98 protein-coding genes and 2 pseudogenes (2 of these 100 only partly in view) are annotated in these 114,997 nt (G+C 70.8%); 55 read left to right on the top strand and 45 right to left on the bottom strand.

Features of this window, described 5'->3' with window-relative positions; translation table 11 throughout:
- The 5 genes from trxB to murJ form a co-directional block, all read right to left on the bottom strand.
- Positions 1-425, bottom strand: partial view of a thioredoxin-disulfide reductase gene (trxB, locus tag OHA72_RS08210; protein WP_327007232.1) — the 5' portion only. The gene continues 502 nt to the left of window position 1, outside the view; 425 of the gene's 927 nt are visible here — the first part of the coding sequence; it begins with the start codon at positions 423-425; its stop codon lies off the left edge, out of view.
- A 98-nt stretch (positions 426-523) separates the two neighbouring features.
- Positions 524-1,426 (bottom strand): RsmA family anti-sigma factor, encoded by a 903-nt coding sequence (locus tag OHA72_RS08215; protein ID WP_327007233.1) that lies wholly within the window; start codon positions 1,424-1,426, stop codon positions 524-526.
- Entirely contained in the window at positions 1,423-2,064 is a 642-nt protein-coding gene (gene sigM / locus OHA72_RS08220; protein WP_442788538.1) for an RNA polymerase sigma factor SigM, read from the bottom strand. Before sigM ends, OHA72_RS08215 begins: the two co-directional genes overlap by 4 nt.
- Positions 2,065-2,092: 28 nt before the next feature.
- Positions 2,093-3,688 carry a protein kinase gene (locus OHA72_RS08225; RefSeq protein ID WP_442788705.1) on the bottom strand — a complete coding sequence of 532 codons (1,596 nt, stop codon included), beginning with the start codon at positions 3,686-3,688 and terminating at the stop codon, positions 2,093-2,095.
- A gap of 264 nt (positions 3,689-3,952) precedes the next feature.
- Positions 3,953-5,815, bottom strand: coding sequence for a murein biosynthesis integral membrane protein MurJ (gene murJ / locus OHA72_RS08230; RefSeq protein ID WP_327007235.1), 1,863 nt, complete (start codon positions 5,813-5,815; stop codon positions 3,953-3,955).
- Between the two features lie 181 nt (positions 5,816-5,996).
- Here murJ and OHA72_RS08235 point away from each other — a divergent pair, with 181 nt between their 5' ends.
- Positions 5,997-7,439: a CCA tRNA nucleotidyltransferase gene (locus OHA72_RS08235; protein ID WP_327007236.1), complete on the top strand. Its 1,443-nt coding sequence runs from the start codon at positions 5,997-5,999 to the stop codon at positions 7,437-7,439.
- Here OHA72_RS08235 and OHA72_RS08240 read toward each other — a convergent pair.
- Positions 7,426-8,250, bottom strand: a complete 825-nt coding sequence (locus OHA72_RS08240) for a peptidylprolyl isomerase (protein ID WP_327007237.1) — start codon at positions 8,248-8,250, stop codon at positions 7,426-7,428. The genes OHA72_RS08235 and OHA72_RS08240 overlap by 14 nt on opposite strands.
- A gap of 568 nt (positions 8,251-8,818) precedes the next feature.
- Positions 8,819-9,958 (bottom strand): glycosyltransferase, encoded by a 1,140-nt coding sequence (locus tag OHA72_RS08245; protein ID WP_327007238.1) that lies wholly within the window; start codon positions 9,956-9,958, stop codon positions 8,819-8,821.
- Between the two features lie 22 nt (positions 9,959-9,980).
- On the opposite strand from OHA72_RS08245, the gene OHA72_RS08250 reads away from it, so the two are divergent.
- Complete coding sequence (locus OHA72_RS08250; protein ID WP_327007239.1) at positions 9,981-11,069, top strand: hypothetical protein; 1,089 nt, start codon at positions 9,981-9,983, stop codon at positions 11,067-11,069.
- On the opposite strand, the gene OHA72_RS08255 is transcribed toward OHA72_RS08250, so the two are convergent.
- From OHA72_RS08255 to OHA72_RS08265, 3 genes are all read right to left on the bottom strand, one after another.
- On the bottom strand, positions 11,058-12,425 hold the full coding sequence (locus OHA72_RS08255; RefSeq protein ID WP_327007240.1) for an MFS transporter: 1,368 nt from the start codon (positions 12,423-12,425) through the stop codon (positions 11,058-11,060). The two genes, OHA72_RS08250 and OHA72_RS08255, sit on opposite strands and share 12 nt — an antisense overlap.
- Positions 12,426-12,496: 71 nt before the next feature.
- Positions 12,497-14,014, bottom strand: a complete 1,518-nt coding sequence (locus OHA72_RS08260; RefSeq protein WP_327007241.1) for a flotillin family protein — start codon at positions 14,012-14,014, stop codon at positions 12,497-12,499.
- Between the two features lie 13 nt (positions 14,015-14,027).
- Positions 14,028-14,534 carry an NfeD family protein gene (locus tag OHA72_RS08265; RefSeq protein ID WP_327007242.1) on the bottom strand — a complete coding sequence of 169 codons (507 nt, stop codon included), beginning with the start codon at positions 14,532-14,534 and terminating at the stop codon, positions 14,028-14,030.
- A 90-nt stretch (positions 14,535-14,624) separates the two neighbouring features.
- Here OHA72_RS08265 and OHA72_RS08270 point away from each other — a divergent pair, with 90 nt between their 5' ends.
- Positions 14,625-15,107, top strand: a complete 483-nt coding sequence (locus OHA72_RS08270; protein WP_327007243.1) for a methylated-DNA--[protein]-cysteine S-methyltransferase — start codon at positions 14,625-14,627, stop codon at positions 15,105-15,107.
- Between the two features lie 80 nt (positions 15,108-15,187).
- Here OHA72_RS08270 and OHA72_RS08275 read toward each other — a convergent pair whose 3' ends face one another.
- Positions 15,188-16,267 (bottom strand): inositol-3-phosphate synthase, encoded by a 1,080-nt coding sequence (locus OHA72_RS08275; RefSeq protein WP_327011508.1) that lies wholly within the window; start codon positions 16,265-16,267, stop codon positions 15,188-15,190.
- Positions 16,268-16,290: 23 nt separating this feature from the next.
- Positions 16,291-16,890 carry a PadR family transcriptional regulator gene (locus OHA72_RS08280; RefSeq protein WP_327007244.1) on the bottom strand — a complete coding sequence of 200 codons (600 nt, stop codon included), beginning with the start codon at positions 16,888-16,890 and terminating at the stop codon, positions 16,291-16,293.
- A gap of 185 nt (positions 16,891-17,075) precedes the next feature.
- On the opposite strand from OHA72_RS08280, the gene OHA72_RS08285 reads away from it, so the two are divergent.
- The 4 genes from OHA72_RS08285 to OHA72_RS08300 all read left to right on the top strand — a co-directional run bounded on the left by OHA72_RS08285 (position 17,076) and on the right by OHA72_RS08300 (position 23,333).
- Entirely contained in the window at positions 17,076-17,510 is a 435-nt protein-coding gene (locus OHA72_RS08285; protein ID WP_327007245.1) for a DUF5318 domain-containing protein, read from the top strand.
- Positions 17,511-18,080: 570 nt separating this feature from the next.
- Entirely contained in the window at positions 18,081-20,489 is a 2,409-nt protein-coding gene (locus OHA72_RS08290; protein ID WP_327007246.1) for a transglycosylase domain-containing protein, read from the top strand.
- Positions 20,490-20,689: 200 nt separating this feature from the next.
- The gene (locus OHA72_RS08295) at positions 20,690-21,883 is read left to right on the top strand and encodes a glycosyltransferase 87 family protein (RefSeq protein ID WP_327007247.1); all 1,194 of its coding nucleotides are present in this window, start codon (positions 20,690-20,692) and stop codon (positions 21,881-21,883) included.
- A gap of 4 nt (positions 21,884-21,887) precedes the next feature.
- Positions 21,888-23,333 carry a glycosyltransferase family 87 protein gene (locus OHA72_RS08300; RefSeq protein ID WP_327007248.1) on the top strand — a complete coding sequence of 482 codons (1,446 nt, stop codon included), beginning with the start codon at positions 21,888-21,890 and terminating at the stop codon, positions 23,331-23,333.
- A gap of 66 nt (positions 23,334-23,399) precedes the next feature.
- Here the strand turns inward: OHA72_RS08300 and OHA72_RS08305 are convergent, their stop codons facing one another.
- Complete coding sequence (locus OHA72_RS08305) at positions 23,400-25,631, bottom strand: hypothetical protein (RefSeq protein WP_327007249.1); 2,232 nt, start codon at positions 25,629-25,631, stop codon at positions 23,400-23,402.
- Positions 25,632-25,636: 5 nt separating this feature from the next.
- Entirely contained in the window at positions 25,637-26,410 is a 774-nt protein-coding gene (locus OHA72_RS08310) for a deoxyribonuclease IV (RefSeq protein WP_327007250.1), read from the bottom strand.
- 245 nt (positions 26,411-26,655) lie between these two features.
- Here OHA72_RS08310 and OHA72_RS08315 point away from each other — a divergent pair, with 245 nt between their 5' ends.
- The 5 genes from OHA72_RS08315 (at position 26,656) to rplI (ending at position 29,315) form a co-directional block, all read left to right on the top strand.
- On the top strand, positions 26,656-27,444 hold the full coding sequence (locus OHA72_RS08315; protein WP_327007251.1) for a hypothetical protein: 789 nt from the start codon (positions 26,656-26,658) through the stop codon (positions 27,442-27,444).
- Between the two features lie 222 nt (positions 27,445-27,666).
- Positions 27,667-27,957: a 30S ribosomal protein S6 gene (rpsF, locus tag OHA72_RS08320; protein WP_033359943.1), complete on the top strand. Its 291-nt coding sequence runs from the start codon at positions 27,667-27,669 to the stop codon at positions 27,955-27,957.
- Between the two features lie 108 nt (positions 27,958-28,065).
- The gene (locus OHA72_RS08325) at positions 28,066-28,593 is read left to right on the top strand and encodes a single-stranded DNA-binding protein (protein ID WP_327007252.1); all 528 of its coding nucleotides are present in this window, start codon (positions 28,066-28,068) and stop codon (positions 28,591-28,593) included.
- Positions 28,594-28,613: 20 nt separating this feature from the next.
- Positions 28,614-28,853, top strand: coding sequence for a 30S ribosomal protein S18 (gene rpsR, locus OHA72_RS08330; protein ID WP_033359945.1), 240 nt, complete (start codon positions 28,614-28,616; stop codon positions 28,851-28,853).
- Positions 28,854-28,865: 12 nt separating this feature from the next.
- Positions 28,866-29,315, top strand: coding sequence for a 50S ribosomal protein L9 (rplI, locus tag OHA72_RS08335; protein WP_327007253.1), 450 nt, complete (start codon positions 28,866-28,868; stop codon positions 29,313-29,315).
- Between the two features lie 86 nt (positions 29,316-29,401).
- Here the strand turns inward: rplI and OHA72_RS08340 are convergent, their stop codons facing one another.
- Together OHA72_RS08340 and OHA72_RS08345 are read right to left on the bottom strand one after the other, a co-directional pair.
- Positions 29,402-30,904: a vWA domain-containing protein gene (locus OHA72_RS08340; protein ID WP_327007254.1), complete on the bottom strand. Its 1,503-nt coding sequence runs from the start codon at positions 30,902-30,904 to the stop codon at positions 29,402-29,404.
- A 144-nt stretch (positions 30,905-31,048) separates the two neighbouring features.
- Entirely contained in the window at positions 31,049-31,498 is a 450-nt protein-coding gene (locus OHA72_RS08345; protein WP_327007255.1) for a hypothetical protein, read from the bottom strand.
- Between the two features lie 366 nt (positions 31,499-31,864).
- On the opposite strand from OHA72_RS08345, the gene dnaB reads away from it, so the two are divergent.
- Positions 31,865-34,642, top strand: a complete 2,778-nt coding sequence (gene dnaB, locus OHA72_RS08350; protein WP_442788539.1) for a replicative DNA helicase — start codon at positions 31,865-31,867, stop codon at positions 34,640-34,642.
- A gap of 833 nt (positions 34,643-35,475) precedes the next feature.
- On the opposite strand, the gene OHA72_RS08355 is transcribed toward dnaB, so the two are convergent.
- From OHA72_RS08355 to OHA72_RS08365, 3 genes are read right to left on the bottom strand one after another with little or no spacing between them, the layout of a single operon-like run.
- Complete coding sequence (locus OHA72_RS08355) at positions 35,476-36,096, bottom strand: phosphoribosyltransferase (protein WP_327007256.1); 621 nt, start codon at positions 36,094-36,096, stop codon at positions 35,476-35,478.
- 9 nt (positions 36,097-36,105) lie between these two features.
- Positions 36,106-37,317 (bottom strand): glycosyltransferase family 87 protein, encoded by a 1,212-nt coding sequence (locus OHA72_RS08360; protein ID WP_327007257.1) that lies wholly within the window; start codon positions 37,315-37,317, stop codon positions 36,106-36,108.
- A gap of 8 nt (positions 37,318-37,325) precedes the next feature.
- Positions 37,326-39,854, bottom strand: a complete 2,529-nt coding sequence (locus tag OHA72_RS08365) for a putative bifunctional diguanylate cyclase/phosphodiesterase (protein WP_327007258.1) — start codon at positions 39,852-39,854, stop codon at positions 37,326-37,328.
- A 394-nt stretch (positions 39,855-40,248) separates the two neighbouring features.
- Between OHA72_RS08365 and moaC the strand changes: the two genes are divergently transcribed.
- The 4 genes and pseudogenes from moaC (at position 40,249) to OHA72_RS08385 (ending at position 42,802) form a co-directional block, all read left to right on the top strand.
- Positions 40,249-40,680 carry a cyclic pyranopterin monophosphate synthase MoaC gene (gene moaC, locus OHA72_RS08370; RefSeq protein WP_327011510.1) on the top strand — a complete coding sequence of 144 codons (432 nt, stop codon included), beginning with the start codon at positions 40,249-40,251 and terminating at the stop codon, positions 40,678-40,680.
- Complete coding sequence (locus OHA72_RS08375) at positions 40,677-41,144, top strand: MogA/MoaB family molybdenum cofactor biosynthesis protein (protein ID WP_327007259.1); 468 nt, start codon at positions 40,677-40,679, stop codon at positions 41,142-41,144. Before moaC ends, OHA72_RS08375 begins: the two co-directional genes overlap by 4 nt.
- 37 nt (positions 41,145-41,181) lie before the next feature.
- Positions 41,182-42,383, top strand: a pseudogene (locus tag OHA72_RS08380) (molybdopterin molybdotransferase MoeA).
- Positions 42,380-42,802 (top strand): molybdenum cofactor biosynthesis protein MoaE, encoded by a 423-nt coding sequence (locus tag OHA72_RS08385; RefSeq protein ID WP_327007260.1) that lies wholly within the window; start codon positions 42,380-42,382, stop codon positions 42,800-42,802. The pseudogene OHA72_RS08380 and the gene OHA72_RS08385 overlap by 4 nt, the downstream one beginning before the upstream one ends.
- 40 nt (positions 42,803-42,842) lie before the next feature.
- Here the strand turns inward: OHA72_RS08385 and OHA72_RS08390 are convergent, their stop codons facing one another.
- On the bottom strand, positions 42,843-43,451 hold the full coding sequence (locus tag OHA72_RS08390; RefSeq protein ID WP_327007261.1) for a DoxX family protein: 609 nt from the start codon (positions 43,449-43,451) through the stop codon (positions 42,843-42,845).
- Positions 43,452-43,505: 54 nt separating this feature from the next.
- Between OHA72_RS08390 and OHA72_RS08395 the strand changes: the two genes are divergently transcribed.
- From OHA72_RS08395 to OHA72_RS08425, 7 genes are all read left to right on the top strand, one after another.
- Complete coding sequence (locus OHA72_RS08395; protein WP_327007262.1) at positions 43,506-43,937, top strand: SWIM zinc finger family protein; 432 nt, start codon at positions 43,506-43,508, stop codon at positions 43,935-43,937.
- Positions 43,909-44,847, top strand: a complete 939-nt coding sequence (locus OHA72_RS08400) for an SWIM zinc finger family protein (RefSeq protein ID WP_327007263.1) — start codon at positions 43,909-43,911, stop codon at positions 44,845-44,847. Before OHA72_RS08395 ends, OHA72_RS08400 begins: the two co-directional genes overlap by 29 nt.
- Positions 44,848-45,598: 751 nt before the next feature.
- The gene (locus OHA72_RS08405) at positions 45,599-47,119 is read left to right on the top strand and encodes a DUF5691 domain-containing protein (protein WP_327007264.1); all 1,521 of its coding nucleotides are present in this window, start codon (positions 45,599-45,601) and stop codon (positions 47,117-47,119) included.
- The gene (locus tag OHA72_RS08410; protein ID WP_327007265.1) at positions 47,116-48,213 is read left to right on the top strand and encodes an ATP-binding protein; all 1,098 of its coding nucleotides are present in this window, start codon (positions 47,116-47,118) and stop codon (positions 48,211-48,213) included. The genes OHA72_RS08405 and OHA72_RS08410 overlap by 4 nt, the downstream gene beginning before the upstream one ends.
- Positions 48,206-49,528: a DUF5682 family protein gene (locus tag OHA72_RS08415; RefSeq protein WP_327007266.1), complete on the top strand. Its 1,323-nt coding sequence runs from the start codon at positions 48,206-48,208 to the stop codon at positions 49,526-49,528. Before OHA72_RS08410 ends, OHA72_RS08415 begins: the two co-directional genes overlap by 8 nt.
- Complete coding sequence (locus tag OHA72_RS08420; protein WP_327007267.1) at positions 49,447-51,267, top strand: DUF5682 family protein; 1,821 nt, start codon at positions 49,447-49,449, stop codon at positions 51,265-51,267. The genes OHA72_RS08415 and OHA72_RS08420 overlap by 82 nt, the downstream gene beginning before the upstream one ends.
- Positions 51,260-52,426 (top strand): VWA domain-containing protein, encoded by a 1,167-nt coding sequence (locus OHA72_RS08425; protein WP_327007268.1) that lies wholly within the window; start codon positions 51,260-51,262, stop codon positions 52,424-52,426. Before OHA72_RS08420 ends, OHA72_RS08425 begins: the two co-directional genes overlap by 8 nt.
- A gap of 9 nt (positions 52,427-52,435) precedes the next feature.
- Here the strand turns inward: OHA72_RS08425 and OHA72_RS08430 are convergent, their stop codons facing one another.
- The 9 genes from OHA72_RS08430 to OHA72_RS08470 all read right to left on the bottom strand — a co-directional run bounded on the left by OHA72_RS08430 (position 52,436) and on the right by OHA72_RS08470 (position 65,024).
- Entirely contained in the window at positions 52,436-53,644 is a 1,209-nt protein-coding gene (locus OHA72_RS08430) for an ATP-binding protein (RefSeq protein WP_327007269.1), read from the bottom strand.
- 248 nt (positions 53,645-53,892) lie between these two features.
- Positions 53,893-54,312 carry an LppU/SCO3897 family protein gene (locus OHA72_RS08435; RefSeq protein ID WP_327007270.1) on the bottom strand — a complete coding sequence of 140 codons (420 nt, stop codon included), beginning with the start codon at positions 54,310-54,312 and terminating at the stop codon, positions 53,893-53,895.
- 426 nt (positions 54,313-54,738) lie between these two features.
- Positions 54,739-57,954, bottom strand: coding sequence for a UvrD-helicase domain-containing protein (locus OHA72_RS08440; protein ID WP_327007271.1), 3,216 nt, complete (start codon positions 57,952-57,954; stop codon positions 54,739-54,741).
- A 36-nt stretch (positions 57,955-57,990) separates the two neighbouring features.
- Entirely contained in the window at positions 57,991-59,331 is a 1,341-nt protein-coding gene (locus OHA72_RS08445; RefSeq protein ID WP_442788706.1) for a metallophosphoesterase, read from the bottom strand.
- Between the two features lie 10 nt (positions 59,332-59,341).
- Positions 59,342-59,587: a MoaD/ThiS family protein gene (locus tag OHA72_RS08450; RefSeq protein ID WP_327007273.1), complete on the bottom strand. Its 246-nt coding sequence runs from the start codon at positions 59,585-59,587 to the stop codon at positions 59,342-59,344.
- Entirely contained in the window at positions 59,584-60,615 is a 1,032-nt protein-coding gene (gene moaA / locus OHA72_RS08455; protein ID WP_327007274.1) for a GTP 3',8-cyclase MoaA, read from the bottom strand. The genes OHA72_RS08450 and moaA overlap by 4 nt, the downstream gene beginning before the upstream one ends.
- Positions 60,616-60,646: 31 nt before the next feature.
- Positions 60,647-61,513, bottom strand: coding sequence for a fructosamine kinase family protein (locus OHA72_RS08460; protein ID WP_327007275.1), 867 nt, complete (start codon positions 61,511-61,513; stop codon positions 60,647-60,649).
- A gap of 12 nt (positions 61,514-61,525) precedes the next feature.
- The gene (locus OHA72_RS08465) at positions 61,526-63,184 is read right to left on the bottom strand and encodes a GTPase family protein (protein WP_327007276.1); all 1,659 of its coding nucleotides are present in this window, start codon (positions 63,182-63,184) and stop codon (positions 61,526-61,528) included.
- A 22-nt stretch (positions 63,185-63,206) separates the two neighbouring features.
- Complete coding sequence (locus tag OHA72_RS08470) at positions 63,207-65,024, bottom strand: dynamin family protein (protein WP_442788540.1); 1,818 nt, start codon at positions 65,022-65,024, stop codon at positions 63,207-63,209.
- A 238-nt stretch (positions 65,025-65,262) separates the two neighbouring features.
- Here OHA72_RS08470 and dnaK point away from each other — a divergent pair, with 238 nt between their 5' ends.
- Genes dnaK through OHA72_RS08490 form a run of 4 tightly spaced genes read left to right on the top strand, consistent with a single transcriptional unit; the run spans position 65,263 to position 69,603 of the window.
- Entirely contained in the window at positions 65,263-67,140 is a 1,878-nt protein-coding gene (gene dnaK / locus OHA72_RS08475; RefSeq protein ID WP_327007277.1) for a molecular chaperone DnaK, read from the top strand.
- Positions 67,137-67,901: a nucleotide exchange factor GrpE gene (gene grpE / locus OHA72_RS08480; protein WP_327007278.1), complete on the top strand. Its 765-nt coding sequence runs from the start codon at positions 67,137-67,139 to the stop codon at positions 67,899-67,901. The genes dnaK and grpE overlap by 4 nt, the downstream gene beginning before the upstream one ends.
- 24 nt (positions 67,902-67,925) lie before the next feature.
- Complete coding sequence (gene dnaJ / locus OHA72_RS08485) at positions 67,926-69,164, top strand: molecular chaperone DnaJ (protein ID WP_327007279.1); 1,239 nt, start codon at positions 67,926-67,928, stop codon at positions 69,162-69,164.
- Positions 69,154-69,603: a heat shock protein transcriptional repressor HspR gene (locus OHA72_RS08490; RefSeq protein ID WP_327007280.1), complete on the top strand. Its 450-nt coding sequence runs from the start codon at positions 69,154-69,156 to the stop codon at positions 69,601-69,603. The genes dnaJ and OHA72_RS08490 overlap by 11 nt, the downstream gene beginning before the upstream one ends.
- A gap of 124 nt (positions 69,604-69,727) precedes the next feature.
- Here OHA72_RS08490 and OHA72_RS08495 read toward each other — a convergent pair whose 3' ends face one another.
- On the bottom strand, positions 69,728-70,159 hold the full coding sequence (locus OHA72_RS08495) for a hypothetical protein (RefSeq protein WP_327007281.1): 432 nt from the start codon (positions 70,157-70,159) through the stop codon (positions 69,728-69,730).
- Between the two features lie 200 nt (positions 70,160-70,359).
- On the opposite strand from OHA72_RS08495, the gene OHA72_RS08500 reads away from it, so the two are divergent.
- The 10 genes from OHA72_RS08500 (at position 70,360) to OHA72_RS08545 (ending at position 80,607) form a co-directional block, all read left to right on the top strand.
- The gene (locus tag OHA72_RS08500) at positions 70,360-70,914 is read left to right on the top strand and encodes a DUF1707 SHOCT-like domain-containing protein (protein WP_327007282.1); all 555 of its coding nucleotides are present in this window, start codon (positions 70,360-70,362) and stop codon (positions 70,912-70,914) included.
- On the top strand, positions 70,911-72,056 hold the full coding sequence (locus OHA72_RS08505) for a sialidase family protein (protein ID WP_327007283.1): 1,146 nt from the start codon (positions 70,911-70,913) through the stop codon (positions 72,054-72,056). The genes OHA72_RS08500 and OHA72_RS08505 overlap by 4 nt, the downstream gene beginning before the upstream one ends.
- Before the next feature lie 73 nt (positions 72,057-72,129).
- Positions 72,130-74,724 carry an ATP-dependent chaperone ClpB gene (clpB, locus tag OHA72_RS08510; RefSeq protein WP_327007284.1) on the top strand — a complete coding sequence of 865 codons (2,595 nt, stop codon included), beginning with the start codon at positions 72,130-72,132 and terminating at the stop codon, positions 74,722-74,724.
- 11 nt (positions 74,725-74,735) lie between these two features.
- Positions 74,736-75,104: a hypothetical protein gene (locus tag OHA72_RS08515; RefSeq protein ID WP_327007285.1), complete on the top strand. Its 369-nt coding sequence runs from the start codon at positions 74,736-74,738 to the stop codon at positions 75,102-75,104.
- Positions 75,105-75,173: 69 nt separating this feature from the next.
- On the top strand, positions 75,174-75,830 hold the full coding sequence (locus OHA72_RS08520) for a hypothetical protein (protein ID WP_327007286.1): 657 nt from the start codon (positions 75,174-75,176) through the stop codon (positions 75,828-75,830).
- A 305-nt stretch (positions 75,831-76,135) separates the two neighbouring features.
- Positions 76,136-76,915: an SDR family NAD(P)-dependent oxidoreductase gene (locus tag OHA72_RS08525; protein ID WP_327007287.1), complete on the top strand. Its 780-nt coding sequence runs from the start codon at positions 76,136-76,138 to the stop codon at positions 76,913-76,915.
- 339 nt (positions 76,916-77,254) lie between these two features.
- The gene (gene pyrE / locus OHA72_RS08530; RefSeq protein WP_327007288.1) at positions 77,255-77,794 is read left to right on the top strand and encodes an orotate phosphoribosyltransferase; all 540 of its coding nucleotides are present in this window, start codon (positions 77,255-77,257) and stop codon (positions 77,792-77,794) included.
- A gap of 63 nt (positions 77,795-77,857) precedes the next feature.
- Positions 77,858-78,238: an ArsR/SmtB family transcription factor gene (locus tag OHA72_RS08535; protein WP_203848243.1), complete on the top strand. Its 381-nt coding sequence runs from the start codon at positions 77,858-77,860 to the stop codon at positions 78,236-78,238.
- A 4-nt stretch (positions 78,239-78,242) separates the two neighbouring features.
- On the top strand, positions 78,243-78,881 hold the full coding sequence (locus OHA72_RS08540; RefSeq protein WP_327007289.1) for a class II aldolase/adducin family protein: 639 nt from the start codon (positions 78,243-78,245) through the stop codon (positions 78,879-78,881).
- A 49-nt stretch (positions 78,882-78,930) separates the two neighbouring features.
- Complete coding sequence (locus OHA72_RS08545) at positions 78,931-80,607, top strand: VWA domain-containing protein (RefSeq protein WP_327007290.1); 1,677 nt, start codon at positions 78,931-78,933, stop codon at positions 80,605-80,607.
- A gap of 763 nt (positions 80,608-81,370) precedes the next feature.
- On the opposite strand, the gene OHA72_RS08550 is transcribed toward OHA72_RS08545, so the two are convergent.
- The 3 genes from OHA72_RS08550 to OHA72_RS08560 are packed head-to-tail and all read right to left on the bottom strand — an operon-like array spanning position 81,371 to position 86,011.
- Entirely contained in the window at positions 81,371-82,117 is a 747-nt protein-coding gene (locus tag OHA72_RS08550; RefSeq protein ID WP_327007291.1) for a DedA family protein, read from the bottom strand.
- 25 nt (positions 82,118-82,142) lie between these two features.
- On the bottom strand, positions 82,143-84,656 hold the full coding sequence (locus OHA72_RS08555; protein WP_327007292.1) for a polynucleotide kinase-phosphatase: 2,514 nt from the start codon (positions 84,654-84,656) through the stop codon (positions 82,143-82,145).
- Positions 84,653-86,011: a 3' terminal RNA ribose 2'-O-methyltransferase Hen1 gene (locus OHA72_RS08560; RefSeq protein ID WP_327007293.1), complete on the bottom strand. Its 1,359-nt coding sequence runs from the start codon at positions 86,009-86,011 to the stop codon at positions 84,653-84,655. The genes OHA72_RS08555 and OHA72_RS08560 overlap by 4 nt, the downstream gene beginning before the upstream one ends.
- A gap of 84 nt (positions 86,012-86,095) precedes the next feature.
- Between OHA72_RS08560 and amrS the strand changes: the two genes are divergently transcribed.
- The 5 genes from amrS (at position 86,096) to OHA72_RS08585 (ending at position 90,615) form a co-directional block, all read left to right on the top strand.
- Positions 86,096-87,160 carry an AmmeMemoRadiSam system radical SAM enzyme gene (gene amrS / locus OHA72_RS08565; RefSeq protein WP_327007294.1) on the top strand — a complete coding sequence of 355 codons (1,065 nt, stop codon included), beginning with the start codon at positions 86,096-86,098 and terminating at the stop codon, positions 87,158-87,160.
- Complete coding sequence (amrB, locus tag OHA72_RS08570) at positions 87,157-87,948, top strand: AmmeMemoRadiSam system protein B (protein WP_327007295.1); 792 nt, start codon at positions 87,157-87,159, stop codon at positions 87,946-87,948. The genes amrS and amrB overlap by 4 nt, the downstream gene beginning before the upstream one ends.
- A gap of 136 nt (positions 87,949-88,084) precedes the next feature.
- Positions 88,085-89,002 carry a phytanoyl-CoA dioxygenase family protein gene (locus OHA72_RS08575; protein ID WP_327007296.1) on the top strand — a complete coding sequence of 306 codons (918 nt, stop codon included), beginning with the start codon at positions 88,085-88,087 and terminating at the stop codon, positions 89,000-89,002.
- Positions 89,003-89,059: 57 nt separating this feature from the next.
- Positions 89,060-89,563, top strand: coding sequence for a SigE family RNA polymerase sigma factor (locus tag OHA72_RS08580; protein WP_327007297.1), 504 nt, complete (start codon positions 89,060-89,062; stop codon positions 89,561-89,563).
- Positions 89,560-90,615: an LCP family protein gene (locus OHA72_RS08585; protein ID WP_327007298.1), complete on the top strand. Its 1,056-nt coding sequence runs from the start codon at positions 89,560-89,562 to the stop codon at positions 90,613-90,615. Before OHA72_RS08580 ends, OHA72_RS08585 begins: the two co-directional genes overlap by 4 nt.
- On the opposite strand, the gene OHA72_RS08590 is transcribed toward OHA72_RS08585, so the two are convergent.
- On the bottom strand, positions 90,612-90,830 hold the full coding sequence (locus OHA72_RS08590; protein ID WP_327007299.1) for an Rv3202a family protein: 219 nt from the start codon (positions 90,828-90,830) through the stop codon (positions 90,612-90,614). The genes OHA72_RS08585 and OHA72_RS08590 overlap by 4 nt on opposite strands.
- Before the next feature lie 205 nt (positions 90,831-91,035).
- On the opposite strand from OHA72_RS08590, the gene fbaA reads away from it, so the two are divergent.
- Complete coding sequence (fbaA, locus tag OHA72_RS08595; protein ID WP_327007300.1) at positions 91,036-92,061, top strand: class II fructose-bisphosphate aldolase; 1,026 nt, start codon at positions 91,036-91,038, stop codon at positions 92,059-92,061.
- Positions 92,062-92,111: 50 nt separating this feature from the next.
- Here fbaA and OHA72_RS08600 read toward each other — a convergent pair whose 3' ends face one another.
- Entirely contained in the window at positions 92,112-93,332 is a 1,221-nt protein-coding gene (locus OHA72_RS08600; RefSeq protein WP_327007301.1) for an LOG family protein, read from the bottom strand.
- 209 nt (positions 93,333-93,541) lie between these two features.
- Here OHA72_RS08600 and OHA72_RS08605 point away from each other — a divergent pair, with 209 nt between their 5' ends.
- Entirely contained in the window at positions 93,542-93,958 is a 417-nt protein-coding gene (locus tag OHA72_RS08605; protein ID WP_327007302.1) for a DUF3151 domain-containing protein, read from the top strand.
- Between the two features lie 3 nt (positions 93,959-93,961).
- Here OHA72_RS08605 and OHA72_RS08610 read toward each other — a convergent pair.
- A pseudogene (locus OHA72_RS08610) lies at positions 93,962-95,592 on the bottom strand (MinD/ParA family ATP-binding protein).
- Between OHA72_RS08610 and OHA72_RS08615 the strand changes: the two are divergent.
- Positions 95,591-95,767 carry a hypothetical protein gene (locus OHA72_RS08615; protein WP_327011989.1) on the top strand — a complete coding sequence of 59 codons (177 nt, stop codon included), beginning with the start codon at positions 95,591-95,593 and terminating at the stop codon, positions 95,765-95,767. The pseudogene OHA72_RS08610 and the gene OHA72_RS08615 sit on opposite strands and share 2 nt — an antisense overlap.
- A gap of 315 nt (positions 95,768-96,082) precedes the next feature.
- On the opposite strand, the gene OHA72_RS08620 is transcribed toward OHA72_RS08615, so the two are convergent.
- Positions 96,083-96,967 carry a diacylglycerol kinase family protein gene (locus tag OHA72_RS08620; protein ID WP_327007303.1) on the bottom strand — a complete coding sequence of 295 codons (885 nt, stop codon included), beginning with the start codon at positions 96,965-96,967 and terminating at the stop codon, positions 96,083-96,085.
- A gap of 89 nt (positions 96,968-97,056) precedes the next feature.
- On the opposite strand from OHA72_RS08620, the gene OHA72_RS08625 reads away from it, so the two are divergent.
- The 4 genes from OHA72_RS08625 (at position 97,057) to OHA72_RS08640 (ending at position 100,974) form a co-directional block, all read left to right on the top strand.
- Positions 97,057-98,343, top strand: a complete 1,287-nt coding sequence (locus OHA72_RS08625) for an adenylosuccinate synthase (protein WP_327007304.1) — start codon at positions 97,057-97,059, stop codon at positions 98,341-98,343.
- Positions 98,344-98,351: 8 nt separating this feature from the next.
- The gene (purD, locus tag OHA72_RS08630) at positions 98,352-99,605 is read left to right on the top strand and encodes a phosphoribosylamine--glycine ligase (protein ID WP_327007305.1); all 1,254 of its coding nucleotides are present in this window, start codon (positions 98,352-98,354) and stop codon (positions 99,603-99,605) included.
- 62 nt (positions 99,606-99,667) lie between these two features.
- Positions 99,668-100,159, top strand: coding sequence for a SigE family RNA polymerase sigma factor (locus tag OHA72_RS08635; protein ID WP_327007306.1), 492 nt, complete (start codon positions 99,668-99,670; stop codon positions 100,157-100,159).
- Positions 100,150-100,974: a hypothetical protein gene (locus tag OHA72_RS08640; protein WP_327007307.1), complete on the top strand. Its 825-nt coding sequence runs from the start codon at positions 100,150-100,152 to the stop codon at positions 100,972-100,974. The genes OHA72_RS08635 and OHA72_RS08640 overlap by 10 nt, the downstream gene beginning before the upstream one ends.
- Before the next feature lie 3 nt (positions 100,975-100,977).
- Here OHA72_RS08640 and OHA72_RS08645 read toward each other — a convergent pair whose 3' ends face one another.
- From OHA72_RS08645 to OHA72_RS08655, 3 genes are read right to left on the bottom strand one after another with little or no spacing between them, the layout of a single operon-like run.
- Positions 100,978-102,525, bottom strand: coding sequence for an AMP-binding protein (locus tag OHA72_RS08645; RefSeq protein ID WP_327007308.1), 1,548 nt, complete (start codon positions 102,523-102,525; stop codon positions 100,978-100,980).
- Positions 102,526-102,575: 50 nt separating this feature from the next.
- Entirely contained in the window at positions 102,576-103,790 is a 1,215-nt protein-coding gene (locus tag OHA72_RS08650) for an acyl-CoA dehydrogenase family protein (protein WP_327007309.1), read from the bottom strand.
- A 5-nt stretch (positions 103,791-103,795) separates the two neighbouring features.
- Entirely contained in the window at positions 103,796-104,251 is a 456-nt protein-coding gene (locus tag OHA72_RS08655; RefSeq protein ID WP_327007310.1) for an SCP2 sterol-binding domain-containing protein, read from the bottom strand.
- A 115-nt stretch (positions 104,252-104,366) separates the two neighbouring features.
- Between OHA72_RS08655 and OHA72_RS08660 the strand changes: the two genes are divergently transcribed.
- On the top strand, positions 104,367-104,942 hold the full coding sequence (locus tag OHA72_RS08660) for a TetR/AcrR family transcriptional regulator (protein WP_327011512.1): 576 nt from the start codon (positions 104,367-104,369) through the stop codon (positions 104,940-104,942).
- Positions 104,943-105,017: 75 nt separating this feature from the next.
- Here the strand turns inward: OHA72_RS08660 and OHA72_RS08665 are convergent, their stop codons facing one another.
- Positions 105,018-106,010, bottom strand: coding sequence for a rhomboid family intramembrane serine protease (locus OHA72_RS08665; protein WP_327007311.1), 993 nt, complete (start codon positions 106,008-106,010; stop codon positions 105,018-105,020).
- A 22-nt stretch (positions 106,011-106,032) separates the two neighbouring features.
- Positions 106,033-106,572 (bottom strand): peptidylprolyl isomerase, encoded by a 540-nt coding sequence (locus tag OHA72_RS08670; RefSeq protein WP_327007312.1) that lies wholly within the window; start codon positions 106,570-106,572, stop codon positions 106,033-106,035.
- 161 nt (positions 106,573-106,733) lie between these two features.
- Here OHA72_RS08670 and OHA72_RS08675 point away from each other — a divergent pair, with 161 nt between their 5' ends.
- The gene (locus tag OHA72_RS08675; RefSeq protein ID WP_327007313.1) at positions 106,734-107,372 is read left to right on the top strand and encodes a hypothetical protein; all 639 of its coding nucleotides are present in this window, start codon (positions 106,734-106,736) and stop codon (positions 107,370-107,372) included.
- 77 nt (positions 107,373-107,449) lie between these two features.
- Here the strand turns inward: OHA72_RS08675 and OHA72_RS08680 are convergent, their stop codons facing one another.
- Entirely contained in the window at positions 107,450-108,586 is a 1,137-nt protein-coding gene (locus OHA72_RS08680; RefSeq protein ID WP_327007314.1) for a magnesium and cobalt transport protein CorA, read from the bottom strand.
- A 252-nt stretch (positions 108,587-108,838) separates the two neighbouring features.
- Positions 108,839-109,930, bottom strand: a complete 1,092-nt coding sequence (locus OHA72_RS08685) for an aminotransferase-like domain-containing protein (protein WP_327007315.1) — start codon at positions 109,928-109,930, stop codon at positions 108,839-108,841.
- Positions 109,931-110,037: 107 nt separating this feature from the next.
- Here OHA72_RS08685 and OHA72_RS08690 point away from each other — a divergent pair, with 107 nt between their 5' ends.
- Complete coding sequence (locus OHA72_RS08690) at positions 110,038-110,556, top strand: Uma2 family endonuclease (RefSeq protein ID WP_327007316.1); 519 nt, start codon at positions 110,038-110,040, stop codon at positions 110,554-110,556.
- A gap of 2,079 nt (positions 110,557-112,635) precedes the next feature.
- Here OHA72_RS08690 and OHA72_RS08695 read toward each other — a convergent pair.
- Entirely contained in the window at positions 112,636-113,028 is a 393-nt protein-coding gene (locus OHA72_RS08695; protein ID WP_327007317.1) for a CBS domain-containing protein, read from the bottom strand.
- A 221-nt stretch (positions 113,029-113,249) separates the two neighbouring features.
- On the opposite strand from OHA72_RS08695, the gene OHA72_RS08700 reads away from it, so the two are divergent.
- Positions 113,250-114,629 (top strand): GuaB1 family IMP dehydrogenase-related protein, encoded by a 1,380-nt coding sequence (locus OHA72_RS08700; protein WP_442788707.1) that lies wholly within the window; start codon positions 113,250-113,252, stop codon positions 114,627-114,629.
- Between the two features lie 116 nt (positions 114,630-114,745).
- Positions 114,746-114,997, top strand: the 5' portion of a protein-coding gene (locus OHA72_RS08705) for an MATE family efflux transporter (protein WP_327007318.1). Its footprint extends 1,056 nt past the window's final position; 252 of the gene's 1,308 nt are visible here — the first part of the coding sequence; the start codon lies at positions 114,746-114,748; its stop codon lies off the right edge, out of view.

Consider the following 114,997-nt stretch of genomic DNA (forward strand, 5'->3'; position numbering starts at 1 on the left):
AAGAAGAAACCGTCACAGGTGGCACAGGAGGACACGCCCCGCCCGAGCAGCTCCTGCTCACCCGGGACGGAGAGCGGGCGCCAGGCGGAGCCGGTGGCCAGGATGACGGCGTGGGCACGGTATTCGGTCTCGCCGACCCACACGCGCTTCACGGGGCCTTCCAGCGCCACCCGGGTCGCGTCGTCGGTGATGAACTCGGCCCCGAAGTGCTCGGCCTGCTTGCGCATGTTGTCCATGAGCTCGGGGCCGAGGATGCCGTCGGGGAAGCCGGGGTAGTTCTCCACCTCGGTGGTCGTCATCAGCGCCCCACCGGAGGTGACGCCTTCGATCACCAGCGGCTTGAGGTTGGCCCGGGCCGCATAGACGGCAGCCGTGTACCCGGCGGGGCCGGACCCCACGATGATCAGGTTGCGGACCTCGTCCACTGTCGACTCCTCGAGTTAAGCCTGTGCCAGCAAAACGTCATCCTACGAACCGATGATTCCCGTTGCGGGGTGACGCGTGTGCCACATCACCACTACGGTCAGGCAATACCGCGGTAGAGCTCGTCGGCGATCGCCCCGCCGATCCCGCAGTCCGGCCCGACGGCGACGACCAGGCGTTTGCCGGCGCCGAGCCGCGTGCCGTCGACGATGACGACCAGGGCCGGCCGCCCCTCGAAACGGGCGTAGTCGACCAGTGCCACCTGTCCACCGTATTCCCCGACCACCGCGTTGAGGCAGGCGGCCCTGGCCTGAGGATCTTGCAGGCGGCGCAGCTCCTCGGGCACGGGGTTGGGCTTCGCGGACTTGCTCTGGTCGGTGGCGGCCCCGCTGCCTTCGCCGGCCATCATCGCCGCCGGAGGCGAGCCCTGTGCCAGCTGTCCGACCGTGCCAGGCCCGTAGTCCTGCCCGGAGGCCACCAGCGCTGCGTCGGCCCGTGCGGACGCCCTGGTGCCCCCTGAGGCGGTGGACGGTGCCGCCTGTGGTGCGGCCTCGCCCTTGCCGCCGTCGGCGGAGGAGGTGGCGGTGTCACGCTTGGCGTTCTGGCCGTCGAAGACCACGGACACGCCGATGCCGCCGCAGATCAGCACGGCGGCCGCGGTGGCCAGGCCGACCGTCCACCGCTGCAGGCGCTGCCTGCGTGCCGCCCGGGCCCGGGCGAGATCCAGCACCGGGGCGTCCGGCGCCGGTGCGACCACGGCGGCCTGCAGCGCGGCGTTCAGCCGGTGCTCGACATCCACCGGCATGGGCAGCCGCTCGGCCCCCAGCGCGGTCAGCTCGTCGCGGACGGCGACCTCGGCGGTCACCAGGGCGCCATAGGCCTCGGCCCAGCCGTCGTCGGTGCTGACCAGGCGGCGGACCTCGTCGGCCTCCGGCGTGCCGTCCAGCGCCCCACCGACGAAGTCGGCGAGCAGGTCGAAGTCGGCGTCGGAGAATGTCGTCACGAGCCGCCCTCCTTCCTGGTCGCTGCCGCCCCGGTCGCTGCCTCGGCGCTGTTCGGTGATGGGACGCCGCCACTGCCGACAGGGTTCCGCAGGTGGCCGAGCATCACAGCGAGGCGGGCGCGGCCGCGTGCACACCTGCTCTTGATGGTGCCCTCCGCGACGCCCAGGATCACGGCGGCCTCGGCCACCGAATACCCCTGGACGTCGACGAGCACGAGCGCGGAACGCTGCTCGACGCCGAGTTGCTGCAGCGCCTGCTGCACGTCCATGGCGGTGTCGCGGTCGGTGACCGGCGCGGGTGTGATGTCGGTCTCGGGCAGCGGCACGGTCGGCCTCGACTGCCGGCGCCGGATGCGGTCGAGGCACGCGTTGACCACGATGCGGTGCAGCCACGTCGTGACGGCCGACTCGCCCCTGAAGTTGCCGGCGGCACGGAATGCCGACAGCAGCGCGTCCTGCAGGGCGTCCGCGGCCTCCTCGCGGTCGCCGAGGGTGCGCAGCGCGACCGCCCACAGCCGGTCCCGGTGCCGCCGGACGATCTCGGCGAACGCGTTGGGGTCGCCCGCGGCGTGGGCGTGCAGCAGGGCGGTGTCATCCGGCGTTTCACGCACGCCTGGCTCCGCCTCCACGGCTGGCACCTTATCGACCGCGAGCGACTTGTGGGGGCTACTGGACTCGAACGGTTATCTCAGCGATGGAAACCCGGTAGCGGCCGCTGCTGCTTTCCTTCGGCAGCTTGGTGATCCAGACGAGCAGGTAGCGGGTCGGATCGGCCGGGCCCGGATACAGGTTCGTGGAGCCCATGCCGTCCTTGGCGGTGCCGTCGACCACCTTGTACTGCTCGACCGTCTGCTTGTCCTGCTCCGAGCCGCTGCCCAGATCGGCCGTGCCGGTGCGCAGCTCACCGCTGGCGCCGGGGGTGGCCAGGTCGACCTGCACCGAGACGACCTGCTTGGCCTCGCCGAGGTCGATCCAGACGCCCATGCCGTCCTTGAGGCCACCGAAGTTGGCCTTGTTGGAGTAGCGGTCGGTGCTCCAAGCCGTCGCCTGGTTGCCGTCGACCATCTTCGCGGCGTCCTCGGTGTTGTCCCGCTGGCCCTTGGGGCTCACGATCCGGACCTTCGAGCCGTCGATCTTCAGCACCGTCGGCTGCCCGGCCGGCTTGGCCTGCTGCGGCGCGCCGCTGCTGGTCGTCGACGGCGGGGTCTCACCGGGCACGGCGGGGTCGCCGAGGACCTTCGCGGCGGCCAGGGTGCCCGCCAGGGCCAGGACGAGCAGGCCGACCACACCCACGGCCAGCTTCCGCCCGGCGGGCTTCGGCGGCGCGGTGGACTGCGACGCGGCGTCGAAGGCCTCGAAGTCGAGCGCGTTGTCGCCGCCGGAACCGGCATCGGCGAGGTCGCCGTCCTCGAACTGCCCGAACGACGCGAGCTCGCTGGCGAGGGACTCCGCCGACGGCAGCGGCAGGTCGGGGTTGAGCAGGTCGGTCACGAGCGAGTCGAGATGCGTCGGCACGCCGGCGCGCACCTGCCGCGGCGCGGCGAGCGCACCGGAGTTGTCCCGCACGCCGTCCGGCACCGAATAGGTGCCGGCCTCGCGGTGCGGCCAGTAACCCGTCAGCGCGCAATAGAGCACGGCACCGATCGAGCGGATGTCGGTCTCAGGTGTGGCCAGGTCGTCGGCCCGGGCGTCGGTCAGCACGACCCGCCCGTCGTGCGCGACGAGCACCGTGCCGGGGTGCACGTTGCCGTGCGCCATCCCGGTCCCGTGCAGCGACGCCACGGCGTCCGTGACCGCCCACGCGATCGCCACCGACCGGCCGGCGTCCAGCGGGCCCGACGCCACGATGTCGCGCAGCGCGATCCCATCCACCCACTCGCGGACCACATAGGCCCGGCTACCCTCGTCGATCGCGTCATAGACGCCGACCAGGTGAGGGTGGACGATCCGGCTGGCGGCCACGGCCGCACCCAGCATCTCCTTGGCGCTCTCCCCACCGGGATAGCGCAGGACGACCGCCACCGGCCGCCGCAGAATCACGTCGATCCCGCGATACAGCTGGCGACCCAGCGAGTCGTTGCCGATGTGCTCTTCGAGCTGGTATCGCTCGGCAAGGATTTCACCGACGGATGGGGTTCCGAAGGTCAGGACCTGCGGAATTCCCCCCGAGGTCTCCAGCCCTTCGTCGAGCTCAGCCACCCGTCCTCCCTTCCGATCCGTGTGCTCACCTGAGGCGTGCGTCGTAACGCGAGTCGCAGTCACTAAGCCTAAGCGCTCCGGCGGGGCGTCGAGGTTGACCTTACCGGTCAGCTCTACGGGTTCCGACACGTCATCTTCTCCGGACCACCCGGGGCGATGCCAATTGATCACCCATGCCAGGACATAGCGGTCATATACCTTTCACCCACATTTCGTCGGCTCGACCGGCCCTCGCGGGGCCGTCCGTCGGGACGAACCGGCCGCCCGGACAGGCACCCTCGGCCGCCGGCCTCGCGGGCGCGTGCGCGGGAGAACATGCGGTCGGAATCATCGGCCGAGCTTGCCCTTGATCAGACCGGCGAACTGGCGGACCTCCGGCACCCGCAGCGCCAGCGCCACAGCCGCGTAGGTCACCAGCAGGACCGTGCCGCCTGTGACGAGTTGCACCACGCCGAGGATCTTGCCGGGGTCGAGAATCTTCCCGAGCCCCCACGAGACGGCAAATGCCAGCACGCCGCCGACCGCCGCCGCACCCGCCAGCCGGGCGAGCGTGTCGGCGATCTTCGCGAGGCCGAGCCGGCCCAGTCGCACCCGCAGGAGCCCGTAGCCCAACAGCAGCGTCGCCACGAACGACAGCGCCGTGCCGACCATCAGCGAGGCCGTGACTGCCGCGATCGGCAGGATGAAGTAGAAGGCGACGTCCAGCACCAGGCGGACAGCGACCCCGCCGATGTTGACCAGTGCCGGCGTGCGGGTGTCGCGCATCGCATAGAACACGCTGGTCTGCATCTGGCTCAGCGCGAACGGCAGCAGGCCCAGGCCCGCGGCGCTCACCACCCAGCCGGTCGCCAGGGCGGTGTCGTAGTCATACTGCCCCCAGTCGAACAGCGTCACCGCGAGCGGCTGGCCCAGGACGACATAGACCGCGGCGGCCGGGATCAGGATCACCGAGGCCAGCCGGGTGCCCTGCGACAGCTGGTCGGTCACGTCGCCGAAGCGGCCGTCGGCCGCGGCGGAGGAGATCCGCGGCATCAGGGCGGTGATCACGGACACCGCGACGATGCCGTGGGCCATCATGAAGATCAGGAAGGCGTTGTTGAAGACGGCCGGGCCGTCGCCGCCGCGCAGGGCGTTGTTCTTCGCCAGGGCCATCACGACGGTGATGCCGATCTGGTTGACGCCGACGTAGAGCAGCATCCAGGAGCCGAGCTTGCCGAGCTCCCGGAGGTTGAGCTTGCCGAAGTCGAAGCGCCACTTCCAGCGGAAGCCGGCCTTGCGCAGCGCCGGCCACAGGCCCAGGGACTGCACGACGATGCCGAGCGTGGTGCCGATGCCGAGCACCAGCACCTGGGCCAGGGTGATCGTCTCGGGCGTCGGCAGGCCGGGACCGGGCACCAGGAAGAACACGCCGGCCGTGGCGATGATCACGACATTGTTGAGGATCGGTGTCCACATCGGCGCGGCGAAGTGGCCGCGCACGTTGAGGATCGCCGCGAAGATGCCGGCCAGCCCGTAGAAGAAGATCTCGGGCAGCAGCAGATACGCCAGCAGCGTGATCAGGTCGCGGTCGGTCGCCGTGACCTTGTCGTTGCCGAGCGTGTAGACCGCGGTCAGCAGCGGCGCGGCCAGCATCACGACGAGCGTCGCCGCGCCGATCGCGACCACCGCCAGGGTCAGCAGGCGCTGCGCATATGCCTCACCGCGGTCGGGCTCCTCCTTGCGGGCCCGCACCAGCGTCGGGATCAGCACGCTGGCGAGCACGCCGCCGAGCAGGAGCTCATAGATCTGGTTGGGCAGGTTGTTGGCGAGCGTGTAGTCGTCGCCGACGGCGAAGCCACCGATCGCGGCCGCGATCGCCGCCGCCCGCAGGAAGCCGGTGGCCCGGCTCACCAGGCTCAGGATCGCCATCGTGCTGCTGTTGCGCACGACCGTGCCGGTGCTCTCGTCGTCGCCGGGTCCCGGCGGGGGCGCGGTCTGCTCGACGACCGGCGCGTCGGACACGACCTCGGGCCTGGCCGTCACGAGCGGCAGGTGCACCGTCGGCGCGTTGGCGGGGTCGGCCAGGCGCGGGTCGAGCGGCTGGGTCGGCAGCTCGCCGTGCGGATCGGGCGCCCTGTGCGCGCCCTCACCGACCGGGCGCAGCACCGCCGTCGGCTCGTTGCTCCAGCGCCCGTCGTCTGCCGGGTCCATCCGCCACACCCCAACTCGGCCGTGCTTCCGCTCGCAGCACAGACCATAGTGGCACCCCCCGACATTTCCTCCGCCCCACCGTTGAGCCGACAAATCGCGCGACCTGGTGCCGACACGGCCACTACCCTCGGTGTCCGCTCCTTGCTCACCGCTCATGCCCTCGCGATAGGCTCACCGACCGATGTCCGAAACCACACGCGCCCTCACCGACGCCCAGCGCCGTGCCGTGCACGAGCTGATGCGCGTCTCCCCCGTCGCCGACGAGCTCGGCCGCCGGTTCGCAGCGGCCGGGCACGAGCTGCACCTCGTCGGCGGGTCGGTGCGCGACGCGCTGCTCGGGCGCCTCGGCGACGACCTGGACTTCACCACCGACGCTCGGCCGGAGCAGACGCTGCGGATCATCGACGGCTGGGCCGAGGCGGTGTGGACGACCGGCCAGGAGTTCGGCACGATCGGGCTCGCCCGCCACGGCCTGCGCATCGAGGTCACCACGTTCCGCGCCGACGCCTATGACCGGGTGAGCCGTAACCCGATCGTGCGGTATGGCGACAACCTCGTCGACGACCTGCGCCGGCGCGACTTCGCGGTCAACGCGATGGCGGTGTCCGTGCCGGGGCACGAGTTCACCGACCCGTATGGCGGCCTCGCCGACCTCTCCGACCGTGTCCTGCGCACGCCCGGCGCGCCCGAGGACTCCTTCGCCGACGATCCGCTGCGCATGTTGCGGGCCGCCCGGTTCGCCGCACAGCTGCGGTTCAGCGTCGCACCCGAGGTACGGGCCGCGATGGTCGCCATGGCGGGGGACCTCGCACGGATCACGGCGGAGCGGATCCGCGACGAGTTCGTCAAGCTCATGTGCGGCGCAGACCCGATCACCGGCCTGCGGCTGCTGGTGGACACCGGGCTGGCGGAGACGTTCCTGCCCGAGGTGACCGGCCTGAAGCTGGAGATCGATGAGCACGCCCAGCACAAGGACGTCTACGAGCACACGCTGATCGTGGTCCGCAACGCGATCGGCTACGAGGCCGACGGGCCGGACTTCACGCTGCGCATGGCCGCCCTGATGCACGACGTCGGCAAGCCGGCGACCAAGGCGGTCGGCCCGGACGGCGGGGTCAGCTTCCACCACCACGAGGTCGTCGGCGCGCGGCTGACCAAGCAGCGGATGAAGGCGCTCAAGTTCCCCAAGGACGTGATCTCCGAGGTCTCCGAGCTGGTCATGCTGCACCTGCGCTTCTACGGCTACGGCCGGGGCGAGTGGACCGACTCGGCCGTGCGCCGCTACGTCACCGACGCCGGGCCGCTGCTGACGCGCCTGCACAGCCTGACCCGCTCCGACGTGACGACCCGCAACCGGCGCAAGGCGGCGCAGCTCGCGGCCGACTACGACGCGCTGGAGGCCCGCATCGCGCGGATCGCCGCCGAGGAGGACCTTGCCCGGGTCCGGCCCGACCTCGACGGCAACGCGATCATGGAACTGCTCGGGGTGCCGCCCGGCCCCGTGGTGGGTCGGGCCTGGCGGCACCTCAAGGAGCTGCGGCTGGAGCGCGGCCCGCTCGACCGGGACGAGGCCGAGGCCGAGCTGCTGCGCTGGGCTGCCGCCGAGGGCCTCACGAAACCCTGATCTCCGTGATCTGCACGGCCAGCTTCGGCGGACCGTCGGCACCTCCGGTGGTGGTGCCGGCGGCGGCGATCCGGTCCAGCAGGTCCAGACCGCTGGTCACCTGCCCGAACACGGAGTAGTCCGGCGGGATGTCGCTGTCCTTGTAGACGATGAAGAACTGGGAGCCGTTGGTACCCGGTCCGGCGTTGGCCATCGCGAGCGTCCCCCGTGGATAGGGCGGCAGCGTCGTCGGCAGGTTCTCCTCGCCGAACTGGTAGCCCGGCGTCCCGGTCCCGGTCCCGCCCGGGTCGCCGCACTGCAGCACCCACAGGCCATCGGTGGTCAGCCGGTGGCACGGCGTGTCGCTGTAGAAGTCGTCCCGGGCCAGGTGGACGAAGGAGTTGACCGTGCAGGGCGCCCGGTCCGCGTACAGCTGGATGCCGATCGCCCCGAGGTTGGTCTCCAGGGTCGCGGCCGGCTTGCCCGTGAGCGTCGAGCGCGGCGCGGGCGTCGCCACCAGGCGCGGGTCGCCGCCGCCACGGTCGGCCGGTGAGTATGCGCACGGCACGCCCGTCCCCGCCGGCGGCACCGCCGCGCCGCTCAGGCCGGCCGCGGGGCCGCGACCGGTGCCGGCGGCGGTGCTCGGCGGCGCCTGGGGTGTGGTCTCGGCCGTCGACGCGGCCACCGAGACCACCGGCCCGGCCGCGGTGTCGACCGGGTCGTTGTCGGCCCGCAGGTACAGCAGGACGGTGCCGGCGCCGCTGAGGATCAGCAGCGCGGCGACGCCGCCGGCGACGGGAAGCAGCCACCGCCGCTTGTGCTGGACCGGCACCGCGCCGAAGGGTGGCGGCGCCGTGGCTGGCGGGAACCCGGGACCGGGGGCGCGCCCGGATCAGGCTCGCGGTGGGCGGCCGCGGGCGGCCGCTCTCCCGGCGGACGGATGTCCGGCACGTCGCCCGCGGGCGCGGCGGAGCGTAGCCAGGCGGGCAGCGTCGGATCGGGCGCCGATGGCGGCAGCGGCTCGGCCAGCTCCGGCGGGCGCGGCGCCCCGGGCCGCGGCGGTTCGAAGTCCGCCGCGTCGTCACGGGCCGCATGCGCGTAGCCCACATCGCCGTATTCGTAGTCGTCATAGGCCCCCGGCCCATACGGGCCGGGCTCTGACGCATACGCGCCCTGTCCTGAGGCGTAAGCGCCCGGTTCCGCGGCATAGACGCCCGGCCCCGAGGCCGGGTCCGACGCCGGCGGCTCGTATGCGCGGGACGGCAAGGACGGTCGCGCCGGGGGTCCCGACTCCAGCTCGAACCTGCGATGGGCACGGCTACTGGAATCGGGATCCGGTGACGAAGCAGACAAAGGCGGTGGAGGTGATGACATTATGTGATCATACGATTACATTCCGCTCAAAGTGGTAGTGCTGCCGCCAACGCCTTCGCCCGTTCCGCCCATGAGTGCTGCTCGGCGAAGGCCTGCCGGGCCGCCACCTGAGTCGGATCGTGCGACTCGGCGGCGGCATCGCGTACCGCTGCCACCATTGCCTTCGGAGTGCTGGCGATGCGCACGAGCGGGGAGTCGAGCCAGTGCACCGCGGGCAGGTCCGTGCTCACCGGCGGCTTGCCCGCCGCGAGGTATTCCAGCGTCTTGAGCGGGAACGACGCCCGGTTGAAGGGCGTGTCACGGTACGGCGTGACACCCACGTCGATGTGCCGCAGAAACGACGGCAGCGCCTCGAACGGCTGCCTGCCGACCCAGACCACGTTGGGCCGCTCGGTCAGCGCCGCGAACCGGGCCGGCTCCCAGCGGGCGTCGTGCGGCCCGACCAGCAGCAGCGACACGCCGTCGTCGGCCAGGGCGGCGAGCAGGTCGAAGTCGGTCCGGTCGGAGAACTGCCCGATCACCCCCGCCACCGGGCCGGCCAGGGGCTTGGGCAGCACGGCAGGCTCGCCGGGCGTGCGGTACGCCGAGGTCTGCACGCCGTTCGGGATCAGCACCACGCGTTTGGCGCCCAGCCCGGTCCAGCGCTCCGCCAGTACCGTGGAGACCGCCACCACCAGATCGGCGTTGTCGAGCTGACGGCGCTCGTCTTCGGCGACCCGCGCGGCGTCGTGCCCCATCAACTCCGCCCCCGCGACATAGTCGTCGGTGCCGTAGAGCACCTTGGACACCCCAGGTCCCCAGCTGCGCAGCACGTCGACGAGATTGCAGGCGACCACCGCGACCGGCCGGCGGTCGAGCTTGCGCAGCGCCCAGCGGCTCTGCGAGCGGATCAGGGCGGCGGTGCTGACCTTGATGTAGGGGCGGGTGTGCAGCGGCAGGACCCGGGGGGTCAGCCTGGTCACACCGTCGCACACCTGACGTATCTGCGGGGCGACCCCGAGACGCGAGGCGCCGTAGCGGTAGCGGTCCGGGGTTGCCGCAGAGATCGGCGGATCGACCCAGAGGATGTCAGCATGAGGGGTGAGAGCGGCGGCGAGCAGCCGGTCAGAGCCGGTCACCCCGTCCCACGAGGTTCCGGCGAAGACGACGACCAGCGGTTGAGGCACGGCGCTCATTCTCCTGGAGGACATGTGGGCGGTTCAACGCTGTCGGAACTCTGACCACCGTTGCGTCGTGCATGTGGCGATTCGGTCGGTTCTGCACGTAGACGGGTTCAGCTACCGTCGCTACACGATCCCCCCTCGGCCGCACCAAGCATCTGGGCTGGCCACCCCTGAAACCCTGGAGGCAGACATGCAGCCGTGTCCTACCTGCGGCGGCATGGGCATTGATATGAACGGCTACTGCACGCAGTGCCGCACCTATCGAGGCGTCCCGCAGGCGCCGCAACCGCCGGTGAGCGGAACGCCCTACAGTGGCGACCCGTACAGTGGCGCGCCCTATGCCGGCTACCAAAGCTCTGGCCCGTCGTTCCCTGATCAGCAGGTCAGCGGTCCGGGCTACCCGGGCCAACCGGGCTACCCCGGCCAGGTCAGCGGCCCGCCTGCGTTCCCGCCGACCACCTACGGCGGCCAGTACGGCGCGGCACCGACCCCGCCGCGCCGGAACAAGTTCATGATGCCGCTGATCGCGCTGTCCGGCGTGGTCGTGGTGCTCGTGATCGCGATCGTCGCGGTGGTCGCCCTGCGCAAGGACGACGACCCGAAGAACGTCTCCGACCCGGGCCGGACCACGGGCGCGACCACCGGCGCGAGCGCCAAGCCGAGCGCGGCGATCGACTCGTGCCTGATCGGGACCTGGACGACCACCAGCTACAGCCAGGAAGCGCCGATGCCCAACGTCGAGGGCGGCCTCAAGCTCACGCTGGACAAGAACGGCTCGAAGCTGAAGTTCACCCCCGACGGTACCTACACCGAGACCTACGAGAACAGCGTGTACAAGGCCAACCCGACGATCTCCGGCACGCCGACGGCGATCACGGTCACGGTCAACGCGACCGTCACCGCGACGGTCCACACCACCAGCGGCAGCATCGTCTACGAGGGCGCGAAGGCCACCGGCAAGATGCTGACGACCGCGCCGTCGATCGGCTACAGCAAGGAGGACCCGTTCGAGCCGGACGACACTCCGGCCAAGTACACCTGCAACGGCGACAGCCTGTCGTTCTCGAACTCCTCGACCCAGGTGAGCGCGAAGAAGACCAGCTCAAGCTACTGACGTGAGGTGTTTCCCGTCGGGTTGCGCGATGTCGTCGCCGACCCGGCGGGCCCACCGGCCGCCGAGCACCGCATAGCCGGCCGCGGCCAGGACGTAGCAGATCGCGACCACGCTGAGCACCATCGCCGACTGGCCGGTGTAGGGCAGGGTCAGCGCGCCGATGTACATGCCGGCGACCAGCATGATGTTGAACGCGGTGTCGTTGATGCTGAACACCCGCCCCCGGAACTCGTCCGCGCACTCGTGCTGCAGTGACGTGTCCGTGACGATCTTGATCGCCTGCGCCGCCAGGCTGGTCGCGAACACCGCCCCGAGCAGCAGCACCGGGTCGAAGGGCAGTCCGAAGCCGAGGATGGCCGCTCCCGTGAACGCCAGCACCGCCGTCACCCAGCGCCAGCCACCCACCCGCCGGGCGATCGGCGGCGTCACGAACGACGCCAGCAGCATCCCGACGCCTCCCGCCGCGAAGGCGTTGGCGATGGTACCGAACGAGTCGCTCACCTCGTCGCCGGTGTTGAACACGGTGCGGAACAGCAGCAGGCAGGCCAGCAGCACGACGCCGTAAAGCAGCCGGAACACGGCCTGCACCAACACCAGGTAGGCGGCGCCGCGCTTCGCCGCGAGGTGGCGGACCCCGGCGACCGTGCCACGGTTGACCTCGCCGACCGCCTGCCGGACCGAGCTCTTGGTCTGCTGCGCGGCGTCGGGTCCGAGCTCGTCGGCGGTGAACGAGGACCTGCCGAGCAGCGCCGAGGCCAGATAGAAGCCTGCGGCCATCGCGGCGACCAGGGCGTAGCCGTGGAACGAGGTGGCCAGCACCGTCTTGATCAGCGCCGCACCGGTGCCGATGCCGACGGAGAAGCTCAGCGAGCCGAGCGTCGCCGAGAACGAGTTGGCGGTGACCAGCATGTGGTCGTCGACCACGTGCGGGGTCGCCGCCGACAGCCCGGCCAGGAAGAACCGGTTCAACCCCGTCACCACCAGCGCCAGCAGGAACGGCGCCGGCGACTCGTGGCCCTGCCAGATGTACAGCGCGATCGGCAGCACCAGCACCGTGCGCAGCAGGTTGGCCCGGGAGATGATCGTGCGCCGCCGCCACCGGTCGAGGAACACCCCGACATAGGGCCCGATCAGCGAATACGGCAGCAGCAGCACGGCGAAACCGGCGGCGATCGCCATCCCGCCGGCGCGCTGCTCCGGGTTGAACAGCACCGTGCCGGCCAGCGCGCCCTGAAACAGGCCGTCGCCGATCTGCGCCACCATCCGCACGCCGAGCAGCCTGCGGAAGCCGCGTTGCCGCAGGACTGCCCGCACGAAATGGGACTGCGGATGGGCGGCTGCGGTGACGGTGGACACGGCAAAAGCCTACGGCTCGTTCAGGCAGGTGCACCCGCCAAGCCTCCGGCTTGGTGCACCTGCCTGATTTGTCAGGCCTTCGGCGGCTCGACCGCGGCGCGGCCGTTGACCGGCTCGTCGACGGCGACACCGCTGAGGCGGCCGAGGAGCTTCGCCAGGTCGATGCCGGTCAGGTCGTTGCTGAGCTGCAGGCCCTGTGCGACGTTGCCGGCGACCGACTTGGTCAGCGACGACGCGCCGTCGGTGGAGATGACGGTCATTTTGTCGATGTTGGCCATCGGCTCGCTCGCCGCCCGGACCACGTCGGGCATCACCCGCACCAGCAGGTCCAGGATGGCGGCCTCGCCATAGGTGGCGAACGCGTCGGCCTTGAGCTTCATCGCCTCGGCCTCGGCCTGGCCGCGGGCCAGGATCGCCGACGCCTCGGCCACGCCCTCCCGCTCCAGGGCCTCCGCGATCGCGACCCGTCGCCGCTGCTCGGCCTCGCCCTCCTTGGCGCCCTCGATCGCGTTGGCCTCGGCCAGCGCCGCCCGCCGTGACCGCTCGCCCTCACCGGTCAGCCGCGCCTGCTCGGCGGAGCCCTGCGCGGCGGCGATGACCGACTGCCGCTGCGCCTCGGCCTTGAAGATCGCGGCGTTCTTCGCGGCCTCGGCCTCCTGCTCGACCCGGTAGCGCTCGGCGTCGGCCGGCTTGCGCACCTCGGTGTCCAGCTGGCGCTGCTTGAGTTCGGCGTTGCGCTCGGCCACCTTCTGCTGCTCGGCCAGGATGATCTGCTCACGCTCAGCCTGCGCCAGGGGGCCGGCCGCGGCGGAGCGGGCCTTCGCTGCGTCGATCTCGGCCTGGATGCCGGCCTGCTTGAGCGACAGGTTCCGGTTCGCCTCGGCGATGGCCTCCTCCGCCTTGAGCCGCTCCGACTCGGCGGCCTGGCGGGCGTGCGCCTCGGCGATCGCGGCGTCGCGGAGCACCCGGGCGGCCTCCGGACGGCCGAGGTCCTGCAGGTAGGACCCCTCGGCGAAGATGTCCTGCAGCTGGAACGTGTCCAGGACGAGCCCCTGGTTGGTCAGGGAGTGCTCGGCCTCCTCGGCCACCGCGCTGGCGAACGCGGTCCGGTCGCGGATGATCTCCTCGATGGTCAGCCGGCCGACGATCGAGCGCAGTGCACCGGCGAGCACCTCGCTGGTGAACAGGTCGATGCCCTGCTGCTGGTTGAGGAAGCGCTGGGCGGCGGCCCGGATCGCGTCCTCGGTGCCGCCGACCTTGACGATCGCGACGCCCTGCAGGTTGGCGCGGATGCCCTGCTTGCTCACCGCGCCGGTGATCTCGACGTGGATGCGGCGGCTGGACAGGTCGAGGACCTGCAGCTTCTGCACGATCGGCACCACGAACACCGAGGCGCCCATGACGACCTTCTGACCGGACAGATCCGTGGAACGGGATCCGTCGAGTCCCTGCACCGACTTGCCCTTGCGGCCGGTGATGATGAACGCCTCGTTGGAACCGGCGACCTTGATCCGCGACACGACGAACAGCATCAGGAAGAGGATCAGCAGGACAGCGCCACCGATTGCGGTGAGCAGGACCGTATTCATATGTCCGTCCCTTCTATAAAGGGGTTTCTTCGACGATCACACTCGTGGAGCTGGTGGCCTCGACCACGAGGATGCGGGTGCCCAGCGGGATCGGGTGGTCGGCGCGGGCGCTGAGCTTCACCGGCTGCCCGCCGAGGGAGATCCGCACCTCGCCGAAGCCGTTCACGGTGATAGGGGTGACCACCACACCCGTGGTCCCGATCATGTCCTGCTGCGTCGGCGTCGCGTCGGTACGCATGTTCATCGCCATCCGGGCCAGCCGGGTCGCCAGCCAGGCGGTCGGCAGGGCCGCGGCCACACCACCGACGACCGCGATGAGCGTGCCCCCTGGAACACCGAGAGCCGACACGATTGCCGCGCCGAATCCGAACGCGCCGACGAACCCGGCGATCGCCGGCAGGGAGAACACACCGCCGGCGTCCGGGTGATCGACGTCGAAGTGGAAGATGTCGCCGAGCAGCAGCGACACGGCCAGCACGAGCACGCCGAGCCCACCGATGATCAGAAACAGCACATCCATCGCCGGCCCCCTCCCCCGTCCCGCCTGGCACCTGGAGGGTAGCCATGCGACGCAAATGTGACACTCGCGTTTTCGGGCACAATTGACGGCGTGCGTTGGGCAGAGATGCAGGCACCGATCGATGCGGTCGGGATCGCGGTGGATGACACCGGTGTGTGCTCGGTCCGCTTCGGCGGCGCGGCCGGCCCGTTGAGCGCCGGCGACCCGGTGCTCGACCGGGCCGTCGAGGAGCTGACCGGCTACTTCGCCGGCGAGTCGGTGCCGTTCACGGTGCCGCTGTCGGTGCGGGGCGGCTCGGAGTTCGAGCGGTCGGTCTGGCGGGCGCTGTGGGCCATCCCGTATGCGGAGATGCGCACCTACGGCCAGATCGCCGCCGCGGTGGGCGAGCCGGACGGTGCCCGGGCGGTGGGGGTCGCCTGCAACCGCAACCCGCTGCCGATCATCGTGCCCTGTCACCGGGTCGTCGGCGCCGACGGCAAGATGGTCGGCTTCGGCGGGGGCATCTGGCGCAAGAAGGTCCTGCTGGAGCTGGAGGCCAAGGTCCGCATCGAGCGGGAGTTCGGCCTCTTCTGAGGTCCGTGAGGTTCATACACAGAACGCCCCCTCCGGAGGAAGGGGCGTTCTGCGTTGCGTGTCAGGTATAAGGAACGAGCTCAGCGCTCGATCTCACCCTTGATGAACTGCTCGACCGACGCGTGCGCGTCGTGGTCGTTGTACTGCACCGGCGGCGACTTCATGAAGTAGCTCGACGCGGACAGGATCGGGCCGCCGATGCCGCGGTCCTTGGCGATCTTCGCGGCGCGCAGCGCGTCGATGATGACGCCGGCCGAGTTGGGCGAGTCCCAGACCTCGAGCTTCAGCTCCGCGTTGAGCGGGGTGTCGCCGAAGGACTTGCCCTCGAGCCGGATGTAGGCCCACTTGCGGTCGTCGAGCCACGGCACGTGGTCCGACGGGCCGATGTGGACGTCGGACTTCGCCATCTCGTGCGGGATCTGCGAGGTCACCGACTGGGTCTTCGAGATCTTCTTCGAGACCAGGCGGGTGCGCTCCAGCATGTTCATGAAGTCCATGTTGCCGCCGAAGTTGAGCTGGTACGTCCGCAGCAGCTCGACGCCCCGGTCTTCGAACAGCTTCGCCAGCGCCCGGTGCACGATCGTGGCACCGACCTGGCTCTTGATGTCGTCGCCGACGATCGGCAGCCCCGCGTCGGTGAACTTCTGCGCCCACTCGGGGTTGGAGGCGATGAACACCGGCAGCGCGTTGACGAAGGCGCAGCCCGCGTCGATCGCGGCCTGTGCGTAGAACTTGGCCGCCTGCTCCGAGCCGACCGGCAGGTAGCAGACGAGGACGTCGACCTGCGCGTCGCGCAGCGTGGCGGTCACGTCGACCGGCTGCTCGTCGGACTCGTCGACCATCTCGCGGTAGTACTGGCCCAGGCCGTCGAGGGTCGGGCCACGCTGGACGGTCACGCCGGTGGGCGGCACGTCGCAGAACTGGATGGTGTTGTTCTCGCTGGCGCCGATCGCGGCGGCGAGATCCTGGCCGACCTTCTTGGCGTCGACGTCGAACGCGGCGACGAACTGCACGTCACCGACGTGGTAGTCGCCGAACTTGACGTGCATGAGACCCGGTACCCGGTCATTCGGGTCGGCGGTGCGGTAATACTCCACGCCCTGGATCAGGGACGAGGCGCAGTTGCCTACACCGACGATGGCAACGCGGACGGAGCCCATCGCGGATGCCTCCTTCTTGTTGTTCACGATGACCGCTCCGGATCTGCCGAAGGCGGCTGAGGGGTGGTGCCATTGCGTTCGTTCGCAATGAGTTCTTCGAGCCAGCGGACCTCGCGCTCACACGCGTCCAGGCCGTGGCGTTGCAGCTCCAGGGTGTAGGCGTCGAGCCGCTCCGCGGCCCGGCTCAGCACGTCGCGCATGCCCTCGCGGCGCTCTTCGACCCGGCGGCGGCGGCCCTCGAGGATCCGCAACCTGGTTGCCGGGTCGGTGCGCGCGAAGAACGCGAAGTGGACCCCGAAGCCGGCCTCGCTGTCGTAGGTCTCAGGGCCGGCGGCGGTGAGCAGCTCCTGGAAGCGCTCCTTGCCTTCCGCGGTGATCGTGTAGACGACGCGGCCACGCTTACCGGTCAGCAACGGGACCTCGTCGGGTGACGTCGGCATGCCCGCCGGCGGCGCACCCTCGGAGATCCAGCCATCCGTCTGCAGTCGTCGCAGTGTGGGGTAAAGGGAGCCGTAGCTGATCGCGGCCCGGAACGCGCCCAGCTTGGTGGTGAGCTGCTTGCGCAGCTCATAGCCATGCATCGGGGATTCATGGAGGAGACCCAGGATCGCCAGGTCGAGCATTCCCAGCCTCCCTTCGTTAACCCGGCCGATGTATCGGTCCGATACATCGCAACGGTAGGCCCATGACCGAACGGATGCAACGCCGCTGACCAAGTGGCCTGGACCACAGCGCTGATCGTCTATCCGACGGTTACCGATCGTGACCGATGTCGCCGAGCGGCGCGTGACCGCGTACCCTCGGGCGCATGCGTACCCAGCGTCAGGTGGTCGACTTCTCCTTGCGGAGACGCGCCCTGCTGCGTGAGGTGCATTCCGGGCGCGTCGGCACCTATGAGGTGTGCGACGCGTCGCCATACCTGAAGAGCGCAGCGAAATTCCACGGCGAGCCGACGGACGAGCTGTGCCCGGTGTGCCGCCGGGAGAACCTCACCCATGTGCACTACATCTATGGGGACGAGCTGCGGCAGTCGTCTGGTCAGGCCCGCCGCCTGACCGAGCTGCCACTCCTGGCGATGACGCTGAGTGAGTTTCACGTCTACGTGGTGGAGGTCTGCCGCGACTGCGGCTGGAATCACCTCGTGGAGCAGTATCTGCTGGGTCGGGACGGCCTTGCGGCCGGATCGGACGATGGAGCCGCTGGTCGGTCCTCGACGCGGGTCCGAGGAGGGGCGGCCGAGTGAACCTGGCCCGCAAGCGCGGCGGGTCGATTTGCATCGAAGCCCTTACGGGCGGTGACCACCGCCCGCGCGGCCTGCGGCCTCACGGCCGCTTGACCGCGACAACCGCAGACTTGAGACCTGACCGACGAGTGGCTCAGCTCACAGACATGGTGGCGACGGAGCATGCGACAACGACGCAACCGGCAAGGTGGGACGAATGAACTACGGTGACCCGACCAACTCCCCCTCGGGCCGGGCGCAGGTTCCTGGATCCTTTCCGGGACCAGACGGTGACGACCCCTTCGGTGGCCCCCCGCTGCCACCTCCGCCTCCGTTGCCTCCACCGAGCGCCGGTGCCGCGGGCCGGGCGACGGTCGGCCGCGCGAGTGTAGGCCGCCCCGGCGGTGACGAGCCGCGCACCGGGCGCGCCTCCGTGCCCGTGTCGGGTGCGTCCGGATCCGCGTCGGTGCCGGGTGTCTCGGGCTCGGCGTCCGTGGGCTCCGCTTCCGTGCTGGGCTCTGCGTCGGTGCCAGGCTCCCCGCGGGCCGCGCGACGGTCGGGCGGGCCACGGTCGGCCGCGCGTCGGTCTCGATGCCGTCGGGTGCCGAGGGCTTCGGCGACGGACCCGGTGGCCCGGGCGGGCCCGGTGGACCTGACGGCAGCGGTCCAGGCAGGGGCAAGGGCGGCGGCACCGCCAAGGCCAAGCGCCGGCGCCGCCGCAACATCCTCATCGCCTCGATTGCCGCGTTCATCATGATCGCCGGCATCGGCATGGTCAGCGGCACGTACTACTTCGACCAGGTCGCCCTGCCGGAGAACCTGGCCATGGAGCAGTCGACCACGATCTACTACGCCGACGGCGTCACGCCCATGGGTCGCATCGGTGACAAGAACCGCACCGTCATCCCGTTCGACCAGATCCCGCTCGACGTGCAGCACGCCGTCGTCGCGGCCGAGGACAACACGTTCTACACCAACGACGGCGTCGACTACAAAGGCGTCGTCCGCGCGGCGTGGAACAACGTCACCGGCGGCGACCGGCAGGGTGCCTCGACGATCAGCCAGCAGTACGCCCGTAAGTGGGCGGAGCTGGAGGGCGTCACCTACGCCCGGAAGTTGCGTGAGGCCGTCATCGCGCTGAAGCTCAACCAGGAGTACACCAAAGAGCAGATCATGACGATGTACCTCAACATCGTCTACTTCGGCCGCGGTGCGTACGGCATCCAGGCAGCCTCCATCGCGTACTTCAACAAGCCCGCGAAGGATCTGACGATGGCGGAGGGCATGGTCCTCGCCGGCATCATCAAGAGCCCCGACAGCAGCGGCGGCAAGGGCAGCCCGTTCGACCCGAACGTCGACAAGCAGCAGGCCACGGACCGCTTCAACTACATCAAGAGCCAGATGATCTCGTTGAAGTTCGTCAAGGCCGAAGAGGCCGAGGCGAAGATGGCCTACCCGGCGAAGGTCATCACGCCGGCCGAGTCCAGGGCCAACGCGATCAAGACCCAGGGCAGCATGGACAAGCCCGAGGGCCTGATCGTGCACCACGTGCTCGACGAGGTCGCCTCGCTGACCGACCCGAAGACCGGCGCCCTGCTCTACGAGGGCGTCGACGCCGACGGCAGCAAGAACTTCGACAAGATCGCCAACGGCGGTCTGAAGATCGTCACCACGATCGACCAGAAGCTGCAGCAGGCCGCGGTCCAGGAGGCCAGCCGCAACCCCGAGTCGCGGGTCAACAAGTATCCGGGCAACATTCAGGCCGCCCTCGTGTCGGTCGAGCCGGGCACCGGCGCGGTCAAGGCCTACTACGGCGGCGACAACGGCAACGGCGGCGACTTCGCCGGCTACTACAACGACCCGGTGCTCAGCAACGGCGAGGACAGCTGCTGCGGCGGCCATCCGCCGGGCTCGACGATGAAGGTCTACACGCTGGCGACCGGTCTGATGGCCGGCTACACGATCGACTCGTACTGGAACGGCGACTCGCCGCAGCAGTTCCCCGCCAGCGGCCGAACCGCCAAGAACCCGGTCAAGAACGCCGGTGAGGGCAACGTCTCCTCGCCGAAGTGCAAGTCGGGCGACGGCAAGTGGTGCACCTTGGAAGAGGTCACCGTCATGTCGCTCAACGTGCCCTTCTTCGCACTCGCCGAGAAGGTCGGCCCGGCCAAGGTGATCGACACCGCCCGTGCGGCCGGCATCACCGACATGTGGGCCAACGTCGACGGGAAGTCCAAGAAGATCGACCTCGTCACCCAAAAGGGCGCCGACGTGTTCCCGAAGTACTTCAACACCGAGGTCGCCTTCGGTCAGTACCCGATCACGGTCCTTGAGCACGCCGGCGGCATCGCCACCTTCGCCGCCCGCGGCGTGGCGGCGAAGACGCACTTCCTGAAGGAGATCTGGGAAGGCGGCAAGAAGACCTACGGCGAGGTGATCAACCCGAAGCGCATCCCGGGCTTCACCGACCAGATGGCCGACGACCTCAACACCGTCCTGCAGGGCGTGCCGAAGCACTACGGCCTGAAGCTCAAGGACGGCCGCCAGATCGCCGGCAAGACCGGCACCTGGCAGCTCGGCCAGACCACCTCCAACGCGCACGCGTGGTTCGTCGGCTACACCGCCTACGACCCGGGCAAGAAGTCGCCGGGCCTGGCGACCGCGGTGTGGGTCGGCAACAAGGCCGAGGAGCAGAAGATCGTCGACAGCAAGGGCGCGGGCATCATCGGCGGTAACCTGCCCGGCCCGATCTGGCAGGACTACATGGACAAGGCCGAGGCCATCATCAAGCAGCCGAAGATCAACTTCCCGGGACCGAAGAACGTCGGCAACCTGGAGGTCGGCACCGGCATCTCGCCGCAGCCGAGCGTGCCGGTCGACCCGACCATCCCGGGCGGCGGCCCCGGCATCCCGGGCGGACCCGGCAACACCCAGAGCCCGGGCCCCGGCGGCAACGGCGGCGGCATCATCCCGACAGTCACGCCGACCCGAAGGCGCTGACCAGACAGGTGTAGTGGCAGGCCGAAGATGTGCGGCCACGGTAACGGCGGTATGTTCGCACCCTGCCGGCTCCAGCAGTGACCACCGGACCGCTCACCACCACACCCTCACCAGTGGACCAGAGGTGGGCCGAAGATGTGCGGCCACGGTAACGGCGGTATGTTCGCCGGGACCGTGGCCGCTGTCGTTGGGGGTTTGCGTTGGAAGCGGGCAGGCTGAAGGCCGTCCGGTGGGGGTTGCTCGCGCTGTTCGTGGCGCTCGTGGCCTATGCGCACTGGTGGTATGGCATCCGGCACCACTTCTACGACCTCAAGATCTACCGGCAGGCCATCGACTGGTGGCTCGACGGGCACGACCTCTACACGTTCACCAAGCCCGACGACACGCAGGGCGCGCTCGGCTTCACGTATCCGCCGTTCGGCGCGATGGTGCTGGTCCCGTTCGCGCTGCTGGCCAAGAACGCCGCCGTGACCGTCTACGCCGTCATCGCCCTCGCCGGGCTGCTCGTCACCAGCTACTGGCTGGTCGCCCCGGTGGCGCGCAGGCACGGCTGGTCGCTGCCCTTCATGCTCGTGCTGTCGACCGTCGTGTTCAGCACGCTCGAGCCGATCCGTGAAACGTTCAGCTTCGGGCAGATCAACGTGCTGCTGATCCTGTTGATTTTGGCCGACCTGCTGATCCTGCTGCCCCGGGAGAGCCGGTGGGCGGGCGTCCTGATCGGTCTCGCCGCCGCCATCAAGCTGACGCCGGCCATCTTCATCGTGTATCTGCTGGTCAGCCGCCGGTACCGGGCGGGCATCACGGCAATCGTGAGCGCCGCGGTCGCAACACTGATCGCCGCCGCGGTCGCACCCCGGGCGTCGTGGGACTTCTGGAGCGACACGCTGTGGAAGGGCGACGGGATCGGCAACAAGGCCTACATCCCCAACCAGTCGCTGCGCGGTCTGCTCGCCCGCTACGACGCGCCCACCTGGCTGTGGGTGCTGCTGGTGCTGGCCGTCGTCGCCGCGGGGCTGTGGCGCGCTCGCCGGGCCGCACTCGCCGGTGACGAGGTCGTCGGGCTCACCATCGCCGGCCTCGTGGGCTGCCTGGCCAGCCCGATTACCTGGATCCATCATCTGTACTGGTTCGTCCCGGCGCTGGTCGTCCTCGTCGACGCGGGCCGGCGATGGCTTGCCGTATTGATCGCTGTCACCGTCGGTGTGGGCATGGTGTCGCTCTACGACCAGGGCCTGCCCGTCGACCCGTGGGGCAAGGGCGTCCTCGGTTTCTTCATCGAGAACTGGTACGTGCTGCTCGCCGCGGCGCTGCTGTTCGCACTGCCGATCCGGCGGGTCGGCGAGCAAACCACGTCGGGTGGTGCACCCGCCTCGGAGGTTGCGACGGTACGGTGATGCGATGCCGCCGACTGTGCGACCCGAGCGCCGCCTGAGTGACGAGCCCGCCAACTCCGACCGTTTCGTCGGTGGCCTCTCCGAGTCGATCGGTGGGCCCCTGGGTAGTCACGCAGTGCGGACGTCGAGCCGTTTCTGGACCCCCGCGAGAGTGGTCCTGCTGCTGATCTGCGCCATGCTCAGCTTCTCCTGGATGCAGAAGTCCCCCTGTCGCGACGGCGCGTGGGTGGACATGAAGCAGTACAAGTATTTCTGCTACACCGACGTGCTGGCCCTGTACTACGCCGAGGGGCTCAACGAAGGTCAGGTCCCCTACGCCGACCACCAGGTCGAGTATCCGGTCCTGACCGGCGCGTTCATGGGTGTGCTCGGCCTGCCCGTGTACTCCCTCGGCCAGCAGGACCGCATCGACAACCCCGGCCAGACGTTCTACGACCTCAACGCCGTCGTGCTCAGCGCGTTCGGCATCGCCGCGGTCGCCGCGACGCTCGCCATACGCCGGCGAAGGCCCTGGGACGCCGCGATGTTCGCCGCGGCGCCCGCGTTGTTCGTGTCCGCGACCGTCAACTGGGACCTCTTCTGCGTGGGTCTCGCCTCCATCTCGCTCGTGTTCTGGGCCAGACGAAGACCGCTGCTCGCCGGTCTCTTCCTCGGCCTGGCGACGGCCGCGAAGTTCTATCCGGTGCTGATCCTCGGCGCGCTGCTGGTGCTGTGCCTGCGCACCGGCAAGTGGAAGGAGGCCCTCGCCACCTTCGGCGTCGGCGCCGGCACCTGGCTGGCGATCAACGTGCCGGTCGCGGCGCTGTACTGGGACTCGTGGGCCAAGTTCTGGGACTTCAACTCCCAGCGCGGCATCGACTGGGGCACCCTCTGGTACATCGGGGCGCACTTCCCGCGCGGCTCCGGGCAGTACGGGTTCCCGTTCTTCCAGAACCTCGACACGGACCCTGAGCACAGCACCCTGAACGTGCTGTATCTCGGCCTGTTTCTGCTCAGCTGCGTCGGCATCCTGGTCATCGGCATGACCGCGCCGATCCCGCCGCGCCTGGCGCAGCTGGCGTTCCTGATCGTGGCCGCGTTCCTGATCACCGGCAAGGTCTGGTCCCAGCAGTACGTGCTGTGGCTGATCCCGCTCGCGGTGCTCGCCCGCCCCCGATGGGGCGCGTTCCTCGCCTGGCAGGCGGCCGAGGTGCTCTACTTCGTGTCGTTCTACGGCGAGCTCATGGGCGCCTCCGGCCGGCAGGTGTTTCCGGAGGGCGTGTTCGTGCTCGCCTCGATCCTGCGGCTGGTCACGCTCGCGGTCCTGGTCGGCTACGTGATCCGCGACATCCGGCACCCGGAGATGGACGTCGTGCGCGACACCTACGAAGGCGAGGATCCCGACGGCGGGGCCTTCAACAGCGACGAGGCGTCGCTGATCGAGCCGCCACCGCTCGTCAAGGCGCTGTAGCAGTCACGCGAGAGGGGCCGGCGGATTCCGCCGGCCCCTCTTTGCTGCCCTCTTCGCGTCGCTGTGTCAGCCGGCCTCGACCTTGTAGAGCACGACGTCGTTCTGCTCCGTGCGGGTCAGGCCGAGCCCGTCGATCGGCGCGTCGATCGCCCGCTCGTATGCGCTGCCGAGCGCCTGGCTGCGCACCACGATGACGGTGCGGATGCCCCGCTCCCGCAGCAGCGCCACGGTCGCCGCGTCGGGGAACTGCTGCATCGTGAGCCGCAGCTCCTGCTGGTCCATCGGCGTGAAGCCGCTGCCACCGTTGACGATCTTCGGGAACCCGTCGGTGCTCCACAGCATGACGTTCATGTCGAACAGCTCGTGGCTCGGCAGCACCATCAGCGGACCCTGCACCGTGCTCATCGCCACCGGCGTGGTCGGCACCACGGGGTGCGGCGTGCTGTGGGCGCCCTCGAACAGCACCAGCATCACCGGGATCAGCGTGGCCAGGCGGGGCAGGAACCCGGCGCGGTCGCTGCGCTCCGTCTGTGTCCGGTCGGCGAACAGCTCCACCGCCCGCTCCGCGAACGCGCTCACCGCCCCGGCCGCGAGCAGCGCCAGGAACAGCGTCGTCCACACCACCAGGCGACCCGACGTGCGGATGCCGTCGAAGCCGGGCAGCGCCCGGTACAACGCCAGGTAGCCGAACTCGCCCTTGCCCAAGCCGTGCGTCCCCATCGCCAGCGCGACCGTGACCACGACCCCGACCAGCATCCAGATCCGGTGCTTGATCCGCCATGTGGACACGAACAGCCCGGCGAACGCCAGCCCGTACAGGAAGAAACCGGGCAGCAGCGCCATCTCCGGCGCCCAGGTCAGCGTGCCGCGGGCGGCCGCATACGCGTCGCCCCACAGCCACGACTCCGGCGGCGCGATGAAGAAGCCCTTCAGCGGCGGCGAGAACAGCCCGACGAGCTCCTCGCTGCGCCGCGCATACGGGTGGTCCTTGAGCACCTGCAGGTAGGGATACGCCATCAGCGCGCCGACCGCGGCGAACAGGGTCCCGCCGCCGAGGTTGGCGAAGAACAGCTTCCAGCCGAACGGCCGGGCGAATCCCCGCCTCCGCACGTGCCGGTAACCCCACGACACGGCCGTCGCCACCACGATCAGCAGCAGCGCATAGACGAACGGGATGCCGATGCCGAAGCCCAGGCTGATCTGCCACGCCGCGACGAGCCAGCCGGCGAGCACCCAGCCCCACCGCCGCCGGTCCGGCTGATAGCCGTCACGCAGCGAGAACCCGTGCCCGCGGGCAAGCATCGCCAGCGCCAGCGCGATCCCGCCGATCGACAGCACGTGCAGGTGACCCGCCTGCCCCAGCCGCCACGGCGCATACGCGAACGCGGCGCCGGCCACGACCGCACCGGTCGGCCGGGCCCCCAGCTGCCGCGCCAGCACATACGCACCGAAGAACGCGAGCGCGAAGATCAGGACGTACATGATGTTGTACCGCACGAGCGCCGCCACCGGCCCGCTGCCGATCATGCCGGCGGGCGCGTAACCGAGCAGCGTGTCCGAGAACGCGTAGCTGTACTTGTCGGGGAAGAACGCGTTGGCATTCCACAGCTGCCCCGGGTCGCTGATGAGGGCGTGCCCTCCCCACGACATCTGCCATGCCTGCAGCGTCGGGTCCGCGGTGTCCTGCGGGATCGTGGTGGCCGGGTGCCGCAGGGTCGGCCAGGTCATGAACGCTGCCAGCAGCACCGAACCGACCGCGGCCATCGTCCACTCGTGCCCGAGGAACTCCCCGACGGCGTTGCCGACGCGGCTCGCCACCCTGCGGGCCCGGCTGGGCTCCGCCTCGGGGACGGGGGCGAAGGAGCCGAACGGGTCCTCGTCCTGGGCTTTGTCCCCGGCCTTGACGAGGCTTACGCGCTGATCGCCCTTCGCCGTCTCCGTGGCGTCGGACGTGGTCGGCTCCGTGGCATCGGACGTGGCGGTGTCCTTCGTGGACGCTGCGGCGTCGGACGTCGCGCCGGTCTTCGCGGCCTCCTGCGCGGCGGTCTTCGCGGGCTCCTGCGCGCCGCCCTTCGCGGACTCCTGTGCGCCGTCTTTCTCCGCCTCCCGCTCGCCCGCTTTCGCGCCCTTTTGCGTGGGCGGTGTCGCGGCCGAAACTTTCGCGTCCGCGTCCGCCTTTGCGCGTGTGGGCCTTCCGTTGTCGGCGGCCGGATCCTCGAGGGCTGCCGCCGCCGGCTCCGGCTCCTTGGACTCCGTGGCGGCTGGCTCCGCCTCCGGGTCCTTCTCAGTCTCGGACACGTTGCTCACGCCAGCCGCTCCCGCAGGTAGGTGATGTCGGCGGTCTGCCCGTCGGCCCCGCCTGGCGTCTCGACCAGTGCCGGCGCGCCCGCCGCCCGGATCACCGCGACGATGAGCTCCGGGTCGATCTCGCCGGCCGTCAGGTTGTCGTGCCGGTCCCGCCCCGAGTCGAACCCGTCGCGGGAGTTGTTGGCGTGGATGAGGTCGATCCGCCCGGTGATGGCCTTGACCCGCTCGACGATGTCCAGCAGGTCCTCACCGCCCGCGTGGGCGTGGCAGGTGTCCAGGCAGAACCCGACCTCATACTCACCGACCGCGTCCCACAGCCGGGCCAGCGCGTCGAAGCGCCTGGCGCAGGCGTTGTCGCCGCCGGCCGTGTTCTCGATCAGGATCGGCGTCTTGAAGCCGCCCTCATCAGCGGCGAACGCGAACGTCTTGCGCCAGTTGTCGAAGCCGGCGTCCAGGCCCTTGGCGTCCTCCACGTGCCCGCCGTGCACGATCAGCCCCTTGGCACCGACCTTCGCGGCTCCCGACGCATGTCTGAAGAGCAGCTTGCGGCTGGGGATGCGGATCCTGTTGTTGGACGACGCGACGTTGATCCGATAAGGCGCGTGGATGTAAACGTCGACGTCGGAGGCGATGAGCGCCTCGGCATCCGGACGGTCTTTGGGATCGGCCCAGCCCTGCGGGTCGGTCAGGAAGAACTGGACCAGGTCAGCACCGCGAGCCGCTGCCTCGGCCAGTGGCTCAGCGGGGTCGACGTGAGCACCGATTCGCATGCCGCAGAGCCTACGACGTGGGACCGACAGTTTGCGCGACCCGGGCCCGGGGCCTGGCGGTAACCCGACCGAAGGGTCCGGAATGCCAGGCTTCCGTCACCGTCCAGTCGGCCGCGTCGTTACGCAACCAGGACGCCCGTGATCGCGCGGCCTCGATGGAATGGCATCTGATCAATCCTCAACCTTGGATGGCTACCTTGTCTGGACACCGACCGGCACTCCGCGTGGCGGCAGCAGCCGCTGCGTTGTTCGCCGCGGCCCTGACCGTGGGCGCCAGCCCCGTGCACGCCGCTCCTTCCACCCCGACCGTCGAGTTCAGCGGCGGGAGTGTGTTGAGCCTGCTGGTGTGCAAGTCGGAGCCCAGTACCGGCAGCGTCTCGGTCCCGGCCGAGTCGCGGGTCAACTTCGTCAACCGGCTCGGCCAGGGCGCGACCCTCAAGGTCGACGGCAAGGCCGTCTCGGCGGTACAGCCGAACCAGGCCGTGCCGGTCGTCTTCAAGAAGGGCCCGGTCGACGTCGCGATGACGTTCTCCTGCGGCGTCGGCGTGGTCGAGCAGTTCAAGCCGGTCTCCGTCGGGGTCACCGCGCCGCCCGCCGCTCCGGCTGCGGGGCAGGGCGCGGGTCAGGGCGGCCAGGCGGGTCAGCCGGCGGCGACGAACGGGCCGGCCGGTGCCGCGGCCGCCGCCGCCAACCAGGCCATCAACCCCTCGGCGAACGCGCGCTCGACCCGTAAGCCGTCCACGACCCCGTCGGGCAGCACCGGCGAGGTGGACGGGACCGGCACCGAGCCGGTCGACCCGTCGCTGCTCGGCCCGGACGCGACCGCGTCGCCTGCCGCAGGGGCCGATGTCAACGCGAGTACCTCGACGGACGAGCGGGTATTCGTCGAGGAGCCCGTTGCTGCGAGCGGTCCGGCCACGAACGCCCCCACCGGGCTGCTGGCACTGGTCGCCACGGTCTGCGTGGTCGGCGTGGGAATCGCCGCAATTCGGGCTATCATTGCGCAGCGGTCATCACGCGCTAGCTACGCTTAAGGTACAATTAGGTAGCTCCGCGGGGCGCCGTCATCCAACGCACCGGTGTGGTCGTTCCTCCCCAGGTCCCACCCAGAGAAGCGGATGACGCGCCCCGCGGTCTTTGCATGTCCCCGCCCCGTGTACTCTAGTTCGGTCTGCCGCCTATCGGCTGGCAGGCGACGCACGACCTCCTGCCGCGGATGGACCGCGGCCGCTTAGCCCGTAGGAGGTGAGAACGTCTTGCGTCATTACGAAATCATGGTGATCCTCGATGGAAGTCTCGAGGAGCGCACCGTCGCACCGTCGCTCGACACGTATCTGAACGTGATCCGGACGTCGGGTGGCTCGGTGGAGAAGCTCGACGTGTGGGGCCGCAGGCGCCTCTCGTACGAGATCAACAAGAAGACCGAGGGCATCTACGCCGTCATCGACCTCCAGGCATCGCCGGAGTCGGTGGCCGAGCTGGACCGTCAGCTGCGACTCAACGAGTCCGTGCTGCGCACCAAGGTCATCCGGCCCGAGGTCCGCTAAGCGGATCCGGGCGAGATCGACCTGCTTCGCCGGCCACACGTCACCGGGAATTGTCATACCCCTGTGACAAGGTGGGCCAAACCCCAGTGCGCGAGGAGTTGACTCAATATGGCAGCAGGAGACACCACGATCACGGTCATCGGCAATCTGACCGACGACCCCGAGTTGCGCTTCACTCCGTCTGGAGCGGCCGTGGCCAAGTTCCGGGTGGCATCGACCCCCCGGTTCATGGACAAGACCTCCAACGAGTGGAAGGACGGCGAGCCGCTGTTCCTGTCCTGCACGGTGTGGCGCCAGGCGGCTGAGAATGTCGCCGAGTCGCTGCAGCGTGGTGCCCGCGTGATTGTCTCCGGCCGCCTGAAGCAGCGGACCTATGAGACGCGCGAGGGCGAGAAGCGCACTGTCATCGAGCTTGAGGTCGACGAGATCGGCCCCTCGCTGCGCTACGCGACTGCCAAGGTGCAGAAGATGCAGCGCTCCGGTGGCGGTGGCGGCTTCGGCGCTTCATCCGGTGGTGGCGGTGGCGGCGGCGGTGGCGGCGGGTTTGACGACCCGTGGGCCAGCGCGCAGCCGGCCAACGCCGGAAGCGGTGGCGGCAGGTCGAGCTCATCCTTCGACGACGAGCCCCCGTTCTAATGGCATCAGGAGCAAGAGCAATGGCGAAGGCTGCGGCCCTGCGCAAACCGAAGAAGAAGGTGAACCCTCTCGACAAGGAGGGCATCGCCTACATCGACTACAAGGACACCGCGCTGCTGCGTAAGTTCATCTCCGACCGCGGCAAGATCCGCGCTCGGCGGGTGACCGGCGTGACCGCACAGCAGCAGCGGCAGATCGCGCGTGCCGTCAAGAACGCACGCGAGATGGCCCTGCTCCCCTACACCGCGACTGCGCGATAAGGGGAGACTGATATGAAGATCATCCTGAAGCAGGAGGTCACCGGTCTCGGGACCCCCGGCGACGTGGTCGAGGTCAAGGACGGCTACGGGCGTAACTACCTGCTCCCGCAGGGCTACGCGATTCCGTGGACCAAGGGCGGCGAGAAGCAGATCGCGACCATCAAGCGTGCCCGTGGGGCCCGCGAGATCCGCGACCTGGGCCACGCCAACGAGGTCAAGGGCCAGCTGGAGAACCTCACCGTCAAGCTGGCCGTCCGCGCCGGCGAAGGCGGCCGGCTCTACGGCTCGGTCACCCCGGCCGAGGTCGCCGACGCCGTCACGAAGGCCGGCGGTCCGTCCCTGGACAAGCGCCGCCTCGAGCTGCCCGGCCACGTGAAGTCGGTCGGTGACTACAAGGTGCAGATCAAGCTGCACCCCGAGGTCGCCGCCAGCTTCACGCTGAAGGTCACGGCCGCCAAGTAACACCGCTGCAGACGAAGAGGGGCCCGCTTGGTGGAGCGGGCCCCTCTTCGGCGTCTGGCGCCGTGCTGCCGATGCTGTGCCGTCCCCTACCGGTAGAGCTTCGTCGCCGCCCGGATCACCTCGGCGAGCTCGGCGACCTGCTGATCCCCCTCGCCCAGCCGCAGCGCCAGCCGGAACAGGTCGTCCAGCTGGACCTCCTCGGCGTACCGGCTGGCGCGCAGCACCTCGGCGAAGTACGCGGCCGTGTAGCAGACCTGGACCTGCGGTGCCGCAGACGAGAACTCCCGGTCCAGCGACGCCACCGTCACCGACAGGTGCTGCTCGCTGGGCTCCCGCGTCCGCGGGTCCTGCCAGCGCACCCGCACGTCCGCCAGATGCCCCTCGGCACCGGCGCGCAAATGCAGCGCATACAGCGCGGTCACCGCATGCCCCGGCCCGACCTCGCCGCCGTCGACCCGGTCGTTGCGGAACGCCGACGCCGACAGCGTGCGGTTCTCGTAGCCGATCAACCGGTACGACGCCACAGCCGCGGGATCGAACTCCACCTGCGCCTTCGCGTCCAACGCACGGACCGCGAGCGTCGCCGGCAGCTGCTCCACGAAGACCTTGTTCGCCTCGGCGGTGTCGCTGACGTAGACGACATACCCGTCGCCCTTGTCGGCCAGCTCCTCCATGAACTTGTCGCCGTAGTCGCTGCCGACCCCGACACCCATCATCGTGATCTGCTTTGCCGCTGCCTCCTGCACCTCGCGGACCAGGGACGTGGCGTTCGTCGAGCCGACGTTCGGAAGGCCGTCGGAGAGCAGGATGACGCGGTTGGTCGAACCCGACCGGAAGCTCTTGCGCGCCGTCTCGTACCCGAGCCGCAGACCCTCCTCAAGGTTGGTGCTCCCCGCCACCCGCAGCCGGTCGATAGCACCGTGCAACGCCGAACGGTCCCGCACCGCCGTCATCTGCCGCAGCACCTCGGCGTTGTCGGAGTAGGCGATCAACGCCACCGAGTCCGTCGTGCGCAACTGATCCACCAGCGTGTGCAGGCCACTCTTGACCAGGTCGAGCTTGCCGGGCTCGGCCATCGAACCGGACACGTCCACGACGAACGTCAGCGACGCATCGAGGCGCTGCCCCTCAGGCTCCGCCCTCGTCTGCAGCCCCACCCGGAGCAACCTCGCCGTGTCACTGGGATTACGGTGCGTCCGGGGCAACCGGGCACCGTCCGCCAAAACGGCGAAGCCGTCGCCCGGAGGCTGCCTGTACCCCTGCGCGAACGAGTTGACGAACTCTTCCGGCCTGATCGTGCTCGCCGCCGGCCGTGTCCCCGACAGCAACTGCCGCTTCGCGTAGCCATAGGAGGCGGTGTCGACGTCGACCGCGAACGTGGACACCGGCTGGTTCGACGCCGACTGCTCGCCCGGAGCCTCGTCCGCCAGCTCACCGGTCGCGGGCGGACCCGGCTGACCGCCCTGCGGATTCATCGTCTTCGCGTTGTTGTAGGCGGGTGCCTCGCTGTCGTCGGACGAGGCGCCGCATGCCGTCAGGCACAACGCGGCGATCACGGCCACGGCGACGACACGGAACTGGCTGACCATGGAAGCCTCCCTGAAAGGTGTTTGGCCAGTCAGACGACGACCCACCCGTGATCGGCTCCGAGCGTAACCGGACAGAGACCCAAGCGTGAGCATCGGTGATCGTCTCGCAAGGATGCTGTGACCCTTCGACGGGAACCGATCGGATCAGAGCTGCGTCGCGAGCACCGCGAAGATCACCGTGGCCATGCCCGCACCCAGCACCGCGGAGGCGAAACCGATGGTCCACGCCCGCCAGCCGGACGTCGCCCACCCCAGGAACATCGCCACCGTGATCCCGAGCGCGAGCGCCACCGCGATCTGCGGCACGCCGTCCAGCAGATTGGTGAACGCCTCGGCCCGAGGCGCCGGACATTGCATCCCGAACGCGTCGACACAGCCGGGCCGCGGCTGCGACGACAGCGTCGCCGCCCAGATCACGTAGCCGATCAGCGGCACCACGTACCAGCAGGCGGTGGCGATGAACGCGCCCGCGTAGTCGGTGGACTCGTCCTCTTCCTCGTCCTGCCGCCGGAACGACCGCGGAGTGTGGTCACGACGGCCCGAGTAATAGCCCTCACCTGGCTCGCGTGACCTGTCCCACTCCGGGTAACCCACGGCCGCAGCGTCACTCTCCCGTGCGATGCCCGCCATCGTCCGTCCAGCCGGAAAACATCCCACCGTCACATCACTCGATCGGGCGACTATTTTTCGCGCACAGGCTGTGGATGAAGAAACCCCAGCTCAGCAACGCTTTGTGGATCCCAGCCGTAGGGTTGTCCACAGGGCTGTGCACAGCTGATCCCCCGATTGTGGACGGTGGTCCACAGGTTGTCCCAAGGGTTGTCCACCGGCCGGTTTTGACGAACGCCGGTCGCTCCATACGGTTGCGCGGGGCGCCCTCGTCTTTCGACAGCGCGCGGCGATTTTTTGTCATACCCGCGAGGTCTACTGGTCAGTGCGGGTATGACGTTGGAGGGGCGAGTGTCGATCACTGAAGACAGGCGAGGCGGCGACCCATGGGACGACGCAACCCCGGCGGAGCCGCGCCGGCAGCCCCCGAAGGACCAACCACAGGCATCTGAGCGCCCGTCCGGCGGCGCCGAGACCTTCGAGCGCACCCCACCGCAGGACGTCGCGGCGGAGCAGAGCGTCCTCGGCGGCATGCTGCTGTCCAAGGACGCCATCGCCGACGTCGTCGAGATCCTCAAGTCCCACGACTTCTACCGGCCCAACCACACCGTCGTCTTCGACGCGATCCTCGACCTCTACGGTCGCGGCGAGCCCGCCGACGCCGTCACCGTCGCCGCGGCCCTGACCGACGCGGGCGAGATCGCCAAGGTCGGCGGCGCCGCCTACCTGCACACCCTCATGGCCGCCGTGCCCACCGCCGCCAACGCCTCCTACTACGCCCGCATCGTCGCCGAGCGCGCCGTCCTGCGCCGCGTCATCGAGGCCGGCACCCGCATCGTCCAGCTCGGCTACGGCTCCGCCGGCCCGGGCGGCCGCGACGTCGACGACGTCGTCGACCTCGCCCAGCAGGCCATCTACGACGTCACCGAGAAGCGCGTCAGCGAGGACTTCGCCGTCCTCGCCGAGATGCTCCAGCCAACCCTCGACGAGATCGAAGCCGTCGGCGCCCAAGGCGGCGTCATGACCGGCGTCCCCACCGGCTTCAGCGACCTCGACCGCCTCCTCAACGGCCTGCACCCCGGCCAGTTGGTGATCGTCGCCGGCCGACCCGGGCTGGGCAAGGCCCTGGCGCTCGACACACCGCTTCCGACGCCCGACGGCTGGACGACGATGGGCGAGGTCAAAGTCGGCGACCAGTTGCTCGACGCCGACGGCAAGCCGACGACGATCATCAACGCGTTCGACGTCCTGCACGGCCGCCCCTGCTTCGAAGTCGAGTTCTCCGACGGCAGCGTGATCGTCGCCGACGCCGAGCATCTCTGGAAGACCACCACCAGGGCCGCCCGGCGGCAGCGCGCTGAGATCGCGTCGACGCCGCAATGGCCCGAAACTGCACGCGCCCAGGTCGCGCCGGCCTTGGCGCATGCGATGGCTCAGCCGGACTCGCTCGTGACGTTCGGCGAGGCGGTCCAAATCGTCGGATCCCCGTTCCGGCACGTGCTCCACGTCGTGGGCAGCGAGGTCGGCACGTCGGACGACGTCGTCCGCGAGTATCAGCGCGCGGGCAGGCCGTGGCAACGCTCGATCCAGGCCTATTCCAAGCATGCGCTGCTCACGACGCTGCACCGGCGGATCACCAGGACCGTCAATGCCGAGACGACTGCCAGGCACGACGGAGTCGTCACCACCGAGGACATCGCGGCAACGCTCCGGCATCCGATGGACGGCCGCCTCAACCACGCGGTGGACAACTGCCGCCCGTTGCAACTGCCCGAGCGCGACCTGTTGGTGCCGCCCTACACGCTCGGGGCGTGGCTCGGCGACGGCCACTCCGCGGCCGGACGCATCACCACCGCCGATCCGCAGATCGTCGCCGACATCGCCGATGACGGGTTCGAGATCAGGCCGAGTTCGGCGCACCCGATGCTGTATGGCATCGGTAGGGCGCCCGAGCAGGGTCCGGCGCTGGTGCATGATCTGCGAGTGCTCGGTGTGCTCAACAACAAGCACGTCCCGTCCGGCTATCTCCGCAGCTCGGAGCGGCAACGGCGCGCGCTGCTGGCCGGCCTGCTGGACACCGACGGCACGGTGACGACCACCGGCAACGTGCAGTTCACGTCCACCTCGGCACGGCTCGCGGGCGACGTGCGTGAGCTGATCGTCAGTCTCGGCTACCGGTGCACGGTGACGACGAGGCAGGTCAAGGGCCGCACCCCGGCCAGTTCCATCGCCTACACCTTGAACTTCACGACCGTGGACGACGTGTTCCGGCTGGAGCGGAAGCGGTCCGCACACCAGGCGCGACGGCGGACCACCAGCACATCAAGGACCGCGTCTCGGTTCATCGTCGACGTCAGGCCAGTTGCGAGCGTCCCCGTGCGCTGCGTGCAGGTCGACAACGTCGATCACCTCTACCTCGCCGGCCGTTCGATGATCCCGACCCACAACTCCACCGCCGCGATGGACTTCAGCCGGGCGGCGTCGGTGAAGCACAACATGGCGAGCGCGATCTTCAGCCTGGAAATGTCCAAGGTCGAGATCGTCATGCGACTGCTCTCGGCTGAGGCGCGGGTGCCGCTGCACGTGCTGCGGTCGGGGCAGCTGTCGGACGACGACTGGACGAAGCTGGCCCGCAGGATGGGCGAGATCAGCGAGGCACCGCTGTTCGTCGACGACACGCCGAACATGAACCTCATGGAGATCCGGGCCAAGGCCCGACGGCTCAAGCAGCGCCACGACCTCAAGCTGATCATCGTCGACTATCTGCAGCTGATGACGAGCCCGAAGCGGACCGAGAGCCGGCAGCAGGAGGTCGCGGACCTGTCGCGTGGCCTGAAGCTGCTCGCGAAAGAGGTCGAGTGTCCGGTGGTCGCGGTCAGCCAGCTGAACCGTGGCCCAGAGCAGCGCACCGACAAGCGCCCGCAGCTGTCTGACCTGCGCGAGAGTGGTTCGATCGAGCAGGATGCCGACGTGGTCATCCTGTTGCACCGTGACGACTACTACGACAAGGAGTCTCCGCGCGCGGGTGAGGCGGACTTCATCGTTGCCAAGCACCGTAACGGGCCTACGGACACGATCACGGTCGCCGCGCAGCTGCACCTGTCGCGTTTCGTGGACATGGCGATCTAGAGGCGCCATCGGCGGGTCCTCGGTCGTGGTCGCGGGGCGCCATTGGGCCCAGGCCCAACATCGACGTTCGCACCTGCTCGGAGGTGTCGGCGGCCCCGTTGCGCAGGCTCCGTAGCTGCTCGCTGCCGCCGTTCAAAGGGCGCCACGGCGAAGTGTTCGTGCCGACCTGGTCCACGCACGGCAGTGGGGTTGGGACTCGACCGGCGTCTTGGGTAAGAGGCCGGCGCCCCACCGAGTCGCTCTATGGGCGACCAGCAATAGGCGCGCCGGCCGTGAAGGCGTCCCACGACGTCGCCGATCACCGCCACGCGTCCGGGTGCGGGACGAGCACGATGCTGCGGTGAAGGTCGCCGTCCGACGGGTGGTCTTCCCGGCTCTGACCCCTTCTCGTGATCGCGGAACTTCACTGGGCTTGGGGCGCCACGAAAATTCCGTGATCACGCTGGCGGGCGGGCGGGGTGCGAAGCGAATGCAATCCTGACCTACTGCCGGTCGCTCGCACAGAGTGGATCTTCTCCGGTAGTCGAAGGCGCGTGCTGGTCGTGTGGACGGCCGCGGCCATCCTTCGATCATGGCGCCCAGACGTTAGGCGGTTCGCGAAGGTGGGCCCACGTCCGGGTGCGGGACAGGAGCGGTCCCGTGGTGAAGGTCGCCGTCCGACGTGTGGCACTGCCCGGTCACTTCTTCGTGATCACGGAACTTCATTGGGCTTGGGGTGTCACTGAAATCCGTGATCACGGCATCGGGCATGCGTGCCGTCGCAGCGGTCGGCCCGAGCCCGAGCGGCGCGAAGCGAGCGTGATCTTGATCTGTCGATCTGAGGTCCGATGCGGTCAGGCGCGGCTCAGGAGGCGGGCGACCTCGGCGTCCGGGACCTGGTGGAAGTCGTCGTAGTAGCGGCTGACGGCGCCGAAGTAGTCGGATATCAAGGGGCAGACGACCTCGTCGGCGGCGAGGGACAGGCGCCGCACGGCAGGAGTCGCGCCGACCGGGACGGCCAGCACCACGCGGGCGGCCGACAGGGCTCTGGCGACCGCGATCGCCGCGCCCGCCGTGGCGCCGGTGGCCAGGCCGTCGTCGATGATGAGGGCGACCCGCCCGGTGAGGTCCAGCGGGTCGCGGCCGATGCGGAAGAGGCGGTCGCGGCGGCGGAGTTCGGCGGTTTCGTGGCGGATGACCGGGGCCATCTCGTGTGGTTCGAGGCTGATCTCAGGGTTGAGGACCTGCACGCCGCCGGGGCCGATCGCGCCGAAGGCGACCTCGGGCGCCCAGGGGACGCCGAGCTTGCGCACGACCAGGGCGTCGAGCTGGACGCGGAGGCGGTCGGCGACCTCGGCGGCGACGGGCATGCCGCCGCGGACCAGGCCGAGTGCGATGACGTCGGGCCGGTCGGCGTAGCCGGTGAGGAGCGCGGCGAGTGCGGCGCCGGCTTCTTGGCGGTCCCGGAAGGCCATGCTTCCTGTTTACGCCGCTCCGGAGGATGCCGACCAGAGATTGGCGGGTCGATCAACGGGGGCGGGCGGCGGGCGCAGCGCCCACCACAAAGCAAGAAAGGCGGCCGGGTAGAGCAGGTAGCCGAAACGGGTCGACGGGATGAGCATGATCGCCGCGGTGAGGCCGACGGTGATGACGAGGGCGGCGGCTCGGGTGCTCTGTGGCGGGCGGCGGAGCAGCCAGATGCCGATGGCGAGGCCGGCGGCGACCAGCAGCGAGAGGGCGATGGTGCGTCCGGCGGCCGTCGACGAGGCGATGAGCTGGCCGGGCAGCGGGGACTGGGCGGGGCTGGTGACGAGGCCGTGGCCGGCGGGGAAGCGCAGGACGTTCTCGACGAACGCGGACGGGGCGACGACCAGCGCGGGCAGCATCACCAGGATCGGCAGGCCGAGAGCTCCGGCGGCGAGGGCGCGGAGGCGCGGAGCGCCCGCCTGCCAGGCGAGCACCATCAGTACCAGCGCCGCAGGAAGGGCGAACAGCTTCAACGCTCCGGCCACGCCGATGGCGACCCCGGCCGCGGCCCAGCGGTGGCGGGCGGTGAAGGCCATGGCGAGCAGTGACAGGCTGACCACGGGCAGGTCGTCGCCGCCGGTGGTGAGGGTGAGGGTGCAGATCGGCAGGACGGCGACGGACTGGGCGATGAGGACGAGCCCGGGCGGGGCGACCAGGTCGGCGAGCAGTCGGAGGGTCCAGAGCAGCGCGCCGATGGTGGCGGCCGCGAACCAGATCCGGGCGTCGGTCCACCAGTGGTCGCCGAGGAGCGCTCGGGGGATGCCGAAGATCGACATGCCGGGTTGGTACGGCGAATAGCCGAGCAACCGCTCCGACGCGGGGAGTGCGGCGATGTCGGGGCGGTCGAGGTAGGGCGTGCCGGTGTCGAGGAGTCGCCGGCCCATCTGCTCGACGACGAGGACCTCCTCCTGCGCGCGGTCGGTGCGGCCGCCGGCGCGCTGCACGGCCTGCGTGACCAGGGGCACGAGCGTGACCGCCGTGAAGACGACGAAGGTCAGCAGGAGCCGGCGGAGCACGACGAGCGTGATGAGGAACGCGCAGGCGTAGCCCCACCAGGCGATGGCACCCCAGGCACGGTGCGGCGGCAAGGTCGACGTGACGGCGGTGATCGCGGCGAACACGGCGGACAGTCCGTAGAGCACGGCGTCGCTGATCCGGGCGCGAGACATGAACGTGGCTATGGCACCCATTCTTGCCCGGGCTCGGCCGCGCCGATGCGGCGGGACCGGCGGTTGCGCGGCAGCCGGATGACGGTGTCGGTGTCGTGCAGGGGTGGCGCGAGGCAGCCGGGTTGGCCGTCGTGGCCGCGGCGCAGGGCGGCGAGGAGCCGGTCGGCGGGCATGGCGCGGGCGAAGAGATGGCCCTGGCCGGCGGGGCAGCCGAGCTCCCAGAGCTGCTGGCGCTGGTTCTCGCGTTCGATGCCTTCGGCGACGACGACCAGGCCGAGGCTGCGGCCGAGGTCGATGGTGGAGCGGACGACGGCGCCGGGGGCGGAGGCGTTCATGGCGGCGACGAAGCTGCGGTCGATCTTGAGTTCGTCGACGGCGACCCGGGCGAGGGTGGCCAGGGAGGAGAAGCCGGTGCCGAAGTCGTCGAGGGCGAGGCGGATGCCCTGGTCGCGCAGTGCCGCGAGGACGTCGTCCACGACCTCGAGTTTGCTGAGGGTCACGGACTCGGTGAGCTCGATGACGAGTGAGGAGGACGGCACGCCGCGGGCGGCGAGGCGGCGGGCGACGGCGTCGGGGAACGACGGGTCGAGCAGGCTGCGGGGCGAGACGTTGACGGCGACGGGGATGGGGTGACCCGCGTCGGCCCATTGCGAGACGGCGGTCAGTGCCTGGTCGAGGACGGCGTCTGCGAAGGCGGAGAGCTGGCCGGAGCGTTCGATCGCGGGCAGGAACCGGTCGGGTGCGAGGTCGCCGCGGTCGGGGTGGTGCCAGCGGGTGAGTGCCTCGGCGCCGATGACCTGGCCGGTGGCGAGGTCGACGATCGGCTGGAAGTTGACCACGAACTGGCCTTCGGCGACGGCGCGGGCGAGGTCGCCGCCGAGGGTGAGGGTGCCGATGTCGGCGGTGTCGCGGGCGTGCGCGTAGACGACGACCCGTTGGCCGTCCTGTTTCGCCTGGTACATGGCGACGTCGGCGCGCCGCAGCAGCTCGCCGATGGTGCCGCCGCTGGCGGTGGTGACGCCGCAGCTGGCCTCGACGCTGATGCGCATGTCATCGAGCTGGATGGGCGGGGCGAGGGCGTCGAGGATCGCGTGGGCGCGCATCTCGGCGAGGGCGGGTGCGCTGAGGTTGGCGAGGATGACGGCGAACTCGTCGCCGCCGAACCGTGCGACCAGGTCGCCTTCGCGGACGGCGGCGGAGAGGCGTTCGCCGACGGTGATGAGCACCCGGTCGCCGGCGGAGTGGCCGAGGGTGTCGTTGACCTCTTTGAAGTGGTTGAGGTCGATGAGCAGGACGCCGACGATGCCGGTGGCGAGGACCTCGTCGCCGTACTGCTGCAGCTTGCGCCGGTTGGCGAGGCGGGTGAGGGGGTCCTGGGCGGCGGCGCGGGCGTTGCTGTCGGCGAGGCGTTGGGTCTCGGCGAAGGTGGAGGCGTTGCGGATGGCGGTGCACAGCGCGGCGGCGAAGGTGTGCAGCGTGTAGCCCTCGCGCTCGGTGAGCTTGACCGGTGACCGGAACCGCAGGCGCAGTTCGCCGAGGTCGGCGTCGCCGCGGTAGCTCTCCAGGCCGATCGGGATGACGAATCCGGTCACCGGGGGCGCGTCGTCGGGGTTGCCGTCGTACAGAATGTCGCGGCCGTTGCTGCGCACGAGCCGGGCCTCGTCGGTCGGCGGGCGGATCTGGACCTCGACCTCGTCGGTGGAGAAGAGTTCCGCGGCCTTGCGCACGGCGGCGTGGAGCACGGCGGTCTGGTCCACGGAGTTGAACTCGTCGGTGGCCTCGGCTAGCCGCTGCCAGGCCTCGTTGCCCTGGCGGGCGCGGACGCGGTTGCCGGAGGCGAGGTGGATGCACCACAGCAGCAGCGGCAGGAGCAGCAGGAGCCAGTAGTTGATGTAGTACGCGACGACGGCGGCGACGGCGATGACGAATGCGCCGGCCTGTGCGACGGCGAGGTTGCCCCAGTCTGCGAGCAGGCGCTGCCGGTACGGCGTATGGGTGAGCATCGCGAACAGGGCCTTGGACACGAGCTCGTCGACGGCGGTGTACGCGAGGGAGGCGATGACGGTGGCGGTCAGCGCGCCGCTGAGCGGTCCGGTGTGGTCCGGGGCCACCAGGATCGGCTGGAACCCCACGGCGGCCACCGCGAGCGTCGCGGCGGTGCTGTTGAGCACGTCCTTGCCGACATTGAAACTGATTTTCACCGGCACGTGCGCCACGTTCAGCAACTGGTCGGTGATTTTGCCGACGGCCACGGAGAGGATCACGAGCGGGGCCGGTAGGAACACCGCTGCCAAGGTGATGACGGCCGATACCGGCGTCCAACCGTGCAGCGTCGAGCGGATCCGCATCTGGATGCGCATGTATCCGCAGCCAATGACCAGCACGGTCGGCAGCGGCAGGACGAGCATGAGGCTGCCGTAGCCCCTGATCAGCCACAATGCTGCGATGACGGCGATGCCCGCACCGACGACGACGGGACCAACAAGACGCCAGAGGCGCCGGTTGGTCGCGTCGTCGGTACCCAATGGTCTTTGCATCGCGGTCTGTTCATCGTGACCGATGGTTGTGTGCCTCTGTCAAGGCCGAGCTTTCAGAGCCACTCGTGTCCACGCATTTTTGCCCCCTAGGTCGTTTTCGCGGTTACGACCCCCGTGCCGTCAGGGATATCGATGTGTATCGAACTCCCTGGCGTTGAACGAAGCCTAGGGTGCATTTCGCAAGTTGCCCATACCCATTTGTCCGTCGACTCATAGTTTGCGAAGAAGGGCACGGGTTGTCATATTTTGGTAACGTGAAAGTTACGCTCCGTAGAACGGAATCGACGCATCTTCCCACTAGCGTGCATGATCAAACGACAGTTCACCGCACGATCGATAAGGTGAAGTCGTGGCACACGAACTGACCCATGTCGACCAGAGCGGTGCGGCCCGGATGGTGGACGTCGCCGGCAAGGAAATCACCGCGCGACGTGCGGTTGCGGCTGGTTCCGTCCGTACGACCGCTGAAGTAATAGCGTTGCTGTACGACGGTGCGTTACCCAAAGGTGACGCCTTGGCCGTTGCCCGGATCGCCGGAATCATGGGCGCGAAACGCACGCCCGATCTCATCCCGTTATGTCATCCGATTGCCCTTCATGGGGTGACGGTCGACTTGACTCTGAGTAACGGGACGGTTGACATTGAGGTGACCACCCGCACGGCCGACCGCACCGGCGTCGAGATGGAGGCGCTCACCGCCGTCGCCGCCGCCGGCCTGGCCCTCATCGACATGATCAAGGCGGTCGACCCGGCCGCGTCGCTGGAGGGAGTGCGGGTGCTGCGCAAGGAAGGCGGCAAGACCGGCCTCTGGGAGCGGGCCTCATGAAGGCCGTCGTGATCGTCGCCTCCAACCGGGCCTCCGCCGGCGTCTACGCCGACACCAGCGGCCCCCTGCTCGTCGCCGGCCTGCGCGAGCTGGGCTGCGACGTCGGCGACCCCGTCGTCGTCCCCGACGGGCCACCGGTCGAGGAGGCGCTGCGCGCCGCGGTCGCCGGCGGCGCCGACGTGATCGTGACCAGCGGCGGCACCGGCGTCACCCCCACCGACGCCACCCCGGAGATGACCCGTCGCGTGCTCGACTACGAGGTCCCCGGCATCGCCGAGGCGATCCGGGCGGCGGGCGCCGCGAAGGTGCCGACCGCCATCCTGTCCCGCGGGCTGAGCGGCGTTGCCGGGCGCACCCTCATCGTCAACCTGCCCGGCTCGAAGGGCGGTGCCAAGGACGGCCTCGCGGTGCTCGGGCCGGTCCTCGCCCACGCGGTCGACCAACTCCGCGGCGGCGACCACTGAGCGCGATCCCTTGCCCGCCGGGGACTAGGCTCGAAGCGTGACGTTCCCGATCGCGTGGGCCGATGCCCGCGAGGCGGTGTTCGAGGCTGGATCGGCGGTCGCGTCGGGCCCCGTGCCCGTCCCCCTCGTCGAGTCCGACGGCCTGACCCTCGCCGAGCCGCTGACCACACTGACCGCGCTGCCCGCGTTTCCCACCTCGAGCGTCGACGGCTGGGCCGTGCGCGGCCCGGCACCCTGGCAGATCATCGGCAGGGTCCTCGCCGGCGACCACGCCGAGCCGCTGACCGCCGACGGCACCTGCGTGGAGATCGCCACCGGCGGCATGGTGCCCGACGGCACCCTGTATGTCGTGCGCACCGAGGACTCCGCGGTCGACGGCGATCGGGTCGTCTCCGGCGAGCCCCGCAAGATCCCCGACTGGCGGCTCACCGGCGAGGAGGCCACCCTCGGCGAGGAGCTCCTGCCGGCCGGCACGCCGATCACGCCCGGCGTCATCGGCCTGGCCGCCGCCTGCGGCTATGACACCCTGCCGTGCCGCCCCAAGCCGCGCAGCGCCCTGCTGGTCTTCGGCGACGAGCTGCTGACCGCCGGCGTCCCCGGCGACGGGCGGGTCCGCGACGCGCTCGGCCCCCGCTGCCGGCATGGCTGCGGCGGGCCGGCACCGAGGTCGTGCACCACCGCGCGCCCGTCGCGGACACCCTCGAGGACCACGTCGCCGCGCTCCGGGCCGCCGTCGACGCCGGTGCCCAGGTCATCTGCACGACCGGCGGCACCATGCACGGCCCCGTCGACCACCTGCACCCGGCGCTCGCCGAGCTCGGCGCCACCTACATCGTCAACACCGTCGCCGTCCGGCCCGGCTTCCCGATGCTCGTCGCGCAGCTGCCCGGCGGGCAGTTCGTCGCGGGCCTGCCCGGCAATCCCCAGTCGACCTTCGTAGCGTTGGTTTCGCTGGTACTGCCGCTGCTGGCCGGACTGACCGGGCGCGCCCGGCCCGAGCACACGACCGTCAAACTGGGTGCGGACATCGCCGGGCGCGGCGACTACACCCACCTGGCCCTGGTGCGCCGAGATCCGCTGGACGGGCTGGCGTATCCGGTGGCCCATGCCGGCTCCTCGATGCTGAGGGGTCTGGCCAACTCGATCGGCTTCGCGATCATTCCGCCCGGAGGGCGGGGGCTGGCGGGGACGCCGGCACACCTCGTACCACTGCCGATTCTGGATGGGGAGCGGGTGTGACCGACCGAATCACGGTCCTGGTGACCGGTGAGCCGATCGACGTGACCGCGCACGAGCTGGCGGTCTCCGATCGGGCGGCGGGTGCGGTCGTGTCCTTCGCGGGCGTGGTGCGTGACCACGACGGCGGGCGCGGCGTCGTGGAGCTCGAATACGAGGGCCACCCCAGCGCCGGTGACGTGCTCGCCGAGATTGCCGCGGAGATCGCCGCGGAGCCTGCCGTGCACGCGCTGGCCGTGTCACACCGGGTCGGGCGGCTGGAGATCGGCGATGTGGCGCTCGCGGCGGCGATCTCGACCTCGCACCGGGCGGACGCGTTCCTGCTGTGCGCGCGGCTGGTCGACGAGGTGAAGGCGAGGCTGCCGGTGTGGAAGCGGCAGGTCTTCACCGACGGCGAAGAGGAATGGGTCAACTGTCCGTAGGTCTGCCGTTTCGGACTTCGGACATTTCGCTTTGGCGGCTCTACGGTAGGCGGCGTCCCGTGCGGGCGGCGATGCGGGCGATCCGTGCGTCGCGTTGCGCGGCGTGCAGCACGTGGCGGGCCTCGCGCTGCGCCGTGTGCACGACGTGCTGCGCCTCGCGGCGTGCGGTCCGAGCGGAGTGGCCGGCGCCGCGGCGGGCGATCCGGGCCGTGTTGCGGGTCCGCCAGGCGAGACCCGGCCGGCCCTCGTTGTCCAGCGCGGCGAACAGCAGCCCGCCGATCAGGCCGAGGTTCTTCAGGAAGTTGATCCGCTGCTGGTTGCGCTGCGCCGGGTCTTCGATCTCCCAGAACGCGTGGCCCGCGAGGGTCGTCGGGACCAGCGAGCCGGCCAGTACCAGCGCCGCCGGCGTCGTCGCCTGCCCGGTCGCGAGCAGGATCCCGCCCGCGACCTGCGCCGCGCCGTTGACCCGGACCAGCGTCTCCGCGTCGGTCGGCAGGCTCGGGTGCACCGCCTTCAACGTCGGCTCCAGCCGGTCGGTGAGCGGCCGGGCCTTGTCGGCGAGTTTCGCGGGGTCACGGAACGCGGCCCAGCCCTGAATGACGAAGATCGCGGCGAGCATCGAGCGGGCCGCGGTGCGCACGGGTCTCATGCCGGGTTCATACCCAACCACGGAATGTCGTACCCCCTCACTACGCTTCGCAGCATGGCCGAAACTTCGACGGAGACGACGGTCTGGACCACCGACCAGGTCATGGCGCTGGCACCCGACTCGTCCGCGCAGCGGGCGGCCAGGGGCATGGCCGGCGACCGCGCCTGGCTGGAGTCCGGGCTCAGCGCCACCGACGACGTCCCGCCGACGATCTGGGGCCTCTGCCAAGGCAGCGGCAGCACGCCCTATCAGACCGCCGTCGATCTGACCGAGCCCGCGTTCAAGTGCACCTGCCCGAGCCGCAAGTTCCCCTGCAAGCACGCGCTGGCCCTGCTGCTGCGCTGGTCGGCCGGCAGCGTCAACGACGCGACCGCACCCGGCTGGGTCCAGGAGTGGCAGTCCTCGCGCGCTGCCCGCCGCTCCGTCCCCGCCCAGACCTCGCCGGCCGCACCCGGCGGTGGCGGAGGCGGCGCGCCCCCCGGGTGAGAAGGCGCAGGCCCGCCGGGCCGACCGGATCTCCGCCGGGCTCGACGAGCTCGACCGCTGGCTCGCCGACCAGGCCCGCGCCGGGCTGGCGAGCGTCGCCAAGAGCGGCTATGCGCACTGGGACACGATGGCCGCCCGGCTGGTCGACGCCCAGGCGGCCGGCGCGGCGGGCATCCTGCGCCGCACCTCCGCGGTCACGGGCTCACCCGAGCGGCTCCTCGGCGAGCTCGCCCGGCTCCACCTGCTCGTCGGCGGCTATCGCCGCATGGCCGACCTCCCCGACGACCTCGCCGCGAGCGTCCGCATGCGGGTCGGCCTGCCGATCGCCACCGAGACCGTCCTCGCCGGCCCCGCCCTGCGCGACCGCTGGCAGGTCCACGGCGTCCGCGACGAGATCGAGGACCAGCTCACCGTCCGCCGCGCCTGGCTGCGTGGCGCCTCGACGCTGCGCCCCGTCCTGGTGCTGTCGTTCGCCGTCGCGGGGCAGTCCCTGCCGATCGACCTGCTCCCCGGCACCCAGATCGACGCCGACATCTGCCTCTATCCCGGCGGCCAGCCGGCCCGGGCCCTGATCGCGAAGCGCCACGGCCCACCGGCCCGCATGCCCGCCGTCGCTGGCGCCATCGGCATCGAGGCCAACCTGCGCGCCCACGCCGCTGCCCTCGCCGAGGACCCCTGGCTGGACTACTGGCCGATGACCGTCGACGCGGTCTGCCCCACCCGCGACGGCGGCACCTGGCACCTGGTCGACCCCGACGGCCTCGCCCTCCCCCTCGACCCCGCCGCCGGCGACCCGTGGCGCCTGCTCGCCATCACCGGCGGCCACCCGACCACCGTCACCGGTGAATGGTCCGCAGGCGGCCTGCGCCCCCTCGGCGCCTGGTCCGAAGGCCGACTGGTGCGCCTGTGACCAGCCTGACGACTCGTCCACCACGGCCGCGGCTGCTTCCTGCACCGGCGCCGGGGTCCGCCGGCGTGCCCATCCGCCACCGGTTGCGGGTGCTTGTTGACCTGGCGCCGGGGTCTGGTGGCGAGGCCATCCACGATCGGGTGTGGCTTGAAGCGGCGCCGGAGCTTGGCGTCGGCATGACCCGGCGACGGCGGCGGTTGCGTGCCGGCTACGCACCGCTGCGTGGCGGAGGTGACGGCGGCGGTCTGGAGCACGCGCATGGACGGCGGCTCAGACCGACGTCATGGCGTGGCGGCGCCCACGCCACGAGCGGCTCGTTTCGTGCCGGAGCCAGCGGCGTGGGCAGTCCGTTGCACGGCGGCGGCGCTCTCTGTCCGTCGCGGGTGTGGCTCAGGCATGCATCGGCGCGTCGCGGAGGTGAGGGCGTGAGCAAGCCGCCGGAGGAGCGGGGCAAGGTGCTGGCGACGATGCCGGCGTGGCGAGCCGAGGCCCCGCCGCAAAAGGCGCAGTCCTCGCCGAAGCCGCAGCCCGCAGTCGGTGCAGCCATCGCCGACGCCGCGGTCCCCGCCGATGCCGCAGGTGGCGACCACGCCGCGTCGCGCGGATCGGGGTCGTGGCGGTCGGGTTCCGACGGCGTTCCAATCGGCGGGAGTTCGGTCACGGACGTTGGCGGTTCGTTGCATGGCGGCGGCGTTTGTCGTGGTGGCGGGTGTGGCGCAGGCTCGCATCGGTGCGTGGCGGAGGTGATGGCATGAGCGGGTTGCCGGAGTGGGGCGACGTGCTGGCGACGGCGCTGGTCGGGACGCAGCGGCGGCACCTACCGGCCGGTGACGGCGACCCCGCCGAGGTGCTGCTCGACGCGGCGGCCGCGCTGACGATGTATCGGCGGGCCGGTGTCGCGGCGCGCTCCGGCGTGCCGGTGCCCGTGGCCGCGCCGGACGACTCCGGGATCCCGCTGGTGCCGTGGCCGGCGTCGGCTCGCGCGGCGGACCTGCTCGCGGTGGACGCCGCAGGTTACGGCTCCAGCAACGCGACGCCGGTGCGCGACGCCGACGGGCGGCTGGAGCTGCTCGCGGAGTGGCTGGGTGCGGTCGGGGCGCGGCGGGTGCCCGGCGAGCTGCTGCCCGCGCTGTTGGAGGTCGGTCGCCGGCACCGGATTCTGCGGAACCTGATCGCCGCGGCGGGCGGTCCGCGGGCGGAGTGGCTGGCGGCCCAGCGGCCCGACTGGGGCTACCTCGTCACCGCGACGATCGACGGTCCCGCCGACGACGGCAGCGCGTGGGAGCTCGGGTCGATCGGGCGGCGGGTGGGGTTCCTGACCGCGCTGCGGCGCCGGGATCCCGACGCGGCCCGCGACCTGCTGCGCGCCGCGTGGCCGTCGGAGACGCCGGATGACCGGGCCGCCCTGCTGGGGGCGCTGGCCACCGGCCTGTCCGGCGCGGACGAGGTGCTGCTGGAGACGGCGCTCGACGACCGGCGCAAGGAGGTGCGGGCCGCCGCGGTCGAGCTGCTCGCGCTGCTGCCCGACTCCGCGTATGCGCGGCGGATGGCTGAGCGCTCGACGGCCAGTGTGCGGGTCAGCGGCGGGCGGATCGTGGTCGTTCCTCCTGCTGCATGCGACAAGGCGATGCGCCGCGACGGGATCACGCCGCGACCTCCGGTCGGTGTGGGCGAGCGGGCCTGGTGGCTGGAGGAGTTGCTCACCCGGACGCCGCTGCGGGTGTGGGGCGAGCCGGATGAGTTCCTGCGCCTGCCCGTCACCGACGAGTGGGCCGCGGTCCTGCGTCGCGGCCTCGCCCGAGCCGCGGCCGGGCAGCGCGACGCTCCGTGGGCGACCGCGCTGACCGGCCAGCTGACCGAGGAGGTCGCGGCCGGTGGGCGGCCCGACGACCGGCTGCTGCTCGAGGCGCTGTATGACGCGTTGCCATCCGACGCGCTGTCCGCGATCGCGGTCGAGGTCCTGCGTCGCGGGCTGGCCGGCGCGGCCGCGGTCGGCGTCGAGCACGTGCTGGAGCTGTGCCCGCGACCGTGGCCGCCGGCGCTCGTCGAGGCGGTGTTCGCCGCGCTCGACGACCTCGGCGGCCGCCGATCGGCGGGGTGGCGGCTGGCCGGGCTGTGTGAGCTGGCCGCGCTGCGACTGCCCGCCGGCGCCGCGGACCGGGCCGTCAAGCTCGCCGCCGGGCTGGCGTCCGATGATCCGATGTCCTCCATCGTCGGCCGTTTCGCCGACACCCTCCGGTTCCGACAAGACATGCTCGAGGAGCTCGCGTGACCAGCACAGTCGAAGCGCAGGCAGTCCAGCGGCGGCACGCCGAGGACGAGTTCGCCGCCGAGCTGGCCGCACTGGCCGCCGGGGACGACCGGCCGCGGCCGCCGGGATGGTTGCTGTCCCCGACGGCCGTGGTGACCTACCTGCTCGGCGGGGCCGCCGCCGACGGCACGGTGATCATCCCGAAGTACGTCGGGTCGCGCCGGCTGATGGAGGTCGCGGTCGCGACCCTTGCCACAGACCGGGCGCTGCTGCTGCTCGGGGTGCCGGGCACCGCCAAGACCTGGGTGTCCGAGCACCTCGCGGCGGCGGTCAGCGGAGACTCGACGCTGCTGGTCCAGGGCACGGCGGGCACCCCCGAGGAGGCGATCCGCTACGGCTGGAACTATGCCCGCCTGCTGTCGGAAGGGCCCAGCCGGGCCGCGCTCGTGCCCAGCCCCGTCCTGCGTGCCATGGCCGACGGGAAGATCGCGCGGATCGAGGAGCTGACCCGTGTCCCGTCCGACGTGCAGGACAGCCTGATCACGGTGCTGTCCGAGAAGACCCTGCCGGTGCCCGAGCTCGGCGAGGAGGTGCAGGCCCGCAAGGGGTTCAACGTGATCGCCACCGCCAACAACCGCGACCGCGGCGTCAACGAGCTGTCCTCCGCGCTGCGCCGCCGGTTCAACACCGTGGTGCTGCCCGTGCCGGCCGGGGTCGAGGAGGAGGTCGACATCGTGTCGCGCCGGGTGACCGCGCTGGGCAAGGCGCTGGAGCTGCCCGAGCTGCCGCCCGCGGTCGACGAGATCCGCCGGGTGGTGACCGTGTTCCGGGAGCTGCGCAACGGCGCCACCGAGGACGGGCGCACCAAGCTGAAGTCGCCCAGCGGCACCCTGTCCACGGCGGAGGCGATCTCCGTGGTCACCAACGGCCTCGCGCTCGCCGCGCACTTCGGCGACGGGGTGCTGCGCGCCGGCGACGTCGCGGCCGGCATCCTCGGCGCGGTCGTCAAGGACCCGGTCTCCGACCAGGTCGTATGGCAGGAGTATCTGGAGACGGTGATCAGGGAGCGAGAAGGCTGGCGCGACTTCTACCGGGCGGCCCGTCGCGGTGAGTGATCCGCTGCTGCTCGGGGTGCGCCACCACGGACCAGGCTCGGCGCGGGCGGTGCGCCGTGCCCTGGCCGCGTTCCAGCCCGACGTGATTCTCATCGAGGGCCCCCCGGAGGCCGATCCGCTGGTGCCGTTCGCCGGGCACGAGGACATGCGGGCTCCGGTGGCGCTGCTGGCGTACCCGGCCGACAACCCCGACCCGAAGCTGCGGGCGTCGTTCTGGCCGTTCGCCGAGTTCTCCCCCGAATGGCAGGCGATCCGGTGGGCGGTCGCGTGCGACATCCCGGTCCGCTTCATCGACCTGCCCGCGGCGGTCCGTCTCGCCGTCGCCACACCCGCCGCGCCGACCCCCGCCGACGACACGGTCCGCATCGACCCGATCGGCGCTCTGGCCGAGGCCGCCGGCTACGACGATCCCGAGCGCTGGTGGGAGGACGTCGTCGAGCACCGACGGGAGCTGCCGACGATTCCACCCCTGGGCCGCCTTGGTGGCTCCACCGGCGAAGCCCAGCGCGCCGACGCCGGGGGCGCCGACGCTGGATGGAAACCGGCGAGCGGAGCCGGTCCCGCCGGACACGCCCCGGAGCAGGGCAGCGGCGGCGGCATCACGGCGGAAGGCGCCACCGCGGGAAGCACCTCGGCGGGGAGCACCGGCGTGGGGAGCGGCGCCACGGGGAGCACCGGCGTGGTGAGCGGCGCCACGGGGAGCACCGGCGTGGGGAGCGGCGCCACGGGGAGCACTTCAGAGGGAGACGCCGCCGCGGGCAGCACCGCCGCAGGAAGCACCTCGGCGGGGAACTCCGACGCCGGCCGCGCCGCGGGAAGCACCTCGGAGCGAGACGCCGCCAGGGGGAGCATTTCGGCGGGGGACCCCGCCGCGGGCAGCACCGCCGCGGGCAGCACCGCCGCGGGCAGCACCGCCGGGGCAGCACCGCCGCGGGCAGCACCGACACAGGAGGCGCCTCGGCGGGGAACGCCGAGGTCGGCCGCGCCGCCATGGGAAGCACCTTGGCGGCAGACGCCGCCATGGGAAGCACCTCGGCGGGGGACGCCGCTGCGGGCAGCACCGTCGCGGGCAGCACCGCCGCAGGAAGCACCTCGGCGGGGAACTCCGAGGCTGGCCGCGCCGCCGCGAAAAGCGGCGCAGAAAGCACCGCCGCGGGAAGCCCCACTGCGGGCAGCACCGGGGGAAGCCCCGCTGCGGAGAGCGTCGCCGACGGGCTGGGTGGGGCGGGGTCGTTGTTTGCCGTCGAGCCCGACATCGACGAGGAGCGGCTGGCCGCAGCGGTCGCGCCCTTCGCGGCGATCGCCGAGGCGATGACCGTCGTGCGGGCCCACGCGCCGGCGCCACCCGAGGCCGAGCGGGTGGACGAGGAGCGGCGCGAGGCGTACATGCGGCAGGCGCTGCGGGCGGCGGCGAAGGAGTTCGACCGGGTCGCCGTCGTGTGCGGGGCGTGGCACGTGCCGGCGTTGACCGCGCCGCTGCCCAGTGCGTCCTCCGACGCGGCGGTGCTCAAGGGGTTGCCGAAGGTCAAGGTCGCGATGACCTGGGTGCCGTGGACCCATGCGCGGCTGGCGTCGTGGCAGGGGTACGGCGCAGGGGTGCGGTCGCCGGGCTGGTATCACCATCTGTTCACCGCCGTGGACGAGCACGTCGTGGCGCGGTGGCTGGTGCGGGCGGCGGGCGTGCTGCGCAAGGACGGCGTGCCGGTGTCCAGCGCGCACGTCATCGAGGCGACCCGGCTAGCCGAGGCGCTCGCGACGATGCGCGGGCGGCCGCTCGCCGGGCTCGCCGAGGTCACCGACGCCGCGCACGCGGTGCTCTGCGACGGGGACGACCTGCGGCTCAGCCTGATCAACCGGCGGTTGGTGGTCGGTGACCGGCTCGGGCGGGTGCCGGACCAGACGCCGGGGGTGCCGATCGCGCGGGACGTGGCCAGCAGCCAGCGCCGCCTGCGGCTCCAGCCGGCGGTGAGCAGCCGCGAGATCGACCTGGACCTGCGCCGCGACCTGGACCTGCAGCGCAGCCAGCTGCTGCACCGGCTGCGGCTGCTGGGCGTGGACTGGGGTCAGGTGCTGGCCAACAGGAAGGGTCGCGGCACGTTCTGGGAGTCGTGGCAGATCGCGTGGCAGCCGGAGTTCGCCGTCGATCTGGTCGAGGCCGGCGTGTACGGGACCACGGTCCGGGAGGCGGCGACCGCTCGGGTCGCGGAGCAGGCGGCCGAGGCCGAGACCCTGGCCGACGTGACGGCGCTGGTCGAGCGGTGCCTGCTGGCGGACCTGCCGGACGCGCTGCCGGGCGTGCTCGACGCGCTCGACGAGCGGATGGCCCTCGACGCCGACGTCGCGCACCTGATGGACGCGCTGCCCGCGCTCGCCCGGACGCTGCGATACGGCGACGTGCGCGGCACGGACCTGTCGGCGCTGCGGTCGGTGACCCACGGGATGATCACGAGGGTCTGTGTGGGGCTGCCCGCGGCGGTCGGCGGGCTCGACGACGCGGCGGCGGCCGTGATGCGTGATCGCATCGATGGTGTACAGGGTGCGCTGGCGCTGATCGACGACGCCGATGCCAGCCAGCGGTGGCAGGCGCTGCTCGGTGGCCTGTCCACCCGTGACGACCTGCACGGGCTGCTGACAGGGCGGATGAGCCGGCTGCTGCTCGACGCGGGCACCGTCGACGCCGACGACATCGGCGCCAGGATGGCGTTGGTGCTGACGGTCGGGGTACCGGTCGCCAAGGCCGCCGCGTGGATCGAGGGCTTCCTCGCCGGCGACGGGCTGCTGCTGGTCCACGACGAGCGGCTGCTGGCGCTGGTCGACGCCTGGCTGACCGGTATCCCGGCGGACGGGTTCGTCGAGGTGCTGCCGCTGCTGCGACGGACGTTCAGCGGCTACCCGGCCCCGCAACGACGCATGATCGGCGAGCGGGCCGCGCACATCGGCACCGACGGGCGTCCCCGCGCCGCCGAGCACGACGACCAGGTGGACCCGGACCGCGGCGCGCTGCTGCTGCCGGTCGTGGCACGGCTGCTGGGCAAGGAGCTCCACGATGGATGAGGAAGACACCAGCCAGGACGAGCGGCTCCGCCGGTGGCGCCTGGCGCTGGGCGGCGCGTCCGGCGGCGAAGGCACCGGCTACGGCCTCACCGGCGCCGACGTATCGATCGACGCTGCGCTCGGCGCCCTGTACGACGGCGGCGAGGGCACCGGCAGCCAGCGCGGCGCGGGACTCGGCGCGTCGGCGCCACGAGTCGCGCGCTGGCTCGGCGACATCCGGCAGTACTTCCCGTCGACGGTCGTGCAGGTGATGCAGGCGGACGCGATCGAGCGGCTCGACCTGACCCGGCTGCTGCTCGAGCCGGAGATGCTCGACGCCGTCGAACCCGACGTGCACCTCGTCGGGACGCTGCTGTCGCTCAACCGGGTCATGCCCGACAAGAGCAAACGGGCCGCGCGCAAGGTCGTCACGAAGGTCGTCACCGAGCTGGAGCGGCGCATCGCCCAGCCGACCAGGACCGCGCTGGCCGGGGCGCTCAACCGGGCCGCGCGGATCAACCGGCCGCGGCACCACGACATCGACTGGAACCGGACCATCCGGGCGAATCTCAAGCACTACCAGGCCGAGCACCGCACGATCGTCCCGGAGCGGCTGATCGGTTACGGGCGCCGCGCCCAGTCGGTGCAGCGCGACGTCGTGCTGTGCGTCGACCAGTCCGGCTCGATGGCGGCGTCCGTCGTGTACTCGGGAGTGTTCGCCGCGGTGCTCGCCTCGATGCGGTCGCTGAAGACGTCGCTGGTGGTGTTCGACACCGCCGTGGTCGACCTGACCGACCAGCTCGCGGACCCGGTCGACGTGCTGTTCGGCACCCAGCTCGGCGGCGGCACGGACATCAACCGCGCCATCGCGTACGGCCAGCAGCTCATCACCCGCCCACGCGACACGATCTTCGTGCTGATCAGCGACCTGTACGAGGGCGGCGTCCGCGAGGAGATGCTCCGGCGGGTGGCCGCCATGACCTCCGCCGGCGTGCAGGTGATCACGCTGCTGGCGCTGTCGGACGAGGGGGCGCCGGACTACGACCACGAGAACGCCGCGGCGCTCGCGGCGCTCGGGGTGCCGGCGTTCGCCTGCACGCCCGACGTCTTTCCCGAGCTGATGGCCGCCGCCATCGAGCGCCGGGACCTGCGCGGGATCATCGAGAGGGCGAAGAGCTAGCCGACGGAGCTACTCGGAGGGCTGCGAGCGGATGTACCGGGCGAAGTGCGGCACCGTGAAAGCGACCGTGCCGCGCTCCCCGGAGTAGATGAGGCCCTTCTTGATGAGGGCGTCGCGGGCCGGGGAGAGGCTCGCCGGGCGGCGGCCCAGGCTGCGGGCGATCTCCGCGGTCGGCACCGCCTCGGAGACGTCGACCGCCGGCAGGAGGGTCGCCATCGTGCGCATGTATTCGCGCTCGGCCGGCGTGGCACGTTCGTAGCGGGAGCCGAAGAAGCCGACGGCCAGCTCCGCCTCCGCCTCGGGCGCCGCGACCCGCACGTCGGCGGCCGTGATCGGCGAGTGCGGCGCGTGGTCCCAGGTCGCCTTGCCGTAGGCCTGCACGAAGTACGGGTAGCCACCCGAGGCCTCGTAGAGCGCGTCGAGCGCCTTCGCCTCGTATTCGACCTCCTCACGCATCGCAGGTGCGGTGAGGGCGAGGTCCGCGGCGATGCGGTCGAGCCGGTCGATGCGCTGGTAACGGAAGAGCCGCTCAGAGTAGGACTTCGACGCGGTCAGCAGCGCCGGCAGGTGCGGCAGGCCGGCGCCGACCACGATCAGCGGCGCACCCGTCTGCGACAGCTCGTGGCACGCCGCACACATTGCCGAGATGTCGTCGGCGGACAGGTCCTGCATCTCGTCGATGAAGATCGCCACGCCGGTGCCGACGTCGGTGGCCACGCTCGCCGCGTCAGTGAACAGCTCGACCAGGTCGATCTCGATGTCGCCGGAGTCGGCGCGGCCCGTGGTCGCCGGCACGTCGATCCCCGGCTGCCACCGGTCGCGCAGCTTCGCCGGCGGCTTGTTGGGGTCCTCGCGGATCGCGAACGCCTTCAGCACCCCGAGGAACTCGTCGATCCGGTCCGGCGCCCGGTGGTGCGGGGCGAGCTCCCGGATCGCCATGTGCAGTGCCGCGGACAGCGGCCGGCGCAGCGACTGATCGGGCCGCGCCTCGATCTTGCCGGTGCCCCACAAACGTGAGATCGCCTGCGAGCGTAGCGTGTTGAGCAGCACGGTCTTGCCGACGCCGCGCAGACCGGTGAGCATCAACGAGCGCTCGGGTCGCCCGCGGGCGACGCGCTCGAGGACGACCTCGAAGGCCCGCAGCTCACGGTCACGGCCGGCGAGCTCTGGGGGCCGCTGCCCTGCGCCGGGCGCGTAAGGGTTGCGAACGGGATCCACGAATCGCACCGTATCGGCGTCTCTAGCCAAAACGCTAGAACCGCATAGAACATCCTTGTGGCGTGTCGTGCCTTGTCTAGGGCAGTCTAGGGCACACGCAAGAAAGGCTTAGATCGGTGCATCAAGTCACCGTCTGCCGCGCTCGAACTAATGTACTACACGCCCTCAGGGGCGCCGCGCAAGGGGGTCATACAAATGTTCGACGGCGCGCCATGGGTCGGCGCGCCGTCGAAATCCGGGCGAAAAGGTCAGGGACGGAGCTTCATGCAGAGCACGAAGGAGAACGACTCCGGCGTGGCCTTGTAGAAGTAGTTGTGGGTGTAGCCGGTGACGGAGTTGCACTTCTCCTTGTCGGAGGTGCCCTCGAACCGCTTCAGCACCTCGAAGGTCGTCGGCGCGCAGGCGGTCTTCACCATCCGCGGCACATCCGCGGTGCCCTGGTTGGTGAGGCACTCGCCGACCTTCACCGTCTTGGCGTCGCCGGGCTGCACGCCGGCCGACGAGGCCGCACCGCTCGGCGCGGCGCTGGACGACGACTTCGTCGAGGTGCTCGCCTTCGGCGTCGGCGAGGTCGTGGTGGGCGTGGTCTTGTTGTCCTTCAGGACATACCAGATGCCGGCGGCGCCACCGCCGCACAGCAGCAGCACCAGGACGATGACGAGCGCCACCGTGCCACCGGAGCCCCTCCGGCGCGGCGGTGCGGCCGGCGGACCACCCATGCCGGGACCGGGCTGGCCGTAGGCGGGCTGCTGATAGGTGCCGGTCTGTCCATAGTTGCCGCCATAAGGGCCGCCCGACTGCGGCTGCTGCCCCCACTGCGGTGGCTGACCGTAAGGATCCGGCTGGCCATAGGGGTCAGGCTGCTGCCCATACGGTCCCGGCGGCGGACCATAAGGGTCCGGCTGGCCATAGGGGTCCTGCTGGCCGCCCTGCCAGGGGTCCTGCGGTTGGCCCTGGTACGGCCCCGGCGGTCCGTAACCCGACATGTGATCCTCCTGCTCCGCGAAGCTCCAGGCAGCCTAGTTGCGTCGATGCAGCTACGGTAGCGCCACCCCCCGACACTTCCACCTCACGGATTTACGACAGGTCGGGGTTCAGATAAGGCGGAGCTGCCGGTCCTTGGGTTTGCGGGGCGCGGCGGGGCCCCGCCGCTCCAACAGTCCAGGGTCGATGGACGACAGGAACGGCGTCGGCGCCATGTCACGCTCCGACCCGTGCCGGAAGCGCGTCCGGCTGTGCGACAGGAAGAGCCGGTCCTGCGCCCGGGTCAGCCCGACGAAGAACAACCGGCGCTCCTCCGCGACGTCGTCCTCGGAGCGGCCCTGCGAGCCGGGCATCCGCAGTGGCAGCAGCCCGTCCTCGCAGCCGACGAGGAACACGACGGGAAACTCGAGCCCCTTCGACGCGTGCAGCGTCAGCAGCGTCACCCGGTCCGCGCGCGGGTCCCAGCCGTCGACCTCGGCGCCGGTGGCCAGCGCGCCCAGGAACTCGTCCAGGTCGCTGCCGGCCCGCAACGCCGGCGGCGTCATCAGCTCGACCGCGGTCCACACGTCGGCCTCGGTCAGCCCGATCACGTCGGTGTCGAGTTGCCCGCAGCGCCCCGCGACGACCTGCCCGGCCAGCCGCACCCGGGCCGCGATCGACCCGCCCAGCCCGGTCGCGAAGCGCAGCTCGCGGGCGATGGCGGCGACACCGGGCCGGTCCAGCAGCCGGTCGTGCGAGCGCTTCTGCACCGGCACGCCCGCCCGTGACAGGGCGTCGACGACCGGCGCGGCCTGCGAGTCCGTGCGGTACAGCACGGCGATGTCCGAGAACGACATCGCGCCGACCGCCGCCCTCGAATCGACCCGGTTGTCGTGCGAGCGGTGCGACAGGCCGCCGACCAGCTCGTCGACGGTGCGCACCACGAAGTCGGCCTCGTCGGCGACCGACATGGCCGGATACAGCCCGACCATCGGCGCCTCGAGGTCCAGCCGCGCAGGGTCGAGACGCCGCCCCGGGACCAGGGTCGTCGGCGCGATCGCCTGCACCGCCGCGGCGAGGATCGGCGCAGACGAGCGGTAGTTGCGGGTCAGCCGCACGATCCGGGCGTCGATCTCCGAGGTGGAGAAGTCGGCGGAGAAGCGCAGGAAGAACGAGACCTCGGCACCGCGGAACGAGTAGATCGCCTGGTCGGGGTCGCCGATCGCGCAGAGGTTGCCGCCGGGCGGGCACAGCAGCCGCAGCAGCTCGTATTGCACCGGGTCGACGTCCTGGTATTCGTCGACGAAGATCCACTGCCAGCGGTCCCGGTAGCGCTCGACCAGCGCCGGCGACTCGGTGAGCAGCTGCACGCTCAGCGTCAGCAGCTCGTCGAGCGACACCATGTCCCGGGCCCGCAACGCCTTGGCCAGGGCCTCGACGGTCGACGGCTCCATCGCGGCGAGCGCCCGGCGCGCCTCCCGCTCCGACAGCGGGTCCAGCGCCGCGAGCAGGTCGGCCTCCTCCGCGATGCGGAACTTCGGGGTCAGCCCGACCGCGGCGGCGTGCTCCCGCAGGATCGACAGCCCCAGCGCGTGGAACGTCGACACGGTCACCGCCTCGGTCACCGGCCCGAGCAGGCCCTCCAGCCGCTCCCGCAGCTCCTCCGCGGCCCGCCGGGTGAATGTGATCGCCAGGCACTCCTCCGGATACACGTCCAGCTCCGCGCACAGGTACGCGATGCGGTGCGTGAGCGTCCGGGTCTTGCCGGTGCCGGGGCCGGCCACGATCAGCAGTGGACCGCCCGGCGCGGAGGCCGCCACCCGCTGCAACGCGTCCAGCCGGTCGAGCAGGCCCGTGCCGACCTCCTCCATTCCCGCCAGCATCGGCTCGAGCGGCTCATGCGGCGACGCGGGTGAGGAGATCGGGGGCGGCGGGGGCTCCTCGACGGGAGCGGGCCGGCGGCGTTTGGCGGCGGGCTTGGGCGTCGACTCCGCCTTGCGCTGTTTCGGCAGCGTCGGCATCGGTACGTCGAACAGCACGTCCTCTTGCATCCCGCCGGAGCGCAGCTCGTCCGGTGCGAAGAGCTTGATGATCCCGTATTCCCCGTCGAACCCTGGCGTGCGGCTGACCTCGCCGCGGCGCAGCCGGCCGATGCCCTCGCCGAGCAGCTCCCCGCCGACGCGGCTGATCTCGTCGATCGGCACCTCACGCAGGATCGCCAGCTCCGAGCCCAGCTCCGCGACCAGCGACGTCAGCGCGGCGTCGACGGTCTTGGACTTCGGGCCGACGCCGTGGATCTCGCCGAGGATCTCGTGCAGCTGGATCAGGTGGGTGACCTGGGGCGCGCCGGGCGGCACGTATCCGTCGGGACGGTCGGCGAGCTCCTCGACCCGGTGCAGGACCCCGACGGTGAGTGCCTTGCCGCAGACCGGGCAGAGGCCCTCGGCCTCGCGGGTCTGCGCCGGGAGCCAGTTCACGTCACAGGCGCGGTGCCCGTCGCCGTGATACTTGCCCTCCTCGGGGAAGAACTCGATGGTGCCGGCCAGGCCGTCGCCGGTGCGCAGCGCGTCGCGGACCTTGAAGTAGTCCAGCTCGCTGGTCAGCAGCGTCGCCTCGCGCGCCAGGGCCGGCGGGGAGTGCGCGTCGGAGTTGGACACCAGCCGGTAGCGGTCCAGCGACGACACCCGCCAGTTCATCGCGGGGTCCGACGACAGGCCGGTCTCGACCGCGAAGATGTGCTCGGCCAGGTCGGCGTAGCAGTCGGCGATCGCGTCGAAGCCCGACTTGGAGCCCAGCGCGGAGAACCACGGCGTCCAGATGTGCGCCGGCACCAGGAACCCGTCGGGGCTCGCCTCCAGCGTGATCTCGAGCAGGTCCCGCGAGTCCAGGCCGAGGATCGGCCGACCGTCGGAGCCGAGGTTGCCGATCCGCCCGAGCGCCGTGTTGAACCTGGCGGCCGCCTCGAAGTCCGGCTGGTAGATCAGGTGGTGGACCTTGCGGGTGCGGTCGCCGCGCTTGTAGATCGTGGAGATCTCGACCGACAGCATGAACCGGACCGGCGAACCGTCGGCGCCGTCGGACAGGCGGCCGGGCAGGCGCCGCAGGATGTCCGCCTCGCGGTCCGGATGGAGGCGGAACAGGCCCGGCTCCGCCGGCACGAGCGCCTCACGCAGGTGGTCGTGCCAGGCCGGATGGGTGAAGTCGCCGGTGCCGAGCAGCGTGATGCCCTTGCGCCGGGCCCACCAGGTGAGCGTCTCGATGCTGAGGTCGCGACTGCACGCCCGGGAATACTTCGAGTGGATGTGCAGATCGGCGACGAACGAGTGGTCGGAGACGTTCGAAGGCACGCCGCATCCTGTCACACGCCCACCGGCCGCCGCCCGCTACGCGCCGTGCAGCTCAACGATCGAGATGTCCGGCGGCGCCCCGAAACGCACCGGCGGACCCCAGAACCCGGCACCCCGCGTCACGTAGACCTGGGTGCCGTCGACCGTGCCGAGACCGGCCACGACCGGCGCCTCCAGGCCGACCAGCAGGTTGAACGGCACCATCTGCCCGCCGTGCGTGTGCCCGGACAGCTGCAGGTCGACGCCGCGCTTCGCCGCCTCGTGCGCCTGGACCGGCTGGTGGGCGAGCATCACCACCGGCCGTGAGGTGTCACGGCCGTCGAGCGCCTTGGCGAAGTCGGGTCCGTCGCCCACGTCCTCGCCGGTGACGTCGTTGACGCCGGCGAGGTCCAGGCCCTGGACGTCGAGCCGCTCGTTGCGCAGCACCCGGACACCGAGCGAGTTGACCTCGTCGATCCACTCCTGATAGCCGGAGAAATACTCGTGGTTGCCGGTGACGAAGAAACTGCCGTGCCGCGACTTCAGGTCCTGCAGCGGCTCGGCGGCCGGGCCGAGCTCCGCGACCGAGCCGTCGACCAGGTCGCCGACGATCGCGACCAGGTCGGCGTCGACGGAGTTGATGATCCGCACGATCCGCTCGGTGTGTGATTTGCCCAGCAGCGGCCCGAGGTGGATGTCCGACACCAGCGCGATCTTGAAGCCGGCCATGCTCGCCGGGAGCTTCGCCAGGCGGATCGGGACCCGCTTCAGCACCGGCGCGCTCTTCGCCTGCCAGGTGCCGATGCCGACGGCCGCCACGGACAGGACCCCCGCCGTCGCCGCCAGCGACCGCCCGAGCAGCAGCCGGCGGGACGGATCGAAACGTCCCTCGACCGCCGCCGGCAACGGCTCCGCCGAGGACCGCGCCGTCTCGGCGGCGGTGCCGTCTCCAACCCCGGCCGCGGCGCCGTCGACCGCCCCGGCTCCGCTGTCCACAGCGAGGCCCGGCTCGTCCACACCGCCCTGCACAGGTCGGGCCGCACTGTCCACAGGCAGCACACTGCTGTCCACAGAGTTATCCACAGGCTGTGGCGCCGTCCGCCGGGTCCAGCCGCGCAGCGCCAGCCGCGGCAGCTCCAGCAGCGCCAGCGTCACCAGCAGGTAGAACATCAGCGCCAGCCACAGGAACCCCGGCCACGCCAGCACCGGCTGCTGCTTGAGCGGCAGCACCCGCGAGCCGATCAGCGTCACCGGGATCAGCACCCCGAGCAGCACCATGACCAGCGTGCCGACCCGCCGGCCGCGCCGCGTGGTGACGACGTCCTTGACCAGCCTCTTCCACAGATACCAGTGGATTGCACCGATGATGAGCAGCACGACGACCAGGAAAAGCGCGATGAACACGTGCTCAGCCGCCCGCGAATGGTGGAAGGACGTCGACCGTCGCCGTCGATGGCAGCGCCGCGTCGCGGTCGCGCCAGGACGTGCCGTCGACCAGGAACGAACAGGCCGTGAGCACCGAGGCGAGCTTCGGCCGTCCCGCCGTCACGGCGGCCTCGAGCTCGCCGAGCGTCGCCGCCTCGATCTTCTCCTCGGGCACGCCGGCGGCCGCGCGGGCCCCGGCGAAATAGCGCACGAGCAGCACCGCGGTCATCCCCCGATCGCCGACATGGGACGGGCAGGCTGCAGGAACTTCGGGTCGTCGATGCCGTGCCCGGCCGGCTTCGCCCACATCGCCTTGCGCCACAGATCGGCCAGCTCGCCGTCGGTGGCCCCGCCCCGCAGCGCACCGCGCAGGTCGGTCTCGTCCTGGCTGAACAGGCACGAGCGCACCGAGCCGTCGGCGGTCAACCGGGTGCGGTCACACGCGCCGCAGAACGGCTGCGACACGCTCGCGATCACGCCCACCCGGGCCGGCCCTCCGCCGATGCCGGCATAGCCGTCGACCAGCCAGGTCTCGGCGGGCGCACCCCCGCGCAGCGCCGGATCGGGCCGCAGGTCGAACGCCTCGCGCAACCGGCCGAGGATCTCCTCGCCGGTCACCATCTCCTCGCGCCGCCAGGTGTGCCCGGCATCCAGCGGCATCTGCTCGATGAACCGCAGCTCATAGCCGTGCTCGAGGGCGAACCGCAGCAGCGGCACCGCCTCGTCGTCATTGACCCCGCGCAGCAGCACCGCATTCATCTTCACCGGCACCAGGCCCGCCTCCGCGGACGCGGCGAGCCCGGCGAGCACGTCGGCGTGCCGGTCGCGGCGGGTCAGCGTCTGGAACCTGGCCGGGTCGACCGTGTCCAGCGAGACGTTGACCCGATCGAGCCCCGCCTCGGCGAGCGTCCCGGCGAGCCGGGCCAGGCCGACACCGTTGGTCGTCAGCATGGTGCTCGGGCGCGGCTGCATCGCTGCGACGGCCCGCACGATCCCGGCCAGCCCCCGGCGCAGCAGCGGCTCACCGCCGGTGAAGCGGACCTCGGTGATGCCCAACTGGGTGACCGCGACCCCGATCAGCCGCACGACCTCGTCGTCGGTGAGCAGCGTCGGATTGGGCAGCCAGTCGAGGCCCTCGGCGGGCATGCAATACGTGCAGCGCAGGTTGCACCGGTCGGTCAGCGAGACCCGCAGGTCGGTCGCCACGCGGCCATGGCGGTCGGCAAGACCGGCACCGGGCGGCTCCGAAAGCGTCATGCCCGAAACGGTACCCCAGCGGTATGACAGTTCAGAGGGCTCGCAGCGTGGAGCGTACCGACTCACGATAAGCGGCACCGAACAGCGCCGTGTGTACCAGCAGAAGATGGAGCCGGTGCAGCGGGACGCGGTCCTGCCAGCCGTCCGCGAGCGGCCACACCTCACCGTAAGCGGCCAGGAACCGGTCGTAATGCGGCGCGCCGCCCCACAGGCCGAGCAGCGCCAGGTCGGTCTCGCGGTGCCCGCCGTGCGCGGCCGGGTCGACGAGCCAGCCGTCTCCGTCACGGTCCCAGAGGACGTTGCCAGGCCACAGATCACCGTGGATCCGGCTCGGGGGTTCGGCGCCGCCGTACCCCTCGATGCCGGCGATCACCCGCTCGACACCTGCGACGTCGGCGCCGGTCAGCGCCCCGTTGTCGATCGAGATGCGCAGGAAGGGCAGCAGCCGCCGCTGCGCGAACCACGCCGGCCAGGGACCGTCGGAGGCGTCGTTCGGCAGCGGTGCCGTGCCGATGAACCCGGTCCAGGGTGCCCCGAACGACGGCGCGCCCGCCCGATGCAGCGTGGCCAGCCGCCGCCCGAGCCGTTCGGCGCCGCCCGGGGTGGCCTCGCCGTGCTCGATCCACTCGAGGGCGAGCAGCTCGGGCAGCTCGACGACGACCTCCGGCACCGGCACCGCACCGGACTCCCGCAGCCACCGCAGCCCGGCGGCCTCGGCGGCGAAGAACCCCTCCGGCGGGTCCGCGAGGGACTTGCAGAAGATCGATCCGCCGTCGTCGAAGGTGAGCCGCTGGGCGGTGCAGATCGACCCGCCGGGCACCGGCGTCTCGCGGATCCGCTGATGCTTGATGAACACCGGCAGCTGCGCCGGGTGCTCCTTCAGATACCGCAGATCCATCACCGCCACCGGCTAACGGGCGGCGGTTCGCAATGCTTCACGCGCGTCATCGTACGAGCGCAGGACGCTTCGCATCGGCGCGACGACGTGCACGTCCGCCACCTCGGCGATCGCGGCCCGCAGCCGCCGCTCGGCCCGCGCCTTGGCCCGGCGGGCGGCCAGCCCCACGATCGGGCGGACGACGATCGACAGCAGCACCCCGAACAGCAGGCCGCCGAGCAGCAGCGCGGTGGGCAGGGGCAACCGCCCGACCTGCGGGGCGCCGACGTCGGGCAGGCCGAGGAACGAGAACACCGCCCGCACCGCCAGCCACAGCAGCCCGACCAGGGCGGCGGCGGCACCGAGCCACTGCAGCGCGCCGACCAGCCGCCACCAGAGCGGTCTGCGGGACATGCCGAGGTCGGCGGCGGCGACCGCGACGTCCATGGCGTCGGGCACGTCGTCGAGGCGCGAGCGGGACGCCGCGGTGACCGCGGCCGGCCACGGCTCCGGCAGCCCCGCACCGGCCTGCTCGGCGACCTCGCGGGAGGCCAGCGTGACAGCGGCCTTCTGCGCGGCCGTGGACTCCGGCAATGACGAGGCGGCAGGTGTACCCCCGGCAGGCTGGTCCAGATGCAACCTGCGCAACGGGTCCGGCCGCAGTTTGCGCGCCCAGCGGGCGACCGGCCAGCCGAGCACCCCGGTCGCGCGGTGCCGGTAGGTCCGCTCGGTCGCGGTGACGACGATCGGCACCCCGGCCGCGACCGCCAGCGAGTCGGCGAGCCGGCGCACGGCGGCCGGTTGGATCTTCTCGCCGCCGGAATCGACGGCCACCAGCGGCCCCAGCTCGCCCACCGCGCCGCGCACGTCGCCGGCGAGACGCTGCAGGGCGGCCTGCCGCTGCTCGACGGTGCGCTCCAGCGTGGCGCGCAGCGTGTCCAGGCCCGGCTGGCCCTTCGCGGAGGTCGCGAACGCCGGCACCCCGCCGAGCCCGTCGGCCTCCAGCAGCCGGCGCAGGTCGGCGACGAGCCGCTCGCTGTCGGCCCGGTTGAGCCGGTCGGCCTGGTTGAGCACCACGACGGTCACGTCCCGGTGCCGCTGGAACTGCGCGAGGTACTGCTGGTGCACGACGCGGTCCGCGTACTTCTGCGGGTCCAGCACCCACACCACCAGGTCGACCAGGCGCAGCAGCCGGTCGACCTCAAGCCGGTGGCGGGCCTCGATCGAGTCGAAGTCGGGCAGGTCGAGCAGGACCAGCCCGCGCAGGCCGGCCTCGTCGTCGCCGTCGAGCGCGCTCTCGCGGGTGAAGCGCCGGTTGGGCGGCACGCCGAGCCAGTCGAGCAGCGGCCCGGCGCCCTGCGGCCCCCACACGCAGGCGTGCGCGACGCCGGTCGTCGGGCGGCGCACCCCGACCCGGGACAGCTGGAAGCGGCACAACGCGTTGAAGAGGCTGGACTTGCCGCTGCCGGTGGCGCCGGCCAGCGCGACGACGGTGTGCGCCCGCGACAGGGCGAGCCGCTCCCCGGCCCGGTCGATCACGGTGCGGGCGGTGACCAGCCGCGCGTCCGGCACGTGGTCCTCGGTCGCCTGCACGAAGCGGCGCAGCCCTTCGACCCGCTCGGCCAGGCGGTCGGCGTCCACCGCACCGCCCTGCCGCGGGATCGCCTGCTTGATCCGGTCCACCAGACTCATGCCGCCACCGTCGAGTACCTCATTAAGAGTCCAGCCGGACATCGGCGCGGGCGAGTTGCACCGCGGTGCTGGCGGCGCGCAGCCGTCCGGCGAAGTCGTCGTCGATCCCGGCGCCGGCGAGCGCGCTGCGGTAGCGGCCGGCCTCCTCGTCGAACAGGGCGGCGACCCGCTCCAGCAGGTCCTGCCTGGCCCGCTCGGCAAGGGACCGCACCGCCTGGTCGCCGAAGATCGCCTCCAGCACCTTCTGCGCGGTGACGGTGGTGCCACCGGCGACCACGATCTCCAGGCCGGTCGGGATGAAGGCGGTGGCGGCGAAGACCGAGACCATCACCAGCAGGCCGGTCGCGTTGACCGCGTAGGCGCTGGCCCGGGCGAGGACCCGCTTGTCGCCGGCTTCGCTGCGCACCAGCTCGAGGACCGAGCGCTGCCAGTCGCGGGTGAGCCGGGCGATCCGCTCGTCCAGGTCGTCGGAGGGGCGGGTCAGGTTGGGCGCGGCGGCCAGCAGCGCGGCGCCCGCGGGGTGGGCCTTCCAGGCGACGCCGGCCCGCTCGGCGGCATCGGTCGCGGCGCCCTTGAGCAGGATCGCCAGCCCCGAGCCGATCGCCTCCTGGAAGCGCTCGCCGGGCGCCGGGCGGCCGGTGAGCGCCGCGATGATCCGGTCGCGGGCCCGGCCGACGCGGGCCTGCAGCGCGCGCATGATGTCGCCGGTGCCGACGAGCTCCTGCCAGCGGGCGAGCACCTCGCCCCGCAGCAGCGCCCCGTCGTGGATGCCCTGCTCCACCGACGAGGTGGCGGCCCGGTAGGACCCGCGCACGGCGTCGTCGAGGGACTTGCCGGCGGCGACCTGGTCCTCGGCGGCGGCGGCGAGGACGCCCACGTCCATGGTGAGCGCGTCGACGGCGCCGCCGACGGTCTGGCGCACCACCGCGGCGCGGGCCTCGGCGGAGCGCGCCAGCTTGCCGAACCAGTCCCGCAGCGGCGCGACCTGCGCCTCGCCCAACAGGCCCTGGCTGTCGAGGCGGGCCTCGGGCAGCACGAACAGGGGCACCCCGCCGAGATCCTGCTCCTGCAGCATCGAGGTCAGGTGCGGAGCGATCTCGTCGGCCGCCCCGCCGCCTGGCACCCGGTCGAGCACCAGGGCGATGGCGGTGCCGCGGTTGCGGGCGGTGCGCAGCATCCCCCAGGGCACCGCGTCGGCGTAGCGGGCCGCGGTCGTGACGAAGAGCCAGAGGTCGGCGGCGGCGAGCAGCTGCGAGGCGAGCTGCCGGTTGGCATCGACGACCGAGTCGATGTCGGGCGCGTCGAGCAGGGCCAGCCCGGCGGTGAGCGCCTGCGCGGACACGACCTGCAGGGTGCCGGTGTCGCTGCTCGAGCCGGTGGTGCGGGTCAGCGACGGCAGCACGTTGGCCTGGGAGAACCAGGACATGTCGGTGGGGTGGCAGACCAGGACCGGGGCGCGGGTGGTGGGGCGCAGCACGCCCGCCGGGCTGACCGGCGTGCGGATCAGGCTGTTGACCAGGGTCGACTTGCCGGCCCCGGTCGAGCCGCCGACGACGACCAGCAGCGGCGCGTCGAGCCGGTCGAGCCTGGGCAGCAGATAGTCGTCGAGCTGGTCGACCATCGCCGCGGCGACCGTGGTCGCCCGCTCGGCGCTGGGCAGCGGCAGGGCGAAGTGGGTGGCCTTGCCGAGATCGCGGAGATCCACGAGCGCGCTGACGAGCTCGGCGACGGGGGAGCGCTCCGGCTCCCGGGCGCGTGGGGGCCGACCGGCTGACGGGGCATCACCCGAAGGGGTGGCCGCCGTCGACCGGGCGGACACCGACTCGCCCTGTGTGGTCACGGGTAAAGCGTGCACGATGTCGCTGTCCAGCGCCATGCAATGCCCGTAAGCATCGATGTCACCCAGCGCAATCTCACCCATGACGTACCACAGCGGCATCCGCGGGTGTGACAAGTTGCGCCGAACTCACTCAAGGTTCGACTTGACGATCGTGACTTGCGTGGCACTATTGAGTGACAGTCACTCAACTTCGCAGCCGGAGCGTTCGCACCGACTGCCTCCTGGAGGTCAAGCAGCTATGGCACGTGCGGTCGGCATCGACCTCGGAACCACCAACTCGGTGGTCAGTGTCCTTGAGGGCGGCGAGCCCAGCGTCATCGCCAACGCCGAAGGTGCGCGCACGACGCCGTCCATCGTCGCGTTCGCCCGAAACGGTGAGGTGCTGGTCGGCGAGGTCGCGAAGCGCCAGGCGGTCACCAACCCGGACAGGACCATCCGCTCCGTCAAGCGCGAGATGGGCACCAACTGGGCCATCGACATCGACGGTAAGAAGTACACCCCGCAGGAGATCTCCGCGCGGGTGCTCATGAAGCTCAAGCGCGACGCCGAGGCCTACCTCGGTGAGCAGATCACCGACGCGGTCATCACCGTGCCGGCATATTTCAACGACTCGCAGCGCACCGCCACGAAGGAGGCCGGCGAGATCGCCGGGTTCAACGTGCTGCGCATCGTCAACGAGCCCACCGCGGCCGCTCTGGCCTATGGCCTGGACAAGGGCCCGAAGGAGCAGACCGTCCTGGTCTTCGACCTCGGCGGCGGCACGTTCGACGTGTCGGTCCTGGAGCTCGCCGAGGGCGTCGTCGAGGTCAAGTCGACCTCCGGTGACAACCACCTCGGTGGCGACGACTGGGACGAGCGGGTCATCGACCACCTGGTCAAGACCTTCCGTGGTCAGCACGGCATCGACCTGTCCGCCGACAAGATGGCGATGCAGCGTCTGCGCGAGGCCTCCGAGAAGGCCAAGATCGAGCTGTCGGCGGCGACCACCACCTCGATCAACCTGCCCTACATCACCGCCGGCCCCGACGGCCCGCTGCACCTGGACACCCAGCTGTCGCGCGCCGAGTTCCAGCGGATGACGCAGGACCTGCTCGACCGCACCAAGGTGCCGTTCGAGAGCGCGATCAAGGACGCCGGCATCAAGGTCGGCGCGCTCGACCACGTCATCCTCGTCGGTGGCTCGACCCGTATGCCCGCCGTGACCGAGCTGGTCAAGCAGCTCACCGGCAAGGACCCCAACAAGGGCGTCAACCCGGACGAGGTCGTCGCCGTCGGCGCCGCCCTGCAGGCCGGTGTCCTCAAGGGCGAGGTCAAGGACGTCCTGCTGCTCGATGTCACCCCGCTGTCGCTGGGCATCGAGACCAAGGGCGGCATCATGCACAAGCTGGTCGAGCGCAACACGACCATCCCGACCAAGCGCTCCGAGGTCTACACCACCGCCGACGACAACCAGCCGTCGGTGCTCATCCAGGTCTTCCAGGGTGAGCGGGAGATGGCGGCCTACAACAAGCGCCTCGGCACCTTCGAGCTGACCGGCCTGCCGCCGGCGCCGCGTGGCGTGCCGCAGATCGAGGTCACCTTCGACATCGACGCCAACGGCATCGTGCACGTGTCCGCCAAGGACCTGGGCACGGGCAAGGAGCAGTCGATGACGATCACCGGCGGCTCGGCGCTGCCGAAGGACGACATCGAGCGGATGATGCGCGACGCGCAGGACCACGCCGACGACGACAAGCGTCGCCGCGAGGAGGCCGAGACCCGCAACCTGGCCGAGGCCCTGCAGTGGCAGACCGAGAAGTTCCTGGCCGAGAGCGGCGACAAGATTCCCGCCGACGCCAAGGACCAGATGAATGAGGCGCTGGGCGACCTGCGCAGCGCGCTCGGCGGCAACGACACCGAGCGGATCAAGTCGGCGCACGAGAAGCTGGCCCAGGTCTCGCAGCAGGCCGGCAGCGCGCTCTACGAGCAGCAGCGTCAGCAGAGCGCCGGCGGCGGCGAGGCCCCCGGTGCCGGGTTCGGTGGCGGCGACTCCGCCGGCACGCAGGCCGGTGCGCAGGGCAACGGCCCGGATGACGTCGTGGACGCCGAGATCATCGACGAGGACAACAAGAAGTGACCGACGAAGCCCGCGCCGCCGGCCCGGAAGGGCCGGCGGAGCGCGTTGTGATCAAGGACAAGCGAAAGGTGTCGGCCAACGGCAGGCCGGAAGGCTCACCCGAAGGCGCACCTGACGCCGGACACACCGCGGAGGAGGCCGACGTGGAGGTCGAGGAGACCGAGGCTGTAGCCGAGAAGGCTGAGGCGCCGGCGGAGGACGCCGACGAGGCGCCGGTCGAGGGCGAGATCGTGGACGAGGCGTTCACGGTCCACGCGCCCCCGTCCGGGGCGCCGGGCGAGGCCGCCGCCCAGGGCACCACCGACGACGCCCATCAGCACGGCCTCGGTGCCGAGCTGGCGGCGCTGCGCACGGACCTGGACGAGCGCACCCGGGACCTGCAGCGGGTCACCGCCGAATACGCCAATTACCGCAAGCGGGTCGACCGCGACCGGGCGCTGGTGGTCGAGCAGTCCACCGGCAACGTGCTCGGCGCCCTGCTGCCCGTGCTCGACGACCTCGACCGGGCCCGGGAGCACGGCGATCTGGTCGGGCCGTTCGGTGCGGTGGCCGAGCAGCTGACCGCGGCGCTGACGAAGTTCGGGCTGACGGTGTTCGGGTCCAAGGGTGACCCGTTCGACCCGACCCGCCACGAGGCGGTGGCCCACCTGACCTCGGCCGAGGTGACCGAGCCGACCTGCATCGACGTGATGCGGCGCGGCTATCTCCTCGGCGAGCGGCTGCTGCGACCGGCCCTGGTCGCCGTTGCCGACCCGGAGTAAGAGACGCGTGGAGGAGGTGGCGCAATGAGTTCGAAGGACTGGTTGGAAAAGGACTTCTACGCGGTTCTGGGCGTCACCAAATCCGCTTCCACCGACGAGATCAAGAAGGCGTACCGCAAGCTCGCGCGGGAGCTGCACCCCGACCGCAACCCCAACAACGCGGCGGCCGAGGAGCAGTTCAAGGCGGTGTCGGAGGCGTATGACGTGCTGTCCGACGCCGGCCGGCGCAAGGAATACGACGAGATGCGGTCGCTGTTCGGCGCGGGAGCGTTCCGGCGCAACGCGCGGGCCGGTAACCACGGCCCGGGCGGCGGCCCCGGCTTCGACTTCTCCGACCTGTTCGCCAACGGCGCGCAGGGCGGCGCGGCCGGCCCGGGCGCCGGCGTCGGTGGTGACCGCCGCTTCGGTGGCGCGGGCTTCTCGGACCTGTTCAGCTCGATCTTCTCCGGTGGTGGCGGAGCCGGTCCCACGGGTGCGCCGCCCGGGCGCCGCGGCCGCGGCCGCGACGTCGAGACCGAGGTGATCCTCAACTTCGCCGACGCGGTGCAGGGCGCCACGCTGCCGATCACGCTGCGCACGCCGGGCACCTGCGAGACCTGCCACGGCAGCGGCGCGGCTCCCGGCTCCACGCCGCGGACCTGCCCCAACTGCCGGGGCCAGGGTGTCGTCAGCAGCAATCAGGGCTCGTTCAGCTTCACCGAGCCGTGCCGCGAGTGCCAGGGCGTGGGCACGATCGTCGACGAGAAGTGCCCGGAGTGCGTGGGCAGCGGCGGCGTGACCAAGACCCGCACGATCAACGTGCGCATCCCTCCGGGGGTCGCCGAAGGTCAGCGGATCCGGTTGACCGGTCGCGGTGAGCCGGGCACCCGCGGCGGCGCGGCCGGCGACCTGTTCGTGTTGATCAGGGTGCGTCCCGACTCGGTCTTCGGCCGGACCGGCGACGATCTGACCCTGACGGTGCCGGTCACCTTCGCGGAGGCGGCGCTCGGCGCCGACCTGCGGGTGCCGACCCTCGACGCGGCCGTCACGCTGCGGGTGCCCCCTGGCACCCCGAGCGGGCGGACGCTGCGGGTGCGCGGCAAGGGGGTCGCCAGGCGCGACGGGAAGGTCGGCGACCTGCTCGTCACGATCGACGTCCACGTGCCGGCGGAGCTCTCCGACGCCGCCCGGCAGGCACTGTCCGACTACGCGGCCGCGGCGCCGCCGGCTCCGAGGGAGCGGCTCGACGCGATCGCACGGGAGCGCAGCAGCTATGAACGATGAGGAGCGCTTCGACGAGCGCGAAGTCTTCATCAGCTTCGAGGCGGTCTCCGACGCCAAGGTGCTGATCATCTCGATCGCTGCCCGGCTGGCCGGGATGCACCCGCAGACCCTGCGGCAGTATGACCGCATGGGGCTGGTGCAGCCCGGCCGCACCTCCGGCGGTGGCCGTCGCTACAGCGAGCGCGACGTGGCGCTGCTGCGGGAGGTGCAGCGGCTCAGCCAGGAAGAGGGCGTCAACCTCGCCGGCATCAAACGGATCATCGAGCTCGAAGGTCAGGTCAGCGACCTGCGCCAGCGCGTCGCCGACCTGGAGGACGAGCTGATCCGGACCCGGACCAGGCTGGCGCGCCTGGAGGCCAGCGGCTTCCCACGGCGGGACCTGGTGCCGACGCACCAGCATCAGACCGCCCTGGTGGTCTGGCGACCCAGCCAGAAATAGCGTGTTTGCCTCTGCTCGCCGCCGGGCACCAGGTGGGCAGGGAATGGTGTGGTCATCCGGAGGGCTGACCGGATGTTCGCAGGGTGTGGTCACTGCAAAGGGCGCCGTCGCTGACGGCGCCCTTTCAGCTGATCCGGCGCGGTGCGCGGACCAGGCCGCCCTCACACCAGTCGTGATACTCGAACAGCTCGGGCCGGGCCAGCAGCATCCTGGCGTTGTGCGCCCAGATCGTGAGCTGGTCGTCGCCCTGCTCCTCCGCCTGCTCCACGAACTTGCGGAGCCGCCGCTTCGGGTGGGCACGGAAGTGCGTGCGGATGCCGTCGGCGGCGTAGATGTACAGGCAGTGCAGTGCGAACCGGCGGGCCGGGCAGGCCGGGTCCATCGCCAGATCGAACAGCGTGCCGATCAGCCGGTCGCCGGCGACCAGGAGGTCCCAGTCCGGCGGCATGGTCTGCAGCACCGACGCGTCGGGGTGGTAGGCCCACGCGCGCAGTTCTGCTGGAGTAGGGTCCACCGGGTTGGCAAAACCTCGGAATCCCGCTTGTTGCACGCTCACCATCAGCTCCCGTGGCCAGCGGGTATGTGATCGCCAGAGGTCCTGGAGTCGGCGACAACTTAGCCCGCCACCTGGCAACTGCGGAAGAGCCGAAGGGACCGGTTACTCTCCGGATACCGCCATATGGGTGGCTTTACGGTGATAAGTCCCCCGCGATATGGGCTATATCAATGGGTTCCGGCGGGGTCTACAGTGTCGTCGTGAGCACGGACCATCGCGGCATGCGCATCTCCGACGCAGAGCGCGAGCGAGTGGTGGCCCAGCTGAACACGGCCGTGTCCGAGGGCCGACTGACCCTGGCGGAGTTCGAGGAGCGCGTCGACGGCGTCCTGCGCTCCCGCACGTATGGCGAGATCGAGCCCTTCGTGATGGACCTCCCGGTGCAGCAGATCAAGGCGCCGGAGTCCGTCGAGATCCGCAACCGGTCCTCCTCGCTGAAGCGGCAGGGGCGCTGGACGGTCCCCCGCCGGCTGTCGATCACGACCCGCGCCGGCTCCGTGAAGCTCGACTTCACCGAGGCGATCTTCGCCTCCACCTTCGTCGACGTGGTGCTCGAGGCGCAGTCCAGCTCGGTCGAGCTCATCCTGCCCGCCGGCTCCACCGCAGACCTGGACAGCATCGACGCCCACGCGAGCACCGTGAAGTCGCGGGCCGAGCCGTCGGGGCAGGGCGTCACGTTCCGCATCAGCGGCGAGGTCAAGAGCAGCAGCGTCAAGGTGCGCTATCAACGGAGGTTCTGGCGGTGGCGTTGGTGAAGCGTGCAGCGCTGGCCGCCGCTCTGGCCGCCGCGCTGACCCTGACGCTCACCGCCGGGTCCTGCACGCCTGACAAGGAGTCGGCCGAGGAGCCTGCCCCGGACGTCTCCTACCAGGAGGAGCTGCCGCCTGCGCCGGCCGGCTCGGAGGATCCGCGCAACCGGCAGTCGGTGGTCCAGGTGCCGAAGGGCACCTCGCCGCGCGCGGTCGAGTTCGCCGACGCCGACACCGGCTATGCCCTGTTCAGCACGTGCGTCAGCGGACTGGCCTGCCAGGTCGGCCTGGTCATCACGCTCGACGGCGGGCAGTCGTGGGTGGCCCGCAAGGTGCCCTTCGACGACGCCACCGAGGTGGAGATGCGGCTGGGCCGGGGCAACGTGCTGCTGCTGCGCACCGTGCCCGGCGGCTGGTACGTGTCCCGCGACACCGGCCACACCTTCCAGCAGCACCCGCTCATCCCCGCGCCGCCGGAGGTCAACCTCACCGAGCCGCGGTTCAGCGTCGGGTGCCTCGACGGCACGGTCGACTGCGCGGCCAGGCAGCCGATGGAGGTCACCGACGACGGCAAGCGGACCGCGCTGCCCGGCCGTCCCGCCGGCGACCAGCGCTTCACCAGCCTGGTCGCGCAGGGCGACGGCAAGCTGTGGCTGACCGCGCAGGCCGTCGAGACCTCCAACTCGGTGGCGCCGATGATCACGGTCAGCGTCTGGAGCAGCACCGATCACGGCCGCACCTGGCGCGCCGAGGGCACGGCCCGGCTGCCGCAGCACAGCGGGGTGGAGCCGCACGTGGTCGTCGCCCCCGACGGGTCCGACGTGTGGCTCGCGACGAACCAGTACGCCGCCCGCCGCAATGCCGCCGGCGCCTGGGTCGAGGCGAACGCGATGCGCGAGGTCGCCGAGGTGTACAGCGCCGAGGTGCTGCCCGGCGGCCTGCTGCTGATCGCCAGCGGCCAGGGCGTCTGGACGGTCGACGGCGACAAGCGCACCCGTGACCAGGGCGGCCGGCTGGTCTTCCGGCTCCGCCGGCTGTCGGACACCGCGATCCTCGGATATCCGGCGCAGCAGTCCGGCGAGGTGTGGCTCTGCGCGGTGAAGGACAAGAATTGTGAGTGGTCGAGGGTCGCTGTCGCTGCACGATAAGACTTGAGTGGAATAGACTCAACCTCGGGAGTGTCGTACCTGGTGCACGGGTACGAACCGGAACGAGGAGCCGATGAACGCCGAACGCCTGACCACCAAGAGTCGCGAGGTCATCAAGGCCGCCGTTGACGCGGCGAGCCAGCGCGGACACGCGACCGTCGAACCATGGCACCTGCTGCTGGCGCTGCTGGACACGGGCGGATCGACCGCCGCGGGCCTGCTGCGCGCCGTGGGCGCCAATCCGGCCGACATCCGCCGTGCCGCGCTGCACGCCGTCGACCGGCTGCCCAGCGCCAAGGGATCCAGCGTCGTCGAGCCCAATCTGGCCCGCGAGTTCGCCAACGCGATCGCGGCCGCGGAGCAGATCGCGCGCCCGCTCGGCGACGAATACACCTCGACCGAGCACCTGCTGGCCGGCCTGGCCCGCGTCGGCGGTGCGGTCGCCACCCGCCTCAAGGACTCCGGGGCCACCGAGCAGACCCTGATCGCCGCGTTCCCGCAGGTCCGCGGCGGTGACCGGAGAGTCACGACGGCCGACCCCGAGCAGACCTTCCAGGCGCTGGAGAAGTATGGCGTCGACCTGACCCAGGCCGCCCGCGACGGCAAGATCGACCCGGTCATCGGCCGGGACTCCGAGATCCGCCGGGTGATCCAGGTGCTGTCGCGCCGCACCAAGAACAACCCTGTCCTCATCGGCGAGCCCGGCGTCGGCAAGACCGCGATCGTCGAGGGCCTCGCCCAGCGGGTCGTGGCCGGCGACGTGCCCGAGTCGCTGCGCGGCAAGCGCCTGGTCAGCCTGGACCTGGCGGCGATGGTCGCGGGCGCGCAATACCGGGGCCAGTTCGAGGAGCGCCTCAAGTCCGTCCTGGAGGAGATCAAGAGCTCCGACGGGCAGGTCATCACCTTCCTCGACGAGCTGCACACCATCGTCGGTGCCGGCAAGGGCGAAGGCTCGATGGACGCCGGCAACATGCTCAAGCCGATGCTGGCCCGCGGCGAGCTGCGGATGGTCGGCGCGACCACGCTGGACGAGTATCGCGAGCACATCGAGAAGGACCCCGCGCTGGAGCGCCGGTTCCAGCCGGTCGTGGTCGGCGAGCCGTCGATCGAGGACACCATCGGCATCCTGCGTGGGCTCAAGGAGCGCTACGAGGTGCACCATGGCGTCCGGATCACCGACGCGGCCCTGGTCGCCGCGGCGTCGCTGTCCGACCGGTACATCGCCGACCGGTTCCTGCCGGACAAGGCGATCGACCTGGTCGACGAGTCGGCGTCCCGGCTGCGGATGGAGATCGACTCGCGGCCTGTCGAGGTCGACGAGGTCGAGCGGATCGTGCGGCGGCTGGAGATCGAGGAGATGGCCCTGGCCAAGGAGCCCGACGTCGCCTCCGCCGAGCGGCTGCAGCGGCTGCGGGCCGAGCTGGCCGACCGCCGCGAGCACCTGACCGCACTGACCGAGCGCTGGCAGAACGAGAAGCAGCACATCTCCGCCGTCTCCACGATCAAGGAGCAGCTGGAGCAGCTGCGTGGCGAGGCCGACCGGGCCGAGCGCGACCTCGACCTGGCCAAGGCCTCCGAGCTGCGGTATGGGCGGATCCGCGACCTGGAGCAGGAGCTGCGCACCGCCGAGGTGGAGCTGGAGGAGCTGCAGTCCGCCGGGTCGATGCTGAAGGAGGAGGTCTCCGCCGACGACATCGCCGCGGTGGTCGCCTCGTGGACCGGGATCCCCGCCGGCCGCCTGATGGAGGGCGAGACGGCGAAGCTGCTGCGGATGGAGGAGTCGCTGCGCAGTCGGGTCGTCGGGCAGGAAGCCGCCGTACAGGCCGTCTCCGACGCCGTGCGCCGCGCCCGCGCCGGGATCGCCGACCCCGACCGCCCGACGGGCAGCTTCCTGTTCCTCGGGCCGACCGGCGTCGGCAAGACCGAGCTGGCCAAGGCGCTCGCGGAGTTCCTCTTCGACGACGAGCGCGCCATGGTGCGCATCGACATGAGCGAGTATGGCGAGAAGCACACGGTCGCCCGCCTCGTCGGCGCGCCGCCCGGATACGTGGGCTACGAGGAGGGCGGCCAGCTCACCGAGGCGGTCCGCCGCCGGCCCTATTCGGTGGTGCTGCTCGACGAGGTCGAGAAGGCACACCCGGACGTGTTCGACGTGCTGCTGGCGGTGCTCGACGACGGCCGGCTCACCGACGGGCAGGGCCGCACGGTCGACTTCCGCAACGCCATCCTCATCCTGACCTCCAACCTGGGCTCCGAGGTCCTCGCCGACGACCCGACACTGACGACGGAGCAGCGGCGCGACGCCGTGATCGCCTCGGTGCGGCAGCACTTCAAGCCGGAGTTCATCAACCGGCTCGACGACATGGTCGTGTTCGACGCGCTGTCGCCCGCCGACCTGCGCGCGATCGTCGACATCCAGCTCCAGGCCCTCGCCCGTCGCCTGGCGGACCGGCGGCTGGCGCTGGATGTCACCGACGCCGCACGTGACTGGCTGGCCAGTCTTGGGTATGACTCCGTGTATGGCGCCCGCCCCCTGCGGCGCCTGGTGCAGACCTCCATCGGAGACCAGCTCGCCAAGGCGCTGCTGGCCGGCACGATCCGCGACGGCGACCGCGTCGTCGTGGACCTGGCGGACGACAAGAAGGCGCTCGCTGTCAGCGCCGGATAAGGACGAGGGCGATGCTGTGGAAGAAGAACGGTGCGTTCGATGAGGAACTGCGCCAACTCGCCGACGCCGACACCCTGGCGTTCGGCGGGGTCGGCATCGCCGGCACGCTCCTGCCGGCCACCAAGGCGTATTTCGCGGTCGAGGAAGGTCTCCGCCGGCACGGCGCCGAGCTGCGGCCCAAGCTGGAGGCGCTCCTCGACCGCGCCAAGCCCGCCGGGCGGCTGTATGCGGCCGAGCTGCTCACCCACGTCGACGCCGACGCGGGCAGGGCCGCCTGGCAGCGCCTCGTCCGGCAGGATGCCGAGGTCACGACGTTCAGCGGCTGCATGATGGGCACCACCACCCTCACCCGATATGCACAAGATCGCCTCAACAACTGAGGACTGTGGCTGCGGTAACGGCGCGACATCGATACGGTTGATCCTCAAGGTTTCCTGGGAGGAGATCCGATGGCATTCGCCGACCCAGCGTCTGGGCCGCGTGCCCGACCGTCCACCGTCAACCTGGCCGTCAACCTGCTCTACGCGGCGGCCGGGATCGAGCTGATCAACATCATTCTGTCCCTGGCATACTCCGGCAAGATCGCGGAGGGCACGAAGAACGCCGTCAGAGGCACGTCGCAGGAAGACGCCGGCCTGAGCGCGGGCGTCACCACCACCATTTCAGTCGTCATCGGCGTGCTCATCATCGCGCTGCTGGTCCTGCTGGCGGTCTACGTCGGCAAGGGCAAGCAGGTCGCCCGCATCCTGACGTGGGTCCTCGGCGGCATCGCGGTGTGCTGCACGGTCTCGGTGTTCGGTCTGTCCTTCGTCGGCGAGGCCGGCTGGAACGAGGCCCGCAAGACCGACCCGGACCTGCCGACCTACGACCGCTACATGGAGCTCGTCTACTCCGAGGTGCCCGGCTGGTATCAGCCGCTCACCACGGTACTGGGCATCCTGTTGGTCGTGGCGATCCTGGGCGCGATCGTGCTGCTGGCGCTGCCGGCGTCGCACCCGTACTTCCGCAAGGTCGAGCAGCAGTGGGAGCCGCCGGTGCCCGGCACCGGTGACCCCGGCTACCCGCCCGCGGGTGGGCCGCCGAACCAGCCGCCACCGACGGTGTGAACAAGGAAGGCCCCGGGCAACCGGGGCCTTCCGCGTATGGTGCCGGCATGACCGGACCGGAGCGCAGCGGAGGGGCCGGGCATCGGCAGTGCAGTCCGTCGTGCGGACGCTGGAGCGCAGCGGAGGTGGCAGCATGACCGGACCGGAGCGCAGCGGAGGGGCCGGGCATCGGCAGTGCAGTCCGTCGTGCGGACGCCGGAGCGTAGCGGAGGTGGCAGCATGACCGGACCGGAGCGCAGCGGAGGGGCCGGGCATCGGCAGTGCAGTCCGTCGTGCGGACGCCGGAGCGTAGCGGAGGTGGCAGCATGACCGGACGGCCAGTCGCCCTCATCACGGGCGCCACCGCGGGCATCGGCGCCGCGTTCGCGCGCGAGCTCGCGAAGACCCACGACCTGGTGCTGGTCGCCCGCGACCGGGCCCGCCTCGAGGCGATGGCGGCCGAGCTCGGCGGCGCCGAGGCGCTGCCCGCGGACCTGTCGACGCCGGAGGGCTGCGACCTGGTCGCGGCCCGGCTCGCCGCCACCGACCGCCCCGTGGACCTGCTGGTCAACAACGCGGGGATGAGCCTCAACACGTCGTTCCTGCGTTCCACGGTGGAGCGGGAGGAGTTGCTGCTGCGGCTCAACGTCAACGCCGTCATGCGGCTCACGCTCGCGGCGCTGCCCGCCATGACCGCCCGCGGCAGGGGCGACATCATCAACGTCTCCTCGGTGTCCGGGTTCGCCGCGATGATGCCCGGGTCCACGTATCCGGCGAGCAAGGCGTGGGTCACCAACTTCAGTGAGTCGACCGGGCAGCTGGTACGGCCGATGGGCGTCCGCGTGATGGCGCTGTGCCCCGGCTACACCCGCACCGAGTTCCACGACCGGGCCGGCATCGACATGTCCAAGACGCCGCCGTGGCTGTGGCTGGACGCCGGACGCGTGGTCCGCGACGGGCTGCGGGACCTGAGGAAGGGCAAGCTGGTCAGCGTCCCCGACTGGAAGTACAAGATGGTGGTCTTCGGGGTGCGGCACGCCCCACAGGGCCTGCTGCGGCGCGTCTCCAGGAGCACCAGGAGCCGCATCGGCCGCGGTGATCATTGAGTGGGACGAGCATTGAGCATGATTGACGTCACGGTGCGGCCAAACGGTTGGAAATCGACGGCGAAGGGTTGAGCCCTCGCGCGACCGGGCCAGATTTACAGCATTCGCGCTGGTCAGGGCCTATGTGAGAGGTCTGCGGCAAGCGGCGGAATCGGTGAAACCAACGCGAATCTCCCTCATATGCACTTCGTTGACCCCTGTCACCATCACCCCTCGCGTCACTCGTGGTGATCGCTGCGATCACCTTCGTATTCCTCCTCGTCCCCTTGACGGACCTATATTTCTGCGAGAGTGCGGGTCATCGATTCGCTCGGGAGATTTAGCGCGTACGCTTCGGTCATGACCGACCGTGACGACCTGCTGAAACTCGTGCGAGACCTGGCTGTGGTCCAGGGGCGAGTGACGCTGTCGTCCGGACAACTAGCCGACTGGTATGTGGACCTACGTCGCTTGACGCTGCACCATGCTGGTGCGCCGCTCGTCGGCCGGGTGCTGCTCGATCTGGTCGCCGACTGGGATTTCGACGCTGTGGGAGGGCTGACCCTCGGCGCCGATCCGGTGGCCACCGCGATGCTGCACGCAGCTGCCGCGCGGGGGACGGGACGCAAGCTCGACGCGTTCGTCGTCCGGAAGAGTGACAAGGCTCACGGTCTTCAGCGGAGGGTCGAAGGACCCGACGTTGCGGGCCGCCGTGTGCTGGCGGTCGAAGACACCTCCACGACAGGAGGGAGCGTTCTGACTGCCGTAGAGGCGTTGCGCGAGGCCGGCGCTGAAGTCGTCGGTGTCGCGGTTATCGTCGACCGTGGGGCGGAAAAGGCGGTCCGCGCCGCGGGGCTGAGCTATCGCTCAGCATTTTCGTTGGCCGACCTCGGCCAATAGGGCTGAAAAATTGTCGATTCGGACCTGCGTATATGCAGGCGGGTCGATGGTGTTGGTGGAAGGATGGAATACGTGGGAACTGCGCTGGCTGAGATGACCCTGCCCCAGATCTCGCCGCTTGCTGGCGAGCCGATTGACCGCGCCGATGCCGAGCGTCTTGCCGGCGTCCTGAAGGCACTTGCCGACCCTGCCCGACTCCGGCTCCTGAGCCTGATCCAGTCGGCGCCGGACGGCGAGGCGTGTGTGTGTGACCTGACGGCCCCGCTCGGGCTCTCGCAGCCCACGGTGAGCCACCACCTGCGAATCCTGACCGAGGCTGGGCTGCTGGAGCGCGAGAAGCGGGGTGTCTGGGCGTTCTACCGCCTGGTGCCCGCCGCCATCGGCACCATCGCCGACCTTCTGACGCCGCCGCGCAAGCGGGCGACCAAGAAGGCACCTCGGTAGGGCTTTGTTTCACCGGCCCGACGATCTGCGCGACCAGCTTGCCCTGCTTGGGCAGGCGGTCGTGCAGGCTGGGCTCGTCGTGGGCTCGGGCGGCAACCTGTCCGTCCGAGCACCCGGCTCCGACGAGTGCTGGGTGACGGCCGCCGGCACCTGGCTCGACGGGCTGTCCCAAGACTCGTTTGTTCGGGTCCGAATCAGCGATGGCGCGGTACTTGACACAGCCGCCGCGCCATCTTCTGAGATCGGGCTGCACCTGGCGACCTACCGCGTCCGGCCCGACGCCAACGTGATCGTCCACCTGCACCCGCAGACGGTGCTGCTGCTCGACGCGATCGGCGAGCCCATCCGGCTCGTCACGACCGACCATGCCTTCTATCTGCGGCAGGTCGTGACCACCCCGTTCAGCCCGCCCGGCGACGCCCGGGTCGGCGAGCTCGCCGCGGCCGCCTGCGCCGGCGGCGTCAACTGCGTGATCCTCTCCCACCACGGCTGCTCGGTGATCGCCGACTCGGTCGAGCTGGCACACAAACGCGCCCTCTATCTCGAAGAGGCGGCGCAGTTGACTTACCGAGCGTTAACCCTGGGTCGCACGCTGCAGCCGGTGCCGACCGAGTGGCTCGACCGTCCCTCCGCAACCGTGTGACCTGCGCTTACACTCGTCCGATTGCACGGACGAAGGGCAGGGTGAGCACGTGGAGCAACGCCGGGGACGCTCGCTGCGGGCACCGTTGGCGATCGTCGGTGTGCTGGGCCTGATCGGCGGCACCGTCATCGCCGTGCGCGCCATGGCCGGCGGCGACGGCAACTGCGACGGCGGCGTCAAACTCGTCGTGGCGGCCGCGCCCGACATCGCACCCGCCGTCCGTGACGCCGCCGCCCGCTGGAGCGCCACCAAGCCTCAGGTCAGCGGCGACTGCGTCCAGGTGCAGGTGCGCGCCGCAGAGCCGGCCAACGTCGCCAACCAGCTCGCCGCCCGCGCCGGCGGCGCGATCAACGTGGCCGCCACGGCCCTGCCCTCACCGGCCGACGCCGACGTGCCGACCGTGTGGATCCCCGACTCGACCGCGTGGATCGTGCGGATGCAGGCGGTGAGCCGCGAGGCCTTCGAACCCGACGCCACCTCCGTCGCCGCCAGCCCGGTCGCCCTGGCCGTGCCCGACCAGCTCGCCAACGCCCTCACCAGCGGCGGCACGGCCGGCGCGCCGCAGGTCGCGGCGCTGCTCACCAAGGTCGCCGGCAAGCAGGTCCAGCTCGCCGCCGTCGACCCCCGCCGCAGCACCGCCGGTCTCGCCGGTGCCGGCCTGCTCTACGACTCGATCGTCACCGATCCCAAGAAGCTCGTCGACGTGGTCAAGGCCTACCGGTCCATCGCCGTCGCGGCGGACCAGGCCGCGCTGAACAAGAGCACCGGCCCCGCCCAGGTCGCGCCGATGAGCGAGCAGGCGGTCATCGCCTACAACGCCACGAACCCGGCCGCGCCACTCACCGCACTCCAGGTCGATCCGGCGGTCACGCTCGATTACCCGTACGCCATGATCAGCGGCAAACCCAGAGCCAACCTGGAAGCGGCGGCCCTCTTCCGCACCGCCCTCGCCGCCGACGGCAACCGCGACCTCTTCGCCAGGCTCGGCTTCCGCGCCGCCGACGGCTCGACCAGCGCCGGCTTCCCCGCCGGCCGCGGCGCCGCCACCGCCCCCGTCATGGTCAAGCCCCTCACCGAGGCGCAGAAGATCAACGACATCCTGGGGTACTGGAACGCCACCACCGCCCCGTCCCGCGTCCTGACCCTGGTCGACGTCACCGCTTCGATGAACCGGGCGATGGCCGGCAGCGGCTCACCGTCGCGCCTGCAGGTGCTGCGCAAGACCGCCACCGACGGGCTCGGCCTCTTCACCGACGACAGCGAGCTGGGCCTGTGGGCCTACGCATCCGGCCTGCCCAGCGGCAAGGACTACCAGGAGGTCGTCCCCCTCAACCCGCTCAACCAGGGCCAGCGCGCCAGGCTGACCACGGCCGTCGCCGCCACCAAGGCCGTCGGGACGGACGTCTGCGGCCTGTACGAGACGGTGCTCTCGGCGTACAAGGCGCTGAAGGAGGGCTACAAGGAGGGCCGCTCCAACACGGTCGTCGTCTTCACCGACGGCGCCAACTCGAAGCCCGGGATGAGCCTGGAGACGCTGAAGCTGGAGCTGGAGCGCGCGACGGACCCGACCCGCCCGGTCCGCGTCGTGCTGCTGGGCGTCGGCCCGGACGTGCGGCAGCAGGAGCTGGCAGAGATCGCCGCCGCCACCGGCGGCCGTTCCTTCGTGGTGACCGACCCCGAGCAGATCGGCAACATCTTCCTGCAGGCGTTGATCAGGACCAACTGAGCTGTTTCGCTGGTTCCCTTTCGTCCTGGTTCGCGTGCGTGGTCATCATGCCCGTGATAGAAAATCCAGCACGGCTGCGGCCGTTCGTGGTTCCGCGTAGCCTTCGGCGGCGTGAACGGGTAGCGCGGTCGCCGTTCGTGCCGTAGTTGCGGTGATGCCAAGCCATGTCCGCGCTCACATGGTCCTGCGCCGTCGAGCGCGTCATTCGGTGGTGCCACACCGTCGCTGGTTCCAAGGCGCCGACAAATCACCCGTATCGCAGCGCCTGCTTCGCCCCCGTCAGGATCCATCAACCCGTGCGCGTGATCGAAGGACCGGGATGGTCGTCCGGGTGGCCATGGTCGTCCTTCGATCATGAGCCGGGGCCGAAGATCGCCGTCCGGAGCGTGGTACTCCCTGGTCCAGTCATCGACTCCGACCACCTTCTCGTGATCAAGCCTCGTCGAGGTCGTCATTCGGTGGTGCCACACCGTCGCTGGTTCCAAGGCGCCGACAAATCACCCGTATCGCAGCGCCGATTTCGCCCGCGTCAAGATCCCATCACCCGTGCGCGTGATCGAAGGACCGGAACGGTCGTCCGGACGGCCATGGTCGTCCTTCGATCATGCGCCGGGGCCGAAGATCGCCGTCCGGAGGGATGGATCTGGCGTCCGGACGGCCACGCAGTGACTTCGATCTGCCGGCCTGCAAAGCAAGCGACCCGGCCGCCGAGGGCGTCCGGGTCCGCTGTTCGAGTGAGAGGTCGAGGGTCGAGGGCCGAAGGTCAGTCGGCGGCGCGGTGGGCGCCGGTGCGGCCGTCCTCGACCGGCGCGGTGGGCAGGCCCTTGTTGCGGCGACGCTCGCGCCAGCCGCGGAAGATCTCGATGAAGATCGGCATCGCGGAGATCAGCACGATCAGCAGGACCGCCGGCAGCAGGTACGTGTCGATCTTCTCCGGCGGGATCAGGTCGCTGATCTGCTTGGCGAGGGCGTAGCCGGCGAGCAGGATGCCGTCGGTCCAGAGGATGCCGCCGACCACGTTCCACATGAAGAACTGCTTCGCCGGCATGCCGATGGTGCCGGCGACCGGGTTGAGGAAGGTGCGGACAATCGGGATGAACCGGGCGAGCACCACGGCCTTGGCCGGGCCGAACTTCACGAAGTAGTACTCGGCCTTCTCGACGTACTCCTTCTTGAAGAGTTTCGAGTTGGGCCGGTCGAACATCCGGCGGCCATACCTGGCGCCGAGGTAGTGGCCCAGCTGCGCACCGGCGATCGCACATAGTGGCGCGCCGATGAGCAGCTGGGTCAGGCTCAGCTTCGTGCCGAGCAACTCCTGCGCGACGGATGACGCTCCGACGCCGGCCAGGAACAGCAGGGAGTCTCCTGGGAAGAAGAAGCCCACGAGCAGGCCCGTCTCCACGAACATGATGATCCAGACGCCGATCACACCGAACGTGTTCAGCAGACCCTTCGCGTCGAGCGGGTTGAAGGCGAGCAGCTCGCCGACGGCGCGAGTCTTTTCTTCCATGGCGAACCAGGGTACGTGAGCCCGGCTACAAACGGGGATCGACTGGCTCGCTTTCACAGGCAAGCACGGCAAACACCAGCTGATGGACGGCCCGCCCGGAGCCGCCGGCGGCGAGCAGGTCCAGCGCGGCGAGGCCCAGACCCTGCTCGCGCAGCGCGAGGTTGCGCTTGCGCTGCAGCCCACGGGCCCGCAGCCGGTCCAACCGCGAGAGGTAGTCCGGGCCGTAGATGATCCGCAGGTATTCCCGGCCGCGGCACTTCAGGGCCGGCTGCACCCGCGGACCCGCGTCGACCGCCGGCTTGAGCACCATGCCCTCCCCGCCGGCGCCGGTCAGCTCCAGCCACCACTCGGTCGCCGCCGCGACGTCCGTGGGCGACGCAGGGTCGACCACCAGCCGCCGGGTCGGGGCGAACAGCTCCGAGGCCGCAACGAGCCGGTCCAACAGTGCCAGGTGCCATTCATGATCCTGGCGCAGATACGAGTGGCCCTCGCCGGCCAGCACGTGGAACGGCGCCAGCCGCAGCCCGTCGAGGCCGTCGGTCGGCCAGCAGTACCGCCGGTACACGTCGGTGAACGCCGCCATCGACGCCTCGCGGTCGACGAACCGGGCCAGCAGCGAGGAGACGTCGATGCCACGGGAGGAGGCCGCCGACAGCGCCGCGCGAGCGACGGGCAGCGCGGCACCGGCGGCAGCGGCGACGCCGGCGTACTGCTCCCGGATCAACGGCTCCGCCTTCGCCGACCACGGCAGGACCTCGGCGTCCAGGAGCAGCCAGTCGGTGCCCAGCTCGTCCCACAGGCCGGCCGTACCCACGGCGTCCCGGACCCGGTCCAAGATCTCCGACTCAAGCGACGGGTCCAGAAAGAACGGCCGACCGGTCCGCGTGTAGACCGTCCCGGAGAGGCCGGACGAGATGCCGAACCGTCGCTCGGCGGCGGCAGGGGACCGGCACACGACCAGCACCGCCCGTGAGCCCATGTGCTTCTCCTCGCACACCACCCGCGGTACGCCTGCCGCCGCGTAGTCCGCAAGGGCCTCCACCGGGTGCTCCAGGTAGCCCTCGACCTTCGACGTCGACGCGGGCGCCATCGTCGGCGGCAGCCACACCAGCCAGCGGGGGTCGACCGCGAAGCGGCTCATGACATCGAGGGCCGCCGCGGCGTTCTCGGCCGCGACCGTCACCCGGCCCGCGGGCGTCACGAGGGTGCGCCGGCCGATGACGTCGGCGACGTCCAGCCCGTATTCGGATGACGTCGGTACGACCAGCGGTCGCACCGGCTCGTAGTAGGTGCGGACGGCCGGCACCGACACCAGTTCCCGGGACGGATACCGCAGCGCGGTCAGCGAGCCGCCGAACACGCAGCCCGTGTCGACACAGATCGTGTTGTTGACCCACTCGGCCGTGGGGGTGGGCGTGTGCCCGTAGACGACTGTGGCCGCGCCCTTGTACTCCTCCGCCCACGGGTAGCGCACCGGCAGCCCGTACTCGTCGGTCTCGCCGGTGGTGTCGCCGTACAGCGCGAAGGACCGCACCCGGCCCGACGCCCGCCCGTGGTAGGCCTCCTTGAGCCCGGCGTGCGCGACGACCAGCCGCCCGCCGTCCAGCACGTAGTGGCTGATCAGCCCGTCCAGGAAAGCGGGCACCGCCTCGACCAGGTCGGGGTCGGCGGCGTCGAGCTGGTCCAGGGTCTCCTGCAGGCCGTGCGCGACGCGGACCGTGCCGCCGCGCAGCTTGCGCAGCAGCTTCGCCTCGTGGTTGCCCGACACGCACAGCGCGTGCCCGGCCGCGACCATGCCCATGACCAGACGCAGCACGCCGGGGGAGTCGGGGCCGCGGTCGACGAGGTCGCCGACGAACACCGCCGTGCGCCCGTCCGGGTGGTGCGCGTCGACGGCCCGTTGCGAAGCGTCGCGGCCGACGACGTAGCCGAGCCGGTCCAGCAGCAGCTCCAGCTCCTCGCGGCAGCCGTGCACGTCGCCGATGATGTCGAACGGCCCGGTCAGGTCCTTCTTGTCGTTGTAGAGCTTCTGGTACACCATGACCGCCGCCTCGACCTCGGCCACGTCACGCAGGACGTGGACCTGGCGGAAGCCCTCGCGGCCGAGGGACCGCAGCGAGCGGCGCAGGTCGCGGTGCTGCCGGGACAGGACCGGCCGGCCGAAGTCACGGTCGGGCCGCAGCTGCGTCCGCGCCCAGCACTCGCCCTCCGGCACGTCCAGGACGATCGCGACGGGCAGCACGTCGTGCGCGCGGGCCAGGTCGACCAGGGCCTTGCGCGCGTGCGCCTGCACGTTGGTCGCGTCGACGACGGTGAGCCTGCCCGCCCGCAGCCGCTTGCCGGCGATGTAGTGCAGCGCGTCGAACGCCTCCGCCGACGCGGACTGGTCGTTCTCGTCGTCGGCGACCAGCGCCCGGAACGCGTCGGAGGACAGCACCTGCGTCGGGGCGAACTGCCGCCGGGCGAACGTCGACTTGCCGGAGCCGGAGATGCCGACCAGCGCCACCAGGCACAGTTCGGGGATCGTCACCGTGGTCACTGCTTGAACACCGCCATCTGGGTGGATGCGCCGACTGATGGGTCTTCCTCGCCGATGCCGTGCCGGGTCACGGTGTAGCCGTACCGCGCGGCGACCTCGTCGCACCACGCGCCGAACTGCGCACGGTCCCACTCGAAGCGGTGGTCGTGATGGCGCAGCCTGCCGTGCTCGAGCAGGCCCGGATACCGGACGTTGTACTCGACGTTGGGGGTGGTCACGACGACCGTCGCCGGCGCCGCGTGGCCGAACACGCTCGCCGCGAGCGCCGGCAGCCGCGGCGGGTCGACGTGCTCGATGACCTCCATGAGGACGGCCGCGTCGAAGCCGCGCAGCCGGTCGTCGCGGTAGGTCAGCGCGGTCTGCAGCAACCGGATCCGCGCCTGCTGCCGCTCGGGGAGCCGGTCCAGCCGCAGCCGGCGGGCCGCCATGTCCAGCGACACGGTCGAGACGTCGGCGCCGACGATCTCGGTGAAGCGCCGGTCCCGGATCAGCTCGCCGAGCAGCGCGCCGGGCCCGCAGCCGAGGTCCAGCACCCGGCTCGCACCGGCCTCGGTGAGCTGCCGGACGACCGCGGCGCGGCGCAGGGACGCGAGGGACTCGGGCCGGGGAGGAGGCTCGCCGACGGAGTCGGTGTCGACGCCATCCGAAAGCCGGGACAGCGCCTCGTTGGTCAGTGACGTGCGGTGTGCGAGGTACCGCCGGGCGATGACCGCCTTCGCCGGGTGCTCCGCCAGCCACCCGGTCCCGGCCCGCAGCAGCTTCTCCACCTCGTCGGAGGACACCCAGTAGTGCTTGGCGTCGTCGAGGACCGGCAGCAGCACGTAGACGTGGTTGAGCGCGTCCGCGAGCCGGAGCGTGCCGCGCAGCGTCAGGTCGACGTACCGGCTGGCACCCCACTCCGGGTGCGCCGTGTCCAGCGGGACCGGGGTCGCCTCGACGGCCCAGCCGAGCGGCTCGAAGAAGGCCGCCGCGTCGCCCTTGCAGCGCAGCGCGGGGATGCGCAGCTCCAGCGGGATCGGCCCGGCGGCGAGCTCCGGCCGGTCGCGTGAGTCGCCGCGCAGCGCGGTGCGCAGCACCCGGCCCATCGCCGCCGCCAGCAGGCTCGACGCGGCGTACGGCCGATCGTTGACGTGCTGTCGCAGCGTGAACGTGTCGGGCTGCCGGGACGGTCGCGCCGCGGCCGGATCGGCCTCCAGCAATAGCGCCGCGGTGCAGCGGTCCTCGGTCGCCTCGGGGTAGAAGACGTGCGCCGTGCCGCCGCTGACCTCGAACGACTGCAACCTGTCGGGATGCTTCACGAGCAGGTAGCCGAGGTCCGTCGCGGGGTGATGGGTGGTGGTGATGGTCAGGAGCACCCGGCCATCGTCGCGCCCGGATTATCGCTGGGTCAGGCGGTTTTGCGCGGCGTACAGTCAGACCCGCGGCGTAGAGTCGAACTCATGGCGACGGTGCCGACCGTGCACTGGCACCGGTTGGCTGACGGCCGGGTGCAGTGTGACGTCTGTCCCAGAGCGTGCAAGCTGCACGAGGGGCAGCGCGGCTTCTGCTTCGTCCGGGAGCGCGCCGGCGACGAGATCGTGCTCACCACCTATGGCCGCTCGTCCGGGTTCTGCGTCGACCCGATCGAGAAGAAGCCGCTCAACCACTTCCTGCCAGGCTCTCCCGTGCTGTCGTTCGGCACCGCCGGCTGCAACCTTGGCTGCCGCTTCTGCCAGAACTGGGACATCTCCAAGAGCCGCGAGATCGACACCCTCGCCGCGTCGGCCGGCCCTTCGCAACTCGCGGCGGAGGCGCTGCGGCTCGGGTGCCGGTCGGTCGCGTTCACCTACAACGACCCGGTCATCTTCATGGAGTACGCGATGGACGTCGCCGACGCCTGCCGCGAGGTCGGGATCAAGACGGTCGCGGTGTCCGCCGGGTACATGAACCCGGCGCCGCGCGAGGAGTTCTACCGGCACATCGACGCCGCGAACATCGACCTGAAGGCGTTCAGCGAGAGGTTCTACGAGAAGGTCACGTTCGCCCGGCTCGACGCAGTGCTGTCCACATTGGACTACCTGCACGGCACCGACGTGTGGCTGGAGATCACGACGCTGCTCATCCCGGGCCAGAACGACGGCGACGACGAGCTGCGCCGGCAGTGCGACTGGCTGCTGGAGCACCTCGGCACCGACGTCCCGCTGCACTTCTCCGCGTTCCACCCCGACTTCAAGATGCGCGACATCCCGCACACCCCACCGGAGACGCTGCGGCGGGCGCGCCGGATCGCGCTGGACGCCGGCCTGCGGTTCGTCTACACCGGCAACGTGCACGACCCCGACGGCCAGACCACGCGCTGCCCGGGCTGTGCCGAGCCGGTCGTCGTCCGCGACTGGTACGACCTGCGCGCCTACCGGCTGACCGACGACGGCCGGTGCGTCCGCTGTGGACATCAGCTGCCGGGCGTGTACGACGGCCCGGCCGGCGGCTGGGGCAGGCGGCGGCTGCCGGTGGTGCTGCGATGACGGCCACGAGACCCACCGCGGTCGCGGGCACCTTCTACCCGGCCGACCCCGCCGAGCTCGCCACGATGCTCGACGCGATGCTCGATGTGACGAACGACGCACCGGCGCCGGACGGCACCGCGGTCGCCTACGTCGTGCCACATGCCGGCTACCGCTGGTCAGGTCCGACCGCGGCCCGGGTCTACCGCGAGCTGCGCGAGGGCGTGCAGCCGTTCGAGCGCGCCGTCGTGCTCGGGCCGGCGCACCAGGTGGCGCTGCGCGGCGCCGCCGTGCCGACCGTGGCCGCCTGGGCGAGCCCGCTCGGGCCGGTCGACATCGATCAGGAAGCCGGCCGGCTGCTCGTCGCGCGTGGCCTCGCGGTCGCCGACGACCGCCCACACGCGCCCGAGCACTCCATCGAGGTGCAGGTGCCGTTTCTGCTGCGCGTACACCTGCGGAAAATGCTGCCCGTGCTGGTGGGGCCGGGCGATCCGGACGCGACCGCCGCGCTGCTGTCCGCGGTCGCCGGACCCGGGACGGTGGTGATCTGCAGCACCGACCTGTCGCACTACCTGACCGAGGCGGAGGCGCACAGCCGCGACGCCGCGACCGCGGCGGCCATCGGCGACCTGGCACCGGAGCGCATCGGCGAGGGCGACGCCTGCGGGCGGCACGCGCTGCGCGGGCTGCTCACGTGGGCCCGCAACAGCGCGCTGCGGGTCGAGCGGCTCGCGCTCGCCACGTCCGCGGACACGGGCGGGCCGAAGGACAGGGTCGTCGGCTACCCGGCGTTCCGCATTTCTGAATAGACGTCGAAGGAGGGTTCATCCGTTGCACGCGGAATGTCCAGAAACTGCGGCACGAACGGGCGACCACGGTCGTGGAGGGCGGTCACGTCTGGAGCGGTGAGGGCGCCTGCGGACGGCGCCGGAACTGGAGACGGGGATGTCAGCGATTGCGACAGCGCCGGACAACGGCACCGCAACCTGGGCGCCGATGACCCGCGAGCAGCGCGAACAGTTCGACGCGGACGGCTACCTGGTGCTCAAGGGCGTGCTCAGCCCGGACGAGGTGCGCCACTACGCGTCGGTCCTCGAAACCGCGCACCAGCAGCACCCCCGTGCCGCGGACGGCTCGTTGCACCTGCTCAGCCCGGTCACGAACTACCCCGACCTGGTCGACCTGATCGATCACCCGGCGACGTTCCCGCTGGTCTGGTCGATCCTCGGGTGGAACGTGCACATCTACCACTCGCACCTGGACGTGCACCCGCCGCTGGCGGCGCCGAAGCCCGACTGGTGGCACTGGCACCAGGACGGCGGCCGGCAGAACCGCGAGCTGGAGACCGACCCGCGCCCGCGGCTGTCGGTGAAGCTCGCCTACTGGCTGTCCGACGTGTCGGAGACCGGCCGGGGCAACCTGACCCTGATCCCCGGCAGCCACCGCACCAACTGGCTGCCCGGCCCGCCGACCCGCGACGTGCCGTGGCCGACGCCGGACGGCGCGCGGCAGGTCACCGTCGACGCCGGTGACGTGGTGTTCTTCGACCGGCGGATCTGGCACGCCCGGTCGGACAACCTCTCCGACATCACGCGCAAGTGCGTGTTCCTGGGCTACACCTACCGCTGGATCGCCATCCGCGACGACGTCGCCGGCCTGCCGTCGCGACCCTGGTGGTCCGGGCTGAACCCCGTCCAGCAGCAGCTGCTCGGCGGCGTCGGCAACACCGGCGGCGGGCACGGCGCCGACAACGGCACCGACGGGGATCACCACTGGGGCCACTACCCGCAGACCACGCCGCTGTACGAGGCCCTGCGCGACCGCGGACTGTTGGATCCCAACCACCCTCCGCTGATTCCCTGACGCGTCGCAACAGTTCCTCCCCTTGACCCGTCATTAGGGTCAGGGGGAGGGGGTCTGGTGACGTTCGAGGAGTTCGTCGAGGCGCGGTTGCAGGCGCTGCTGCGCTACGCGGTCATGCTCACCGGCGATCCACACACCGCGCAGGATCTCGTGCAGGAGACGATGATCCGCGCCCAGGTGAAGTGGCGCCGGATCGCGACCGCCAGCGTGCCCGAGCACTACGTCAAGCGGATGCTCACGAACGCCTACATCGACCTGCATCGCGGATCATGGCTGCGCCGGGTGGTGCTGCGGGCCGAGCTGTCCGAGCCGCTGGGGCCGCCGGTCGCCGACCACGCCGAGGCGTCCGCGGACCGCGACCAGATGTGGCTGTGGCTCGGCCGGTTGCCCAGGCGTCAACGGGCCGCATTGGTGCTGCGGTACTACGAGAGCCTCAGCGACGTCGAGATCGCCGAGGTGCTCGACTGTGCGATCGGCACGGTCCGTTCGCTGATCTCCAGGGCCCTCGCGACGCTGCGCACCGAGGTCGTCCCGGAGCTGATCGGCGGTGACGCCCGATGAGCGAGCCACCGGCCCCGTCGGCGCTCGCTTCAGCACTCGCCGCGGCGTTCGCCCGCCACGAGCAGGACGTGCCGGTCGCCGCGGCCCTGCGCCCGGGGATCGCTGCCGGCGTCCGCAAGCGCCGGACCCGCCGCCGCTGGCGGCTGTCGGGCGCGACCGCGCTGGTGCTGGCCCTGGCCGGTTCGCTGCCGATGGCGGTGCCGGACCGGCACATGCCCCCGATCCACACCGAGACGCTGCTGGAGGCCGGCAGCCCCGACGTCGGCAACTTCCTGCTGCTGGGCACCGACCGGCGCACGGGGTCACCGGGTGACACCGTGCGCGCCGACGCGATCCTGCTGCTGCACGTCGACGCCGACAGCCGCACCGTCTACCAGGTGTCGATCCCTCGCGACGTGCTGATCGACGTGCCCAACTTCGGCGTCCAGCAGGTCGGCACGGCGTTCGTCTTCGGGGGGTACGAGCTGACCTCCCGCCTCGTGGGCAACCTTGTCGGCGTCCCGATCGACGGCGGCGCGGTCATCGATTTCGCCGGCATGCAGCGGGTCACGGAGGCCGTCGGCGGCGTTGACCTGTGCGTCGATCAGCAGACGATCTCCATCCACCTCGGCCACGACCCCTCCTCCGGCCGCGTGGTGCCGCTGCGGTCCGGCATGCAGCCGGTCATCTACGAGCCCGGCTGCCGACACTTCGCCGGCTGGCAGGCCCTGGACTACGTCCGCCAGCGCCAGTCGCTCGCAAACGGCGCCGACGACCGCGACGCGCACGTGCGGCAGTTCCTCGCCGCGCTCGCCCGGCAGCTCGGGGACCCAGTGAAGCTCGCCAAGGCGTTGCCGGTCGCGGGGAGCGCCCTCGACCTGCACCTCGGCGACGTGTCACTGCCCATGCTGGCCGGCATGCTGGCCGGCTTCGACAAGTCCCAGGTGCCCGGGCTGAAACTGCCGACCGGGCCGGACCGCACCGTCCTGCCCGAGGGCGACGGCCTGTTCGCGGCGATGCGCGAGGGGACCGTCCCCGCCTGGGTCGCCGTACATCCGCAATACGTCGGTTAGCGGTATTCGTCGTCCATCGCGACCTCACGGTCCTGCTCGACCGCGTCGTACTCGTTCGCGTCCCAGGGGTGCGCGCGGTTGACCACCTGCCCACGGTCCTGCGGGTTGGCCGGGAGCGCCTGCTCCGCGGCGTCGGCGGACGGTGCCTCCGGGTCGCGCACGTCAGGGTCGAGCTGGTCGTCGAACGTCAGCAGATCCTCGTCAGGCTGGGTCATGCGTCCTCCCTCAGGTCCCTCCCACCGTACGACCGAATCAGTCGTAACGCTGCTGAGCCGGGCAATTCACCCCGTGCCCACCCTCCCGCCGTTCATGGGTCGCGAGCGCTGCGGGATACTCCGTTGCAGGACAGCGCGGTCCTCGACGAGCCGCGCACGCCCGGCTCCAAACACCGCACGATCCAAACAGCCAAGGAGCGCCGTCATGCCCATCGCCTCTCCCGATGTCTACGCCGAGATGCTCGATCGCGCCAAGGCCGGCGCGTTCGCCTACCCGGCGATCAACGTGTCGTCGTCGCAGACGCTGAACGCGGCGCTGCGCGGCTTCGCCGATGCGGAGAGCGACGGCATCATCCAGGTCTCCACCGGTGGCGCCGAATACCTCTCCGGCCCCACCGTCAAGGACATGATCACCGGATCGGTCGCCTTCGCCGCGTTCGCCCAGGAAGTCGCGAAGAAGTACTCGATCAACGTCGCCCTCCACACCGACCACTGCCCGAAGAACAATCTCGACAAGTTCGTCCGGCCGTTGCTCGCCATCTCGGCGGAGCGCGTCGCCAAGGGCCAGGACCCGCTGTTCCAGTCCCACATGTGGGACGGCTCGGCCGTGCCGCTGGGTGAGAACCTCCAGATCGCCGAGGAGCTGCTGGCGCTCACCGCCGCGGCCAAGATCGTGCTGGAGATCGAGGTCGGCGTCGTCGGCGGCGAAGAGGACGGCGTCGTCGGCGCGATCGACGAGAAGCTCTACACCACCGTCGAGGACGGCCTGGCCATGGTCGAGGCGCTCGGCCTCGGCGAGAAGGGCCGCTACATGGCCGCCCTGACGTTCGGCAACGTCCACGGCGTCTACAAGCCGGGCAACGTCAAGCTCCGCCCCGAGATCCTCAAGACCATCCAGGACGCGGTCGGCGCCAAGTACGGCAAGGACAAGCCGCTCTCGCTGGTCTTCCACGGCGGCTCCGGCTCGCTCCTCGAGGAGATCCGCGAGGCCCTCGACTACGGCGTGGTGAAGATGAACATCGACACCGACACGCAGTACGCGTTCACCCGCCCCGTCGCCGCGCACATGTTCACCAACTACGACGGCGTGCTGAAGGTCGACGGCGAGGTCGGCAACAAGAAGGCCTACGACCCGCGCGCCTGGGGCAAGGCGGGCGAGGCCGGCCTGTCCGCCCGCGTCGTCGAGGCCTGCGAGCACCTCCGCTCGACCGGCACCACGCTGTCCAAGTAGCTCCACCGCGAAAGGCCCGGCCCACCGTGGGCCGGGCCTTTTCGTATGTCTCAGGTGGTCAGGATCTCGGCGGCCTCGGCGACGTCGTCGGTGACGTGCAGCAGCTCGCGCAGGTCACCGACCGGCGACGCGGCCAGCAGGGGCTCCAGCAGGCCGCGGATCGGCAGGCGCTCGGTCCAGTGCCGCACGCCGAGGAACACGAACGGGCCGCTCACGCCGTCGGTGGCGTAGAACGTCTTCGTGGCGGCCTGGAAGATCTCCTGGACCGTGCCCGCCATGCCCGGCGCGAAGACGATGCCGCCGCGGGACAGGCGCAGGATTGTGTCCTCGCGGATGGCGTTGGAGAAGTACTTGGCGATCTTCGCGGCGAACAGGTTGGCCGGCTCGTGCCCGTACAGCCACGTCGGGATCGCCAGGCCGCCCCGCCGGGCCCAGGTCACCGGGTCGACGGCCACCTGGTCCGCGGGCGCGACCGAGTCGGGCGTCGGCGGCACCGGCTGGGCGAACGCGGCACGGACGTCCAGCGCGGCCCTGGTGAAGGGGTCGTGGTCGTGGAAGTCGGGCGCCACCGACAGCCGGTCGATTGCGTCCGTGAGGACGTCCAGCGGGCGGTCGGCCAGGAACGCGCCCAGGTTGGCCGCCTCCATCACGCCCGGCCCGCCGCCGGTCACGACCAGGCGGTCGGTGCGGGCCAGCCGCCACGCGAGCTCGGCGGCGGCGCGGAAGTCGGCCGCGCCGCGCAGCACGGCGTGACCGCCCATGATCCCGACCGCGGCGGCCGGGCCGCGGGCACCGATCCAGCCGGCGGTGACATTCGCCAGGGCATTGTCGATGCCGGAGTCGTGCATCCGCTGCGCGATCGCCTCGCGGATCTCCGGCGTCGCCCCGCCGGTCGAGCGGAAGTGCTCGTAGACCAGCGTGTCGAACATGCCGGCGAACCCGTCGGAGTCGAACCCGGCGGAGAGGTCGTCCGGCACGTACAGCTGCGACGGGTGCGTCGGATACGGCACGCCGGCGAACTCGGGGACGACCACCGCCCGCCGCAGCAACAGATCGACGACGGCGTCCAGGGCCGCGAAGTGACACCCGATGAACAGGGTGTCCTGCACGTCCACGGCGGACAGGTCGACGGCGGACAGGTCGAGACCCTGCACGATCTTGGTCGCCAGCGAGCCGGTGCTCAGGTGGAACAGCAGTTCCTCCGGCGACTCGATCTCTTCCGGCGAGTGATCGTGCAGCGCTACCACGTCTGGCGGGGGCGGTGTGGGCACGAGGTCATCTTGCCAGCCCTACGGCGTTTCCGTCGGCTCCCCGCAGGGGCGAGGAAAGGGCGATGGCCCGACCATGAAGATCGGGCCATCGCGTAACCGGGTCCTGGGGAGGCTCCGGACTTCCCTTTCTAGTACCTGCCCGAACCGGGCACACCCCCCGGTCGCGGGACGTACCCTCCACCGTTCAGCCAACCTGGTTGAATGGCTGCATGCAGAACCTGCTGCCACAGCCATCACCGACGTTGCTTCCCGCCGAGCCTGAGGCCGCCGCGAAGCTCGCCGCCGCCGCCGGTTCCGAGAAGGACGTCAAGGATGTCGCCGCGGCCCACCCGGCGTTCAGCGCCGCCTGGGCCGAGCTTGCCGAGATCTCCCTCGCCGACGGCGAGCCCGTCGCCGCCTATGCCTATGCCCGCACCGGCTACCACCGCGGCCTCGACCAGCTGCGCCGCAGCGGCTGGCGCGGCGCGGGGCCGGTCCCGTGGTCGCACGAACCCAACCGGGGCTTCCTGCGGGCGCTGAACGCGCTCGGCCTGGCCGCCGAGGTGATCGGCGAGCAGGAGGAGGCGGAGCGCTGCGCCCAGTTCCTCAACGACAGCGACCCCGCCGCCACCGCTGCGCTTCGCTGACCCTTACAGCCCTTCCGAGATGGCCGCGGCGACCTTCAACCAGGCGTCGCGGCTGGCGGAGGTCAGGCCCGCGTAGCGGATCGGCTCTCCTGAGTCGATGAAGCGTTCGTACGGCGCCAGCAGCACCGTCCTGGTCCGCGCCGCGAAGTGCCGGGTGATGGCCGGCACGTCCAGGTGGCGTCGGCTCGGCGGCATCGACACGACCGTCACCGCCTGCCGCACCAGCCGCTGCCGGCCGTGCTGCTCCAGGTGGTCCAGCATCCTCGACGCCGTCTCCGCGGAGTCGTTGCGCGCCGACATCGTCACCACCAGCTGGTCCGTCGCGTCGATCGAGGCCTGCCAGTTCTCCGCGCGCACGTTGTTGCCGGTGTCGACCACGATCAGCTTGTAGAAACGGCTGACCACGTCACGGATCTCCCCGAACGACTGCGCCGTGAGCATCTCGCCCGCCGTCGCCGACTCGTCGCTGGCGAGCACGTCGAACATGCCCTCGCCCTGCGCCCGCACGTACTGCGACAGGTCGCCGACCCGCCCCTGCGCACCCTGGAAGTGGTCCAGGTCACGCAGCAGGTCACGCACCGTGCGGGTGTGGAAGTCCTGCTGCGCCCGCATGCCGAGCGTGCCCTGCGTCTCGTTGTTGTCCCAGGCCAGCACGTATCCGCCGCGCTTCTGCCCGAACGTCATCGCCAGCAGCAGCACCGCGACGGTCTTGCCCGCGCCGCCCTTCGGGTTGACCACGGTCACCTGCCGCAGCCCGCCGAAGTTGCGCCGCACCAGGTCGACGTCGTGCCGGTATTCCAGCTCCCGCCGCCCCGGCCCGAGCGACACCATGCCGAGCGTCCCCTTGGACACCACGCCACGCACGCCGCGGACGGCAACCGGATCGACCGGCCGGGTCTGCCGGCGCCGCGAGAACTCCTCGGCGGTCGGCGTGCTCCCGTCGGACCAGCTCGACACCGGCGGCGGCTCGGTCGGCGGCCTGTGCCGCAGCGGCGGCGCCACCTCCCCGGGCACCCCGGTCCCAGGCTGCGGATGGTGTACGCCGGGCGCCTGGAACGCCGGCGGCGCCTCCGGTGCGGGCTGAACGCCCCGACGGGCGGCGCTGCGGGCGGCCCCGGATATCCGGGCGGAGCGGCATGCCCGGACTGCGCGCCATACGGCGGATATGCGGGCGGCGCCCCTGGCGGCGCGACGTGCGAGTGCGGCGGCCCTGGTGGTGCCGCAGGCGGTGCCGGATACGTCGGCGGCGCGGCGTGCGAGTGCGGTGTGGGGTACGCCGGTGGCGCGGGCGGCGCCGCGTGCGTGGGCGGCGCGGCGTAGGTGGGCGGCGCGGGCGGCGTCGCGTGCGTGGGCGGTGCCGGTGGCGCGGGCGGCGGTGGCGCTGCCGGCTGCGGAGGATGCATTCCCGGAGGCAGCGGCACGGGCACGCCGTTGGTCGGGAGAGCGTTCGCCCCCGGCATCGAGATCTCGTTGCGACCTGGCAAAGGAACCGGCCCCGCGCCTGAGACCGGAACCGGCCCCGCGCCCGAGACGGGGATCGGGCCGGCGCCTGAGACGGGGATCGGCCCCGCGCCCGAGACGGGGATCGGGCCGGCGCCCGAGACAGGGATGGCGGCGGCGCCGGAGATCGGGATGGCGGTGGAGCCCGAGATCGGCACCGCCGCAGGCCCGGAGACCGGCGACCGGACCGGAGCGCCGGAGACCGGCACGTGCGGCACCGGCTGGCCGTGCTGGACCGTCTCGTCGGGCTGGTCGTCATCGGCCGGCGACGGCACGAGCCACGGCCCGGGCGGCCCGCCGTCACCCTGATGCCCGGAGGCCTGCCCGGACCTGCCGAGACCCACCCGCCCCGGCGGCTGCGACCACGGCGACCCGACCTGCTCGACCGCCGGCCGGGCGTCCGTCCGGCCATCCCCGGCAGGCGGGGCAGGATCGTCCGAAGGCGTGGTGTCGTCCTGCTCCAGGTCGTCGTCGGTGGGCCGCACCGGGCCCGTGGTGACGGGTCGTTCGGTGCGCCGGCCCGAGATGATCTCGTCGGGCGGCCAGAGTGCGTCGTTCACAGCTGTTCCCCTCCCGCGCTCTCCCACCGTATGCGAGTCGGCACCGTATGCGAAGGTGGCGCCGTCAGGGCACGTAGACGGCCCAGGCGGAGCGCTCCATCCACCACGAGCGCTTCCTGGTGAGGGTGCCTTCGGCGCCGTCGTCGACGAAGGGGACGTCGACGCGGGGGGTGATCGCGACCGCGCGCCCGTGCGCGCGGCGGACCTCGATCTCGACGCGGGGGCGGCGGAAGAGCGACCGGGACGCCCGGGGCACCGCGACCGCCACGTCGATGATGCCGTCGCTCATGTCCGGCGAGAGGACCAGCGGGAGGCCGTCGACCGTCGCATACCGCGAGGCGTTGGCGACCACCGACATGAGCACCGGCTCGGTGCCGTCGGCGAGGACGGTGTCGTCGACCTCGACCCGGGCCAGGTAGGTGCTGGCCGAGCCGCTCGCGTCGACCCCGCCGACCAGGACCCCGTCGAGAGTGACCGAGCCGGCGTCGTTGCGCAGCAGATCGAGGCGGCGGACGTTGCCGCCCAGGACCGCCGCGGCGATGTCCGCCGGGGTGCGGGGCAGGCCGAGCCGGCTGACCAGGTCGGTCGAGTCCGGGCCCAGCGGCAGCACGCCGATCGGCGGCAGGTCCGGCAGGGTCCGGTCGTCCGGGATCGCCTCCTGCGAGAGCGACCGCTTGCTGGGCGCCGGCGCATACATCCTGACCAGGCGCCGCATGACCGCCCGGAGCTGCCCATCGGCGGCGGTGGCCACGATCAGCCGCACGTCGGGGAGCGCCTTGAGCGCGGCGTCGATCTCCGTGTCGGTGTGTGCGACAACCGTCTCGACCTGGACGCTTGCGGTGCGCAGCGCGTCGCGACAGGCAAGAATAGGGGTACGCGTGCCGCACGCGCCGTTTTCGCAGGCACAGGACGTGCCTTCGCCGAGCGCGAGCATCACCACGTCGACCACCGTTGTCAACCTGCCTTTCACGCGGTTGTTAGCCTGGCACCCCGGGCGACCCGCTGGGGCGCCCGACCCTTTGGAGAGGGCAACAGACGATGCCAGCGATCGTGCTCATCGGCGCTCAGTGGGGCGACGAGGGCAAGGGCAAGGTTACCGACATGATTGGCGGCGACGTCGACTACGTCGTGCGCTACTCCGGCGGCAACAACGCGGGTCACACCGTGGTGACGCCGGACGGACAGAAATTCGCCCTGCACCTGATGCCGTCGGGGGCCCTGTGGCCCAACGCGGCGATCGTCATCGGCAACGGGGTCGTGATCGACCCGAAGATCTTGCTGATCGAGATCGACGGTCTGGCGGAGCGCGGCGTCGATGTGTCCCGCCTGATGATATCGGGTGACGCACACCTCATCATGCCGCACCACCGTGCCCTGGACCGGGTCGTCGAGCGCTACCTCGGCTCGTCGCGGATCGGCACGACCGGCCGTGGCATCGGCCCCGCCTATGGCGACAAGGTCGCCCGCATGGGCATCCGGGTCCAGGACCTGCTCGACCCGGGCATCCTGCGCAAGAAGCTCGAGATCGTGCTGCGCGAGCGCAACCAGGTCCTCTTCAAGGTGTACAACCGCAAGGAGATCGACGTCGACGCGACGGTCGAGGAGTACCTCACCTACGCGGAGCGGCTGCGGCCCTACATCACCGACACCCGGCAGGTGCTGTGGAAGGGCCTGGAGGAGGGCCGCACGGTCCTTCTCGAGGGCGCCCAGGCGACGATGCTCGACATGGACCACGGCACGTATCCGTTCGTGACGTCGTCCAACCCGACCGCGGGCGGCGCCTGCGTCGGCGCGGGCGTGCCGCCGACCGCGATCACGCAGGTGATCGGCGTGACCAAGGCATACACGACGCGTGTCGGCTCCGGTCCCTTCCCCACCGAGCTGTTCGACGACTTCGGCGTGCACCTGCGCAAGATCGGCCGTGAGTACGGCACGACGACCGGGCGGGAGCGGCGCACCGGCTGGTATGACGCGGTCGTCGCCAGGTACGCGACCCGGCTCAACGGCATCACGGACCTGGTCGTCACGAAGCTCGACGTGCTCTCCGGGCTGGAGAAGGTGCCGATCTGCGTGGCGTACGAGGTGGACGGCAAGCGCACCGACGAGATGCCGATGACGCAGACCGAGTTCCACCACGCGACCCCCGTCTACGAGGAGCTCCCCGGCTGGTGGGAGGACATCTCCAAGGCGCGCGTGTTCGCGGACCTGCCGGCCAACGCGCAGCGCTACATCGAGCGGATCGAGGAGCTCGCGGGCACCCGCGTGTCGATCGTCGGGGTGGGTCCAGGCCGTGACGAGAACGTGGTGCGGCACAGCCTGATTTAATCTGTCGCGTGCGCGTACTCCTGCTCGGCTCCGGTGGTCGTGAACACGCGATCGCCGCGGCCCTGGCCGCCGACCCCGCCGTGACCGACCTGATCTGTGCCCCGGGCAACCCGGGCACGGCCGCCATCGCGGCGAACGCTGAGGTCGACGCGCTCGACCCGGCCTCCGTCGCCGCGCTCGCGGTGGAGCGCGCCGTCGACCTCGTCGTGGTCGGCCCGGAGGCGCCGCTGGTGGCCGGGGTCGCCGACGCGGTCCGCGCGAAGGGCATCCCCTGCTTCGGCCCGTCGCAGGCGGCGGCGCAGCTGGAGGGCTCGAAGGCGTTCGCGAAGGACGTGATGCGGGCGGCGGGCGTGCCCACCGCCCGCTCGTTCGTCTGCACCTCCGAGGCGGAGCTGGCCGCCGCGCTCGACGCGTTCGGCGCGCCCTACGTGGTGAAGGACGACGGTCTCGCCGCCGGCAAGGGCGTCGTCGTCACCGACAGCCGCGACGAGGCCCTCGCACACGGCGTCGCCTGCGAGCGGGTCGTCGTCGAGGAGTACCTCGCCGGTCCCGAGGTCTCCCTGTTCGTGGTCACCGACGGCACGGCCGCCGTGCCGCTGCAGCCGGCCCAGGACTTCAAGCGCATCGGCGACGGCGACGCCGGCCCCAACACCGGCGGCATGGGCGCGTATTCGCCGCTCGCCTGGGCCCCGGCCGGGCTGGTCGAGGAGGTCATGGCGACCGTGGTCCAGCCGACCCTCGCCGAGATGCGCCACCGCGGCACCCCGTTCACCGGAGTGCTGTACGTCGGCCTCGCGCTGACCGCTGAGGGGCCGAAGGTCATCGAGTACAACTGCCGCTTCGGAGACCCGGAGACCCAGGTCGTGCTCGCCCGGCTGGAGACACCGCTGGCCGGTGTCCTGCACGCCGCGGCGGTCGGGCAGCTCGCCGAGGACCCGCCGCTGGCGTGGCGGCCGGGCTCGGCGGTGTGCGTGGTCATGGCCAGCGCCGGCTACCCGGAGTCGGCCCGCAAGGGCGACGTCATCACGGGCGCCGACGGCGTCCCCGGCGTCATCCACGCCGGCACCGCCCGCCGCGCCGACGGTGCCCTGGTCACCAGCGGCGGCCGGGTCCTGACCTGCACCGCCGTCGGCGACACCCTGGCCGAGGCCCGCGCGGCCGCGTACCGCCTCGTCGACGGCGTCACGTTCGACGGCGAGCAGCACCGCACCGACATCGCCCTCGCCGCGCTGCACGACCAGGTCCTGATTCCCTCGAAGTAGAGGCAACCCCGCGCGGTGCGGCCTCCGTTCTCCCGGTGAACCCGAACGGGGAGGGAGCACGGATGCCGACCGAGCAGGCCTACCGCGACTACGTCGCGGGCAACCTGGACCGCCTGCGCCGGACCGCCTACCTGCTGTGCGGCGACTGGCACCTGGCCGACGACCTGACGTCGACGGTGCTGGTCAAGCTGCTGCGGCACTGGAGGCGCGCGGCGGTGATGGAGCACCGCGACGCGTACGTGCGACGCATGCTCATGTCCGCCTGGCTGGACGAGCGGCGGCGCCCCTGGCGGCGCGAGTCGTCCACCGACCGGCTGCCGGACCGGCCCGCCGCCACCGCCGACGCCGACCAGCGGCTCGACGTGCTCTCCCTCCTCGCCGGGCTGCCCCCGCGCCGCCGGGCCGTGCTGGTCCTGCGGTACTTCTGCGACCTGTCCGTCGAGGAGACCGCGCAGGCGCTCGGCTGCAGCGAGGGCACCGTGAAGAGCCAGGCCGCCCGGGCGTTGGAGTCGCTGCGGGCCGGCCTCAAGGAGGGAGACCCGTTGTGGATCTGACCCAGGCCATGCTCGCCGCCACCGAGCACCCACCGCCCACGAGCATCGACGTCGACCAGCTGATCACCGGCGAGCGCCGCCGCACCCGCCGCCTGCACTCGGTCACCGGGATCGCGGTCGCGGTCGCGCTGACCGCCGCGGTGCTGGTGGTGCCGCAGTACCTGCGCCGTACGGCACCCGGGCAAAGCCCCGGCGTGGCCCCACCGGCCACCGCGGCCGCCACCAAGGCGACTTCGTCGCTGGCGCCGGTCGCCTGCGTCACGCCGGTGGCGACCGGCAATGTGGTCGTCGGTGGCGGCGCCCCGCTGGTGCCGGTGCGGGAGGAGTGCGGCGCCGCGCTCGCCCGGCTCGACGCCACGCTGACCGCGCTGCTCACCGAGCGGTTCCCGGACATCACGTTCACCAACATGCGCGGCGGAGAGCCGCTGCCGGCCCGGTTCGTCACGGACCCCACAAGCGTGGTCGGCTACAGCGCGGGCCTCGCGGTCCCCGGCGGCGGGCTGGCGGTGACGCTGCGGGCGAGCGAGCAGACCCCGGCGCACTACCGCGAGTTCGTCGACGAGCAGTGCGGCATCCAGCAGTCGACGAAGTACACCTGCCGTGGAGAGGTCCACGACGGCGCCCAGCTGCTGATCCGCACCTATCCGGTGCCACCGCAGGACAACTGGGCCATCGACGTGTGGTCCGTGCGCCCCGACGGCACGATGCTGTTCGTCACCGCGCGCGGCGACCAGCCCGGCGTGCAGCAGGCCCCGTTCGACGTCGACCAGCTCATCGCGCTGGTCACGGTGCCGGAGCTGACGTTGTACCCGTAAGCCTCAGTCGGTGTAGAGCTGGCGGCGCACGACCTTGCCGGTCGCGTTGCGGGGCAGCGCGGCGACGAAGTACACGTCCCGTGGCACAGAGAAGCGGGCCAGCCGGTGCCGGACGTACTCCCGCACCGCGTCCGGGTCGACGTACTCGCCGTCGTACAGGGCGATCCACGCCGCCAGCCGCTGCCCCCACTCCTCGTCCGGTACCCCGGCCACCGCCACCTCGCGGACCTGCGGCAGCTCGGCGATCACGTCCTCGACCGACGCCGGGTACACGTTCTCACCGCCGGAGATGACCATGTCGTCCTCGCGGCCGTCGACGAACAGCAGGCCGTCGGCGGACAGGTGGCCGAGGTCGCCGGTGCCGAGCAGGTCGCCGTGCGACTCGCGGCCGGTGCCGTTGGTGTACCCCTCGAAGAGCATGTCGTTGCCGACGAAGATCCGCCCGATGACGCCGGTCGGCAGCTCGGTGCCGCTGTCGGACAGGATCGCGATCCGGGTGCCGTGCGGCGGGCGGCCCGCGGTGCCGGGCGCGGCCCGGAGCTCGTCCGGCGTGGCGATGGAAGCCCAGGACGCCTCGGTGGAGCCGTACAGGTTGTAGAGGACAGGGCCGTACGCCTCCATGAACCGCGACGCGAGAGGGCCGGTCAGCGCCGAGCCCGACGTCGCGACGACCCGCAGCGTCGGCATGGGCGCGGGCGCCTCCAGCAGGCGCTGCAGCATCACCGGCACCGCGAACAGCGACGTGCTTCCGGTGGCCCGCACGGCGTCCACGGTGGACTGCGGGGTGAAGCGGCGGGCGACGACGATGGTGCCCCGCAGCGCCAGGCACAGCTGCAGCGCGGCCAGCCCCCACGTGTGGAACAGCGGCGCGGCCACGAACATCCGCTCGCCGGCGTACAGCGGGATGCGCGAGACGACCGACGCGAGCGGGCCGAGGCTTGCGGGGTTGCGCCGGCGGGCACCCTTGGGCGCACCGGTCGTGCCCGACGTCAGCACGACCACGCATCCCGCGTCGGCGGGCGGTTCGAGCTCGGAGGACGGTGCCCGGTGGATCAGCCCGGCGGTCTTGGAGATCGCCAGCCTCGGCAGGTGCGGCGGGACCGCGGCGAGCATGCCGAGCAGGTCGTCGTCGTGCACCAGCAGCGTCAGGGACTGGTCGTGCGCCACCGCCTCCAGCTGCGTGTTGCCGAGGCCGGTGTTGACGAGGACGGCCTGCGCGCCGAGGGCGATCAGGGCGAGCATCGCCTCGACCATGCCGGCGGAGTTGTTGCACAGCAGGCCGACCCGGTCGCCGGCGCGGACCCCGTGCTCGGCCCGCAGGGCGTTGGCGAGGCGGCGGACGCGCAGGTCGAGCTCGGCGTAGGTGATCTGGCGGTCCTCGTCGACGACCGCGACCCGGTCGGGGTCGCGGGCCGCGGTGGAACGCATCTCGCCGTAGAGGCCGAAGCCCCAGCGGCGCAGCGCGTTGAGCTGCCGGACGATCCTTGCGGGACTGCCGGGGTGCAGCAGTTTCCGGCTGGCCATCGTGCGCAGGATGAACGGCGTGTCCATGTCTCCCCTTTGCAACGGCGGCGACCCCTGGCAGAGGGCCGCCGCCGTAGTCAGCGGATATAGGTGCCGGAAATGGCGCGGGCGACGACCAGGCGCTGGATCTCGCTGGTGCCCTCGAAGATCGTGTAGATCTTGGCGTCGCGGTACCAGCGCTCGACGGGGTGCTCCCGCAGGAAGCCGGCCCCGCCGAGGATCTGCACGGCCTTCTCGGTCACCGCGACGGCGACCTCACCGGCCTTGAGCTTGCTCATCGAACCCTCGCCGGCCTCGAACGGGCGGTTGTTGCGCCCCATCCAGGCGGCCCGCCACACCAGCAGGCGCGCGGCGTCGATCTCCATGCGCATGTCGGCGAGGGCGAACGCGATCGCCTGGTTCTCGATGATCGGCCGGCCGAACTGCACCCGGCCTTTCGCGTAGTCCAGCGCGTACTCGTACGCGGCGCGGGCCACGCCGAGCGCCTGCGCCCCGACCGCCGGCCGGGACAGCTCGAACGTGCGCATCGCGGCCTGCCCCTGCGCCTTGCGACCCTCACGGGCACGGGCGAGCCGGGCGTCGAGGGCGTCCTTGCCGCCGAGCAGGCACCGGCCCGGCACCCGCACGTCGTCGAGGAACACGTCGGCGGTGTGGGAGGCGCGCAGACCGAGCTTCTTGAGCTTCTTGCTGCCGTTGAGTCCCGGTGTACCGGGCGGCACGACGAACGCCGCCTGCCCACGGGATCCCAGCTCTGGCTCGATGCTGGCGGTCACGACGTGCACGTTGGCGATGCCGCCGTTGGTCGCGTACGCCTTCTGGCCGCTGATGACCCACTCGTCTGCGGCCTCGTCGTAACGGGCCCGGGTCTTCATCGAGCCGACGTCGGAGCCGGCCTCCGGCTCGGTGGTGCAGAACGCGGCGACCTTCGGCTCGGACGCGTCGCCGAAGCACTGCGGGACCCACTCGAGCATCTGGTCGGGCGTACCGGAGGCGTAGATCGCGGCAACGGCCAGGCTGGTGCCGAAGATCGCCATGCCGATGCCGGCGTCGCCCCAGAAGAGCTCCTCGTTGGACAGGCACAGCGACAGCCCGGTCGGGTCGGCCCAGGTGTTGGCGAGGAACTCGAAGCCGTAGAGGCCGATCTTCGCCGCCTCCTGGATCACCGGCCAGGGGGTCTCCTCGCGGGCGTCCCACTCCGCGGCGGCCGGGCGCACGACGTCGGCGGCGAAGCCGTGCACCCAGTCGCGGAGGTCCCGCTGCTCCTCGTTCAGATCGAGCGAGAACTCGGGCATGTTGGTTACGCCTTCGGGATGTCGAACAGGTTCGCGATGTTGGCGGCCAGGCCCAGGTCGCCCTTGGCCTTGAGCTTGCCGGTCATGAACATCATCATGGGATTGCCGGCACCCGAGACGACCTTGAGGAAGTCGACCGGGCCGACGGTGATGGCGAGCTTCGGCTCCTGGTCGGGGCTCGGCGAGAGCGTGCAGGCGCCGTTGGCGATGACCAGCTCGTAGGTGTCGGCGCCGCCGTCGGGCGCGCCGGTGATCGTCCAGTGGATGATCGCGTTGGTGGAGCCGGCGCGGTCGGCGCGGAACAGCTCGGGGAAGCGGGAGAAGATCGTGTCGAGGATCGCCTTGCGCTGCGGGCCCGCCATGAGCTCGGCGAGCTGTGCGTCGGACGCGCCCTTCACGAGCTGCGCGAACTGCTTCGGGTCGACGTTGTTGAAGTCGCCCAGGGCGTCGAGGTCGGCCATGTCGGTGTGCCCTTCGTCTTCACGGAAAATAAGCTACTCGTGCGTAACCTTACGCATGAGTAGGTAGGGTGACAAGGTGCTGAAACGACTTCCGCGGGTGGTGCGCGAGCAGCAGATGCTGGACGCCGCAGTGCGGGTCTTCTCCCATCGTGGCTTCCACGCCGCATCCATGGACGAGATCGCGGAGGTCGCCGGCATCTCCAAGCCGATGGTGTACGCCTACCTCGGCACCAAGGACGAGCTGTTCATCGCGTGCCTGCACCGGGAGGCCACCCGGCTCATGGAGGCGGTCGCGGCCGGGGTCCTGCCCGCCGCGAAGCCCGACGAGCAGCTGTGGCACGGGCTGCGGGCGTTCTTCACTTTCGTCGGCGATCACCGCGACGGGTGGCGGGTGCTCTACCGGCAGGCGCGCAGCGAGCCGCATTTCGCGGGTGACCTGGCCGGGATGCGGGCGAGGATCGTCGAGGTCGTCGCCGGACTGCTGGAGAGCGCCGCCACCGCCGCGGAGGTGCCGGGCCGCCCCGGCGACTTCACCGCGATGGCGTACGCCTACGTCGGCGCCGCCGAGTCCCTCGCCGACTGGCTCGCCGACCACGAGGAGGAGGACCCCGACCACACCGCGACGCGGATGATGAACTTCGTCTGGGTCGGGGCCGACTCGCTGCTGCAGGGCCGCGTCTGGCGCGCCTAGGTCGTATGAACAGGCGTGCCGGTCCGTGGTCGCTGACCCTGTAACGGCACCTTCGTCGGTCCGGGGCCGGCGGGCCTAGTTTTCCGACACCACCTGCATGTCGCTGTTGACGACCCGCCCGACCGGCAGCTTCTCCACGCTGACGGAGCGCACCACGGTGGCGGCGAGCAGCAGCACCACGATCGCGGCCAGGCCGGCGGCCTGCACCGTCGTGCGGCGGGCCCGTGGCGCGTAGGCCAGCGCGGCCGCGGCGACTGCGCCGACGGCCAGGCCACCGAGGTGGCCGGTGATGGAGATGCCCGGCACCGTGAACGTGATGATCAGGTTGAACACGAGCACCGGCACGATGCCGGCGACGCTGCGGCGCATCTTGCGCATGACCACGATCAGCGCGCCGAACAGGCCGTAGATCGCGCCGGACGCGCCCGCGCTCAACGCGAACGGCGAGGCCAGCAGGAAGGTCGCGACACTGCCGCCCAGCCCCGCCACCAGGTACAGGGCGAGGAACCGGCCGCGCCCGAGCGCCGCCTCCAGCGGCCGGCCGAGCACCCACAGCACCCACATGTTCAGCAGCAGGTGCAGGATGCCGTAGTGCAGGAACATCGCCGTGAACAGGCGGTAGTACTCCCCGTCGACCATGCCGCCGGCGAGGATCCGGTAATACGGATTGTGCTCGGCGTCCTCGAGCGGGATGTTGCGGTAGGTCGTCAGCGCACCCCACTCGTGCAGGGGCGTCACGCCGCCGAACAGGCCACCCATGCCGCCGCCGGCCAGCGACTCAGCGCTGCCGGAGCTGATCACCGAGGCGATGAAGACCAGGACGTTGAGGACGATCAGCGTGATCGTCACCGTCCCGGCGGCACCCTGGGTGCCGCCGCCGAACGCGGTCCGGACCGGACGCTGTGTCCTGGCACCCTCGCGCACGCACTCCGGACACTGGAAGCCGACCGATGCCTCATTCATGCAATTCGGGCAGATCGGCCGGTCGCAGCGGGTGCACCGGACATACGTCTCACGGTCAGGGTGCCGGTAGCAGACGGGGACCACGTTCGCCGGCGGCTGAGTCATGCTGACAAGATTAGCCAGCTCTTCATGAGACCCGTTCGATGTCCACCCGCTCGATCACGATGTCCTGGCGGGGACGGTCCATCTGCCCCGTCTGAGTGCCGCCGATCTGCTGCACGACCTTCTTCGAGTCGTCGTCGGTGACCTCACCGAAGATGGTGTGCTTGCCGTTGAGGTGCGGCGTCGGGCCGAGCGTGATGAAGAACTGCGAGCCGTTGGTGCCCTGGCCGAAGCGGATGCCCGCGTTGGCCATGGCCAGCAGGAACGGCCGGTTGAAGTGCAGCTCGGGGTGGATCTCGTCGTTGAAGTTGAAGCCCGGACCGCCGGTGCCGGTGCCCGTCGGGTCACCACCCTGGATCATGAAGCCCTCGATCACGCGGTGGAAGATGACGCCGTTGTAGTACGGGCCCTTGCCCGGCTCGCCCGTGCGCGGGTCGGTGTATTCCTTGCTGCCCTCGGCGAGCTCCACGAAGTTGCGAACCGTCTTCGGGGCGTGGTTGGGGAACAGCTCAAGCCGGATGGCGCCGACGTTGGTGTGCAGCGTCGCGAACAGTTGCTCGGCCACCAGTTCTCCCTTTCTTTGGTGACATTCCGTCATCACCGTATCGGACGCGGATTCTGGCGGATCCGGGTGTGCGGGCCGCCGGTTCGCGGCAGGATGACGAGCAGCGGACCGGTTCGGAATGTTTTCCCTGGGTAACCCGGGGAGGACGAGGTTTCGCGGCCATGGAGGTGGAGCAAGTGTTTGGACGTCGTGAGGTGAAGACGCACCGCCGGCTCATGCAGGAGGAGCTCGGCGAAAGCCTGGGCCACCTGCGGTTGGCCGCGGCGCACGCCGCCGATGGCGCATCGGGGGCATTGGCGCCGCGCGTCGAAAATGCCCGCAATGTGGTCAGGCCTGGCTTCGCGAAGGCCGGCGGCACAGCGGGGACGATCCTCATCATCGCCCGCGACCGTTCGCGCCAGGCGAGCAAGCAGGCCGAGAAGATGGGGCGCAAGGGGAAAGCGAAGATGATGAAGAACGAGAGCCGCAACGGCCGGCGCTGGCCGATGACGATCGGTGGTCTGCTGATGGCGGGCGCTGCGGTCGGTGCGGCCACCGCCCTCATGCGGCGCCGCCGGGCCAACCAGACCTGGGACGAGTACGGCGCGACCCGCACCACCGGCGACACCGGCTCGATGCTCGACTCGGCGAAGTCCACGATGGACGCCGGGATCGACAAGGCCAAGACGATGGGCGAGGCGGCCAAGGACCGCGCCTCGGACCTGATCGGCAGCAAGAACACCAACACCGGCCCCTCGGGCAGCGGTGAGTACGACAAGCACCCGATGCCGCAGGCGGCGTCGAAGAACAGCCGCTCCTGACGCACGAGCGCGCGGACGGGCCCTCCCCAGCCACGGGGGACGGCCCGTCCGCGTTTTATGCCGTCCTGATGCCTGCCCTACAGCCAGCCGGACCTTCTGAACGCCCGGTACAGCAGCGCCGAGGCCACCACCATCAGCGTCATCACTCCCGGATAGCCGAAGACCCACTTCGTCTCGGGCATGAAGTCGAAGTTCATCCCGTAGACGCCGGCCACCGACGTCCACACGGCCGCGATACCGGCCCACGCCGCGATCTTGCGCATGTCGTTGTTCTGGTCGACGCTCACCTGCGCCAGCCTCGCCTGCAGCACCGAGTTGATCACGTCGTCGAGGTACAGCACCTGCTCGACCGTGCGCACCAGGTGATCGTTCACGTCCCGGAAGTACCGGCGGATCTCCTCCGGTACCTCGGCGAGCTGGCCGCTGACCACCCCGGCCAGCGGTCGCTGCAGCGGTAACACGGCGCGCTTGAACTCCATGAGCTCGCGCTTGAGCTGGTACACCCGCTGAATCCGGTCCGTGCCCTTGCCCTTGCTGCCCTTGGTCGGGCTGAACACCTGGTCCTCGATGATCGCGACGTCCTCCTCGATGGCCGCGACCACCTCCACCATCACGTCCACGACGGTGTCAGCGACGGCATAGGCGACCGCCCACGGCCCCCCGGCGAGGACCTCCCGGCGCCGCTCAAGGTCCGCGCGCACCGGCGTCAACCGGCACGCGTCACCGTGGCGGACCGTGATGATGAAGTGCTCGCCGATGAACATCAGCACGTCGCCGGTCTCCACGACCTCGCTGTTCTCGGTGAGCTCGTCGTGCTCGACGTAGCGCGCGGTCCGCATCGTCATGAACGTCATGTCGCCGTACCGCTCGACCTTCGGCCGCTGCGAGGAGGTGACGGCGTCCTCGACGGCCAGCTCGTGCAGCTGGAACGTCTCCGCGATCTCGGCCATCTCCCGCGCGCCCGGCTCCTTCAGCCCGACCCAGACGAACGCGTGCCGGTGCTTGCGGGCCGCGGTGAGCGCCTCCGCGTAGTGCCGGCCGCCGGGTTGGCGCACCCCGTCGACATACAGCGCGCAGTCGACGATCGAGCTCGCCACGGACGGCGGCTCCACCATCGCTGTGGCGGGCGCGGCCGGACTCAGCATGCGCGACATCGCTCGCACCGGACGGGCCAAGGCCCTGGAGAACGAGCCCGCCAGCTGCTCGTCGGTCATCGCGACCTCCGCCGTGTTGTTTCTCGGGCATAAAAGTAGGCACCGGGTGAGTCGACCGCAGGTGGGGGGTGGGGGCGCGGTCGACCCACCCGGTGCCGTTGGGGGGCGGGGGGTGATGTCTGCAGCGCGATTCAGCAAAGCGCGCCGGGCTGGATTTTGGGCCATCCGGAGCCGACAGCGGAACCCACCCCACCATCACGGTTTGGTGTCGCTTTTCCGTCAGGCGCTTCCTAAGCGCTTCCTTACCGCTTGCTATCCCTTGCGGACCGCCTCGATCGCCGCCGCCAACCGGGACACGCCCTCGTCGACCTGGTCCGTCAGCACCGCCGAGAACGCCAGCCGCACCGAGTGCCTGCCGCCCTCCAGCAGGAAGTCGCTGCCCTTGACCACGGCGACCCCGAAGTCCCGCGCGGCCACGGTCTCCAGCTCCGTCGTGTCGATGTCGTCGGGCAGCTCCACCCACAGGAAGTAGCCGCCGTCGGGCTCCACGAACGTCGCGTCCGGCACGTGCTTGCGCAGCCCGTCCGCGAGGAGCCGGGCCCGCTCGCCCAGCGTCGCCGACACCTTCGCGATCGACCGCTCGATGTCACCGGTCACGCAGAACTGGTGGGTGATCGCCTCGGCGACCATGCTCGGCGAGATGTACAGGTTGGTGGCCCGCTTGGCGATCGCGGCGATCGTCGCCTTCGGCCCGACCAGGTAACCGACCCGCAGCCCCGGCGCGATCGTCTTGGTGAACGAGCTCGCGTGCACGACCACACCGGTCGTGTCCTGCGACAGCATCGTCGGCAGCTTCTCGCCCCGCCAGCGGATGTCCGCGTACGGGTCGTCCTCGAAGATCGTGAACCCGAACTCCTCGGCGAGCGCGACCAGCTTCTCCCGGCGCTCCTTCGACAGCGTGACACCGGCGGGGTTCTGGAAGTTGGGGATGATGTGCGCCAGCGTCGGGCGCACCCCCGATTCCAGCAGGCGGCGCAGCTCATCGGTGTCGATGCCGTCGGCGTCGACCGTCACCTGGTGCACCACGGCACCCAGGTTGCGCAGGTTGAGCAGCGTCCGGTCGTAGGTGGGCTTCTCCACCACCACCGCGTCACCCGGCTTCACCAGGTGCTCGAAGAGCAGCGCGTCGGCCTGCAGTGAGCCGTTGGTCACAATGACCTGGTCTGCGTCGACGCCGTGCTTGGCCGCGATCCACGACCGCAGCGGAAGGTAGCCGACCGACGTGCCATAGGCGGTGATGCCAGCAGGGTCGGCCTCGAATGCCCGCACCGCAGCGGCCTTCAGCCCGTCGACGTCGATGATGTCGAGACTGGGTGCGCCACGGGCGAAAGAGATGAGCTGCATGGCGCCAGCCTACGAGAGGCATGTCGGCCCGCTCAGCCGAGTTCCGCCCGCTCCACCTGGTGGAAAAGAAATTGTCGTACCCCGGTGGGAGAGTGTGGGGTATGACGATGTCGGCCTTCACACAGCAGCGGATCGACCAGTGGTCGATCGACGAGGCGCTGGTCACCACCCCCGCACCGGCGATCTCCCACCGCCGGGCGAGCCACCGCCTCGAGACAGTGCTGCGCAAGGCCTGCCCGCCGCAGTTCGCCGTGCTGGCCGTCGGCCTCGGCGTGGACTGTGGCGATGGTCGCACCTACGTGCCCGACCTGATGGTGACGCGGACCGAGGCCATCGACGGCGAGGGCGACGTCGTCCACGCCACCGACGTCCTGATCGTCATCGAGGTCATGTCACTGAGCAACCCGCTGCCCGGCCTGGTCCTGCGCCGCCACGACTACGGCGCGGCGGGCATCCCGCAGTATTGGATCTTCGACTCGAGAAGCCACACCCTGACCGTGCACACCGATCCGATGGCCGGCTCACACGCTGACGGCTACCTGACGGCGACGACGGTGGACGCGGGTGCCGCCTTCACCACCGACGACCCGTTCACGGTCACCCTCGACCCGGGCCAGATCCGCTAGCGCTGCCTGCCTTTGCTCTCGGCCGGTTCGCTGGTTGCTCTTCGCGTGCGTGTTTGTCATGCCCGTAATAGAAGAGCCAGCACGGCTGCGGCCTTGGTGGTTCCGCGCAGCCTTCGGCGGCGCGAACGGGTAGCGCGGTTGCCGTCCGTGCCGTCTTGCGGTGATGCCAAGCCAGGTCCGACCTCACATGATCCAGCGCCGTCGAGGTCATCATTCGGTGGTGCCACACCGTCGCCGGCTTCAAAACCCGAGCAAATCACCCATAACCCGACGCCGGCTTCGCCCGCGCCGGGTCCGGGCCGCCTTCACGCATGCAGGGCTGCCTTCGCGTGTGATCGAAGGACGGGGCTTGCCGTCCAGGCGGCCGGGACTGTCCTTCGATCGTGGCCGGTATGGAGGATCGCCGTCTGTGGCGCGGTGCCCGTCGCTCCTGTAGTCAGGGTCGCGATTTCGCGGCCCGGCGTCGGCTGTGGCCTTGACCGTTGAGCGTCTCTGTCCGAGGGGTCTCGGTCCCACTGTCGCAAATCACCCAGATCGTCGCATCGCGCCGGTCGGCGTCATCCCCGCTCGTGATCGAAGGTCGGGAGTGGCTGTCCGGATGGCCGGGGGCGTCCTTCGATCACGGGGGCTGGGTGGAAGATTGCCGTCTGCGGCGCGGTGCCATCGATCCTGTAGTCAAGGTTGCGATTTCGCGGCCCTGCGTCGGCTGTGGCCTCGACCGTCGAACATCTCTGTCCAAGCGGTCTCGGTCCCACTGTCGCAAATCACCCAGATCGTCGCATCGCGCCGGTCGGCGTCATCCTCACTCGTGATCGAAGGTCGGGAGTGGCTGTCCGGATGGCCGGGGGCGTCCTTCGATCACGGGGGCTGGGTGGAAGATTGCCGTCTGCGGCGCGGTGCCATCGGCCCTGTAGTCAAGGTCGCGATTTCGCGGCCCTGCGTCGGCCGTGGCCTCGACCGTCGAACATCTCTGTCCAAGCGGTCTCGGTCCCACTGTCGCAAATCACCCAGATCGTCGCATCGCGCCGGTCGGCGTCATCCTCACTCGTGATCGAAGGTCGGGAGTGGCTGTCCGGATGGCCGGGGGCGTCCTTCGATCACGGAGGCTGGGTGGAGGATCGCCGTCTGCGGCGCGGTGCCATCGGCCCTGTAGTCAAGGTTGCGATTTCGCCGCCCGGCGTCGGCTGTGGCCTTGACCGTTGAGCGTTTCCGTCGAAGCGGTCTAGGTCCCATCGTCGCAAATCACCCAAATCGTCACACCGCGCCGGCTAGCGTCAGCCCCCGTGATCGAAGGTCGGGAGTGGCTGTGCGGATGGCCAGGGGTGTCCTTCGATCACGCGGGCCGGGGACGGAAGCCTTCGATCGTGGGTCGGTGTGGAGGATCGCCGTCTGCGGCGCGGTGCCATCGATCCTGTAGTCAAGGTTGCGATTTCGCCGCCCGGCGTCGGCCGTGGCCTCGACCGTTGAGCGTCTCTGTCCAAGCGGTCTCGATCCCACTGTCGCAAATCACTCAAATCGTCACACCGCGCGGTCGGCGTCATCCCCCCTCATGATCGAAGGACGGAAGTGGCTGTCCGGACGGCCGAGGGCGTCCTTCGATCACGCGGGCCGGGTAGAAGGTCGCCGTCTGTGGTGCGGAGCCCGTCGGTCCTGTAGTTAAGGTCGCGATTTCGCGGCCCTGCGTCGGCCGTGGCGTCGACCGTCGAACATCTCTGTCCAAGCGGTCTCGGCCCCACCATCGCAAATCACCTAAATCGTCACACTACGCCGGTCGGCGTCAACCCCGCTCGTGATCGAAGGACGGGAGTGGCTGTCCGGATGGCCGCCGTCTGCGGCGCGGTGCCGTTGGTCCTGTGGTCGATGGTCGCGACTTCGTCGTGCGGTGCTCCGCCGGGTTTCGACCGCCGAACGGCTCCGCCGAACGGCTCCGCCGCAGCGGTGGTGGCCTCGAATGCCGCAAATTGCCTCAAACGGGACGCCGGTCCAGGTGTGATCACGGAACTTCGGTGGGTGCTGGGCGCCGTCGAAGTTCCGTGATCACAAGGGGAGCGTGCGCGCTGTGCGGCGCGCGAAAGGGTGTCAGGCGGCGATGGGTGAACTCTGGTGGACCCAGACGCGGAGGACGTCGCGGACGGAGATCACGCCCAGGACCTCGTCGCCGTCGAGGACGACCAGGTGGCGGAAGCCGCCGCGGACCATGGCGGAGGCGGCCTCCTCGATGGTCCAGGAAGGGCTCGCGTAGACGACCTCCCAGGTGATGTGTTCGGCGGTGCGTTCGACGTCGGGGTCGAGGTCGGCGCCGATCGCCTTCAGGATGTCGCGCTCGGTGATGATGCCGACGCCCGCGCCGTCAGGGTCGACGACGATCGCCGATCCGACGTGCCGGCGGGACATCAACTGGGCGGCTTGGCGGAGGGTATGGTCCGGGCCTAGCTGGACGACGGCAGTGGACATCGCTTCGTGGACCTGCATCAGGCATCACTCCTCGCAAGGCACGTTACGGAAATCCTCCCTGCTCAGAGGTCGACTCTCAAGAGTTGCCCACCCTTGCGCGCATGCCAGAAGCGGGATCGGAAGCGAGAAGCAGCGCGAGAAGGCCCAATACCGCGCCGGAACGCGCGTTAGAGTTCGAAGACGTGCGCTTCCTCAACGATCAGCATCCTGGCTATGACCTGACCTATGACGACGTGTTCATGGTGCCGAGTCGCAGTGCCGTCGAGTCCCGCATGGCCGTCGATTTGAACACCAGGGACGGCAGCGGCACGACGATTCCGATCGTGGTGGCCAACATGACCGCCGTTGCCGGTCGGCGGATGGCGGAGACGGTGGCTCGGCGGGGTGGGCTGGCGATCATCCCGCAGGACATCCCGATCGACGTGGTCGCCGAGGCGGTCTCGTGGGTGAAGCAGCGGCATCTGGTGCATGACACGCCGATCACGCTGGGGCCGACGGAGACGGTGTCGCTGGCGCTGGATCTGCTGCCGAAGCGGGCGCACGGCGCGGTGATCGTCGTACAGGACGGCAAACCGGTGGGCGTCGTGACCGAGAGCGACTGCGCCGACGTGGACCGGTTCAGTCAGCTGCAGAGCGTGATGTCGCGCAACCTGCAGACCTTGCCGGAGGACATCAGCCCGGAGGCCGCGTTCGAGGAGCTGACCGCCGGGCATCACAAGCTCGCCCCGGTCATCGACAAGGCGGGGCGGCTGGTCGGGATCCTGACGAGGAACGCCGCGCTGCGCGCCACCCTGTATCAGCCCGCCGTCGACGCGGGTCAGAGGCTGCGCATCGGCGCGGCGATCGGCATCACCGGTGACGCGCCCGGCAGGGCCGACAAACTGCTCGCGGCCGGGGTCGACGTGCTGGTCGTCGACACCGCGCACGGGCATCAGGAGCGGATGATCTCGACACTGAGGGCCGTTCGGGCGCTGGATCCGAAGGTACCGGTGGCCGCCGGCAACGTGGTGACCCGCGACGGTGTCGCCGACCTCGTCGCCGCGGGCGCCGACATCGTCAAGGTGGGCGTCGGGCCGGGTGCGATGTGCACCACCAGGATGATGACCGGGGTGGGGCGGCCGCAGTTCTCCGCGGTGCTGGAGTGCGCCGCCGAAGCACGCAGGCACGGCCGGCACGTGTGGGCCGACGGTGGCGTGCGTCACCCGCGGGACGTGGCGCTGGCGCTGGCCGCAGGCGCGTCCAACGTGATGATCGGGTCGTGGCTCGCCGGCACGCACGAGTCGCCGGGCGACCCGCGCCGCGATCCGGGCGGCCGGCTGTACAAGGAGAACTTCGGCATGGCGTCGGCGCGGGCGGTGAGCCGGCGGACCGCGGACGACAGCGTGTACGAACAGGCCCGCAAGGCGCTGTTCGAGGAGGGCATCTCATCGTCGCGGATGTATCTGGACCCGCGCCGCCCGGGAGTGGAGGACATCCTCGACGCGATCGTCGCGGGGGTGCGCAGCGCCTGCACGTATGCGGGTGCGAGCAACCTGGAAGAGTTCGCTGAGCGTTCCACTGTGGGAATTCAGAGCGCAGCCGGGTACGCGGAGGGAAAACCGCTGGATGTCAGTTGGTGAACGGCCCGACGGGATAGTCTCGTCACCCGCAGGTCACGTATGGTGCGTGTCGTGAAGCTCGTTCGCGACCATGGCCGTCGAGGGTGACCGACCAGCCGCCATCACGCCGCCGCCGCTTGCAGGCGTTTCGTGTCGCGTCCCGTTTCGTCGGTGCAGGCCTGCTTGACCAGGTCGTCATCGCGACCGCCAACGCAGCGAACACGCTGCTCGGCGGCATCCTGCTGCCCAAGGACCAGTTCGGTGCGCTGGCGCTCGCGTTGAGCGTCGGCTATTTCTCGATGTACCTCAACCGGGCGTTCGTCGGTGACGTGCTGCTCGCGCTCGCCTCCCGGTTCGAGGGTGAGCACCGGGGACGGCTGATCCGCAAC

The organism is Dactylosporangium sp. NBC_01737, from assembly GCF_035963215.1.
Lineage (GTDB): Bacteria > Actinomycetota > Actinomycetes > Mycobacteriales > Micromonosporaceae > Dactylosporangium.

What these genes read in the sequence shown, in the direction of transcription:
- murJ (WP_327007235.1), bottom strand. Translation starts at nt 5,815, where the DNA reads ATGGACCCGGCAGACGACGGGCGCTGGAGCAACGAGCCGACGGCGGTG.
- OHA72_RS08235 (WP_327007236.1), top strand. Translation starts at nt 5,997, where the DNA reads ATGTCCGAAACCACACGCGCCCTCACCGACGCCCAGCGCCGTGCCGTG.
- OHA72_RS08250 (WP_327007239.1), top strand. Translation starts at nt 9,981, where the DNA reads ATGTGGGCGGTTCAACGCTGTCGGAACTCTGACCACCGTTGCGTCGTG.
- OHA72_RS08260 (WP_327007241.1), bottom strand. Translation starts at nt 14,014, where the DNA reads ATGAATACGGTCCTGCTCACCGCAATCGGTGGCGCTGTCCTGCTGATC.
- OHA72_RS08265 (WP_327007242.1), bottom strand. Translation starts at nt 14,534, where the DNA reads ATGGATGTGCTGTTTCTGATCATCGGTGGGCTCGGCGTGCTCGTGCTG.
- OHA72_RS08275 (WP_327011508.1), bottom strand. Translation starts at nt 16,267, where the DNA reads ATGGGCTCCGTCCGCGTTGCCATCGTCGGTGTAGGCAACTGCGCCTCG.
- OHA72_RS08280 (WP_327007244.1), bottom strand. Translation starts at nt 16,890, where the DNA reads ATGCTCGACCTGGCGATCCTGGGTCTCCTCCATGAATCCCCGATGCAT.
- OHA72_RS08285 (WP_327007245.1), top strand. Translation starts at nt 17,076, where the DNA reads ATGCGTACCCAGCGTCAGGTGGTCGACTTCTCCTTGCGGAGACGCGCC.
- OHA72_RS08290 (WP_327007246.1), top strand. Translation starts at nt 18,081, where the DNA reads ATGCCGTCGGGTGCCGAGGGCTTCGGCGACGGACCCGGTGGCCCGGGC.
- OHA72_RS08300 (WP_327007248.1), top strand. Translation starts at nt 21,888, where the DNA reads ATGCCGCCGACTGTGCGACCCGAGCGCCGCCTGAGTGACGAGCCCGCC.
- OHA72_RS08310 (WP_327007250.1), bottom strand. Translation starts at nt 26,410, where the DNA reads ATGCGAATCGGTGCTCACGTCGACCCCGCTGAGCCACTGGCCGAGGCA.
- OHA72_RS08325 (WP_327007252.1), top strand. Translation starts at nt 28,066, where the DNA reads ATGGCAGCAGGAGACACCACGATCACGGTCATCGGCAATCTGACCGAC.
- rpsR (WP_033359945.1), top strand. Translation starts at nt 28,614, where the DNA reads ATGGCGAAGGCTGCGGCCCTGCGCAAACCGAAGAAGAAGGTGAACCCT.
- rplI (WP_327007253.1), top strand. Translation starts at nt 28,866, where the DNA reads ATGAAGATCATCCTGAAGCAGGAGGTCACCGGTCTCGGGACCCCCGGC.
- OHA72_RS08340 (WP_327007254.1), bottom strand. Translation starts at nt 30,904, where the DNA reads ATGGTCAGCCAGTTCCGTGTCGTCGCCGTGGCCGTGATCGCCGCGTTG.
- OHA72_RS08355 (WP_327007256.1), bottom strand. Translation starts at nt 36,096, where the DNA reads ATGGCCTTCCGGGACCGCCAAGAAGCCGGCGCCGCACTCGCCGCGCTC.
- OHA72_RS08360 (WP_327007257.1), bottom strand. Translation starts at nt 37,317, where the DNA reads ATGTCTCGCGCCCGGATCAGCGACGCCGTGCTCTACGGACTGTCCGCC.
- OHA72_RS08365 (WP_327007258.1), bottom strand. Translation starts at nt 39,854, where the DNA reads ATGCAAAGACCATTGGGTACCGACGACGCGACCAACCGGCGCCTCTGG.
- moaC (WP_327011510.1), top strand. Translation starts at nt 40,249, where the DNA reads ATGGTGGACGTCGCCGGCAAGGAAATCACCGCGCGACGTGCGGTTGCG.
- OHA72_RS08375 (WP_327007259.1), top strand. Translation starts at nt 40,677, where the DNA reads ATGAAGGCCGTCGTGATCGTCGCCTCCAACCGGGCCTCCGCCGGCGTC.
- OHA72_RS08390 (WP_327007261.1), bottom strand. Translation starts at nt 43,451, where the DNA reads ATGAGACCCGTGCGCACCGCGGCCCGCTCGATGCTCGCCGCGATCTTC.
- OHA72_RS08395 (WP_327007262.1), top strand. Translation starts at nt 43,506, where the DNA reads ATGGCCGAAACTTCGACGGAGACGACGGTCTGGACCACCGACCAGGTC.
- OHA72_RS08405 (WP_327007264.1), top strand. Translation starts at nt 45,599, where the DNA reads ATGAGCGGGTTGCCGGAGTGGGGCGACGTGCTGGCGACGGCGCTGGTC.
- OHA72_RS08425 (WP_327007268.1), top strand. Translation starts at nt 51,260, where the DNA reads ATGGATGAGGAAGACACCAGCCAGGACGAGCGGCTCCGCCGGTGGCGC.
- OHA72_RS08450 (WP_327007273.1), bottom strand. Translation starts at nt 59,587, where the DNA reads ATGACCGCGGTGCTGCTCGTGCGCTATTTCGCCGGGGCCCGCGCGGCC.
- moaA (WP_327007274.1), bottom strand. Translation starts at nt 60,615, where the DNA reads ATGACGCTTTCGGAGCCGCCCGGTGCCGGTCTTGCCGACCGCCATGGC.
- OHA72_RS08460 (WP_327007275.1), bottom strand. Translation starts at nt 61,513, where the DNA reads ATGGATCTGCGGTATCTGAAGGAGCACCCGGCGCAGCTGCCGGTGTTC.
- OHA72_RS08465 (WP_327007276.1), bottom strand. Translation starts at nt 63,184, where the DNA reads ATGAGTCTGGTGGACCGGATCAAGCAGGCGATCCCGCGGCAGGGCGGT.
- dnaK (WP_327007277.1), top strand. Translation starts at nt 65,263, where the DNA reads ATGGCACGTGCGGTCGGCATCGACCTCGGAACCACCAACTCGGTGGTC.
- dnaJ (WP_327007279.1), top strand. Translation starts at nt 67,926, where the DNA reads ATGAGTTCGAAGGACTGGTTGGAAAAGGACTTCTACGCGGTTCTGGGC.
- OHA72_RS08490 (WP_327007280.1), top strand. Translation starts at nt 69,154, where the DNA reads ATGAACGATGAGGAGCGCTTCGACGAGCGCGAAGTCTTCATCAGCTTC.
- clpB (WP_327007284.1), top strand. Translation starts at nt 72,130, where the DNA reads ATGAACGCCGAACGCCTGACCACCAAGAGTCGCGAGGTCATCAAGGCC.
- OHA72_RS08515 (WP_327007285.1), top strand. Translation starts at nt 74,736, where the DNA reads ATGCTGTGGAAGAAGAACGGTGCGTTCGATGAGGAACTGCGCCAACTC.
- OHA72_RS08520 (WP_327007286.1), top strand. Translation starts at nt 75,174, where the DNA reads ATGGCATTCGCCGACCCAGCGTCTGGGCCGCGTGCCCGACCGTCCACC.
- OHA72_RS08525 (WP_327007287.1), top strand. Translation starts at nt 76,136, where the DNA reads ATGACCGGACGGCCAGTCGCCCTCATCACGGGCGCCACCGCGGGCATC.
- pyrE (WP_327007288.1), top strand. Translation starts at nt 77,255, where the DNA reads ATGACCGACCGTGACGACCTGCTGAAACTCGTGCGAGACCTGGCTGTG.
- OHA72_RS08535 (WP_203848243.1), top strand. Translation starts at nt 77,858, where the DNA reads ATGGAATACGTGGGAACTGCGCTGGCTGAGATGACCCTGCCCCAGATC.
- OHA72_RS08550 (WP_327007291.1), bottom strand. Translation starts at nt 82,117, where the DNA reads ATGGAAGAAAAGACTCGCGCCGTCGGCGAGCTGCTCGCCTTCAACCCG.
- amrS (WP_327007294.1), top strand. Translation starts at nt 86,096, where the DNA reads ATGGCGACGGTGCCGACCGTGCACTGGCACCGGTTGGCTGACGGCCGG.
- amrB (WP_327007295.1), top strand. Translation starts at nt 87,157, where the DNA reads ATGACGGCCACGAGACCCACCGCGGTCGCGGGCACCTTCTACCCGGCC.
- OHA72_RS08575 (WP_327007296.1), top strand. Translation starts at nt 88,085, where the DNA reads ATGTCAGCGATTGCGACAGCGCCGGACAACGGCACCGCAACCTGGGCG.
- OHA72_RS08585 (WP_327007298.1), top strand. Translation starts at nt 89,560, where the DNA reads ATGAGCGAGCCACCGGCCCCGTCGGCGCTCGCTTCAGCACTCGCCGCG.
- OHA72_RS08590 (WP_327007299.1), bottom strand. Translation starts at nt 90,830, where the DNA reads ATGACCCAGCCTGACGAGGATCTGCTGACGTTCGACGACCAGCTCGAC.
- fbaA (WP_327007300.1), top strand. Translation starts at nt 91,036, where the DNA reads ATGCCCATCGCCTCTCCCGATGTCTACGCCGAGATGCTCGATCGCGCC.
- OHA72_RS08605 (WP_327007302.1), top strand. Translation starts at nt 93,542, where the DNA reads ATGCAGAACCTGCTGCCACAGCCATCACCGACGTTGCTTCCCGCCGAG.
- OHA72_RS08615 (WP_327011989.1), top strand. Translation starts at nt 95,591, where the DNA reads ATGGCGGTGGAGCCCGAGATCGGCACCGCCGCAGGCCCGGAGACCGGC.
- OHA72_RS08625 (WP_327007304.1), top strand. Translation starts at nt 97,057, where the DNA reads ATGCCAGCGATCGTGCTCATCGGCGCTCAGTGGGGCGACGAGGGCAAG.
- OHA72_RS08635 (WP_327007306.1), top strand. Translation starts at nt 99,668, where the DNA reads ATGCCGACCGAGCAGGCCTACCGCGACTACGTCGCGGGCAACCTGGAC.
- OHA72_RS08645 (WP_327007308.1), bottom strand. Translation starts at nt 102,525, where the DNA reads ATGGACACGCCGTTCATCCTGCGCACGATGGCCAGCCGGAAACTGCTG.
- OHA72_RS08650 (WP_327007309.1), bottom strand. Translation starts at nt 103,790, where the DNA reads ATGCCCGAGTTCTCGCTCGATCTGAACGAGGAGCAGCGGGACCTCCGC.
- OHA72_RS08655 (WP_327007310.1), bottom strand. Translation starts at nt 104,251, where the DNA reads ATGGCCGACCTCGACGCCCTGGGCGACTTCAACAACGTCGACCCGAAG.
- OHA72_RS08660 (WP_327011512.1), top strand. Translation starts at nt 104,367, where the DNA reads ATGCTGGACGCCGCAGTGCGGGTCTTCTCCCATCGTGGCTTCCACGCC.
- OHA72_RS08665 (WP_327007311.1), bottom strand. Translation starts at nt 106,010, where the DNA reads ATGACTCAGCCGCCGGCGAACGTGGTCCCCGTCTGCTACCGGCACCCT.
- OHA72_RS08675 (WP_327007313.1), top strand. Translation starts at nt 106,734, where the DNA reads ATGGAGGTGGAGCAAGTGTTTGGACGTCGTGAGGTGAAGACGCACCGC.
- OHA72_RS08680 (WP_327007314.1), bottom strand. Translation starts at nt 108,586, where the DNA reads ATGACCGACGAGCAGCTGGCGGGCTCGTTCTCCAGGGCCTTGGCCCGT.
- OHA72_RS08685 (WP_327007315.1), bottom strand. Translation starts at nt 109,930, where the DNA reads ATGCAGCTCATCTCTTTCGCCCGTGGCGCACCCAGTCTCGACATCATC.
- OHA72_RS08690 (WP_327007316.1), top strand. Translation starts at nt 110,038, where the DNA reads ATGTCGGCCTTCACACAGCAGCGGATCGACCAGTGGTCGATCGACGAG.
- OHA72_RS08695 (WP_327007317.1), bottom strand. Translation starts at nt 113,028, where the DNA reads ATGCAGGTCCACGAAGCGATGTCCACTGCCGTCGTCCAGCTAGGCCCG.
- OHA72_RS08700 (WP_442788707.1), top strand. Translation starts at nt 113,250, where the DNA reads ATGGTGCCGAGTCGCAGTGCCGTCGAGTCCCGCATGGCCGTCGATTTG.